The following is a 115,343-nucleotide window of genomic DNA, read 5'->3' on the forward strand; positions in this document are numbered from 1 at the left end:
GATATCGGCCCGCTGCGCAGCATGACGGTCACGTTCCTGATCCCGCCTTTCGGTATTCTGTGGGGTTATCTGCTGCTCAATGAAACGCTGTCAGAAGGCTTCTTCGCCGGCGGAATACTGATCTGCGTGGCGGTCTGGCTGGTTCTCAGCCCGGCACAAAAGCGGGCGGGTAAGGCCAAAATGAGCGCACCTGAAAGTAAATAGGTTGAATCAAATGATTTCAGGTGCGGGCAAAACATCAGCCGAGATATTCGATAATCGATAAACCGCCGTTGTAGTCGGTGCTGTAGATAATCCCTTGTGCGTCGACAAACACGTCGCAGGACTGGATCACCTGCGGTCTGCCCGGACGTTTATCCATCATGGTGGCAGGCGCGGCAGGGACCAGCGCTCCGGTTTCTTTCGGCTGATAAGGATTGCTGATGTCGTAGGCGCGCACTCCGGCATTCTGGTACGTGGCGAAAATCAGCGTCGAACTGACAAAGCTTCCGGGCCGGTTTTCGTGCAAATTATGCGGGCCGAAATGCGCGCCTTTGCTGACGTAATCCCGTTCATCCGGCTGCGGGAAAGTCGAAATACTCACCGGATTCGACGGCTCGCGCACATCGAACAGCCAGATCAGTTTCTCGCCATCTTCCTGATTATCCAGCACTGCTTCATCGAGCACGACCAGCAAATCGCGGTCCGGCAGCGGAAGTGCAGTATGCGTACCTCCGCCAAAAGGCGGGCTCCAGTTACGATGCGAAATCAGCTGCGGCGCGCTGCGATCCTTAATATCCAGCAGCGTCAGACCACCATCGCGCCAGCTGGCGTAAGCGGTATCACCGCTGATAATCGCGTGATGCAGTGCATAGCGTTTGCCTTGCGGCCAGTCCGGTGTTTCTCCGCCTGCGGTGTGCATGCCTGGCAACCACCAGCGTCCGGCAACCTGCGGATTGCGCGGGTCAGCCAGATCGATAGTCAGAAAAATGTAATCGCTGTAGCCGTCAATCAGCGCAGAGACGTATGCCCAGCGCCCGCCGACGTACCAGATGCGATGCACGCCGATACCTTCCAGCCCGAGAAAACCGATCTCTTTTGGTTGATCGGGCACCGAAATATCGAAGATACGTACACCGGCGCTTCAGCCGCGCTGCTGCGTGCCTTGGACCGTGTCGCTGACAGAACGGGTGTAATACACTTTTTCATCAGCAAAACGCACGTCGGCGAACAAATCACGCGCGTTGATCACCAGCAGTAAATCGTCGTGCGCCTGTAAATGTACGTTCCATGTGCCCGGCGGCGCAGAGATAAAACCGGCGGCGCGCGGATTTTTCGGGTCACGCACATCCACAATAGAAAAGCCCTGCGACACCATATGGCCGATGTAGGCATAACCACGGTGAACCATCACCTGCACGCCGTCCGGTTTGCCGCCCTGATCGCTGTGGCCGATCAGCCGCATATTGCGGCTGTATTCCGGCGTCGGGAGAGTGTGTGTTGTCATCTTCCGCCCTTATTTTTTGTGTTGTGCTTCAAGGGTGGCGAACCACGGCGCAATAAAATCATCAGATTTGCCCCAGCCTGGAATGACTTTCGCCAGTGATGCGACGTTGACTGCATCCGGATTACTGATCAGCAGCGCCTGTGGAATGGCCGCCGCTTTAAATTCATAGCTGGCAGGCGTTTTCTCACCGGCAATTTTGTTCGCGACAAGACGCAGGTTGATCGCGCCAATCAGTTTCGGATCGACTGCCACGCTGACTTTCCACGGGCTGTTCGCCTCGCGCATCAGGCCGATATCCTGATTTGAAATATCAATGCTGTAGAGTTTGATCTCGGTACGGCCATTCTCCTGCAAGGCTTTGTACGCGCCCTGACTGAACGCGTCCCAGGTTCCCCAGATTGCATCGATTTTGCCTTTCGGGTATTTCGCCAGCAGCGCGCCGACTTTATTGGCGGTATCCCCCTGAACGTCAGAAGAGACCGCCCCGACAGATTCCAGCTCATGAATACCCGGATTGGCGGCTAAGATTTTTTTGTACGCATCCTGACGGCGTTCCATCGGCGGGAAACCGGCGACCCAAAGTTTGACGATATTGGCTTTGCCGTTGAAATCTTTAATCAGCTGCCCGACGGAAAGATCGGTGAGAGACGCGTCGTCCTGCTGGGTCACGGTTACACCGGGAATATCGCCGTTGACCGCGGTATCAAATACCGACACCGCAGTGCCGCTGGCGGTGATGCGCTTGAGCAATTCGGTGGAATAAGGGTCACGCCCTTGCGACAAAATGATGCCATCGTATTTCTGGCTGATGGCCTGATTCACGAAGTCCTGGAATTTGGCGTCATCGCCGTTACTGAGAAAGGTATTTACCTGAAAGCCCAGTTTGCGGCCTTCCTGAATGGCACCGGACACAAACTGCGTGGTGTTGTCATCGGAGCCCAGATTGCGGATCACCGCGATACGCACCGGGCCTTTATGTTCACTGATGGCTTTCGGAACCGGCGCGGACTCTGCGGCAACGGCGGCGAAAGAGGGGAAAACGGAGAGCAAACTTAACGCCAGTAATGACGAGGAGAACAGTTTCATGGTTATTACCCTGTGTGGTTAATCATCATTTTAACGGGAGGACAATTCATGACAGGCCTTGTTCAGGCTCTTATATTGAGTTAATGAATTGATTGCCCGAGTTTTGATGACCTGTGAATGAATGGCAACGAACGAAAAGGCATAAGTTAATGCCAAAGATTATTAGCCATCTGGATGTCCGGGCGTAGGATGATAACAGCTTCTAATTTAAGGATTTCCCCATGAGTGAGACAAATATCCGCGTGGTCACCGGCCCCGCCAACTATTTTTCGTTCCCCGGTGCTATCGACCGCCTGAGCGACTTCTACACACCGGCGCAGCTGGATAAAGCGCTGTGGGTTTACGGCGAGCGCGCTCTGGTGGCTGCGCAGGATTTCCTGCCGGAAGCCTTTACCGCCTCACAGGCAAAGCGGGTTCTGTTTAAAGCGCATTGCAGCGAAACCGAAGTACAGAGAATTTCGGAAATTGGCGGGAACGACCGTCAGGTGGTGATTGGCATCGGAGGCGGAGCGGTGCTGGATACCGCCAAAGTGGTGGCGCGTCGTCTCGGATTACCGGTAGTCGCGATCCCGACTATCGCTGCGACCTGTGCGGCCTGGACGCCGCTTTCAGTCTGGTATAGCGACGAAGGGCAGGCGCTGCGCTATGAAATTTTCAACGACGCCAACCATCTGGTACTGGTCGAGCCGCATATTATTTTGCAAGCGCCGAAAGAATATCTGCTGGCAGGCATCGGCGATACGCTGGCGAAATGGTACGAAGCCGTGGTGCTCAGCCCGCAGCCGGAAAAACTGCCGTTAACGGTACAGCTGGGCCTGAATACGGCGCTGACCATTCGTGATGTATTGCTCAATGAAAGCGAAGCGGCGTTGCAGGCGCAGGACGATAACCAGCTGACGCAGTCGTTCCTTAACGTGTTGGACGCAATTATTGCGGGCGGCGGTTTAGTCGGCGGACTGGGCGACCGGTATACGCGTATTGCGGCGGCGCATTCGGTTCATAACGGCCTGACTGCCTTGCCGCAAACCGATGCTTTCCTGCACGGCACAAAAGTGGCGTATGGCATTCTGGTGCAAAGCGCGTTGCTCAATCAGCCTGAAGTCGTACAGCAACTGACCGCATTGTATAAAGTGCTGGACTTGCCGGTCAGTCTGGCGCAATTGCAGGTGGATATTCACGACGGGCAACAGATGTCGCGCCTGATTGAACGCACATTACAAGCCGGAGAATCCATCCATTTGTTGCCGGGAAATCCGAATGCGGAACAGCTGCGTCTGGCATTTGAATTTGTCGAGAATAAATAGTCATCCGCTATTTTATTATATTCATAAACATAACCCGGCATGCGCCGGGTTTTTCTTTATCTTTTGACTTAACGACCGGATTATTTAAAAAGACTGAAGATAATCAATATAGCCTTTAGCACTGCGTTCTAATTCCTCCGGCACAATATCAAACTCTGCACCATAGAAAGCATAGAATGGCAGATAATTGGCCCCAACATATTTAGCGGTCATTTGGAAAGGCAAAAGTATTTCCTGCATGGAATGAAGATAACGTCCTTCAGGGGCACAATCCACTTCCTTAACCCCAGCGCTGACGGCCACTGCAAACTTGCGCCCTCTGAGCTTGTGCCCGCTGGCGGAGCCGTATGCCCAGCCGTAGGTAAATACTTCATCCAGCCATTGTTTCAGCAGCGGTGGACAGTTAAACCAGTACACCGGAAATTGCAGCACAATATTGTCATGCTGCTCAATTAACTGCTGTTCCTTCTGAACATCAATTACGCCGTCAGGATAAGCCTGATAAATCTGATGCACGGTAAATAAGTCAGGGTGTTTTTCTAATTCCTCTACCCACCTTTTATTGACCACGGAGTTATTGATATTTGGATGCGTAACGATAATGAGCGTTTTCAAGTAAAAGCCTCTCAATTTTTATATGAATCGTAATTTGAATCGTTAAATAAATAAGGTCATGTCCCGTTGATGTTTGCATCATAGGCAGCTTTAATTTAAAGTACAATACTGTCATTTGTGATATGTACTATACAAAAGGTTAGTGTCATGAACGAAGAAGTTATAAATGAAACGGTTAATGCCTGCGTACTTCAGGAAGATACGGGATTTGCCTACACGCTTTCGCTGGTCAGCGGAAAATATAAAATGGTCATCCTCTATTCTCTGACCGGCGCCACGCCCGTGGTGCGTTTCAATGAACTCAAACGCCGTCTGGGGAAAATTTCCTTCAGAACACTCAGCCTGACGCTGAAAGAGCTGGAAAGTGACGGCCTGATCATCAGAAATGAATACCCGCAAATTCCGCCCAAGGTGGAGTACAGCCTGTCAGCGCGCGGCCAGTCGCTGATCCCGGTGTTAGATATGATGTGCGAGTGGGGAACTGTTCACAGCAATGATCCTCTGTAACCCCTTACTAAAGATAAGAAAAAACTTTGTGGAGGAATAAAGGAGAAAGAGTAAGCATTGTGTAAACTAAACGGCAGCTAAACGCTCTTCATTTTGCCTGCTGAATTGGGTTCTCTTTAAATCCACGTTGTAAAGATGTTTAAAAATCGGGTGATACCGTGATTATTTCAGGCAGCGGAAACCGATCATGGAACACTCACCCCTTAACGAAACCGAATCCCTCAGCGGCACCTTTTCCTCGGGACAAATCGCCGCTGAAGAAACAATCAAAAAAAGCAGCGGATTCAGCTTGTTTATGGATCTGCTGAGCGGCGCACGTGTGCCTGATAACTTGTGGCGCGACCGCATGTTCCGCGTGAAATACGCCGTCCGTACGTTGTTGCATCCGCTCGATACCCTGAAAGTGCTTAACAAAATGGCCAGCGAACCGGTCTGGCATGAAGCATTCAGCGTGCAGACTAAATTGCCGAGCAAAATTCACAAACCTTATCTGTATCTCGGTCTGCCTTCTGCCGGGCGCGCCGACGCGCTGGTCGACCACTACGAGTTTGTGAGGAACCTCGAAAACGTTCAGATGCGTAACACCTTCCTCAGCGAAAAGGGCAACACCGTTACACAGTTCACCGGTAAAGACGGCGAAGCTTTCAGCGTGGTGCTGGGCTCAATCGGTAAATCTGAGCGCGAAGGCGAAGCCAATATGTTCTTGTATATGGAAGATACGTTGCTGGCGGCGCTGACCTTCAGCATTGTGCAACGTCCGGAAGGTCCGACGCTGATCGTTGGAGGATTCCAGGGCGCACACCGCTCAACGCCACATGACGTCATTAAGCAGGCAACAAAATCCTGCTACGGTTTGTTCCCGAAACGCCTGCTGCTGGAAACCCTGCAACGCGTCGCGGCTGAAACCGGCGTTCAGCGCATTCTGGCGGTAAGCGATACCGGCCACGTGTTCCGCAGCCTGCGCTACCGTCACCGTAAGAAAAACGTGTTTGTCGCCAGCTATAACGAATTCTGGGATTCCATCAGCGCCACACCCTATTCCTCTGCACTGTACGACGTGCCGCTGGAGTTGCCGCGCAAACCGATGGAAGAGATTGCCAGTAAGAAACGTTCTGAATATCGAAAGCGTTATACACTGCTCGATGAACTGCATGAAAGCACCGCGACGCTGCTGAAAAGCGGACCGCACGCCACTGCGCAATAAAACGACTCGCTGTAGCAGGCACCAGGGCCAGGGAATGGCCTTATTTGTCTGAATTTGAACGCCATAGCCATAATGGCTCCCGTCAGATGCATGACCTTCACGGAAAATTCCCGTCTAAAACTCTCATCCTGCCTGAACTTAACCCACGGTTTCATAAGCCATAGTTTTCTAATCATTCGGTTTCAAACCAATTCATTCCCAATAGTCGCGCAAAATGTGTATTAATTATGAATGATATTGTTACACGTATCTCAAAACTGACCGTTCATTCGACCACTCCTGTGTCAAATGTGAACTAATTCACATCTATTCATTCGCCTCGCCTATATAAAACGCCATATCCATAAAATCGAAACACCGGTTCAGATTTTTAAAACACTCTCGGGCGGGAATACTATGAACGCAGAAAAACCAATTCTTTTCAGACACCAGCTGGCGTATGGCGGCGGGAACTTACTGGGCAGCGGGGCGCTGGCAATTGCCGGTATTTGGTTGCTCTATTTCTACACCACCTTTTGCGGCCTGACGCTGTTACAGGCATCGGCCATCTTCTCTGTTGCCAGCATCATAGATGCTATCAGTAATCCGCTGATGGGTTATCTTTCTGATAATTTTGGCAAAACGCGCCTCGGCAAACGTTTCGGACGCCGTCGATTCTTTATCCTGCTCGGCGTACCGCTGATGATGTTCTACCCGCTGTTATGGGTCGAAGGCTTCGGATTCTGGTATTACCTTTCCACGTATGTGCTGTTCGAACTGATTTACACCTCGGTGATGGTGCCTTATGAAACACTGGCCACCGAAATGACCACCGATTTTTCGGCCCGTTCCAAACTGACCGGCTACAAAGCGATTTTCGGCAAAGTGGCGAACTTTCTGGCGGCGTTCATTCCTGGTCAGTTCATCCTGATTTACGGCAAAGATTCCGCGCAGCCGTTCTTCTTTACCGCGCTGACCTACGGCGTGATCCTGTGTATCGCCATCGGTCTGTTATATCTTTCTTCCTGGGAACGTCCGGTGGAAGAAACCACGCCGGTGGATGAGAAGAAAATGACGCTGGGTAAAACCATGCTGACGCTGGTGCGCGACATGAAATCTACCTTCCACCTGCGCGTATTCCGTAAACATCTGGGGATGTATCTGTGCGGTTTCGGCGCGGAATGGCTGTTCGCCTCAGTATTCACCTATTTCATTATCTTCGTGCTGCAATATGATCCGACAATGGTCGCCGGGCTGAGCAGTCTGAACTCAATCCTGCAACTGTTCTCTACCGCCATTTTCATCGGAATTTGTGTGAAACACGGCTTCAGCAAGCCTTACATTCTGGCGCTCGGCATCGTCGTATTCTCGGTCGCCTGCTACAGCCTGCTGCACTTGCTGCATCTGCCGCAGCAGTATGCGACCGTCGCCATGCTGACGATCACCGTGGTCTTTGGTATCGGTACCGGCGGCGTCTATTACATTCCGTGGACCGTTTACACCTTCCTGGCGGATATTGATGAAGCCTTTACCGGCCGTCGCCGCGAGGGAATTTACGCGGGTGCAATGACCTTCTCCGGTAAGCTGATGCGCTCGGTGATTGTCTTTGTGATGGGCGCGATTTTAAGCTTCTACGGTTTCCAGTCTAAATCCCATACTCAGCCTGAAAGTGCGGTGACGGCGATTGCGCTGGTGTTCTTCATCGGCGTAATTGCTCTGGCGCTGATGGCGATGGTCTTCAGTCACCAGATGAAACTGAACCGCAAAACGCACTTAGTGGTGCTGGGCGAAGTGGCGCGTATCAAAGCGGGCGGGGCAATCAGCGAGATCCAGCCGGACGTTCGTGCGGTGATGGAAGAACTGATCGGCTATCCGTATGAAGAATGCTGGGGCAACAGCAAAGTCTGCCGCAAAATCTTCGACACTCCCGCTGTGGAAGTTGACCCCTCTAAGCCGATGGTCAGCGCCACGCAAAAACCGTAACCCCTGATTTAACTCTGCTTTTTATGACTTCACCGACTGGCCGGGACACCGGCCAGCGACCCCTCACGTTTTTAGGATAAGAACGATTATGCGGGCATCAAAATTTATTATTGCCGCGCTTTCCCTCGGAATGAGCGCACAAAGCATCGCCGCTGCATTGCCTGACGCCAGCAAACTGGTCTGGCACAGCATCACTTTCGGTCAGTCAACCGACGTCAATTTCGCCACCAACGTTTTGCCACAAAAAATCGGTATGAACGAAATCCGGCTCGCAGACGGGGAACCTGTACCTGCCACCGGCACATTGCTCACCACGCCGTTTACGCTTGAAAGCCGTGGCGGCAAGGTCGGTAACAGTCACGATGGCCTGACCTATTTCTATACACGATTACCGGCTGACGTGAATTTCCGCCTTGAGGCTGATTTCACCCTCAACCAGTTCGGGCCGGAAAACGGCGCAAAACCGGCGGGGCAGGAAGGTGCGGGATTACTGGTACGCGACATTCTCGGTACGCCGCGTGAACCGGTAACCAAACCCGGCATTGAAGAGTTGCCGGCCGCTTCCAACATGGTGATGAACAGCGTAATAACCACCGGGGATAAGCCACCGGTGCTGGCGCTGATTGCCCGTCAGGGCGTGCAGCAACCGTGGGGAAATACCGGTATCAGTATCGTGCGTGAAAGTTATCAGCCGCTGACCACGCCCGCGCATTTTTCACTGCGCCTGACCCGTACCGACAGCGGTTTTGATGTCGCTTACGCCCCGCAGGGCAGCGACCAGTGGGTCAGCCATTCCGTTCCGGGCGCTGACCGCGTAACGCAGCTGGATAAAACCGGTTACTACGTCGGGTTTTTCGCGTCACGCAATGCCAGTATCACCGTGGAAAACGCCAGGCTGACGCTGGATGAGGCGCATACACAACCTTCAGGGCCTTACGTGACACCGTCACTGAATGCGCGCATTGAAATGATGTCATCGCCGGTGATCACCCGGCGCGACAGCGTGATTCAGTTGCGCACTAACGGCGACGGTCAGTTACAGATTGAGCAGGATGGCAGGCCCTTGCTGAGTCAGAGCGCCGTTCGCGGCGGCGAAGCGGTCACCGTGCCATTCCACGCGCAGCATCCGGTCACACCGTTGCAGCTCACCTTTACGCCGGATAACGGAAAACCTGTCATGCAGGAATTTCCGCTGAAAATGGCGCTGGTCAGCAATCCCGATGAATTGCACGTGTCGCCGCAGGGTGAGGCCGGTAACGACGGTTCCGCACAACATCCGCTGGATTTCGCCAGCGCAGTCAATTTGTTAGCGCCGGGCGGTACGTTGTGGCTGGCGGAAGGTGAATATCCGGCAGGCGTGATACCGGCCACCGCCAGCGGCACGGAGAAAAACCCCAAAACGCTGCGCGCGCAGGGCGATAACGTGGTGTTTAACGGGCTGAAACTCGACGCCAGCTTCTGGAATATTCAGGGGATTACCTTCACGCAAAAAAGCTTCCACATTGCCGGCAGCTACAACCATATCGACCGCGTGAAAGCGCATCACGCCGACGATACCGGCATCTGGGTCGCCTCACCGGACGGTATAGGCCGGGCGCTGTGGGCCAGCCATAACCTGATCAGTAATTCAGAATCCTGGGGGAATCAGGATCCGGGGCGCAAAAACGCTGACGGATTCGCGGTAAAAATGCGCGTCGGCGAAGGTAACCGGCTGGTGAATTGCTATTCGCACGACAACATCGACGACGGCTTTGACTTATTCAACAAGATTGAGGACGGTCCGAACGGCAGCGTGACGATTGAAAACAGCCTGTCGGTTCATAACGGCAGCAACGGTTTCAAACTCGGCGGCGAAGGATTACCGGTGGCACACGTCATCCGAGACAGTGTGGCAGTCGAAAACGGCATGGACGGTTTCACCGACAACTTTAACCCCGGCGCGCTGAGCGTTGAGGGTAACCGCGCGGTCGACAACAAACGCTTCAACTTCCTGTTCCGCCCGTCGCCTTACACTACGGCAGACAAGCAAGGCACCTTCAAAGACAATCTTTCCCTGCGCACTTCGCCGGGGAAATATGACGATGCCGTCACCGGCAATGTGGATGACAGTAATTATTTTTATACTAACCACAAAACAGTGAATAAACAGAATATAGAAGTTCAGCCCGGAGATTTTATTTCTTTGCGGCTGCCGGATCCGATAACCCGTCTTTCTGACGGCGGATTTAATTACGCTGACTTTCTGAAGAAAAAATGATTGCAGCGCTGTTAAAAAGCAACACCCTTTTAAAATAATATTACTCAATATCTCTGGGATTTATAAAAATGAAAAAGTGCAGACTGATACTCTGCGGCTTACTGCTGGCCAGCGCCAGCAGCCACGCCGTGACGATTGACCTTCGCCATGAATGGCTGGACGACAGTAAACAACATAAAGACCGCGCGATGGTATCGCACCGTTTTGCCAACGGATTTGGTTTCTCGCTGGAAGCAAAATGGAAGTCTGGTGGAGACAATTCAAATAAACCTTTTAATAATCTGGTAGATAATGGTACAGAGAGCACTATAAGCTATCAGTACAAGATTACGCCAAACGTGTTTGTCCAGCCGGGTTTTACACTGGAATCCAGTTCAGACAGCAGTATCTATAAGCCGTTTTTAACCGCGGGATATACATTCGACAGCGGCATCTATTTTAACGCCCGTTACCGTTATGAATATACGCGATATACCAAGGATAATACCGATGACCGTAAAACCAACCGTGGTGAAATATGGTTAGGTTATCGTGTCGCCGACTGGCGGTTTGAATATAATTACATTTACAAGCACAGCGATCAGATCCTTTACGACAATGATAAATGGGATTATGAACAGGATCTGAAAGTTGCCTACAATATTAATAAACAATGGACGCCTTATGCGCAAATCGGCAATGTGTCGGTCAGAAAAACCACCGATGAAAGACAGACACGCTTCCGTTTAGGGATCCAATATAATTTCTGATGTTATCACATTACGTTGTGATATCCGCCAGCCGGACAGTGAAAGCTGCCCGGCTATTTTCTCACTGAAATATAAACGAAACATATCATTCGCCTTTTTCGGGTTGACAATAATAAAGTGCATGGGTAAATTGCACGAGCCGGAAGTAGCGGCCTTTATTAACTTTACATAAGAGACTAATGGACACTGTAACCAGTAGCTTGCCGGATGACGCTGAAATAGCGCGCCGGAACAGTAAACATAAAATCGATTGTGATCATTTCATCGTTTGGGTGTGCCTCGCCAGAGCCTGATGCTCTCGTGTAATCCCACCTCAACCTGAATGTCACGGTCCCGAGGTGTGTTATGAAGTTCAAATCTACCCTTTTTTCTGATGTCAAAACAGTGACATCCACTTTGCGTGTCCGCCCGTCCCGCGACCGGACGCTGGCTGCGCGCAAAAAAGACTCTGCATCTGTTTTTTCTTCTAAAATCAACAAACTGAATCACCGCGTCACGACGTGGCGGGTCAGTCCTGTCACCGGTCAGCTGGAACAACGCTGCATCGTTTCTGACAGCGAAGAACCTCAAAGTCGGGTTTCCCTTCACTGATTCAACGCAAGCATTACGCTGCGCTGAACATCGTCTTGACGCATGCCTGATGGCAATTGTCTTTTTATTATTGCCACCCTAAAAAGTGACGTAATAAAAAAAACCGCCGGTTATGCATCATTAAAAGACACACAATCAATTTCACTCTGTTTATTCACTTTTTAATTAAAGGAAAATAAACGGCGGGGAATTCTGCGTAAAAAATAATTAAATACCGATCGCTGAAATAACGTGAAGGGATCCTGCTGTCTGAAATTAACAGACTGCGGATTTCACCTGGTCGTTATCCGGTGACAGGAGCATCACCATGACTGCACATAACCAAAACATCGCAGAAAGAAAAAAACAGGCGCTCTCCATGCGCGCCGTTCAGGAAGCCAATAATGGGGTGGAAGTCACCCTCATCAATGTCAGTTCGAGCCGCGAAGGCCTGACGCATCAAAGTGCGGCCCAGCGTCTGGAAAAACAAGGGTACAACGAAGTGGCTCACGACAAGCCGCCTCACATGCTGGTTCAGCTGGTTAAAGCTTTCAATAATCCGTTTATTTATGTGCTCACCGTGCTGGCAATTATCAGCTTCTTTACCGATTACTGGTTGCCGCTGCGTGCGGGGGAAGAAACCGATCTGACGTCGGTTTATATCATCGGCGCGATGGTCGGTCTGAGCGGGCTGGTGCGTTTCTGGCAGGAATATCGCTCTGCCAAATCCGCCGAAGCGCTGAAAGCAATGGTCCTCACGACGGCCACCGTGTTACGTCGTGAACTACCAGGTAAAGAGGGCAAACTGTGTGAGATCCCGATGCGCCAGCTGGTGGTGGGCGACATCGTGCAACTTTATGCCGGGGATATGATCCCGGCGGATGTCCGGCTGCTGGAATCGCGGGATCTGTTTATCAGTCAGGCCGTGCTGACCGGCGAAGCGTTGCCGGTCGAAAAGTACGACACGCTGGGCAACGTCGCCCAAAAATCAGCGGATGAAAGCGGGGCGGAAAACGAGAATCTGCTGGATATCCCGAACATCTGCTTTATGGGCACCAATGTAGTCAGCGGCACGGCATTAGCGGTGGTGGTCGCCACAGGCCCGCGCACCTATTTTGGTTCGCTGGCAAAAGCCATTGTCGGCACCCGCGCGCAGACGGCCTTTGACCGCGGCGTGAACAGCGTCAGCTGGTTGCTGATCCGCTTCATGCTGGTGATGGTGCCGGTCGTGTTCCTGATCAACGGCATCATGAAAGGTGAGTGGTGGGACGCGCTGCTGTTCGCGGTGGCGGTTGCCGTCGGTCTGACGCCTGAAATGCTGCCCATGATCGTCAGCGCCAATCTGGCGAAAGGTGCGATGGCAATGGCGAAGCGCAAGGTGGTGGTGAAACGCCTGAATGCTATCCAGAACCTCGGTGCAATGGACGTGTTATGTACCGATAAAACCGGCACGCTGACGCAGGATAAAATCATCCTTGAGCACCATATCAACACGCACGGCAAGAAAGACGCCTCGGTGCTGGAACTGGCGTGGCTGAACAGCTACCACCAGAGCGGCATCAAAAATCTGATGGATCAGGCGGTTATCTGGTTTTCTGATAACACGCCAGGCTTTGTGAAACCACAGGGTTACAGCAAGGTCGATGAAATGCCGTTCGATTTCGTGCGCCGTCGTTTGTCCGTGGTCGTTAAAGACCGCAACGCAAACCATCTGCTGGTGTGTAAAGGCGCGGTGGAAGAAATGCTGAGCATTTCCACGCATATCAGCGAAAACGACAATGTGGTGGAACTGACCGAAGCGCGGCGCGATGCGTTGCTGGCGATGTCGAATGAGTACAACAAAGACGGTTTCCGCGTGCTGGTGGTCGCGACCCGCGAAATCCGTCGCGCAGAAACCAAAAAGCAGTATGGCACTGCCGATGAGCACGACCTGATTATTCACGGATTCCTGACCTTCCTGGATCCGCCGAAAGAAACTGCCGGTCCGGCGATTGCCGCGATGCGCGATATCGGCGTCACCGTGAAAGTGCTCACCGGCGATAACGCGGTGGTGACCAGCCGCATCTGCCGTCAGGTCGGGCTGGAGCCGGGTGAGCCACTGCTGGGGCCACAGATTGAACGTCTGGATGACGCGTCGCTGCGTGAACGGGTAGAGGAGTGCACGGTCTTTGCGAAACTCACGCCGCTGCAAAAATCCCGCGTACTGAAAGCTTTGCAGGCCAACGGGCATACGGTCGGATTTTTGGGGGACGGGATTAACGATGCGCCTGCGCTGCGCGATGCCGACGTCGGGATTTCCGTCGACAGCGGCACCGATATCGCCAAGGAATCCGCCGATATCATCCTGCTCGAAAAAAGCCTGATGGTGCTGGAAGAGGGCGTGCTGAAAGGGCGCGAGACGTTCGGCAATATCATGAAGTATCTGAACATGACCGCCAGCTCGAACTTCGGCAACGTGTTCTCGGTACTGGTCGCCAGCGCGTTTATTCCGTTCCTGCCAATGCTGGCTATCCAACTGCTGCTGCAAAACCTGATGTACGACATCTCCCAGCTGGCGCTGCCGTGGGACAAAATCGACAAAGAGTTCCTGAAAAAACCGCGCAAGTGGGACGCTAAAAACATCGGTCGTTTCATGGTGTGGATTGGCCCGACCTCGTCGATTTTCGATATGACCACTTTTGCGCTGATGTGGTACGTGTTCAGCGCCAACAGTGAACATATGCAGACGCTGTTCCAGTCCGGCTGGTTCGTGGAAGGCTTGCTGTCGCAGACGCTGGTGGTTCACATGCTGCGCACCCAGAAAATTCCGTTCATTCAGAGCACCGCCGCCTGGCCGGTGATGCTGATGACCGGTCTGGTGATGGCGATTGGGATTTACGTGCCGTTTTCGCCGCTCGGTCCGGTAGTCGGTTTGCAGGCGCTGCCGTGGGAATACTTCCCGTGGCTGGCCGGTACGCTGCTCGCTTACTGCTGCGTGGCGCAGGGCATGAAGACCTTCTATATCCGCCGCTTCAAACAGTGGTTCTGATCCGCTGATCACAGGTGCCGCAGCTAATCGCGGCACCTGCTTTTATCGTGACTTTGCTGTTGGTAACGGTTTTTACACCACAAAAACAACCCTGAAAAAGGGGACACTCTTATGATTATGACCACTCAATCCGGAACCACACTGCTTATCCATCTGGCAGGCGCCATTGCGCTGCTGCTGTGGGGTTCTCACATGATTTCAACTGCGCTCCAGCGCGGATTTGGTACCCCGCTGCGTCACTGGATGGGGCGACATCTCACCAACCGCTGGATGGCGCTGTTCGCCGGTATCGGCATAACCGGCCTGTTGCAAAGCAGCACTGCGGTCAGCCTGATGGCGACCTCATTTACTGCCGCCGGAACACTGAGTCTGGCACCCGCGCTGGCGGTTATGCTCGGCGCGAATATCGGCTCGACGCTGGTGGTTCAGCTAATGAGTTTCAACACCGAAATTGCCGTTCCTTTGCTGATACTGAGCGGGTTTGTGGTGTTCAAACTTCGTGACCATTCCGGCTTTGAAAGTGCGGGCTGCGCGCTGATAGGGCTCGGCCAGATGCTGCTGGCGCTCGGCATGCTCAGCGCCACGCTGGGACATATCGAAACCACGCCGGTATTTCACGCCGTGATGCAGGGGCTGGAGGGCGATACGCTGATTGCGCTGATGGTCGCCATTATTCTCACGCTGATTTGTCATTCCAGCGTGGCGGTTATTTTGCTGATCGCCTCGCTTGCCGCTACCGGCGTGATGACCCCGGTCACTGCGATGGTGCTGGTGCTGGGCGCAAATATCGGTGGGGCGTTGCCGCCGCTGCTGAATGCCGGTTCAGCGGTAGCGCGCCGTCTGCCGCTGGGGAATCTGCTGGTGCGTGGCGCGGGATGCGTGGTGGCACTCGCGCTGATGCCGATGCTGGGCAAACTGGCTGCCGGTCTTTCGCTGACCACGCCGCAGCTGGTGGTGATGTTCCATACTGCGTTCAGCGCCATTCTTGCGGTGATGTTTATCGGTTTGACCGGCCCGCTGGCGCGCGCACTGGAACGTTTTTTCCCGGAAGAAGAACGGCCGGCAGATCCGGGAATGCCGATGTATCTCGACGAAGCGGGGCTGGGTATTGCCTATATCGGGCTGTCCAATTCCGTGCGCGAATCGCTGCGCGTTGCCGATATGCTCAACGTCATGTTAGAGCGCCTGCGTGCGCTGTTTGTCGCGCCGGATCCGCTGAAGGCTGGCGAAATCCGTCAGGCCGACCACTCCCTCGACGAGCTGAGTGCGGCGATCCGTGCGTATCTGGCGGATATCGGGCAGGAAGGGCTAAGCGATTCCGATGCCGACCGGGCGCAGGAGATCCTGATGTTTGTCATCAACATTGAACACGCAGGCGACATTCTTTCCAGCAGCCTGACGCAGCTGGCGACCCGCCGTGCGCGCCGTGGCGAGCTGTTCAGCGAGTTCGAGCTGCAAAATATCGGCCTGCTGCACACGGAAATCCTGACGAGCCTGCGTCTGGCGATCACCGCATTCCTTGGCGAGGATTTACCGGCTGCACATCAGCTGGTGGCGCGTAAAGAAGTCGTGCGCCAGATAGAAGCCACTGCCAGCCGCGAGCATTTCAGAAAGCTGCGTGACGATAAGAATGCCTGGGCGGAATCCGGGGATATCTTCCAGCGGGTGTTGCGCGATTACCGGCGCGTGCATCATCACATCGCCGCCGTCGCTTATCCGGTGATTGACCGTCTGAGTGAGGAAGACATCATCACCGACGAAACCGGTGCAGAAGCCTGAATGCTCAACAATAAATGGCCATCATAAGAAGAAAAAGAGGGGAAGCTGATGAGGGTTCTGATTTGCGCAGGGCGCTTTTATGCCGATATACATACGGTGACACGGGTGCTGGATTTATATGTTCAATCGCAAACCGTCAGCGTGATTATTCACGGCGGCCATCAGTCTCTGGGGGGAATAATTGAACGCTGGGCGCGCGGCGCAAATGTCCACGTCGTGCGCTATCCGGCCAACTGGTCTTTGCACGGCAAACACGCAGAAATTCGCCGCAATCTCTTCATGTTTGAAGACAGCAGACCGGATGTGGTGCTGGCTTTTTCAGGCGGAGAAGACACGGCGGAGTGTGTTGCGCTGGCGTACCGGAAGGGGATCAAAGTGATTGATATCGGAGAATATCTTAATGAGTGACATTGTCACTTTATCGGGGGTTTTCTGAAGTTTGTTTCAATGCAGACCGGCATCGGCGGGCTTGTGGATAAATCTGATAATCCCGCCGGTGCTCTGATAAGGGGCTATATTTGTTTATTCGAAATTTGTTTACTCGAAATTCGAAAATAAAAAACAAGAAAACGCCCGAAGGTTTTCAGCGCAATGATGCGTTGTGTCGTAACTTATCAGCAGGAGAACTACTTTGACCTCAGAAATTCAGGAAAACACCTCCGAAACACCGCTACTTCCGCACCCGGACAGTCAACAATACGCCTTCTTTTTCGATGTCGATGGCACCCTCGCCGAAATCTGCGATGAGCCCGACGCCGTGACCATTCCGTCCGAAGTCCGCCAGCATTTGCAGACGTTGTTTGCTGCGTCCTCCGGCGCGCTGGCGCTGATTTCCGGCCGTCCGGTTGAACAACTGGATCAGCTGGTCACGCCGTTAATTCTGCCCGCAGCGGGTGTCCACGGCGCAGAAATGCGCGATGGCGCGGGACAATTTCACCGCGTGACGTTACCGGCGCAGATGGCAAAAGACGTTGAAGAAACGCTCGCCGCCGGGATGCAAAAACTTCCCGGCACGTTGCTGGAAATCAAAGGAATGGCCTTCGCGCTGCATTACCGTCAGGCGATGCTCCATCAGCAGCACGTTCTCGAACTGGCGGAATCGGTGGTGGCGAAACACCCTGAGCTGGTGCTCCAGCCCGGGAAATGCGTCATTGAAATCAAGCCACGCGGCAAAGACAAAGGTGCGGCGATTTATGATTTTATGCAGCAACCACCGTTTGCCGGACGTCTGCCTGTGTTTGTCGGCGATGACCTGACAGATGAAAAAGGGTTTGAAGTCGTCAACGCCATGAAGGGCATCTCCGTGAAAGTCGGCGAAGGTTCCAGTCTGGCGCAGTATCGGGTAAAGCATGTCAGTGACGTCCATCAATGGATAAAAAAGTTACAGCGTCACGAAGAAATTTCCCATCCTTCTCACATTTCTAAGGAGTCAAACTTATGAGCCGCCTGGTTGTTGTATCTAACCGAATTGCTATTCCTGACGGGTCGAAGTCCGCAGGCGGGCTGGCCGTGGGGATCCTTGACGCTCTGAAAAACACGTCCGGCCTGTGGTTTGGCTGGAACGGCGAAATCAGCGAGATTTCCGGCGAAGACGACCAGGATGAGCTGAGTGTGGTCGAAGATGACGGCATCACTTATGCCTCGGTGCCGCTGGATCAGAACGATTACGACCTCTATTACTGCCAGTTTTCCAATGCCGTCCTCTGGCCAGCGTTGCATTACCGCACCGATCTGGTCGATTTCCAGCGTGAAGCTTGGGATGGCTACTGCCGCGTCAATGACCTGCTGGCGAAAAGATTGCAGCCGCTGATCAAAGACGACGACATTTTATGGATCCACGATTATCACCTGCTGCCATTCGCCTCCGCGTTACGCAAGCTGGGTGTGAAAAACCGCATCGGTTTCTTCCTGCATATTCCGTTCCCGACGCCGGAAATCTTCAACGCCGTACCGACGCACGATGAGCTTATCAAAATGATGAGCGAATACGATCTGCTCGGTTTCCAGACTGAAAGCGACCGTCAGGCGTTTCTGGATAATCTGAGTCAGCTGACGTCGCTGGAACAGACGGATTCCGGCACGCATCAGGCGTTTGGCAATACGTTTACGACCGGCGTGTATCCGATCAGCATTGCGCCAGAAAGTATCAAAGAGATGGCGGAAGGGCCGCTGCCACCGAAAATGGCGGCCATTGAACGCGAACTTCGCGAAGCGCAAAATATTATTTCCTGCGAACGTCTTGATTACACCAAAGGACTGCCGGAGCGTTTTCTGGCCTTTGAAGCGTTGCTGGAAAAATTCCCGCAGCATCGCGGCAAAGTGCGTTATACCCAGATTGCGCCGACCTCGCGCGGCGATGTGCAGGCGTATCAGGAACTGCGTCATCAGCTGGAAACCGAAGTCGGGCGCATCAACGGTAAATACGGCAGCATGAATCAGACGCCGCTGTTTTATCTCAATCAGCATTTCCAGCGCAGTCTGCTGATGAAATTGTTCCGCCTGACCGATGTCGGGCTGGTGACGCCGCTGCGTGACGGCATGAATCTGGTGGCGAAAGAATATGTCGCGGCACAGGATCCGGCAGACCCCGGTGTGCTGGTACTTTCGCAATTCGCAGGGGCGGCGAATGAACTGACGTCAGCATTGATTGTCAATCCTTATGACCGTGATGACGTGGCGGCGGCGCTGGATAAAGCCCTGACCATGCCCCTGGCCGAACGTCAGGCGCGTTACAACGACATGATGGCCGTGCTGACTAAAAATGATATCGCGAACTGGCGTGAAACCTATTTGCGCGATCTGCACAATCTGACGCTGCACGGCGGGCAATAAAACGCCGTCGTTCGCTGTCTCAATGTTTAAAGCCCTCAAACCAAAAGGCTGTAGCTTATGCTAAATGAGAAACACCAGACGAAGGAGATCGCAGCACGGGAAGGCGAAGAGTTTCGTCTGAGCGAACTCGAGCCTATTGAGCTGATCCTTGACCGGATGATGGACGCCGAACCGGAACCGGAGATGATCGAAGGGCTGCCGCCTTCCGATGCTTTAACGCCGGCTGACCGTTATATGGAACTGTTCACCAGCGTTCAGTCTTCGCAATTGTTTGCCGACAGCAAAACCTTTCCCGATTGCCCGCCCAAAATGGATCCGCTGGATATCCTGCTGCGTTACCGGCGGATCAAAAACCATCCGGGCTTTAACCTGAAACGCTTTGTCGAGGCGCATTTCTGGCTGCCGGAACCGCATGGTGATGAATACGTGTCTGATCCCGGTGATTCGCTTAAACAGCACATCGACAAACTCTGGCCGGTGCTGACGCGCCAGCCGGAAGACCACGTGTCGTGGTCGTCACTTTTGCCCCTTCCACAGGCTTACGTGGTACCCGGCGGGCGTTTTGGCGAAACCTACTATTGGGATTCGTACTTCACCATGCTGGGCCTGGCGGAAAGTGGTCGTAACGATTTGCTGCGCACCATGGCCGATAATTTTGCGTGGATGATCGAGATTTACGGGCATATCCCCAACGGTAACCGCACTTATTATCTCAGCCGCTCGCAGCCGCCGGTCTTTGCGCTGATGGTCGAACTGTTTGAAGAGGACGGCGTGCGCGGCGCGCGTCGTTATCTTGATCATCTGAAAATGGAATATGAATTCTGGATGGACGGTGCCGATTCACTGGCGCCCAATCAGGCTTACCGCCATGCGGTGTGTCTGCCTGACGGCACGTTGCTCAACCGTTACTGGGATGACAGGGACACGCCGCGTGATGAGTCCTGGCGCGAAGATGTGGAAACCGCGAAGCACTCGAGTCGTCCCGCCAATGAAGTATATCGCGACCTGCGCGCCGGTGCCGAATCCGGTTGGGATTACTCCTCGCGCTGGCTGCGTGATGGCCACCGGCTGGCCAGTATCCGCACCACGCAGTTTATTCCCATCGACCTGAACGCGTTTTTATTCAAACTGGAAAGCGCCATTGCTAATATTTCCGGGCTGAATAACGACCGGGCAACCGAAGCGGAATTCCGGCAAAAAGCGGAAAACCGACGCGAAGCCATCAACCGCTACTTGTGGGATGAAACCGAAGGGTGCTTCCGTGATTACGACTGGCACCGTCAGCAGCTGGCGCTGTTTTCAGCCGCCAGCGTGGTGCCGCTGTACGTCGGACTGGCCACACACCATCAGGCCGTGCGTATTGCACAAGCAGTACAGTCACGCCTGCTGACACCGGGTGGGCTGATGACCACTGAATACGAAACCGGCGAACAGTGGGATAAACCTAACGGCTGGGCGCCGCTGCAATGGATGGCAATTCAGGGGTTCAAGCTGTATGGCAACGACGCACTGGGAGACCAGATTGCCCGCAGCTGGCTGAAAACTGTGAATCAGTTTTATCAGCAAAATCATAAACTCATCGAGAAATACCACATTTCCGGTGGTGCGCCGCGTGAAGGTGGCGGCGGGGAATACCCGTTACAGGACGGCTTCGGCTGGACCAACGGCGTTGTGCGACGCCTGATAGGTTTATACGGCGAAAACTACGACTGATACGCTTTTTCATCACCACTCTGACCCTGCTCCACCAGCCAGTCTTCAAAGGCCTGGTGGAGCAGGGTTTTCTGTACACCGACCGGTGTCAGAGCGAAATACTGACAAGGCGCGACGGTGATTTCCGGGAATAGCGGCACCAGATTTCCGCGACTGATTTCCGCCGATAACGTACTGACCGGCCCCAGCCCGACACCCATCCCTTCCAGCATCGCATGCAACGAAACGTGAAAATGGTCATACCGGCGAAAACCGCTGACCGGTGCTTTACCAAGCCCTGCGGCTGCCAGCCACAAATTCCAGTGACCGGGACGCGTCAGCGTTTCAATACGCAGACAATTCAGCACATCTTCTGGTTTTTTAATCGTCAAACGGCTGAGCAGTGCGGGTGAGGCCATCAGGCAATGAGTATCACCAAGAAAGGGGATTGCCGAATACTGCGTGGCGCTGAGTTCACGGCGGATCAGCAGATCGTAATGCCCGACAATGTGCAGCTGTTCGGTATTGGCGGTCGAAATCTGTAAGTTGGCTGCCGGAAAACGGGCGTAAAAATCATCGAGCCGCGGCAGCAGCCATTTCAGGCTCATGGTAGTTGGCACGCTGACGTTGAAGACATTATTGCGCCCGCCGTTGCCGTAGCGCAGGGCGATATCAGACAGCGTATCAAACGCGCTGCCCAGTTCCCGCGCCAGCGTCAGGGCATAGGGCGTCGGCACCCGCCGTTGTCCTTCCTTTGTGAATAAATTCACGCCAAACCATTTCTCCACCACCTGAATGTGGCGGCTGACCGCGCCGTGCGTGATGCAAAGCTCCTGCGCTGCGGCGGTATAACTGCCCGCGTGGCAGGCCACAAAAAAGGCGCGCAGCGCCGTCAGCGGGGGAAGTGCGTGCATGAATTCTCCTTTTACTCACCATTATGTGACTTTTTATCACGGGTCATGCCCGCAGCCCAGCGCTAACATCGCCGCTATCACTTATCAGCAAAGGAGAGGCAACGTGTTATATGCGGTTATTGCCATTACGGGCATTCTTGCGGGCATTATCAGCGGCATGGTGGGCACCGGCAGTTCGATTATTTTACTGCCCGCACTGGCCTGGACGTTCGGGCCAAAAACCGCCATCCCGGTGATGGCCGTTGCCGCGATTGTCGGCAATATTTCCCGCGTGCTGCTGTGGCGTAAAGACATCAATCTGAAAGCGTTCTTTCTGTATTCCGTGCCCGGTATTCCGGCAGCCGTGCTGGGCGCGAATACCCTGTGGGTGATGCCCGCGCGGCTCTCGGATATCTGCATCGGCCTGTTCTTTTTTTTGCTGATCCCTCTGCGCCACTTTGCAAAAACCAAAGCGCTGCCCCTCACCGGCCTGCAACTGGCGCTGGCGGGCGCACTGACCGGATTTCTGACCGGCTTGGTGTTCTCAACCGGCCCGCTGACCATTCCCATTTTCGCCGGTTACGGACTGGTGAAAGGCGCATTGCTCTCGACCGAAGCGGCGGCCTCCTTTGCGATTTACTTCGCCAAAGCCTCGACCTTTAGTGCCATTGGTGCAATGCCGTGGCATGTGCTGGTCAGCGGTTTACTGGTTGGCGGGACGTTGGTGGCCGGCATGCTAATCGGTAAAAAGTGGGTCGTCCGTATTTCAGATAACGCATTCAACCGGCTGATCGATGTGATGCTTCTGGTGGCGGGCGCGTCGCTGCTGCGGGATGCGTTTTTCTGAGAGGTTTTTGGCGTCAGAGAAAACATCCGCACAGCAATTTTGTTCAAGATTTTCCAAAACAGAGTCGGTATACAGAAACCTCTTTTCCAGAAATACGTCATTCCGGTACAGTAATCCCCATGCAAGAACAGGCAAATTATTATCATCTGGCCGAATTTAACGGGCTGGAGATGCTTAACGCGCGATACCGTGAACAATGTTTTTCGCGTCACGTCCATGAAACGTTTTGCATCTTACTGATCGAAAACGGCGCGCAACGGTTTTACCGCAGCGGCGGTGAACACTGCGCGCCACAGGGTCATATCGTGTTGGTCAATCCCGATGAAGTGCATACCGGACAGGCCGGCACCGACACAGGCTGGGCGTACCGCGCCATTTATCCGCATCCTTCGCTGATGCAGGCGTTGTCCCGCGATGTGCTGAGTATCAACGGCGAAATCCCGTGGTTTGCGCAGCCGGTGGTGTATGACCCCGGTCTGGCGCGGCAGCTACAGTTCACCTTTGACGTGCTGATGCAGCCGGGCGATAAGCTGTTCAAGGAAAGCATGCTGATGTCGACGATGACCTGGCTGGTGATGCGCCACTGTTCATCGCCTGTCACGCCGCGCCCGCTGAGCGGTGCCGAAGCACAGGTTCTGCGTATCAGAGACTTACTTAACGATTGTCCTGAAGCCGATTTTGGCCTGACAGAACTGGCTGAAGCCGCGGGGCTGAGCACCTGGCATTTTCTGCGTCAGTTTAAGAAAGTGGTCGGATTATCGCCGCATTCCTGGCTGATTCAGGCGCGGTTACGTAAGGCCAAAGCCTGTCTGCTCGGCGGCGTGCCTATCGGAGAAACAGCGTTGCTGGCCGGATTTGCCGATCAAAGCCATCTCAACCGCCATTTCAAACGGGCGATTGGCGTCACGCCCGGTCAGTTCGTGAAAGCGCATAAAATTTTCTGACCGGCAGCAATCTCATTCAAGACCTGAATTTCCCGCCCGCCTACAGTAGCCGTTCAATCCATTACGGCTTACTTTAAACATGACTCTTTCCAAAAATCTGACCGGCCGCAGCGGTTTTTTTTACGGCATGGTCGCCATGCTGCCGCTGTGTTTGTCGGTTATCCCGTGGGGAATTCTGGCCGGTTCGATGGCGGTGCAGTCCGGCCTGACGTTTTCGCAAAGCCTCGGGATGTCGGCAATTATATACGCCGGAGCCGCGCAGCTGGTGACGCTGGCGATGCTGATGTCCGGTGCCAGTCTGCCGGTGATCGTGGTGTCGGTTTTCTTTCTCACCGCGCAACACTTTTTGTACGGCCTGACGCTGAGAAAACCTGTTTCCGCCTTCGCGGCGCGCCTGCGCATTCCGGTGGGATTTCTGCTGACAGACGAACTGTTCGCACTCAGCGCATCGCATAAAGAGCGCCATCCTCTGACGCCCGGATTTATGATTGGCGCGGGGCTGACTTTTTATCTGTGCTGGGTGTTGTGCAGTCTGGCAGGCATTGTGATGGCGTCGTCAGTGCCTGATCTGGCGCGTTTTCACCTCGATTTTTCCATCATCGCGACATTTGCCTCGCTGGTAGTGCCGATGATTAACCGGCCTGCGGTCCTGGCGGGTGTATGCAGTTCACTGGGCTTATCGATGCTGTTCACCGCGCTGCATTTCTCCGGCGCGATCATCATTGCCGGACTGTCAGGCATGGCGGTTTCACTGATTATTGCGCGGATGTGCGGGGAAAACGAATGAGCTGGACACTGCTTTTGACGTTGGCGGGCGTGGTGTTTTTCAACCGTTATGTATTTCTTGAGCCACGTCTGCCGGTGCGCTTACCGGCATTCGTCAATCAGGCGCTGAAATACGCCGCCCCGTGTTTACTGACCGCAATTTGCGGCCCGATTATCGTGGCTGAAAACGGCGCACTGCGCGCCTTTCCCGATAATCCGTATTTTTGGGGAACCGTCTTCAGCGTGATGTTCGCGCTGTTTATCCGAAATACGGTGGTAGTGGTAATTCTGAGCATGGTGATGTTTTATCTGGTGGGTTCAGTGCTCGCCTGAAACATCCCTTAAGGTCTGGGGTATTTAGCGCGTTTTAATTCCCGGTAATTCTTCGGAAAAACGCGCCGTAATCGCATCACGTTCGTAGCCCTGCCGCTCAGTCAGAGTGTGGTAGAGCTCCGGACGCCTGCCTGCCATCCAACGTCTTCCGGTACTCATCGGAATGAGCGAAAGATCCAGTTCAGCACTCACCATCGCGTCTGCCGCCGCCCAGGTTTCTTTAACGATGCGGCCATAGGGGTCGATGATCATCGCGTTACCGGTGCGGACTTCATCGTCATCTGCGCCCACGCCATTGCTGAACAAGATAAACATACCATTATCGTGCGCCCGTGAAGGCAGCCAGCGCAACAGCCATTCACGACCACTGGCGCCTTTAAAGGCTGCGGTGATTTCCTCCTGGCGCGTGGCGCGTTGTTCCCATAATTCCAGCGGAATGGGTTTCATGCCATAAGGGCTGCGGGAATTTGTGCCGCCGGTCTGATGCGGTGCCAGTAAAATGTCTGCACCCAGCAGCGCCGTCGCCCGCGCGTTTTCCACCAGATTGTTATCCCAGCAAATCAGGATCCCCACTTTCACGCCCCACGGCGTATCAAACACGGTATACGCATCACCGCAACTGATAGAAGGATGTTCAAACGCGTGCATTTTGCGGTGTGTATAAACAGATCCGTCAGGCATACAGGCAGCGTAGGCGTTGTAAAGACGCCCGTCATCGCCGCGTTCGATAAAACCGGCACCAATCAGCATCTGATGTTTCACAGCCAGTTTGCGGATAAGGCGCACGGAGGAACCAGTTTCCACAGATTCGGCCAGCGCCGCCACACCGTCGTTATCCAGTTTCGGCACATGCCAGTAGCCGGTGATACACATTTCCGGAAACGCCAGGATCTGCACGCCGTTAATTGCCGCCTGCTGAATAAAACCTTCCATCATCATCAGGTTATATTTTTTGTTTCCGGCCTGATGCTGAAACTGCACTACCGCCGTTTTAATCGTTGCCGTCATGGTTATTCTCCGTAGCGTTAAGGGGGGAAACTGATCTGGTATCAGAGCTGGTATTAGAGCAATGCGGCTGATAACTTTATAATGAATAGTTTTCTTATTGTGATAACCAAACGGAATGTAAAAATGAATACGCGTTTGCTCAAAGCGTTTGTCACGCTGGCACAGGAAGGGAATTACGCCGCGGCGGCAAATCAGCTTTCCATCTCGCAGCCGGCGTTGACCAAGCAGATCAGTTTGCTGGAATTCACCCTTAACGTGACGCTGTTTGACCGCGGTCGCCACGGCACGGCGCTCACGCCGGGAGGACGACGCCTTTTACCGGAAGCGGAGAAAGTGCTGCGGCAAATGACAGCTTTTATGCAGCACGCCGGTCAGGTGGAAAAGGGCGGAGAAGGGTTGCTTGCGGCGGGGTTCGGTTTGTCGGCGTTTACCTTTGCGCCGCAGTGCATCGCCAGATTCAGGGCAGTGTACCCCGGCGTGGATATCACGCTGGAGGATCTGCCTTCCGCTGTGCAATACGACATGCTGCAAAGCGGGGAATTACAGATTGGATTTGTCCGCGTGCCACCCGCTGCGCCGCTGAGTTATCACGCCTTGTTCGAAGATGAACTGGTGTTTGTGGTACCGGCTGACAACGGCACGACGGTGGCTGGCTGGTTGAAACAGAAACCGCTGCTGCGTTTATACCCCGATCGCGGACGCGGGCTGAATACGCAAACTGACCGCTTTCTGGATGAAAACCAGCTGTACACGTCCTCTGTGCAACAGTCCGAAGATATCCAGACGATTGTCGCGCTGGTTGTGGCCGGAGTCGGCGTGGCGCTGCTGCCCAAAAGCGTCATGCACATTGCGTCGCCCGGCCTGAAAACGCTGCAGCTGAGCGGCAAAGCCACCCGCTGGCTGGTCGGGATCGCCTGGGATCCGCGCAGTGCAGATTTAATCCGCGATAACTTTGTACGGATAGTGACGGAGATGGCAGACGTTGGCTGAAAACAATCAAATCTTTCACCAGCCGTGATCAGTCTTTCTTCTGGTAAATCCCCGGACGGGTGATCACCCAGGTGTAATTGGGTTCGTTGACCGGCGTATAGCCAAACTTTTCGTACAGCCACGGTGCCGTTGAAGTAAAGAGCGCCATCCTGCGCAGTCTGGCGGTGACCGGATGCGACTGTACACATTCAATCAGCCAGGCTCCCAGATTTTTCCCCTGATATTCTTCCAGCACGTACACATCGCACAGGTACGCAAAGGTGGCATAATCGGTGATGAACCGGGCATAACCGATCTGTTTTTCACCGTCGAACAAACTGAAATTCAGGCTGTTTTCGGCGCCATCGCGCACCGTTTGTTCGTCAATGCCCGGTGCCCAGCTTGAGCGGGTCAGATAGGCGTGGACGGCAGGAATATCCACCTGATTGATATCGGTGGTGATCAGATAGGGGGCTTTAGTCCAGCGGCATACGTCTTTCAGATTGGTCACAGGTTTCTCTCAGTTTCATTGTTCAGATTAATAGTAAAACGGGCTGTTTTACCTTAGCCGCTAAACCTGTGAAATTCACGTCATGTCATGCATTTACCTGCACATACGCAGTAAACATATCGGCCAGCGCATCTGCGTAGATTTTTATTTCATCACCCGTGCGGGGAGTGGCAGAAAAATCCCGGCCGACAGCGCTGAGCGTGGTGGAAATCAGATCCCGCGCCAGCGCGCGCTTGTCTTCGGCGAGTTCCGGCAAAACTTCACGCATAAAATCGTTAAACACGCTTTCTCCCGCCGCCCGTGCCTCGCGGGCCTGAGGCGCATCGCGATAGAGCGGGGCGGCATCATCGAGCGCACCGCGCATCTGCGCTTCCTCGCATTCTGAACGGATAAATTCATGCACCAGCGTGCGCAGTCGCACCAGCGGCGGCTGCGTGGTGTCAGCAAGAATGGTGCGCAGCATATCGGTGGTCTGCCGCCATTCATCATTTTGCAGCCGAAACAGGATCGCCGCTTTATTAGGGAAATACTGATACAGGGAACCGATGCTGATCCCGGCTCTTTCGGCCACGCGCCCGGTGGTAAACCGGGTCGCGCCTTCCTTAGCTAAAACCTGAGTGGCAGCTTCCAGAATGGTGGCGACCAGCTCCGCAGAACGGGACTGCTTGGGCTCTTTTCGCGAGGAAACCTGCGGGGTCTGGCGGTTTGTCATGGGCGCGTTTTTCCTATCAGAGAATGCGAATAGTGAATGCGAGGAAATCATCGCATAATTTTTAACGCGATGAATCCCTCGCATTTTAGTCAAGCACGCCGATGTGCTCAATCTGATATAGGAAACTTTTAAGATGACTATCAGCACACTGATGACGACAAAAAATACCCTGTCCAGCGCCCCGATGGCGCCTTTACTTGACCGCCTGTTCAGCGAAGCCAGCACGGCGACCGGTTTTGATTTCTCGCAGATCCCAGAAAGCGATACCACGCGCATGATGCACAGCAAAACGGAATATCTTGATTTGTACGGTTTGCTGAAGGACATGTGGCTGCCGGTTTCCCGCGATACCGGCAAACTGCTTTACATGCTGACCCGCAGTTCTAAGGCAACGTCGGTGGTGGAATTCGGCACCTCATTTGGCCTGTCGACACTCCATCTGGCCGCCGCTCTGCGTGATAATGGCGGTGGCCGGTTGATCACAAGCGAGTTCGAACCGGCGAAAGTCGCGAAAGCCCGTGAGCATTTGCAGGAAGGCGGCGTGGCAGATTTAGTGGAAGTCCGCGCCGGGGATGCGCTGCAAACACTGGCGGTTAATCTGCCAGAGACAATCGACCTGCTGGTGCTCGACGGTGCCAAAGCGCTGTATGACGACATTCTACAACTGCTCGAAAGCCGTTTCCGGCCGGGCACGCTGATTGTCGCGGACGACGCCAGTTATAATCAGGTGTATCTGGACCACGTGCGGTCACCTGCAAACGGCTATCTTTCCGTGGCTTTTGGCGATGATGTGGAAGTGTCAGTCCGTCTGGGTTAAATGAGTAGTAAAACTTTGACACTGCGCGTTGTAAAATGGCGGCTGAATGCGGTATCCTGCATTCATCATTTTACATACTGTATGTAAATACAGTATCAGGAGCGAATCATGGCTGTTGAAACAAAGTTTGTTGTCGTCAGAAAAGGTGAAGAAAAAATGACTTTTGCCAATAAGAAAGAAGCGGACGCTTACGACAAAATGCTCGATATGGCAGATGCTTTTACCGACTGGCTGTTGCAGAGCGAACTGGAAATTGATGAATCGCTGGCAGAAAACATTGCCCTTCGCCTGGCTGAGCAAAAAGATACCGTTCAGCACATCTTGCGCACCAGCAAGCTGCCGGAAGAAGAAACAGCGAAAGCCCCTGTCGTGCAGACTGAAGAACCGGTTGTGACTGAAGCCCTGATTGAAGAAGAATCAGCGGAAGAAATTACTGAAGAAATCGCAGCTGCGCCAGCCCCTAAAAAGGCGCGTGCTGTTAAAGCGGCCTGATCCGCTTTCTGCTCTTTATAAAAAAACCGGCTTATCAGGCCGGTTTTTTGTGGTCCTGCAGGAAGCAAAAAACGCTTATTTGTGTTGTTTAGCGAACTCTTCTTTGGCTTTCTTCAGTTGCTGCTGGAAAGCGTCGTTGGTATGCAGCGTAGCTACAACGGCAGAACCGACGATACGCGCCGCATCCACATCACTCTGCCAGTGGTATCCGCAAATCACGCGGCTCTGGCCCAAGTCATAACCACGCTGAAGGATCTGATCCTGACGTTGCGGGTTGATTTCAGTCAGCACTAATGCCGTCGCCCAGCCGATAGAAGTATGACCGGAAGGATAAGAGCCGTTTTTAGAAAGCTTATCCTGCTCCGTGGTGTTACACGTCGGGACGCCGTAGAACGCAAACGGGCGGATACGCATGTATTTCTCTTTTGCACCACGCGTCGCAAGATCCCCTGCATCTTCAATCATATTGGTCAGCAGTTTGTGCAGCTCCGGGGTGTCTTTGGCGGTGATTGGTGAACCAAACGCACCGGAGAAGGCATTCGCCACACCGCCACCGCTCAGGTTCGCATCTTCAGCTGCCTGCTTGCCACGCTCGGTTGAACGCAACAGACGCCCCTGTTCATACATCGCCTGATCATTAAGGAATGCAATGCTGCCCACAGCCGGTGGCGGCGGCAACAGGGTCAGGCTGTTGATGGCCTGATCGTTCTTTAAATAGTAGAGGTCCGGTTTGGTGGTGGCATCGTTGCCGGTCAGGGCAAACGCATTAAATGAAACAAGTCCCGCGAGGCAAAAAGTAGTCAGTCTTTTCATGTCAGCTTCCTTACATGCAGCTATTTTATTTTCATTACGAAATCACTTTCGTAACATTTCCCAACGTTGGGTAGTAAAACAAAATATGTGACAGAAAGTTGGTATCAGATCTCAAAACGGAAAATTGATAGCAAGCATGAATACTTTACGGCTAAAAAGTGGGCTTTCTGATGGAATGCTGTAATGCGCGACGAAATTTGGTACAACATTTTCTTCGCCCATCCGTCCTGCCATCCGATTCAAGGAGAATGCTATGTCAGATAAATTATCCGCTCATTGCCATTGTGGTGCTGTGGCGTTTAAGGTCGCACTGACCGACGGATTTAACAGCGTGCTGCACTGCAACTGCTCATTTTGCCGTATGCGTGGCGCGGTAGTGGTTACAGCGGGTGAAATTGAAATCACCCAGGGCAAGGATAAGCTGACGGAATACCGCTTTAATACCGGCGAAGCAGTACACTTTTTCTGCTCAGTGTGTGGCATTTATACCTTCCACCAACGGCGCTCCAATCCTGAGTGTTATGGCGTCAATGTCGCCTGTATCGAAAGCGTCTCGCCCTTCGATTTTTCACCCGTGCCGGTCAGCGATGGCATCAACCATCCTAAAGATGGCGGGAAGGGCGGCGTGGCCGGTTATATCATCTACGAATCCACATCCTCCCAACCCAAAAACTAAAAACGATTTCTGACGCATAAGGAAACGCAATGAACTCCGAAACGGCTTACGCACTGACCTCTGTTCCGGCACCGGCCATTTACCGGCAAGTGCCCACATCGGTATTGTCCGACGACACCATGAAATCCCGCCTGAACAGTATCCTGAGCGCCATGCAGCGCGAGGGTTTATCGTCGCTGGTGATTTATGCCGATAAAGAACACGGCGGTAATTTCGAATATCTTTCAGGTTTTATCCCGCGTTTTGAAGAAGCGTTGCTGGTAGTCAACGCCGACGGCAAACTGACTTACATTATGGGCAACGAAAACCTGAAACTGGTGCCGCACGCCCGTAACAGTGGAACCTGTCTGCATGCCCCGGTGTTTTCCCTGCCAAATCAGCCAATGAAACACCCTCAGCCGCTGGAAAATCTGCTGGCGACGGCGGGAGTGCAAGTATCACAGACCACCGGCGTCGCGGGCTGGAAGTTGTTCCGTTTAGATCCCGAATCCGATAAATACAGCTTTGATGTTCCGGCGTTTATTCTGGATGCCGTGCGTATTGCAGCCGGAGGCAAAGAAAACGTGGTGAACGCCACCGGCCTGTTTATCGCGCCAGAAAATGGCTCGCGGTGCATTAATAACGCCAATGAAGTCGCGTTTTATGAGTACGGCGCAAATCTGGCGTCGTCCTGTCTGCTGGGCGCACTCGACGCGATTGCACCCGGTAAAACTGAGAAGGAAATCGGTCAGTTGCTGGCGGGTGACGGTCAGCAGAATAATGTGATTATGATTGCCGCGACCGGTGACCGGTTTGCTCACGCGAATCTTTATCCCTCGGACAAAATCATCCGTCACGGTGACAAATTCTCACTGACCGTCGGCTACAAAGGGGGATTATCGAGCCGGGCCGCCTACGTCGTTGCCAGTGAGGATGAATTACCGGCAGACGTCGCGGACTGGCTGCCACGTCTGGCGATCCCTTATTATCATACGGTCGTGACCTGGCTGGAAAATCTGCATATCGGCATGCGTGGCGGCGATTTATACCGCTTAGTGCAAGAAACGCTTGAGCAGAAAACCTGGAACTGGCATCTCAATCCGGGGCATCTGGTCGCCGATGAGGAATGGCTGTGTTCACCGGTTTATCCGGATTCCGACGTGCCGCTGTCGAGCGGGATGCTGTTGCAGATAGATATTATCCCGTCGCTGCCCGGTTACGGCGGCAGCAGCATAGAGGATACCGTGGCGCTGGCAGATGAGACGTTGCGTCGTGAGCTGGAAAGAGAGTATCCGCAGGTGTGGCAAAGGATGGTGGCGCGCAAGAAATATCTGGCTGATGTACTGAAAATCCGCCTTTCTGACGATGTGATTGTGCTTTCAAATACCGTGGGTTATCTGCGCCCGTTTTTACTCGATAAAACGCGTGCGCTGGTGAAGGCATAAAAGAAAGGGGAGGCAAATGCTTCCCCTGAACATGACGTCATCCGGCAGAGACCGGGCTCAACCTCAAACTGTCAGACCGCTAACCACTTTTTAGCATCCGCTTTCATTTTCGCTTCCAGTTCGCTGCCACGCGTGGCAAATACGCGCCCCAGCGGGAAACCACTTTGTTCCAGCAGGTAAGCCAGCGCGGCATATTCACGCGGATATTTGGCGGCAATACTGCTGTCAATTTCAACCGGTCCCAGCGGGAAGGTGAACGTCCCCATATCGTAAACGCTCTGACGGTGAAACAGTTTCCACTGGCCGTCTCGTTTTTCGGCCAGATCGTAGAAACGGTTATGGCATTCGCAGCCAATATTCAGTTTTACGTTTTCAGCGATGATCATCGCATTGGTTTCCAGAATCGCTTTGTCACCACGGTCGTTAAAGGTCACGACGGGTGCGCCAATCATATGTTTGGTGCGCAAATCCGAAGCGCCCATACGCATGGAACCATCGACAAAACCGCTCGCCAGCCCTTCATACCAGGTAATTTCAATGGTGCCGTCCGGATGGAAGAGATTACGTAACTGTTCCCATTCAGCCAGATCACGGTGCATCCAGCCATTCATAAGGTCGTTCAGCGCCTGACGGTCTTGCAGTTGTTGGGTTTGCATTGTTTGTTTCCTTTTACGTTGATGTGTTCAGTTTGGTCAAGAACCGCGTTAAACTCAAATATATAGATTTGACTGAACAATCATTTTTAATGATGAATGAGGCAGTAATGGAACTCCGGCACTTACGCTATTTTATGGCTGTGGCAGAAGAAGGGCATTTTGGCCGCGCCGCCGAGCGACTCAATATCGTTCAGCCTGCGCTGAGCATGCAGATTAAAGCGCTGGAAACGGAGCTGGGCGGCCCGCTGTTTATCCGCACCAGCCGCCGTGTCGAGCTCACCGAAGCCGGAATACTGTTACTGGCCGAAGCCCGGCTGACGCTGGAACAGGTGGAACATACCCGTCTGGCCGTTGAACGCGCGATGCGCGGTGAGACAGGGCGCGTGCGGGTCGGATTTGCCGGAAACGCCATTTTCAGCGGTAAAATGATTGCCGATATACGTCGTTTTCGTAAAACCCATCCGGATGCAGAAATTATAATTCAGGAAATTGCGCCGCAGCAGCAGGTGGAAGCGATCCTCGCCGGACGCATTGATATCGGCTATACGCCCGATAACAGCACGACTGCGGATCCGCAAATCAGGGTACAGAAGGCCGGAAACTGGGAAATCATGATTGCCCTGTGTGACGATCATCCTCTTGCCGCGCATCCGCAACTCACGGTTGACATGCTCGCCGGTCAGCCGCTGGTGTTGTATGACGCGCACGATACCCATGAAAATCTGACGGTGGTTCTGGCGCAACAGCTGGGGGACAGCTTTCGCGTGGCACACCGGTCAAACAGCACGCTGAGCGTTCTGGCCATTGCCGCCGCCGGACTGGGGTTGGCGCTGATCCCCGCGCCCGTGCAACAGGTGAATATTCCCGGACTGGTTTACCGCAGCCTGAATGCACTAGAACTGACGGCGAATCTGGTGATGATCAGCCGCATGCAGGAACCGGGTAATGCGGTGACCGCATATTTGGCGATGGCAAACGTTAAAAGCTGAACCCTTGCCGTGAACGGTTATTTAATCTTTTTACCGTCCTGATTTACCACTTGCTCACCGTCTTCTTTGGTAAATGCTCCTTTCTGGAGATCTGGCAAAATGTCCAGCACCACTTCAGACGGGCGACACAGGCGTGTTCCCAATGGCGTCACCACAATCGGGCGGTTAATCAGAATGGGATGCTGCAACATGAAACTCATCAGTTGCTCGTCGGTGAAGATATCCTCAGCCAGTCCCAGTTGTTCATAAGGCTCAACGTTCTTACGCAGCAACTGCCGTGCGGTAATCCCCATATCTGCAATCAGCTTAGCCAGTTCCTCGCAGGCTGGCGGCGTTTCCAGATACAAAATAACGGCCGGCTCAGTGCCGCTGTTGCGGATCATTTCCAGCGTATTACGGGACGTGCCGCAGGCCGGGTTGTGATAGATAGTCATCTTGCTCATATTGGTATCTCATTAGAAAGTGACAGAGAGCCGCAACGCCAGCGCGGCCAGAGTGAAGAACAACACCGGAACAGTCATTACCATGCCCACCCGAAAGTAATATCCCCAGGTGATTTTGATATTTTTCTGCGACAAAACATGCAGCCACAGCAAAGTTGCCAGACTGCCAATCGGTGTAATTTTGGGCCCAAGATCGCTGCCTATCACATTGGCGTAAATCAGTGCTTGCCTGATGACGCCGGTCGCGGTGCTGCCATCAACAGACAGTGCGCCGATAAGAACCGTGGGCATATTGTTCATCACGGATGACAGAAAAGCCGAAAGGAAACCCGTCCCCAGAGTGGCTACCCATAACCCCTGATCCGAGAGATGATTTAACAGGGAGGAAAGATAGTGGGTCAGGCCGGCGTTGCGTAATCCGTAGACCACCAGATACATGCCCAGCGAGAAAATCACGATTTGCCACGGCGCGCCACGTATCACTTTGCCGGTGTTAATGGCACGCCCTTTCTTCGCAACAGCCAGCAGAAGCAGGGCGCCCGCAGCGGCAACCAGACTGACCGGCACGCCCAGCGGCTCCAGAGCAAAAAATCCCACCAGCAGTAAAACCAGAACCACCCAGCCGGTTTTAAAGGTTCCGGTATCACGGATAGCGGCTTTCGGCTCTTTCAACAGCGCCACATCGTAAAAAGCAGGAATATCTTTGCGGAAAAACAGGTGCAACATCACCAATGTTGCCGCGATAGCCGCCAGATTGACCGGCACCATTACGACAGCATATTCAGAGAATCCGAGTTTAAAGAAATCCGCCGACACGATATTGACCAGATTCGAGACAATCAGCGGCAGACTGGCAGCATCGGCAATAAACCCTGCGGCCATAACAAAAGCTAACGTTGCCCGCTGACTGAATCCGAGCGCCAGCAACATCGCAATAACGATGGGCGTCAGAATAAGCGCGGCACCATCATTAGCGAATAACGCAGCGACCATCGCGCCAAGCAGAACAATCCAGGTAAAGAGTAGTCGCCCCCGGCCATTGCCGAGGCGGGCAACATGCAGTGCCGCCCACTCAAAAAAACCTGATTCATCGAGCAAGAGACTGATGATGATCACGGCGATAAAGGTCGCGGTCGCATTCCAGACAATCTGCCAGACAATCGGAATATCAGCCAGATGAACGACACCTGTCAGCAATGCCAGGCCTGCGCCCAGAGAAGCACTCCAGCCAATCCCCAGTCCCCGTGGTTGCCAGATAACCAGAATGAGGGTGAATACAAAAATAGCACCAGCCAATAACATCAGAAACCCCTTACACATTCATTAAAATGCATGTGTTTCTACAAACTCAACAAGTAGCGGACGATGCGTTATCAAGTTTTTTGCGCACATTCTCTCTTTCACAATTCCACGCTGAATCAATAATGGCCGCAGCCCATGCAGGCATATGAGGTGACAACCGGTAATGCACCCATTTCCCTTCACGCCGGTCGATTACCAGTTCAGCCTCACGCAGCATCGCCATATGGCGCGATATTTTGGGCTGAGATTCTTCCGTTGCTGCACAGATATCGCAGACACACAACTCGCCGAATTCACGCAGCAGCATCACGATGGCCGAACGGGTTTCATCGGAAAGCAGTTTGAAAAGCTGAACTGGCTGTAGCATACATAACCTCGACATGAATTATTTATACATATGCTATTCCATATATGTTAGGTTTTAAAGCATAACTTACGAATCGGAGAATATTTATGACGCAGTTACCTGCAATCGAACCGGAATGCTTTGATGAGGCTATTGCCAGCAAACTTCAGCAGGGTGATGCAACCCAGCCGCGCATTCTGATCCTCTACGGATCAGTACGGGAACGCTCCTACAGCCGTTTTGCAGCTGAAGAAGCTGGGCGATTACTGACAGAAATGGGCGCAGAAGTGAAAATCTTTAATCCTTCAGGTTTGCCGCTGCCGGATGATGCGCCGGAAAGCCATCCCAAAGTGCTCGAGCTTCGTGATCTGGTCCGGTGGTGTGACGGAATGGTGTGGAGTTCTCCGGAAAGACATGGTGCCATGAGTTCAGTCATGAAGGCCCAGATCGACTGGATACCGTTGAGCGAAGGCGCAGTGCGTCCGTCGCAGGGAAAAACGCTGGCCGTAATGCAGGTGAGTGGCGGGTCGCAATCATTCAATACGGTAAACCAGATGCGGATACTGGGTCGCTGGATGCGGATGTTCACTATTCCCAATCAATCATCAGTGCCAAAGGCATGGCAGGAATTTGACGATGAAGGGCACATGAAACCTTCGGCCTGGTACGACAGGATTGTGGATGTCACCGAGGAGTTGTTCAAAATCACATTGCTTCTGAAAGGCCACACCGCGTTTTTGGCCGACCGTTACAGCGAAAGGAAGGAAAGCCATCAGGCACTTTCTGAACGGGTTAATCAGGAAAAGATCTGAGTGGCTTGCATGCCTTAGGTCCCCGGTTTTCAAACCTGTGATGGTCACAACCGTCAATCTGGATCAGCTCGCCGGTACAGGGACGGCGGTAACGGGGCTGATGAATTTTTGGGCGGGGGTCGTCTGCAGGGGATCCAGAGTCCGGCTTTTATCATGAGGCGTCTGATGGTTTCATTGCCAAGGATCAGACCATGAACGTCCTCGAGCTTTTCCCGTGCTAAAAGCCCTTGAAGCCTCGCTGGGCGGTCCGTTGCTGATTCGCACCAGTCGTCGGGTCGAACTGGTCGACGCCGGTAAGCATTTGGAGGCCGAAGCCATGCGTACATTGGAGCATATGGAGCATTATGAGTACCGGGAGGGTTATAATAGGGGGATGAATATAAATGGGATAGGAGCGAACAGGAAATAACAGAATAATTTCCTGCTATAAAATAATTAGTTCAAGCTGGATTTAGTGTTTTTATTAATCCAGTCAATTGCACCTGGAGTGCGAATCCAAGGTTTTATATTATTATTCACGTAAAAAATGGCTTCATCCATTCCACCTAACGTAATATATCCACTGTTAGACTTGGGCTGTAATCTGCACTTCGATAACAAGCCGGGGATGTGTCTATTAGAATTAATCGCAGCTTTAGCGATATCATCGGCATCTGGGGATAACTGCCGGTAGGCGAGGAGGGCGCGTGTATACTGAAGAAACGGGCGCATATCACCTGAATAATCATCCAGTAGCAAGGTCAGGTCATCCACCATTTCGAGTTCAAGGTAATAGTTCGCTAATAAATGACGAATCCCTTGGTTATCGCTAGGGTTGAGCTTAAGCATTTCGCGGTAATGAGCCATGGCCGGGTAGAAATTACCTGACTTCCATAAAGCATCAGCAAAAGCTGCTTTTGCTCTCATATATGGACGTGTTTCGACAAAACCCCAGAAATTGCCCGCGAATTCCTGAAAATCTTCGCCAAGTGCGATACTGGCAGCGTACAAAGCCGTTTCCAGATTACCAATTTTTGACTCAGGAGGCTCTTCAGATACCTCGCAGTAGAATGAATATGCGTCAGCACAAAGTGGGGATTTCTTGATAGCTTTTCTGATGAGTTTCAGCACAACTTCCAGGTCATCAGTTTCCCAGGCATCGAACATAAACTCCTGAGCCACAGCCAGATCCTGCTGTAATTGCTCGGAACTGACGGCATTTTTATATAAATCAACGCGCTTTTTAGTCGGGAATTTAATCATCTCAAGTATCCTTTTGGGTGCTACCCGGTACTTTGCAGCACTGATGGTCGATTCTACCGCTTTGAACTTGCCACAAACAAGCTCGGGTCTACCAGAACGAGGTTGATAGCCCGGATCTGTTCCTGGGCGTGCACCTGAGCCTTACGGCTGGGCGATTTTTTGCTTCCGGCTGTCGAGTCCTTCAGCTCCAGAAACTCGGGGGTGCGGACGATTACTTGGACTCTCGGGAGAGAGTTAATGCATTCATATGAGGACAGGGTTCGGGCTGTTGAACTCTATTATCGATATGGCAAAAAAGCCTCTATGGTCATCAGAGAATTGGGATATCCATCCATGAAACAGCTCGGTCGCTGGGTGCGAATTTATGAAGAAACTGGCGACTTACCAAAAGGATTAAAATCGAGACAGCGATACTCACAGGCGCAAAAAATTGCTGCTGTGGAACATTACCTGACGCATGGTGGTTGTCTGGCGTTTACTCGGCGAGCCATCGGCTATCCCAGCGACGTATTACTTTAACGTTGGATTGAAGAAATATATCCAAACCGGCGTCCTCTGATTGTCCGCTCAAATACAAATAAATGCTTCAGTCAGGAAGAAAGAGCTCAAGCCGTCCGTGAGCTCTGCAACCGAAGCGGAATCGCCCTTAAAGTTGCTCAAAACATAGGCGTGAGCGTCCCGGTCCTGTACAAATGGAAGAAAGACCTGCTCGACGATGAGGCTTATCGATCCATGCGAAGACGTAAAACATCAACTCAGAATAAAAACCAGGATGCATTGCTTGATGAAATCACGCGGCTTAAACAGCAGGTTCATCAGTTGCAGCTTGAACGCGATATCCTGACAAAAGCGAATGAACTGATAAAAAAAGACATGGGCATCAGCGTCCTGACCCTGAAGAACAGGGAGAAAACCCAGATCGTTGATGCCCTTAAGGAAATCTATTCCGTCGCTGAACTGCTCTGTGTTCTGAAGCTTGCCCGGAGTTGCTATTTTTATCACAAAGCGAGCCAGCGTCTGAATGATAAGTACGCGGAAATACGCATAGCCATGGCAAAGATCTTTGAAGGAAATTATCGCTGCTATGGATACCGGCGTCTGCACGCGACGCTCCGAGAGAACAAGCTCTGCATCTCTGAAAAGGTTGTCCGCAGGCTAATGACTGAGGAGCAACTCGTCGTTAAGCGAGCCAGGCAACGACGATACAGCTCTTACTGCGGAGAAATAGGGTCGGCACCTGAAAATCTCCTTGCCAGAAATTTTCGATCCTTCAGCCCAAATGAGAAGTGGCTGACTGATATTACTGAGTTCCACCTGCCGGCGGGCAAGGTCTATCTGTCGCCCGTAATCGACTGTTTTGATGGCAAAGTGGTGAGCTGGTCGATAGGAACACGTCCGGACGCAAAACTGGTGAATTGCATGCTCGACGACGCGCTCGATACGCTCAGAGAAAATGAAAAACCGGTGATACACAGCGACAGAGGCGGCCATTATCGATGGCCGGGTTGGTTGGATCGTATTAATGCATCAGGTCTTAAAAGGTCCATGTCGCGCAAAGGTTGCTCGTCGGATAACGCGGCGTGTGAAGGCTTCTTCGGGCGGGTCAAAAATGAAATGTACTATGGCAGAAACTGGGCGAGCACGACGCAGGAAGAATTTATCTGCTTCCTGGACAGGTACATACGCTGGTATAACGAGAAGCGAATTAAATTATCATTGGGTGCAATGAGTCCGGTTAAGTACCGGCAGCATCTGGGGATCACAACACAACCAGTCCAACAAAACATCCGCATCTCCAAAAGTGACATTATCAAATGGGACTTACACACCCAGTGCGCATAATCATGATTATGTTAAATTGAATGCATCAATCAATGAGTTCATCATTCATACCCCATCCCACCAATCGCATATTGACTCATTCAGTATTGATTCAGTCGTATTGGCTGGCACAATGACCAACTCATAACTACCCTGAATAATCCGTACAGGATTGTATAAATCCAGAATAAATCACTGACAATCAAAGGCCCCCTATGAGCGAAGTAAAAATTGTTGCCACACTGACCCCGTTGCCCGAATTTATCGACACTATTAGAGATGCCGCATTGGCAATGGTTACTCCAACGCATCGTGAAGCAGGATGCTTGCAATATGATCTGCATGAAAGTCATGCTGTACCCGATGTACGTAACCTCGAAAATAAAGGTAAGGTGTCATTCGTATTTATCGAACGCTGGAAGTCTGAAGAAGATTTGAAAAAACACGTGGCAATGCCTTACCACGATGATTTTCTCGATATCCTGAACGGTAAACTGGAAACCCTAAACGTTCAGCGTCTAACACAGCTGTAATAATTCGCGCATCATTCACATCCCCTGTACAAAAATTCGACGCATTACCTGAACCAGGCATAAAAAAGGCAGCGACGGAAATCCCGATGCTGCCCTGATAGTCTTTATCGCATCACATCAGAACGCATAATTCGCGCTGACCGACACACTGCGCGGTTCGCCGTAAACGGCGTAGTCACTGAGCCACGAGTAATAGGTGCGGTCAAACAGGTTGTTGATGTTGGCCTGAACCGACAACTGTTTTGTCACCTGATAACGGGTGAACAGATCGACAATCGCCGTGCTGCCCTCTGATACCCGTTGAGTCTCGCCGTCTGGCCCGGTTGCATCCTGGAAGGTGCGGTTTTGCCAGTTCACGCCGCCGCCGACTGTCAGATCCGGCATCATCGGCAACTGGTATCGACTGAACAGTTTCAGCTGGGTCTGTGGCATATTGCTGTTCAGGCGGCTGCCGGTGTCGTCTTTCGCCACATAACGCGTCGCACCGAAGGTCATTTGCAGATTGTCAGTGACTGCGCCACTCAACTCAAACTCAGCCCCTTTGCTCACTGTACCATTTGCCGCAACGTATGCCTGCTCGCTGGAACCGTTGACGTGATCGCTGCCATCGGCCTGGGGGACATTATCCTGCTCAATGCGGAACACCGCGAGTGAGGCGTTTAGACGACCGTCCATCCATGCCGATTTCAGGCCAGTTTCGTAGTTTTTACCCGTAGTCGGTGACAGATAATGGCCGTTGATATCGCGGTCTGTCTGCGGCTGGAAGATGGAGGTGTAACTGGCGTAAGCCGACCAGGTATCGTTGATGTCATACACCAGCCCGCCGTAGGGCGTCATGTTGTTCTTCTGCATGTTGCCGCTGCTGCCGTTGCTGGTCCACTCTGTGTAACGCGCACCGACGATCAGCGAAAGTGGGTCAGCCAGCGAGAAGCGTGTAGCAAAATAGCCCGCTTTCTGACGAACCACATCGTCGGCGTTCAGGTACCAGTCGCCCCACTCCGGCTCGCTGACGCTGCCGTCCCAGCTGTTGCCAAAGCTGCCAATGGCGTCGCTGTCAATGGCCCCATCGGAACTGTAAGTCTGGTTATGCTGGCGGCTGTAGCTAAGCCCGGCGACCATCTGATGCTGACGACCAAAGAGTTCAAACGGCCCGGTGGCATAGGTATCCACCGAATCCACTTTGCGCGTGCCACGGTCTTTACTGCCAAAACCGCTCAGCCCTTCGCCGGTGGTGTGATCCGGGAAATCCATCAGATACAGCAGCTTATCGTTGAATGTTTGCTCGCCATGCGTGCCGTTGACCCGCCATGTCCAGCCGTTATCAAAGTCGTGTTTTACGTTGGCAAACACTTTACGTGACTGAATGGCGTAATTCGTCCAGTCGGCGGAGGTATTGGTGGTGCGGTCGTAATGGGTCCGCGAGCCGTCGGTGTACCAGGTAGGCAGGCCGCCCCAAGTCGGATTTCCGGTGTTGGTTTCCTGATAATCATAACCGAGGGACACCGTGGTGTTGTCAGTCACATCGGCGTCGACTACGCCGTAGAAGAATTTTTTACGCTTGTGATAACGATCCAACCAGCTGTCCTGATCCTGATAGCCCGCCACGATCCGTCCGCGCACTGAACCTTCCTGATTCAGAGGGCCGGAAGCATCCAGCACATAACGTTGTTTGTTCCAGCTGCCATAGCTGGCACTGATATCGCCGGTAAATTCTTTGCTGTCAGCATGCTTACGCACCATATTTACCGACGCCGCCGGATTACCTGCGCCGGTCATCAGACCGGTTGCACCACGCACCACTTCGATACGGTCATAAATCGCCGTGTCTTCCGCTGCATCGCCAAAGTTCCATGTGTCGCTGACGGACGAAGGAATATCGTCATAGGTGTAATTGTTGATGTAAAAGCCACGGGAAAAATAGGATACGCGTTCGCTGTCGATCACTTCCGTGGAGATGCCCGTGGTGTTGTCGAGCACATCGCCGACCGATTGCAGAGCCTGATCCTGCATACGCTGTCGCGTGATCACACTGACCGACTGCGGAATATCGCGCGGGGTCAGGTTAATTTTGGTGCCTGCGGTCGTCGTTTTAACCGCATAATCCTGCTTGTCACTGCTGGCGTCGGTAGGCGAGCCTTCGATCACCATATCCTTCGAGTCACCGGACGTTGCGGTATTTGCCGCGCTGTTGGTTTCCGCCGCCCAAACGGGATTGATCGCTACAATAATAACCAAAGCCAGTGATGAAACGGTAAAGACTTTTCTTACATCCGTTGCGCAAAACTCCGCGACTTTTCCCCTGCCAGTAAAGGACATAACGCATTCTCGTAAAATTTTTTGAGGACGCGACACTGTTTCTATTTTTATTTTTTACAAGAACAGTTCGCAATGAGAACGAGAATAGTAATTATTAACATTGTTATTGTCGTGAGGAGGTTAATTTTTATTGCGTAACAAATTATTAATGTGAGTCGAAATCAGGAATGGGAGGGACTCGTCAGCACCCGAAGGCATGTTTCAGACTATTCTGTGACCGCATCGATGCCCATCCGCCTGATGTCTTCTACCCTTAAGTGTTCCACATAAGGAGACGCTATGAGACGAATCATGCTGGCCCTCACCCTGCTTATCGCGGGTACCGCCACCGCCGAAGACACCACGGCGCAACACACTCCCGCCACCTATATCAATATCCTCTGCAGTTCCGCGCTTAATAAACCTGACGGTTCGGCGGATTATTTCCGTAATCGGATCAAGGATGTGTCAACGCAGTCGCAGTCACCTTCAGCGATAAACAGAACGGAATTTGATGAGGATGAAGCCGATAAGGTGATTGAAACCTGGACGTCGCTCAGCAAGGCTGAACGCGAAAAAGTGACGACACAGCAGCAATGTCAGGACACGCTGAGCAAACGCTATCAGGCCGGATAAAGGTGGGTTATTGATAAAGGAATGCGGCTCCCTGTCCGCATTCCATGAGAAAGATTTTACTGCGCCTTACTGACGCGCCAGACCACGTTGCCCGCATCGTCCGCAATCAGAACGCCACCCTGCTTATCCATTGCCAGCCCGACCGGAAGACCGCGAACCTGTTTCTGATCGTCAGTCAGGAAACCCGTCACGACCGGCTGCGGGAGTCCCACCGGTTTACCGTTTTCGAATTTCACCCACATCACCTGATAACCGTTCAGTGGTTTACGGTTCCAGCTGCCGTGTTCACTGACGAACGCGCCGTCGCGATATTGCGGCATATTATCGCCGGTATAGAACAGCAGTCCGAGCGGAGCAACGTGGGAACTGATGGCGTAGTCCGGCTTGATGGCTTTCTCCACCAGATCCGGACGCGGCGGTTTCACCCGTTCGTCCACATGCTGCCCGTAATAGCTGTAGGGCCAGCCGTAGAAACCGTGTTCCTGTACCGACGTCATGTAATCCGGCACCAGATCAGAACCAATTTCATCACGCTCATTCACTACCGCCCAGAGTTTTCCACTCTGCGGTTCCCATTGCAGGCCGGTCGGATTACGTAAGCCGCTGGCATAGATCCGGCTGGCTCCGGTTGCGGCATCCACCTCCAGGACAGACGCCCGCCGGTCTTCTGCCCCGATGCCGTTTTCAGTGATATTGCTGTTGGAACCGACGCCCACATACAGTTTGCTGCCATCCGGGCTCGCCAGCAGGGATTTCGTCCAGTGATGGTTAATCGGACCACCCGGCAATTGCGTGACGACTTCGCCCGGCGCGGTGATCTGCGTTTCGCCGGTCTGATACGGATACTTTATCAGGCTGTCAGCGCTCGCGACCCACAACGTATTCCCCGTCAGCTGAATACCGAACGGTGAATTAACATGTTCAATGAACGTGTGTTGCTCCCATTTGCCGCCGGTATTCCGCAGCAGCGTGATGCGGTTACCGCCCTCACCGCCTTTGCCTGATGACTTCTGAACCAGGCCCATAATCAGCTCTTTCGGACGAAAAATGAGCTTTTTCGTCGGCCCGTTTGATTCCGCTACCAGCACATCGTTATTAGGCAGAACGTACACCTGACGCGGATGTTTCAGCCCTTCGGCAATTTTCTCGATTTTCAGTCCGTCGGCAACTTTGGGCATTTCACTGCTTTTCCAGGGAATGCCTTCCGGCACTTTCATCGGTGGCATCAGAAAGTTTTGCGCTTTTGGCAGTTCAGGATCTGCCCCGATCTGTTTTTTCGGATCAATCTGCGAACTGTCGTCACAACTGCTGAGCAGCGCCGCCAGTACGCAGGCGGATAACAGGCGTTGATAATTTTTCATCGCAGAGTCCCTCCTGCAACCGGCAGGCGAAATGCCAGCTGAACATTGCCCAGTAAAAGAAGCACCACCACCAGTGTGGAAAGAATAACGCCAGCAGGAACCACCGCATAAGCATCACGGCTGTGAATAAAAGCATTGAAAATAGCCAGCACAACCGCCACGAGATTCAGCCAAAAATGCAGTTTCAGCGCGCTGACAGAAACGGATTTCGGCCCCGTCCATACCTGAAAAAGATTAATCAGTCGTGGAATAACAGCGATGATCAGCCCAAGTACAATCAGCCAGTTCGCCGCATCGGTCCACATGGTGATAAAGGTTTTCATATAGAGGATGTCGAAAATCCAGGCAGCGACAAAGAACCCCAGAGGAATGGGATTTAACAGTTCGTACAGCGCCGTTGCAACTCCACGGCGTGCCGAATTCGGATGCGTTTGCATGTCTTTCTCCTTTGACTAATCCGGAGCTGTCAGCGCCAGAAAATGGCACCACAGCCAACAGGTGTACCTGTAATAGATTAGTAAAGTTGAAGAATACTGCCGAAGTGATTGTCACAAAGGAGGATTGCGCGCCCTGTCAGGTAAACGTCATGGCCCAGGTAATAACGCCCGCCACGACGGTGGTAAAAGTCAGGGCAACAAGGAAAAGAATGTCAGTTATCTTCTCCAGAACGGGGTTACGACGCTGTTTGCGCGTTCTTAACGTCCAGTAAGACATGATGGTGGTGGCCAGATAGAGGATTGCGTTGACCGCCAGCAGATCATCACCCAGCGTGCCTTCGCGCCGCAGCGTGGTGATCACCTGAAAAATCCCGATAACGGTAATACATACGCCGACCATTCCGGCTGACGCGGTAAAGATATGCACGCAAATATCTTCATCTAACCGGGCATTGTTTTTCGTTCTGAGCATGGCCGTTTCGCCCCGCTGAAAAATGGTGTCTTTCAGCTATCAGCGTAGCCTGTCTTCGGGGCGTTGCACGGCTCGGACAACGGTTCACATCACGAGAAGTTTTCCAGCACAGAAAGAAACGTATGCCGGTCGCCGTGGCCTTCGGTTAAACGTACCCGCCCTTCGATGTCGGCAAGATGACTGTCCATCAGTTGCTGCGCTTTGGTCAGGTCTTTTTCTTTGATAGCCGCCACAATCATACGGTGATGATCTGCACCGCAATCATCTTTATGATCTTCTTCATACAAAGACATCACCAGTGAAAGGCGCGCAACAATCTTCGCCAGCATTTCGGTCAGCACCGGATTTCCGGCGATTTCCGCCAGAACGATATGAAATTTGCCGGAAAGCACGGTTTTCGATTTTTCATCGCCATGATGATGAATGTGCTCTTCCTCGTCCGCCAGTTTTTCCAGCGCTTCAAGCTGTTCAGCCGTAGCACGCTCCACGACCAGTTCGAGCAACAGAGCCTCAATTTTACGGCGTGCCTCAAACAGGTTTCGGGCCTGTTCAATGCCAGGTTCCGCGACAAACGTGCCACGATTTCGTTTACGTTCCAGCAGATGATCGCTTTCCAGCACGCCCAGTGCGCCGCGCACCACGGTGCGGCTGACGCCAAAGTGTTCGGCAATCGCCTCTTCAAGAATTTTTGTGCCTGGCTTTAACGCACCTTCCCCGATAGCGGCCGCCAGCGTGGCGCGGATCCGCTCGGAAACATCGTCGTTATTATCAGCCGAACTGGCCGCGACCGGCGCTGTCCTGGCGCTTTGCGTGCGCGTTTTCTTCATCATTTTCTCCAGGTTAACTCTCAGTCATACACCTTTATTCAAACTATTTGCCTCAAGACAAATTGTCCGGATACGCTCAGGTTAATTATCCCGATAAGAATCTTTCTGCGCAAACACTGAATAAGGGTTCAGGTTATTTGCACAGAAGTTCTTCAGCTCATTATTATGCCTTTCCGCTCGCAGATAGCGCGGATATAGCGTGCCGAGTCCTGAATAAACCGGGTAGCTTCCTGCAGGCCATAAGACTGGTTTTCATAGGTCGGATAACCGTATTGCGCACTTTCAAATTCTTCCCAGTCCGGGATTTCACCTGCAGCCACACGTTTTTCACCTTCATCAATCATAGTGAAATAGTCTTCCAGCTCCGCCGCATTCAGATCCGGATGATCAGCACGCCAGAGCGGATCGTCAATCTGAATACACTGGCGCGGATTGGGCTGGCGGCGTTTATCATCCGTTGACTGGTTGATTTCCAGCGACAAATTCAGGTCAGGATTCGCCTTAGCGAGAATCGGCAAAATAGCACTGAAATCAACCACACCTTGTCCGCAGGCGCGCGGCTGAAAATCCAGACCGCCGGGTGCACGTCCGACCCAGGCATCTTTTATGTGAGTCTGGCGGATATAAGGCGCCAGCCGTTGCGCCGCCATCACCGGATGTTCCCCGCGCTGCAACATATTGGCGGTATCCAGCACCGCGCCGACACAATCTTCCCCCACTCTTTCAATCAGGCGCAAGATCTCAAAAGAGGTGATTTCATCATGCGTTTCAATATTCATATGGACGCCATGAGCCCGCGCTACAGGCGCCAGCTTGAGCAGCACGTTGCCGATGCCCTGCAATTGTTCATCCCAGCTGACATCGGTTCGAAAACGATCTACCGCCAGACGTCCCCGGTACTCTCCTTTAAAATTTCCGGGCGAAACCCACATCTCGCGACACCCAATCGCCGCGCTGGCTTCTATCATTCGGGTGAAACCCGCAATAATGTCGCCCTCTCCAATCGCCCGTAATTCCGGGGCTTCTGCGCTGCAATAAGGGTTTATTTTGCCCAGACCACTTTCCAGATACAGACCTAAATCGTCCGCTTTGGCGCGAATCTCCCGCAGCATTCCTGCATCCAGCGTCGGGCTCATATCTAATACTGTGCTGAAAAATATGCCTTCCAGCCCCAGTTCCTTTACATAGTCGAGGCTGCCCAATGGCCCGCGCTTTTTTACTTCAGGCAGTTTCTGCCCGTCGATGCCTAATTTCATACAGTGCTCCGGAGTCGTGTGCTGCCAAAAAGTGGGTGCAAATTCTGGCTGAGTCGTTGAAATATGAATGTTGCAAATCATATGCCAGTGCAAACACATAACCAAAAAAACTCTTTAATTACGTTAAATATCATTAATTTAATTACAACCACTAACATTCGAAAGGATATTCGAATATTATTTCGCATTAAAATATCAACATTCGCACCAAAATGGTTAATACAATGCACCATAATGGCGTATCTGCAATGCTACAAGATATGCGAATATCACGGTTTATTTTTTTAACCATCTGCGTGCGAATACATAAATAAGGATTTAAACATTATCTTTCAATGAGTTAAAATATGATCTGTCTGGCTTACTCCATTCTGGCACGCTGCTTGCTTTTTCATCTTCAAGCACACGACTCAGATCCGGGAAGCCTTATGTCAGACATGCAAAACACCACTGAAAGCAAACGCCTGAACGTTCAGGGCCTGACTCACAGTTACGGTGGAAAGAACGCCATCAGTGATGTGTCATTTTCAATTGAAGCGGGCGAAATTGTTGCGTTGCTGGGGCCGAGCGGCTGTGGAAAATCAACCGTACTGCGGGCTATCGCAGGGCTTATTCAGCCGAAGAACGGAAAGATCGTGCTGGGTAATCAAGATCTGGCAGATGTTTCAGCAAGAGGACGTGGGATCGGCATGGTGTTCCAGAACTATGCGTTATTCCCGCATCTGACCGTGGCCGAGAACATCGCCTATCCGCTGGCCTGCCAGCAGATTTCCCGTGCAGCACGTAAACAGCGTGTGGAGGAAATGCTGTCACTGGTCAGGCTCAATGATTTTGGCAACCGCCTGCCGCGTGAATTATCCGGGGGACAGCAGCAACGTGTTGCCGTCGCCCGCGCTATCGCCGGTCGTCCTTCTCTCCTGCTGCTTGATGAACCCTTCGGCGCACTGGATCGCGCGTTGCGTTTCGATCTTCAGGTCGAACTGCTGCATCTGCAAAAAACGCTCGGTATCACCACGCTTATCGTCACCCACGATCAGGAGGAAGCACAAAGTCTGGCGAACCGTCTGGTGCTGATGAATAAAGGCAACGTCGAACAAATCGATACGCCGATGACGGTATATGACCGTCCCAAAACGCTGTTCGTGAATACCTTTATCGGGCAGGCCAATCTTCTGCACGGCACGGTACTGCGTTTTGAACTCGATACCACTGTGATCGGCCTGCCGGATAACCGGCTGCTTCGCCTGCCGCGCCGTCTGAATTTCACTCCGGGTTCCCGGGTCACTATTACCTTCCGTCCGGAAGAAGTCCGTTTAACCGCACTGCCGGGAGAAAACACCCAACCGGCGCGGATGACGGTTTCAGTGCCGCTCGGACCTTCGCTGGTCCATGAGCTGGTTCTCGAGGACGGAACCAGTTTGCGCGCATCTGAGGTCAGAGGCCCGTCGACCTTTATCCCGGAACCCGGAGCACAACTTTTTGCAGAAATTGATACCGCAAGGTGTCATGCCTTTCCGGCTGAACCGGAATTCATCAGTGAATAAACAGAGGTGAACTTTATGAAAGACTTTGAAATCAGTCGTCGCCGGTTCGGTTATCTCATGGCGGGCGTCGCGGCCTCCACAATGCTGCCCTTCCCGTTACGCGCTGCCAGTCCGGCGGCCAGCGGCAGCGCGGTCGCGGCCACTTTCCCCGGAAACTGGGAAGACGCTTATCGCAACGTGCTTACGCCGGTACTGAAAAAGGAAGGCTTTGATCTGACCATCGCGCCTGCTATGGCACAGGATCAGCTGGCTAAAATCATGGCCAGCCCCGGCAATCCGCCTTACGACACGTTGCTGATGTCGCCAGGACAAATGACGATTGCGATTCAGAACGATCTTATTCAGAAAATTGACCCGTCCAGACTTAAAAACTGGCACCTGCTTGACCCGTCATTCCAGGGCGAATACGGCCCGACCGTGACCGTAGAAGTGAACGGTATTGCCTATAATCCGGATCTGGTGCCGCGTCCAAAAGGGTACCGCGATTTGTTTGAAAATCCGGCCTACAAAGGGCTGGTGTCATGGACCGGTTTTGCCTCGAATACCGCCGTGATGGCCTACACCGAAATCGCCAAAATTTACGGCAAAGGTCCTGCGGATATGGCGGCGGTATTTAAACTTTTCAGAGAACATCCCGAGCAACTCAAAGGCGTGGTGGACAGCACTAACCATCAGATGACGCTGTTCCAGCAAGGAGAAATCGCGGTGTTCATGTGCAGCACCAGCAACGTGGCGCGCCTGAAAAGCCTTGGTCTGAATGCAGAGTTTGTGCATCCGGAAAGCGGATCACCGGCCGCACCGGTCAATATTCATCTGACCAAAGGCAGCAAGAATCTGGACGCCGCTTACGCCTATATGGATGCCGCCATTTCTCAATCCGCGCAGCAGCAGCTTGAACTGCCGCCGACCGAGATGTTCCCGACCAACAAAAACGTGGCACTGACTCCGGCGATTTCCGCGTATGTCACCCGCGAACAGCTTAAAACGCTGGTTTATCCGGACTGGGCTGAAATAAACAAAAACCGTGATGACTGGATCCGCCAGTTCGACACTCTGGTTGCAGGCTGAGGTGAAATGATGAAGCAGAGCGGCTTCCCTTACGTCGTACCGATGTTATTGCTTTCCGTGGCATTTTTTGCGACGCCACTTGCCGTCCTGGTCGGTTTCAGCTTCACCGGACACGGCGGAGCAACGCTGGATCATTACGCCCGTTTCTTCGGGGATGCGTTCAATTTTCGCGTATTGATCAACACCGCGCGTCTCGGTATCGAAACCGTTATCGGCACCACTCTGCTGGGCATTCCGATTGCCCTGCTTTACTGGCATGGCGGACGCAATCTTCGGCAGATCCTGATTTTCCTGACCCTGATCCCAATGCTGACCAGCAACGTAGTCCGCACGTTTGCCTGGATAGTGATCCTCGGGCGTCAGGGGCCGATCAGCGAGGCGCTGATGTCTATGGGCATTACCGGGATGCCGACCAGCCTGATGTTTACCGAACTCGGGCTGGTGATGGCAATGTGTCAGATTGACCTGCCGCTAATCATTTTGCCGCTGATTGCCATTCTTTCCCGGACGCCGTATCAGCTCACCGAAGCGGCACAGGTGTCGGGCGCCGGCCCGTGGCGCATTCTGGTCACCGTACTACTGCCGCTGATGTTGCCGGGTTTACTGGCGGGGTGGATCCTGGTGTTTGCCAGTACCAGCAGCTCTTTCGTCACTCAGGCGGTGATCGGCGGCGCGCGAAATGTGTATGTTCCGCAACTGATTTATCGCGAAGTCGGCACGCTGTTCGACTGGCCGCTGGCCTCGGCAATCGCCGTGGTTCTGTTGCTTTCCACGGGCTGCCTGCTGGTGGCGCTCACCATGATTTCACGCCACAGGAGACTGGTCGGCCATGCGTAAACAATACGAAAATCCGCTTCCGGCGCTGCTCTATAAACTGTTTGTGTATGGCTTCGGCACGTTGTGTGTCATCTATCTGGTGGCACCGATTGTTATCGCCCTGATGATGTCATTTACCTCCGGTCAGACACTGAAATATCCGCCGCAGGGCTTTTCCCTGCGCTGGTACGAAGCGTTGCTGGACCCGGTTCGTTCAGCCACAGAACAGACCGCGGCGTGGAACTCGCTGAAAATCGCCGGTCTGGCAGTGCTCGGCGCCCTGCTGTTTGCGGTGCCCGCGACCATCGGTATGACCCGTATGAAACGCAGCAGCGTCAGCACCATCGAACCGCTGCTGCTTGCTCCGCTGGTTTTGCCCAGTCTGGTTTATGGACTGGCGGCGCTGATTGTGGCGAATTTTATCGGCTTTCAGCCGTCGCTGTGGCTCACGGTGATCGGGCATGTGGTGGTGTTCGGCCCGCTGATGTACCGCGCGGCGTCGGTGGTCGCACAGGGGATCAATCCTTCACTGGCGGAAGCTTCCACAACGATGGGCGCCAACTGGTTTATGACCCTGCGCCGCGTCACATTGCCGCTGTTATTACCGGGGATCCTGGCCGGTGCGTTCCTGGTATTTATCCAGTCACTCGACAACGTTTCGGTTTCACTGTTCCTTGCGGACGCGAAAACCACGGTACTTCCTCTGCGCATGTTCGCGCTGATTGAAGAATCGCTCGATGTGCGTGTGGCCGCTATTTCCGGGATCCTCATTGCCGTGACGTTGCTCGGCCTGCTGGTTGCCCGGCGGGTTCTTGCGCCACGCCCCGTACCTGAAAACTCATAACTCACTGACTCATTTTTGACGTAAGGAACACCCTATGAACACTCATCCGACGATGGCCAAAGGCTCCCGTATCGGACATTTACTGGCAGATTTCCAGCCAGATTTCGATTTCATCGCCCCGCTTCCTTTACCGGTTGAAGAGTTCGAAGAACGTCTGCGTAAAATACGCCGTCAGGCTGTCGAAGCCGGACACGACGCGATTGTGGTTCACGCCGGCAGCGTCGGCTGGTTCCATGCATCCAATGCGTACCTGCGTTATATCTGCGACTGGATGCGCGAAGGCGTGCTGATTATCCCCACCGATTCGGACCAGCCGCTGGTACTGCTCTCATTCTTTACCCAATCGGTGTTGTTGCCACCCGGCGGTGAACCGGTGCTGGTGGATGAAATCTGGCAAATCGGGCCGATCGGGCGCGAATACTCCGACCGTCCGGGGGATTCCGTGATTAAAACAGCGGAGAAATGCGCGCAGATACTGGCCCGCTTCGGGCTGACTGCGGCACAGATTGGCAAGATTGGCGACCGGACATCCCTGACATTTTGGGCTGCGCTTGAAACACTGACGCCAAAATGCAAATTCGTGGCTGATAACGCCATTGTGGATCGCCTGCAAAAGGTGCGTTCACCACGCGAAATTGCATTATTCCGTGGCGCGGCGCAGATGATCAGTCTCGGGACGCAGGCCGCCTATCATGTCACCAGACCGGGTGTGACAGACCATGAAATCTACGCAGCGTTTTCTTTTGCTCAGCTGGCTGCCGGCGGCGAAACCGGCGACGGTTATCAGATTGGTATCAATGAGTTTGGTACCCATTGCGGCAAACCCTACGGGCATGTGGTGCGTCCCGGTGATCTGATTAACCTGTATATTTCCAACGTAACCTGCCGGGGCTATACCGCGCAAACGGCCAGAATGATTGCCGTCGGTGATATCACGCCACATCAGGAAGACGTGCTCGCCGCCTGTACCGAAGGGGTAAAACGCGCTGAGAAGCTGATCCGACCGGGCGCGCTGATGCGCGATATTAACAATGCCGCCTTCGGCCCGATGATTGAACGCGGCATGCTGACTTCACCTGAGGCGAGGACGATGCCGTATAACTGGGCACCGATGCCGGACGGGGACGCGCGGCTGATCCCGCATCAGTATGTGCAGGATATCGACTGGGAAGCGCAGGGGCGCAAGCTGATGCATGTGTATCCGGCGACGCATGGCCCGCACAATCCTAACCTCGGGCATTCCGTTGGTATGGCTGGCGCACAGAACAGTTTTAATATTTCATCACATAACTATGACCTGCTGGAAGAAGGCATGGTGTTTGTCCTGCATACCCAATGGCTTGAGCCACTGTCGGCGGGCTGTAATATCGGTGATTGTTACGTTGTCACTAAAAACGGTTTTGAAAATCTAAGCCACCATACGCCGCTTGAAACCCACCGTATCGCCGCAGGGAACTGATATGACCCGACCTTCTTCACATACTCATTTTGATTTTGCACAGCTGACGGAACGTGAACGTTATAAAATTCTCATCGGCACCGTGATCCCGCGCCCTGTCGCGCTGGTCACGACTGTCAGTAAAGACGGCGTACCGAATGCAGGACCGTTCAGCTTTTTCAATGTGCTGACGCATGACCCGGCGATTGTGGCGATCGGCGTCGAGAATTATGCTGATATGCGCTTTAAGGACACTGCGCGTAACATCCGTGAAACCGGCGAGTTTACGGTTCACATCGTAGACGATGCGCTGGTCAGGCAGATGGAAATCTGTGCCATAAAATTCGGGCCAGAGGTCGATGAACTTAAAGAAGCCGGGCTGGATACTACACCGGGGCTGATGGTCAGAAGCCCGCGTATTCTTGCGGCCCCTGCGGCGCTGGAATGCCGTCGTCACACCACGCTTCAGGTGGGGCCAGCGCGGGAGATTATTCTCGGTGAAGTGCTGGGGGTTTATGTGCGAAGCGATGCGGTTGACTCATCGAATCTGCATATCGACCAGCAGATGATGGACGCTGTCGGAAGAATGGGTGGCCATACTTACACCCGAACGCGCGACCAGTTCGATATTAAGACGCTGACACCGGAGGAATGGGCAGCCAGGGAATGATAAAATCAGATATCAAAATCATTCATTCGGGACGGACTGCCGGGGAAATTATCGTAGGACCCGCTGATGTAGGTGCCTTCTTTAAAGATGATGACTTCATCGACTCTGACTGGATGAGAGCAAACGGCACAGACAATAGAATTTACCTGTTCAGCGAAAGGGGTATTCGCGCTGGCGACAAAGCGGTCTGAGCCGCATTGCTCGCAGACAATCCTGATATCTGGCATGTGATGAGTCCGGCATTAAGAAGTAATCATTAACTTAAATATAGCATAATTAGATTATTCTCATTGTTGATAGTTATTTCCAGTAATTTCAAGCAGAAAGTCGCCTTTTTTAACCGCATCCTGCAAAAAAATCCCAAAAAAAAGCCCGCTCGAAGGCGGGCAATCACAGACGGACACAAGGATTAAATGCAGTGGTTATCTGTAGCGTGGTACAGATGAATCAATCATAGCTTGCTTTACGTTGTCCGCGAGGCGACTTTGGTGGAGTGATGAAAAATAGGAATATTCCGCAGAGTTATCCCCTCAAACCACGACGCCACCGGCAGACTCTACCGGTGCTTTCTGAGTGTTAAAGCGTGCCGGTACCGCCGTCGGAGCACCAGACCTGACCGGAGGCATAGCTGCTTTCCTGCGAGGCCAGCGTGACATACATCGCGGCAATTTCCGCCGGTTGCCCCGGACGTTTCAGCGGTGCCTGCTCGCCGAACTTCTCGACTTTTTCCTGCGGCTGACCACCACTAATCTGTAACGCCGTCCAGTAAGGCCCCGGTGCCACCGAATTTACTCTAATGCCATCCGGCGCCAGCTGTTTGGCAAGCCCTTTGGTGAACGCCACAATAGACGCCTTGGTCTGGGAGTAATCGAGCAGATTGTCGCTCGGTAAAAATGCCTGAACCGAGGATGTATTAATGATCGACCCACCGCGCGGGATGAATGCCAGCGCCGCTTTGGTTATCCAGAACATTGCATAGACGTTAGTTTTAAACGTGGCGTCAAAGGCTTCTGTCGTCAGATCCTTAATCGAATCGCAAAACTGCTGACGACCGGCATTATTGACCAGCAGATCCAGTCCCCCGAGCTTCTCTTCGGCTTCTTTCACCAGTTGCTGACAGAATTTCTCATCGCGGATATCGCCGGGGATGGCGACGACCTTCAGCCCTTCACTCCAGAGTAAATCCACCACTTCTTTCGCGTCCGGCTCTTCATCAGGCAGATAGTTGATCGCCACCTGCGCGCCCTCTCTGGCGAATGCTATCGCCACCGCACGACCTATACCGGAGTCACCACCGGTGATCAGAGCCTTACGCCCTTTCAGCCGGCCGCTGCCTTTATACGTTTTCTCACCGTGATCGGGCACCGGTTTCATTTTGCCAGCCAGTCCCGGAAACGGCTGTTTCTGGTGTTCAAACGGCGGCGTCGGGTATGCGTCCACATGAGGGGCATTGAGTGATTCGGGAATCGTTTTGTGATTGCTCATAAACATTCCTTATTTGAAAAATGAGTGAACTTTAAGGCTAGAAGAAATCGTGGCCTCCACATGCACTAACGGACAGTTCTGAAATAACTGTGCACTTTGTAGGTTAACGAGCATGCTGAAATCCCTACTTAGCCGGTAATGCATAAGCCATCAGCGCATCGCCGGAAGTCGTACCCAGCCCGCCATGACCGCCCGCCGCAATAACCACAAACTGGCGTCCGTCAGCGCCGGTATACGTCATTGGCGTTGCCTGACCACCCGCAGGAAGTCGCGCACGCCACAATTCCTGACCGGTTGTTTCATCAAATGCCCGGAAATAGTTATCGGCCGTGGCCCCGGTGAAAATCAGACCGCTTTGGGTGATCACATTGCCACCCATCATGAAAATTCCGGTGGGCAGCGGAACATTGGTGTGCGTGCCAAAAATATTCATGTCCCGCGTTGTCCCTGCCGGTCTTTCCCAGGCAATTTTTCGGGTGTTCAGATCAATTGCGACGATTTTCCCCCACGGCGGTGCATTACATGGCGCTTGCAGGAAACTGAGCCACGGCTTGACGATCGCGGCCCACGGCGTGCCGTACTGCGGCCCGACGGAAAAATCTTTCGGTTTCGGGTAAGGCTCATGACTCGCCCAACCCGCCCATTTTTGCATCAGCCCTTCTTTGATGGCATCAGCGGATTTTTTCAGTTCCATCGTGAAAGGTATGTAACTGGTATTGGCAATGAGGACATGGCGGATGGGATCCACCGAAGCGCCGTACCAGTCCATCACGCCATCAAAAGCCGGATACGCAATGGATTTCCCTTCAGCCGGTGGAGTGAACTGCCCCTGATAACGGGCGCTTTTAAACTGAATGCGGCAATACAACTGATCAATCGGCGTAGCGCCCCAGGCGTCAGACTCTTTCAAATCAGGCGGAGACAGATTGGGCATCCCCACGGAATCCGGCTGTGTCGAAGACAGATGCTCGCCCGGCAGCGACGGGGAAGTCGGCACCGGTTTTTCGTTAACCTGCGCCAGCGGCTTACCGGTACGTCTGTCGAGCAGGAATAATTGCCCCATTTTGGTAGTCTGGATAAGCGCCGGGACCGTAGTACCATCCGGCGCGGGCAAATCCACCAGCGTCGGGCCGATCGGCAAGTCAAAATCCCAGACGTCGTGATGAACGGTCTGGAAATGCCAGCGTTCTTCACCGGTATGAATATCCAGCGCCACGACCGAACTCGAATACTTCTCATCATACGGACGGCGTTTCGCCCCGTAGTAATCCGGTGTCGCATTGCCCAGCGGGATGTAAATCAGCCCAAGTTTCGGGTCACCTGTGTATGTTCCCCAGCCGTTTGGTGTGCCCCGCGTATACACTTCGCCCGGTTTGAGAGGCGCATTCTGCGGATTTCTGCCCATATCCCAGGCCCATGACAACTGCCCGGTTTTCACATCATAAGCACGGACAACGCCGGAAGGCTCGCCGGTTGACTGATTATCATAGATCCACCCACCCAGCACGATGTGCCCGTCCATGACCATCGGTTGCGAGGTGATAAAATGGAAACCCGGCGGCACGTCGCCCATATGGTCCGTAAGACTGACGTAACCCTGCTGGCCGAAGTCAGTACACGGCCGACCGGTCTGCGCATTAAGCGCCACCATCCGCGCCTGACTGGTCGTGGCGATGATTTTTGCCGGACAAACGGCATCATCCGGCGTTTCACTGTACGCCACGCCGCGACAGGCCAGATATTCATTAGCGGAAGTGTCAGATTTAGGGTCAAACTTCCAGCGTTGTTTGCCGGTTGTAGCATCCAGTGCAATTACCTGACGGTGTGGCGTGCAGATAAATAATGAATTACCGACTTTGATGGGCGTAACTTCAAAGTTGAACTCACGCCCCCCTTTATCTTCGCCCTTTCGCATCACGTCGCCGGAATGATATTCCCACGCGGGTTTCAGCTGGCTGACATTGGCAGGCGAAATCTGAGTCAGCGGTGAGTAACGTTGACCGGCCTCGGTCCGGCCATAAAAACGCCAGTCATTTCCGTCCTGCGCGGTGGCAGCGGTCGTGCCAGACTGCGCCGGAATGGCCTGATGATGCACAAACCGTGACCCTGTCACCTGCCAGCCGCTGTAAAATATTCCGATAATCGCGACGACATAGACAAGCCCGCTAAACATGCCTGCACGCTGATGTTTGCCGTCTTCCATTACCGCACGAGTGATCCACGGCATGCTGCACCAGATACCCAGCAGCGCCATCACGAACAGCCGTGGCATCAGTTGCCAGCCGTCGAATCCGACTTCCCACAACGACCAGATGCAACAGATGATAAAAGTAAGCAAGTACAGCCATATCCCCGCAGTGCGGCGGCGCGCCATGAAAATGCCGCTCAGCAGATACCCCGCGCCAAACAGCACATACCAGGGTGAACCTCCTATAGCCGCCAGCCATCCGCCCAGCACCAGATAGGCCAGCCCGATCACACCAATGACAAAACCGGTCATGAACGACCAGGTAAAGATCCGTTTATTGCGCATAAGGGTTTCTTTTGTTTGAGAAGGTGCTTAAAGGATATGTAATCACTGGCAGACGGATTAGCAGACACAAAAATGAATGACGGATTGCGGATATAGCGCCCTGTTTTCAAGGACAAAGCGGCGGTAATTTATTGTCTCAAAACTTTACAAAGCCGGAGAAGAATCTGGCAGGTGACCGGATTTTCCACGCATCCATTTGCATTTCGACACAAAAAAAGGTCCCGCCATCAGGACACTTTCTCGTTATTATCCTGTCCTACAGAAAAAGCACAGGCTTTGGCTTTATGACTCATACAACGGACTGGCAGCATATCACCGAAGCACGCATTAAGTTGATGGTTTTAAACGGGATAATCTATGCGTCATTCTAAAATTGTTTTGTTATCTGCCCTGGTTGTTTCTTCATTGTTACCTCTGGCTAATACTGCGTTTGCTGCGTCAAACTCGCATGAAATCAAATCGTTCTACGATGATTCCAAACTCTACGCGATTGGCGACCAGGTTCCGGCGCTGTACCGCACCAAGCCTTACGAAATCGTCGGCTGGCAGGAACGTCATTTACCTGCACCGGATGCAGGCAGCCACTGGACTTATATCGGCGGCAGCTACGCGCTGATAACCGATACCGACGGCAAAATCCTCAAAGCTGAAAACGGCGACATCTACTTCCAGTAATCAGTAAACAAAATACAAAGAAAAGGCCTGAAGAGATTCAGGCCTTTTTATTGACGCGCCTGTAGCGCCTGACTCACTTTTGAAAGTATTAAATAGCGGAAGTATCAGACAAATAGACATATCATTATGCGTGAACAGGGTTGGTTCACGCAGTGTTCAGCACAATGACGCCGGACGAACAACGCGAACTGTCAGAAATTACCAATGAGCATTTGGCTCTTTTCCGGGGCTCCCATGAGCGACACGCAGCAACGCCATCCCGTGCGCAAGCACACCATGAAACTCAGCACCTCAGTCATTCTGATGGTCAGCGCGGTGATTGCCTCCGTGTTGCTGGTCGTGCATATGCTTTATTTTGTGCAGGTCAGCGACACCACCCGTGACGGCGTAAAAGATAAAGCGCTGGCTGTCGCCCGCACGATGGCGGATTTACCGGAAACCAAACGCGCCCTGCTTTTACCGCCTGACAGCAATATCATTCAGCCGATCGCCAGTTCGGTACAAAAGCGCAACGACCTGCTGTTTATCGTGGTCACCAATATGGACGGCATACGATATTCGCATCCGAATACCGATGTGATCAGTCATCATTTCATCGGTGATGACATCAATCCGGCGCTGCTCGGCAAAGAGAACGTCTCGATTAATAAGGGCACGCTCGACGAAGCGCTGCGCGTTTTCACGCCAGTCTACGACGACAATCATAAGCAAATCGGCGTGGTCGCCATCGGGATTTCGCTGGTCAAAGTCACCGAACAAATTAACAAAAGCCGCTGGAGCATTCTGTGGACGGTGCTGTTCGGCATGATTGTCGGCGCGCTGGGCACGTACTGTCTGGTGCGCATGCTCAAACGCATTCTGTTCGGGCTGGAACCTTATGAAATTTCGACGCTGTTCGAACAGCGTCAGGCAATGTTGCAGTCGATCAAAGAAGGCGTCATCGCCGTAGACGATCTGGCGCATGTCACATTGATCAACCAGACTGCCCGTCAGATATTTCAGGAAACCGCCAGAGACGTGACGCCGGACGAAAACACCTTGCCGCTGATCGCTAATCTGCGGGATGTGGTGAATACCGGTGTTCCGCGCCGCGACGAAGAGATCAATTTCAAAGGCCGTTTACTGCTCAGTAACACGGTGCCGGTGCGTAACAACGGCGTTATTATCGGCGCCATCTGTACCTTCAGGGATAAAACCGAAATCAGCCAGTTAATGCAGCGCCTGAGCGGCATGGTAAACTATGCGGATTCGTTGCGGGAACGCTCGCACGAATTTATGAATAAACTGCATGTGATCCTCGGATTACTGCACATGAAAAGTTATGCGCAGCTTGAGGATTACATCCTCAAAACCGCCAATAACTATCAGGCGGAAATCGGTTCCCTGCTGCTGAAAATTAAGTCTCCGGTCATTGCCGGTTTCCTGCTGAGCAAGATTAACCGCGCCTCTGATACGCGCCATCTGCTGACGCTCAGCGATGACAGCCTGCTGCCGGACAACAATAATGAAGATCAGGTCGCGGCGCTGATCACCGTGTTGGGTAATCTGATTGAAAATGCGCTGGATGCGCTCGGTGAGCAACCTGACGGCGAAGTCAGCGTGCTGCTGCATTATCAGAACGGGCAGCTGGCGTGCATCGTAAGCGACGATGGTCCGGGCATTCAGCCGGAAAATATTGAGACCATTTTTGAAAAAGGGGTGTCGTCGAAAGGCGACCAGCGTGGCATGGGGCTGTTCCTGGCTAAACAGCAGGTCGAAAGCCTGGGAGGTTCGATTAATGTCGAATCTGAGCCCGATGTTTACACCCAATTTTTTGTACAACTTCCCTGGGATGCGGAGAGGACAAGTTCTTGATCAATGTGCTGATAGTTGATGACGACGCCATGGTAGCAGAGCTGAACCGCTGTTATGTTGGCCAGATAGAAGGCTTCACGTGCTGCGGCACGGCGTCGACGCTGCAACAGGCGAAAGATTTAGTTCTGAATTCAGAGCTGTCTATCGACCTGATTTTGCTCGACGTGTATATGCAGCAGGATAACGGGCTGGATTTGCTGCCAGAACTGCGCAACGCGCGGCGCCCCATCGACGTGATTGTGATTTCGTCTGCCGCTGATGCCCAAACCATCAAAAAATCGCTGAACTACGGCGTGGTGGATTATCTGATTAAGCCGTTCCAGTTTTCCCGTTTTGAGGAAGCGCTGACCGGCTGGCAGCAGAAAAAAACGCTGATGGATAATCAGCAATATTACGAGCAGTCAGATGTGGACCGGCTGATCCACGGCAGTAATCCTGCCGCAGTGGATACCAAAAAGCTACCGAAAGGCTTAACGCAGCAGACATTACGCACGCTGTGTCAGTGGATTGATGCCCATCCGACCATGGAATTTTCCACGGATGAACTGGCCAGTTCGGTGAATATCTCGCGGGTATCATGCCGTAAATACCTGATCTGGCTGGCGCAGATGAACATTCTTTTCACCAGCATTCATTACGGCGTGACCGGTCGTCCGGTTTACCGCTACCGTTTGCAGGCCGATCACTATTCGCTGTTAAAGCAGTACTGTCAGTAAATCGGGTCAGTAAGTCGTGATCCGGTAACTGTCATCCAGCGGCGTGAAAGCAAACTGCCGCTGTGATGACAAAATAATCTGCCCGTCGTGGGTGACAAATACCGCTTCGATGTGCGGAATTTGCTTCAGATATTCCAGACTTTTCTCCACGCCCATTCCGTACAGCAGCGTCGTCCAGATATCCCCGTCTATCGAATCTTCAGAAATAATGGTCACGCTGAGCAGTTCGTTATCCAGCGGGTAGCCGGTTTTCGGATCGAGAATGTGATGATAACGGTGGCCGTCCAGCTCGAAATAACGTTCGTAAATACCGGAAGTGACCACTGATTTACCGGTGACGTTGATCACGCCAATCAGTTCATCCGGCGAAGCAAATGGTTTTTTCAGGCCAATCGCCCACGCCCCTTCAGCACCCGCACCGAGCGTTTGCACGTTACCGCCCAGATTGATCAACGCGTTTTCAACCTGCTGATCCCGCAGATAATCACGCACCACGTCCGCGATATACCCTTTGGCAATCGCGCCGAGATCGATTTCCATTCCTGCCTGTTGCAGAAACACCGAACGGGTGTGTTCATCGAGGATCACGTCTTCGGGATTTGTCAGCGACAACAGCGTCTGTAAATCCTGCGCGGCAGGAATGCTGTGCCCGCTGAAACCGATTTTCCAGCGCTTAACCAGCGGGCCGATAGTGAAATTGAAACTGCTGTCTGGCAGGCAACTGATGGCTTTTGCGCGACGGATTAATTCAAATACCGGCTCGCTGACGGTGACAGGGTCACGTCCGGCGGCATGGTTAATCGCCATAATATCGGAATGCGGGCGATTCACCGTGAAGGTGCTTTCCTGCAATTTGATCAGCCTGAAAACGCCAGACGCCAGACTCTCGTTATGTTCAAACAGCTTGAGAAGAATGGGCGAGCCCATCAAAACAGCGGAATAAGCATAAATACGGGAGTCTGGCGTCATTGTATTACCTTGCGTGATAACGGTTACCGCATCGCGAATTTCGCGGCGTTCTGTCCTGCAAGGATACCGAAGATAATGATATCTGCAACGGCGTTGCCGCCGATACGGTTACCACCGTGGATACCCCCGACCACTTCGCCCGCCGCAAATGCGCCGCCGAGCACCTGTTGCTGCGCATCAAGCACGCAGGTTTCAGTGTTGATTGTCACGCCGCCCATCGTATGGTGTACGCCCGGCGCGATACGGATGGCGTAAAACGGCCCCTGATTGATCGGGTGGCGCAGCGCGGTACGGCGGCCAAACTCGGCGTCATCTTGTTTATCCACAGCCACGTTGTAGCTTTCGAGCGTGGCGAGGAAGGCGTCTGAGTTCATTTCCAGTTTAGCCGCCAGTTCGCGTGGCGAGTTGCCGCTGATCACAAACCCTTTAGCAATGTATTCGTCAGCCGCTTTGTTGTTCAGGCGAACCTGTTCATCAAACACCACGTAAGCAAATTTCTCCGGCAGCGCGATGATGTTCGCGGACACTTTGTCGCGGGTTTCCATTTCATTGAAGAAGCGTTTGCCCGCCTGACTGACCAGAATCGCACCACCGCCACGAATAGCTTCGGAGATCAGATAAGATGTGGTCTGTTCCACGGTCGGGTGGATCTGAATTTCGCCCATATCGACGGTTCCTGCGCCGATGTTTTGCAAAATGGCGATACCGCTGCCAGTCGCGCCTTTATGGTTAGTGGTGACAAAGCCATCCAGCTCAGGGCGGTATTTCACGACCATATCGCGGTTGGCGCTGAAACCGCCGGTGGCGACAATCACGCTTTTCGCGTTAACCACCTGCACTTCGTTTTCATCATTGAGCAGATTCACGCCCTGAACCGCGCCTTCTGCATAACGGATTTCAGTCACAGAGGTGTCGAGCATCACGTCGATATTGCGTTTGTTGAGATTTTTCACCAGACCGCTTATCAGGAAGCCGCCCACTGCACTGCGGTCCGCCGGACGGTGAGTACGGTCGATGCTCATCCCGCCGGTAATGGTGATATCGCTCAGTTCAATGTTGTGTGCTGCCAGCCATTCCACCGCCTGTGGCGCACGCTCAATGAACTCTTTCAGCAACACGGTATTGTTTTTGAACTGGCCGCCTTTCAGGGTTTCCTGATAGAACAGTTCTTTACTGTCTTCAATACCTTTCAGCTTTTGGAAACGGGTTTCTGCGGCGTTCATACCAACCGACGCTTTAATGGTGTTACCGCCGATGGTCGACATTTTCTCGACGATCAGGACTTTCGCCCCTTCGTCACACGCCTGAATCGCTGCCGCCAGACCTGCACCGCCGCTGCCGACAACCACAACATCATAGTTCTGTGGCTCATTCAGGCTGCCGCCCTCTTCCAGCAACTGCGCTTTGCAGGATTTTGCGATGGCTTTGGACACCGCTTTTTTAACCGCTTCACTCTGTTCTGTCGCGCCGGTCACCGCATCCACGTGCGGGCTGTTGGCGTCCAGAATACGGGTACGGATAATTTCAAAACTGGTGGTGAATTCCACATCCAGATCTGCCCCCGCTTCCAGCGCGATATCGGCAATACGGTCGGTTTCCAGACTGACGCTTACCGCCAGCTCACGCGCAGGATCCTGCACTTTTTCCTGGAACACACCGGATTTGAATTTCTTCGAGGTCATGCTCATATCGCGGATCATCGCGTCCACCAGCGAGAAGCGCCACAGCGGTTCAGGGATGGTCAGCGCTTCGCGTTGCGTGCTGTCGATAAACAGGTCGAGTTTCTGATCGGCAGCGATACGGTCAGTCCAGTCCGGATAAGCGATACACGCTTTACCGATGGCGACCATGTCATAGCCGTGTTCCAGCGCCAGATCCGCATCAGATTTGTTGACGATACCGCCCACGCCCATCACCGGGATTTTTGCCAGTGTGTCCGAACGCATCGCAACATATTTGTCGATCAGCGGCGTCGGATCCGTGGTATCGATAATGGAAGGTCGCAGCGAGTAACCGAGGGAGAAATGCAGGTAATCCAGACCGCGCGCCGCCAGCTGTTCCAGCAGATACATAGTGTCGGCAAAACGGATGCCCGGTTCTTCCAGCTCTTCCGGCGAGAAGCGGTAACCGATAATGAAAGAATCATCGGCGTATTTCTTCGCCATCTTATGTGTAATTTCGAGCACTTCCAGCGGGAAGCGGGCACGGTTTTCGCGGCTGCCGCCCCATTTATCGTCACGCTGGTTGGAATTCGGGGAGAAGAATTGCTGGATGAGATAGGTATTGGCACCGTGGATTTCTACACCGTCAAAACCGGCTTCAATCGCGCGACGCACGCCTTCGCCGAATTTGGCGATCATGCCGTCTACTTCTTCGGCGGTCAGTGCCACCGGTGTGGCGGCACCTTCACGCGGAGCCGCCAGCGCACTTGGCGCGACAGGCTGCTGGCCGCCAATCAGTTTCGGCTCGCTCATGCGCCCGCCGTGATAAATCTGTAATACGGCTTTAGAACCCTGAGATTTCACAGCGGCGGCGATTTTCGCCAGTCCGTCTACTTTGGCGTCATTGTCGATACCGATAGCGCCAGGGAAAGCCAGGCCACGGTCATCCACAAAACAGCATTCAACAATAACAGTCCCGATGCTGCCGGCGCGGGCGCGGTAATACTCGACCAGTTCGCCGGTCACGGTGCCGTCATAAAAGCCGGTGCAGGTGGTCATTGGCGCCATCAGAATGCGATTTTTCAGCACAGTACCATTGGGTAAAGTAAACGGGCTTAACAGCAGATCGTTGTTGCTCATAATAGTGACTCCAAACTTTAAGGTTTTAAATCTGAATTCGTCACCGGCGCGCTATTTTGTGAAGCGTGATGAAATGTTTATTTATTATTCGTTGTATTATTTCAGAGCCGGAATCATGCTTATTAATATAGTTCTATTTTTACTTTCTAAACCTCTTACATTAGTTAATTAACTATTTATCTATTAACTTAATGCCTGTTAGATTAAAATTATGTTAACGGGTAAATTAAATAATCACATTACTGTAAACTCCCAGCGTAATTGTATTTAACTGATGAGAATATTATTACATCCTCCGGGCCTTATCCTTTTGCAGTTCACGAACTTCAGCCGCTGGCAAGTGGCGGAAGACGGCCAGAGGATCACTCGCTGTTGCAGCATCTTACTGTGAATGACTCTCATTTGGCCTACTCCGTTTTTGCTTATCTACTCCTCACAGACTCTGTGCAAGAGATAGCCGCCCCAAATCACGTCTTAATTAATCAGCAAAGCCTGCTCTTTTGTTTTATTCCATTTAAAAAACAATTCAGCCCCGTATTTTGTTGATCAAGATCAACAGTTAAAAATAGGGAAATCGCATTATATAAACATTGCCTCCCTCTTACTGGGAATAAGAGTTACCTGACAAAAATAACAATAACGAGGCAATTAACATGCCACTATTGAATAACTAAAAAAATGATTAAGTAACTAAAAAAACCAAACAACATTTTACCTATGCATCATCACAATATTCCTAACTACCTAAGATAAATATTATGAGCGAAATAACAAAAACTGCGGTGAAAGAGCCAGCGAAAAAAGCCGAACCCGGCAAAAAAAATCGCTGGATCTTCTTGGCACTTCCGGTGCTGGTGTCCGTGCTATTGCTGCTGGTTCCGGTTCCTGCCGGGCTTGAACCTTATGCATGGCATTTCTTCGCCATCTTCGTGGGCGTCATTGTTGGTCTGATCTTCGAGCCATTACCGGGTGCCGTTATCGGCCTCACCGGTGTGGTGATTATCGCCCTGTTCAGCCAGTGGTTGTTGTTCAGCCCGGCTGAGCTGGCGGATCCTAAATTCAAAACCGCAGCACAGGCCTTTAAATGGGCGGTCAGTGGTTTTGGTAACTCAACCGTCTGGTTAATCTTCGGTGCGTTCATGTTTGCCGCCGGCTACGATAAAACCCAGTTTGGCCGCCGTCTGGCGCTGATCCTGGTGAAATATCTGGGTCGCCGCAGCCTGACGCTCGGTTACGCCATCACCTTTGCGGACCTGTTGCTGGCACCGTTCACGCCTTCCAACACTGCGCGCAGCGGCGGCACAATATACCCGATCATTGCTAACCTGCCCCCGTTGTACGGCTCAAAACCTAACGACCCGAGTGCCCGTAAAATCGGTTCTTATCTGATGTGGGTGGCGATCACCGCAGCCTGTATCACCAGTTCCATGTTCCTTTCCGCACTGGCACCTAACCTGCTGGCGCTGGGCATCGTGAACAGCGTAACCGGTATCAACATTTCGTGGGGCACGTGGTTCATCGCCTTCCTGCCGGTCGGTCTGTTACTTCTGCTGACCATGCCGCTGCTGGCGTACTGGTTCTATCCGCCGGAAGTGAAAATCAATGACGAAGTGCCGCGCTGGGCGACCGCTGAGCTGGCGAAACTGGGCAAAATGTCCCGTCATGAAATTCTGCTGCTGGTCTTCGTGTGCTGTGCGCTGGCGATGTGGATTTTCGCTGCAAGCTTCATTGAACCGGCGATGGCCGCTCTGCTGGTTGTGGTGCTGATGCTGTGGACCGGTGTTCTGAACTGGAACGATATCACCAGCAACAAACCAGCCTGGAACACCTTTGCCTGGTTCGCCACGCTGGTGGCACTGGCTGACGGCTTGTCCCGCACCGGTTTCATCGCATGGCTGGGTAAAGAAGGCGCTGCGCTGATGGGCGGAATCTCCCCGGGTGCGGCGACCATTGCCCTGCTGCTGGCGTTCTACCTGCTGCATTACCTGTTTGCCAGCACCACGGCGCACACCACCGCGCTTTTACCGGCTATGCTGACTATTGGTGCCGCCATTCCGGGTATTAATATGCAGGTATTCTGCCTGCTGATGGTGACCTCTCTGGGTGTAATGGGGATCATCACGCCATACGGTACCGGCCCAAGCCCGATTTATTACGGCAGCGGTTATCTGCCAACCAAAGATTACTGGCGTCTCGGAACTATCTTTGGTGCCATCTTCCTGATTGCTTTACTGGTGATCGGTTATCCGTGGATGATGATGATGTTCTGATTGTGGCGATAAAATCACCCACAAAGCATTAACAGAGCATTTACTGAAATAAAACATAGAAACCCCGTTGCCAGCCTGTGTACTTGGCTGGCAACATACAGAACGAATATAAACGTCGCCCCGAATACCTCTGCAATACCGAGTCAACAGTCCCGTCCGTGGCGGCAAAAACGGAAAAAGTGAGAAAACAATGTCGAACAAACCGTTCTATTATCAAAATCCCTTCCCCGTTTCTAAAGATGACACCGAATATTACCTGCTGACCAAAGATCACGTTTCTGTCAGCAATTTTGACGGCGAAGAAGTATTAAAAGTGGAACCCCAGGCGCTGACTCTTCTGGCACAGCAGGCGTTCCACGATGCCTCTTTCATGCTGCGCCCTGCGCATCAGCAACAAGTGGCGTCCATTCTTCACGACCCTGAATCGAGCGAAAACGACAAATATGTTGCGCTGCAATTCCTGCGCAACTCTGAAATCGCGGCCAAAGGCATTCTGCCAACCTGTCAGGACACCGGCACCGCGATCATCATGGGCAAAAAAGGCCAGCGCGTGTGGACCGGCGGCGGCGACGAAGCCAGCCTGTCTCAGGGCGTGTACAACACCTTCATTGAAGATAACCTGCGCTATTCTCAGAATGCCGCGCTGGATATGTATAAAGAAGTGAATACCGGCACCAACCTGCCTGCACAAATCGACCTCTACAGCGTGGACGGCGACGAGTATAAATTCCTGTGCATCGCCAAAGGCGGCGGTTCTGCCAACAAAACCTACCTGTATCAGGAAACCAAAGCGCTGATCACACCGGCTAAGCTGAAAGATTATCTGGTTGAGAAAATGCGCACGCTGGGCACCGCTGCCTGTCCGCCGTACCACATCGCGTTCGTCATTGGCGGGACTTCCGCTGAGGCGACGCTGAAAACCGTGAAACTGGCTTCCACCCATTACTACGACGGTCTGCCTACAGAAGGTAACGAACACGGTCAGGCGTTCCGCGATGTAAATCTGGAACAGGAATTGCTGGTCGAGGCCAACAACCTCGGTCTGGGCGCACAGTTCGGTGGCAAATACTTTGCCCACGATATCCGCGTCGTGCGTCTGCCACGTCACGGCGCGTCATGTCCGGTCGGTATGGGCGTTTCGTGCTCCGCAGACCGTAACATCAAAGCCAAAATCAACCGCGACGGTATCTGGATCGAAAAACTGGAAGAAAATCCGGGCAAGTACATTCCTGAAGCATTGCGTCAGCAGGGCGAAGCCGGTGTGGTGAAGGTTGACCTGAACCGTCCGATGAAAGAAATCCTCGCACAGCTTTCTGAATATCCGGTGTCTACCCGCCTGTCCCTGAGCGGTACGATCATCGTGGGCCGTGACATCGCGCACGCCAAACTGAAAGAGCGTCTGGATAACGGCGAAGGTTTGCCGCAGTACATCAAAGATCACCCGATCTACTACGCAGGTCCGGCGAAAACGCCTGAAGGTTATGCTTCCGGATCTCTGGGACCGACCACCGCAGGACGCATGGATTCCTATGTGGATCTTCTGCAATCCAACGGCGGCAGCATGATCATGCTGGCCAAAGGCAACCGCAGCCAGCAAGTCACCGACGCGTGCCACAAACACGGTGGTTTCTATCTGGGCAGTATCGGCGGCCCGGCAGCGGTTCTGGCTCAGCAAAGCATCAAGAGCCTGGAATGCGTGGAATATCCTGAACTGGGTATGGAAGCCATCTGGAAAATCGAAGTCGAAGACTTCCCGGCGTTCATCCTGGTGGATGACAAAGGCAACGATTTCTTCCAGCAAATCCATGCCAGCACCTGCGCAAAATGCGTGAAGTAAGCATTCCCTGAAAGACAAAAGGCCTGCCAGAAATGGCGGGCCTTTTTTTCGGGCAATAAATCCGTGCTGCGGTAGTAACGCTTTAACGAATGGTCACTCGCTCAAAGCATCCTGCGCTGCTTTAAGTTCCTGCTTCGCGCTTTCATGCTTAGCCTGCTGCCTGGCAATTTTCTTAGCGCTGCCGCTCGCCTGGGCTTCGCGCAGATCGGCTTCGCGCTCTGTCACCTTGCTCTGCTTCTCTCGCACCTTTTCCTGACGCTCTGCGGTCAGGTTGGCATTCGTGCAATGCTCTTCAATTTCACTCAGGGCTTTTTTGAGCCCGCTTGTTTGCGCGCTGTTGCCGTGAGCTTCAGCATATTCAATTTGCTGCGTCACCAAAAGCACGGTTAAATTTTTGCCATTGTTGGCGCAGCTGCACACTCGTGGGAATAATCAGAGCCATCAGCATCAGGATGGTCCACATCAACAAGCTGCGTCTTATCACTGGAACGGTCACGCAAAGATCCTCTGGTTTATCGGATGAAAAGCCTGACCATACTGGCAGGAGGGTTGCCTCCTTGCTAGCCTGTGTTTTGGTTCTGATGGCCCCAAACGTCGTTATAGCTCCGCTTTGCCCGGATTATCAAATCCGACGCGCCCGACAAACGGCAGGCGCAGCGCCGGGTTTTTCACATCAATACCCAGATTAAGCCCCAGCACGTTGACTTCCAGGCCTTCTTCCACGCCAAGCGTGACGCCGAGAACGCCGAGGAATGACACCTGAACACCACGTCCCGAAGGCGGCAAACCAATCGGATTGGTGATCCCCCGGTAATCTTTACCAATCGCATTCGACGGCATATCCAGTTCAAGTTCCGGCACTTCACGGCCAATATGCGCCATAAACGTATTACTGTTTGGCCCCGGCCAGGCGTGATAAGTATGCGGATAAGGATAGCTTTTAATGGCGGCTTCTATTTTTGGGATCATCAATTGCGCCTGTGCGCCACGGTGATCAACCAACACTCTTGGCTGCGAACCAAACCAGTAGCCATCGGGAATGGCGTAATTGCGGCGAACCACGTTGGTACTGCCCCAGCTAATAACGTCATAACGGGTAAACTCAGTTTCCCCTTCCCGCTTAAAAATAATCCACGGATGCACGGCGACCAGCCCGCGCCAGCCATAAGTCGGTGCGGCATAAATCTGCACAATGGCGGTACTTTTGAGTTTTGCCGGATCCGGTGCGATCCCGGCGGAATCCCGTCGCGCCGTAGACCAGCTTTGCCCTGCGGGTTCTTCACGGGTCTGCGAGGCTTTGGCGTAGCTGTATCCGAAAGACAGCAGTAAAACGAGGACAAACCCGAGGCTAAACCATTTAAAGGCGATCATGCTTTTTATCCCTTTACACTCTGTATGAGCGAACAACAATACTTCACGTGTGACAGGGATGACAATAAAAATGCGGGAAGGCGATTGCGCAGTGAATTAGAAAAAAGCACGACGATATTCTTAATTACCCTTCTCCATGCCAATATACTGACAGAAATATTCTGCCAGTATATTTTGATGGGCAAATTCACAAGTAAAACTAAAGGATCACAGAGCTGACATTTACCCGTTCATGCGGATTACCACGAACACTGGCGTCGTAAGTGATCTCAACAAATTGTGCCCCCCGGAGAGTGCCCAGGACATTAGTACAGGAATATTGAATATTCCCACCCTGCAGGCCTGTGATAACGACATTCATAGGTTGTGCTGTCATCTGATGTATTTGATTTGCCCCATGTGCTGAAGCCTGAACCAGTGTGATTGTTGTCATGAGAAACCTACCTTATTGAGTAACCAGATAAAATCACCCTGCCTGCTGGCAGGAAATATTTAAACCGGGCATTACGAAAAGCCATTTAACGTATATCTTCGCATAACAAATAAATCAAACGGCCAGATGGCCTATACCAGATAACTTTCCAAGTGAATTCATAAAAATAGGGTTAATTTAATTATTTCCGGTTTGAAAATAGCGAAAATAAAATAACCAATTAAATAACGACACTATAATTTTCATGTCACTCATCCGGTGGCCTGATTTATTTATTCATCCCTGTTATCACAGCATGAGGTGTTATATGACCGATCCAGCAAAAACCGTGCAAGTCATCAAAGATTCCATTGATGCCGCAGATAAAGCGTTAGATCTTTATAATAAAGTTCTGGACCAGGTGATCCCCTGGAATACTTTCCAGAAAACTATCGAAGAATTAAGTCGCTTTAAAGATGACTATTCTCAAAAAAGTTCTGTTCTGGTCGGTGAAGTCAAAACGTTACTGATGACAAGTCAGGACAAATACTTCACCGCCACTCAGTCTGTTTATGAGTGGTGCGGAATGAGCACTCAGTTGTTGCAGGCTTATCTGGCCCTGTTTAAGGAGTACAACGAGCAGAAAGCCGAAGCGCAAAAAGCCATACTGATCAAGGTACTGGACGATGGCATCACCAAAATGGATGCCGCGCAAAAATCTCTGGGAGAAAGTTCGCTGAGTTTCAATGAAGCCTCAGGAAAGCTGCTGCAACTCGATAGCCAGCTCTCGAACGACTTTAACGAGAAGAGCGAATATTTCGAAAATCAGGTAAGTAAACTACGCAAAGAAGCCTACGCTGGTGCGGCAGCCGGGCTGGTTCTCGGGCCTTTCGGATTGCTGATTTCTTATTCGATTGCCAGCGGTGTGGTGGAAGGGAAAATGATCCCCGAGCTCAGGAAAAAACTGGAATCAGTGAAAAAATTCTTCACCGAACTTTCCGCGCAGGTGAAAAAAGCCAATACCAGTATTGATGAAACAAAAGTCAAACTGACCAATGAAATCTCTGTTATCGGAGAAATGAAGTCGAATACCAAAGCCACCCGTTTCTTTGTCGAATATAACGACCTGATGTTGGATGCGCTGAAAACTTCAGCAGAGAAACTGATCACTCAGTGCGAAGAATATCAGAAGCGTCATGGCAAGAAATAAGTGCTGATAGGGGGGGATACAGGCCGTTCCGGTTTCCGGCGCGGCCTGATTTTTCGTATTACTCAGGCACTGGCACGTGCAATAAAGCGCCAGCCCATCATCAGTCGCTCTGCAGGCGCTTCGGGATTATCTATTTTTCGAAGCAACAACGACACGGCATGACGACCGATATCACGCGAAGGCTGTTCAATGGTGGTCAGTTGCGGCGATACCATTTCCGCCAGTTCCGTACCGTCAAAACCTATCACCGCGATATCCTGCGGGACTTTCATTCCCGCGTCATCAATGGCACGCATTGCGCCTGCCGCCAGCGTATCGGAAACCGCAAACACCGCATCGGGTTTTAGGGGGGCTCGCAGTAAATTCTCCATCGCTGACCTGCCCGCGTGAAAACTCAGTTCGCTGGCATATTCAATGGCTTCAAAGTCGTTTCCCTGCTGGCTGAGCACGCTTTTATAGCCGCGCTCACGCAACTGAGCATATTTGTAACTCAGATCGTGATTAATGAGAGCCACGCGTTTGCATCCGCGTTCAAGCAGGTGCCGGATGGCGAATTCCGAGGCGTCAGTGTCGTTGATCCCGACACAGGAAACGTCACCGGCGTCGGCGTATTCGGCGCACTGCACCCACGGGGTCTGGCCAATCATGGTGCTCAGATCCGGCAATCTGGAGAACGCATCCATCGTAATGATGCCGTCCACCATTTTGCCCGAGAGCAACCCGAGGCTCGATTTAGAGCGTTCGATATCAGAACCCGAGTTGCACAGAAGAATGCGATAACCGTTCATCTCCGCTTCTTCTTCAATACCTTTCACCACGTCGGCGCAGAACGGGTTCGCAATGTTGGAAACCATCACCAGAATCATTGAGCTTCGGGAGGTTCTCAGCTGTCGGGCTAACAGATTAGGCTGATAGTTGCTTTCCCTGATGGCTTCCAGCACGCGTTCGCGGTTTTTGCTTTTTACGGAGTCACTGTTGTTCAGCACACGGGAAACCGTCGCCACCGAGACACCGGCCAGTTTGGCAATTTTCTGAATGGACATAACGACAACACATCCTGCGGTCAGCTATTTTTTCAGAGGCTATCACAGTTTACCGGCGGCATGAATTAAAGCCCGAGCATCCGCCGGGCGCTGGCCCGGTCGTTTTCACCGGCAGCAAAATCATCGAACGCGCGGTCAGCAACGGGAATGATATTACGGCGGATAAATTCAGCCCCTTCACGTGCGCCGGTTTCCCCGTCTTTCAGGCAGCATTCCCACTCCAGCACCGCCCATCCGTCGTAATCGTATTGCGCAAGCTTGCTGAAAATCCCTTTAAAATTGATATCGCCATCCCCCGGCGAACGGAAACGTCCGGCACGGTCGGCCCAGTTCTGGTAACCGCCGTAAACACCGCTGCGGCCGCTGGCGGCGAATTCGGCATCCTTCACGTGGAAAGCTTTAATGCGCGCATGGTAACGGTCGATAAACGCCAGATAGTCCATATGTTGCAGGCGCAGATGGCTTGGGTCGAAAAGAATATTGCAGCGCGGATGGTGATTCACCTGCGCCAGAAAATGTTCAAACGTCGCACCGTCATGCAAGTCTTCACCCGGATGTATTTCAAAACAAACGTCCACGCCATGCGCATCGAAACAGTCGAGAACCGGCAGCCAGCGTTGCGCCAGTTCCTGAAAAGCTTCCTCTAACAAAACCTGATTATGCGGCGGCCACGGATAAAAGTACGGCCATGCCAGTGAACCGGAAAACGTCGCGTGCGCTTTCAGCCCCAGTTTTTGCGAGGCAGATGCCGCCTGTTTTAAGGCATTGATTGCCCATGCCTGCCGTGCCGTCGGATCACCGCGCACCGCCTCCGGTGCAAAGCCGTCAAACGCCAGGTCATAAGCCGGATGAACAGCAATAAGCTGCCCTTCCAGATGCGTGGAAAGTTCGCTTATCACCAATCCGTGACCCGCCAGCATCCCGGTGATTTCGTCACAATAGGCCTGGCTGGTGGCAGCCTTTTGCAGATCAAAAATGTGCGGATGATTACAAGGTACCTGCAACGCTTTATAACCGAGCGAGGCGGCCCATCCGGCCAGCCCCTCTAAGGTATTAAACGGCGGTTCCGATCCGATGAATTGGGACAAAAAAATGCCCGGTCCTTTAATCGTTTTCATTGCAACTCCAAAAGAAATCAGACTTTCTCACTTTCCTGATAACGGAATGAGAAGAGGAAAATTAACGCAATCACCGCCGCTGACATCGCCGGGATCCACCAGAACGTTATCCACGCCTGCGGCAGCGTTTGCCCTGCAACCAGATGGTTGTAAAGCGCGCCGGAAATCTGCGAGCCCAGCAACATACCGATACCGTAAGTGAACATCACGATCATGCTCTGCGCCTGGCCTTTAACCTTTGCCCCGGCAACGCGGTCGGTATAAATAAAACCGACGACAAAGAAGAAGTCATAACACACGCCGTGCAGCAGGATACCGAGATACAGCAGGAACCGGCCTTCTTCGCTGACGCCCAGCGCAAAGAAGGCATAGCGCACAAACCAGGCCAGCATGCCGATCAGCAGCATGTACTTTACGCCCAGGCGCCGGAACAGCAGCGGAATGACCAGCATAAAGAAGATTTCTGACATCTGGCCGAACGACATCGCGGTACTGACATCACCTATCCCGACGTCCGCCAGATACGATGCGGTGTAAGCATAGTAAGTACCGAGAGGCACTGAAATCAGCATGGCGCACAGGGAGAACACGAAAAAGTGACGTGTTTTAAGTAACGCAAAGGCATCGGCACACAGCAAATCGCGTAACGCAACCGGCTGTCCTTTGGCGGGCGCTGGCGTATGCGGCAGGGTCAGGCTGTAAACCGCCAGCACCACGGAACACATCGCTGCCACCCAGAATATATTTACGCTGGCCGACACGCCGGTAACACCGATGAAGATCCCCGCCACAATCCACCCAATGGTGCCGAACACGCGCACGACCGGAAAACTTTTATCGATATTTTTCAGGCTGTGAAAAGCAATATTGTTGGTCAGCGCCAGCGTCGGCATATAACAAAGGGTGTAACCGAACAGCAGGGTTATCAGCAGCGTGCCGTTTTCGCTGATTAATGCCTGCGGAACAAACCAGAGGATCGCTGCCCCCGCCAGATGCATCACCGCCATCACTTTTTGCGACGGGAAAAATCGGTCCACCAGCATCCCCAGCACAAACGGCGACAAAATTGAGGCAATCGGCCCTGCCGAAAAAGCATCCCCGATCAGCAACGACATATTGTGATTAGCCATCACCAGCCCCAGCGTCACCGACCAGCTGCCCCAGATGAAGAATTGCAGAAACATCATCAGCGATAACCGTGGAACCAACAGCCGGTATTGCACATGACTTTTTTCACTACTTTCTGATGCTGACATCATTTTAGCCTCACATAAAGTAATCGATTACAAATATCACTTTCAAAAAGTAATCGTTTACAAAATAATTATCCTGTGACTTGTCTTAGTTTTGGGAGTTCAGTCACGATAACTGTCGCGATAAGCGTTTGGGTTAAAAATCCGGCAGGGAAAATCAGACTCCAGCCCATTGTTGTCGCCATGTTGCACAGTCATACTGCCATTAACACGAAACAGATTTACAGAATTAAAGAAAACAATAAACTGATGTTAACGCATTGATTAAAAAAGGATGAATATGACTGACTCTAAGAAAGCATTGATCATCGGCGCATCGCGCGGTATCGGTTTGGGTGTGGTGGACGTACTGACAAAACGCGGCTGGCAGGTGACAGCGACGACGCGTGATGCCGTTCCGGCAAAAGCCCCCGCCTCTGTTGAATGGGTAAAACTGGACATCAATAAATCCGAAGCGCGGGAAGCGGTAAAAGACGCGCTCTCCGCCAGCCATTTTGATCTGATTTTTGTGAATGCAGGCGTTTTTGGTCCGGATCATCAGGATATTCATCAGGCCAGCGATGAAGAAATCATTCAGCTGTTTTTGACTAACGCCATCTCCCCCGTCCGTTGCGCCGCGCAATTGTTGCCGCTGTTAAACCACCGCACCGGCGTGCTGGCATTGATGACGTCTGAACTTTCCAGCCTCAATGAGAACGAAGTGGCAACGTATCCGCTTTATTCCGCCAGCAAAGCCGCGCTGAATATGCTGACGCGTGGTTTGCAGGAACAGACAGAAAAACAGGAAGTGACGCTGCTTTCCGTGCATCCGGGCTGGGTACAAACCGACATGGGTGGTGAAAGTGCAACCCTGACCATTGAAGAAAGTTCGACCGGCATTGTCGATCAGTTCGAAGCGTTATCGGGTAAAGGCGGCCATCACTTCGTGGAATATTCCGGTCGTAAACTGCGCTGGTAACTCTTTGCTGATAATTGTTTTGCGAACAATAACGACCTCACCGGAGGTCGTTTTTTTTTGCTCAAACCTGACTCATACCGCCGTCGATGCACAGTTCGGCTCCGGTGATGTAGCTGCTTTCATCTGATGCAAGGAAAAACGCAGCTGCCGCCACTTCTTCCGGTTTTCCCAAACGTCCCAGCGGGATAAGTGCAGTCAGCGTTTTCCTGACTTCATCAGAAACATCATCAAACATTGGCGTATCAATCGGGCCGGGGCTGAGCGTATTAACCCGTATCCCTTTGCCCGAAAGTTCACGTGTCCAGGTGCGAGAATAGGAACGCACTGCAGCCTTGGACGCGCCATAAACGCCATAACCGGCTGTGCCGATAAAACCGGCAATTGAGCCAATCATTACAATGGATCCGCCTTCGGACATCAGTTCAACTGCCGCCAGCTCCACCAAAATTCTCCATCGGTGATTACCAGAGTCATCCGATGAAGTCCTAAGAGCCCGCACGGCGCAAGCCCTGCGGGCTTTTTTGTGCCCTCAATTTGTCCCGCGAAGTCCGAACTGAACTAATTAAATCCGAACCTTTTAGGCACCTTGTTAGGCACCTCATAAAGCTTTATTATTTTTGAGGTGCCTAAAACTATGGAAACCCGGCAATGGCAAGACAAACTAAACCTCTCTCCGTTAAGGAAATCGAATCTGCCAAACCCAAGGAAGCGGACTATGTGCTCTATGATGGCGATGGCCTTGAGCTACTGATCAAATCCAGCGGGAGTAAAATCTGGCAATTTCGCTACATTCGCCCTGTCACCAAGAAACGTGCAAAGAAGAGTATTGGCCCCTACCCGTCAGTTACCCTTGCTGATGCCCGAAACTATCGTGCAGAGTCTCGTTCTCTTCTGACGAAACAGATCGATCCTCAGGAGCATCAACAAGAACAACTGCGCAGTTCGCTTGAAGCTAAAACCAATACATTCCAGCTCGTAGCTGAACGTTGGTGGAATGTGAAAAAAGCCAGTGTGACCGAGGACTATGCAGAAGATATCTGGCGCTCTCTTGAGAGAGATATCTTTCCTGCGATTGGTGACGTTAGCGTTACAGATATCAAAGCTCATACGCTGGTTCAGGCTGTGCAACCAGTACAAGCCAGAGGTGCACTGGAAACTGTTCGTCGCCTTTGCCAACGCATCAATGAGGTCATGATCTATGCCCAAAACACGGGGCTGATTGATGCTGTTCCCAGTGTCAATATTGGCAAGGCATTCGAGAAGCCGCAGAAGAAAAACATGCCCAGTATTCGTCCGGATCAGCTGCCTCAGTTAATGCAGACGATGCGAACGGCCAGCATTAGCCTTTCAACAAGGTGTCTGTTCATGTGGCAGCTTCTTACCATCACCCGCCCTGCTGAAGCGGCTGAGGCTCGTTGGGATGAGGTAGACATGGAGGCACGAGAATGGACGATCCCTGCATCGCGCATGAAGATGAACCGTGACCACACAGTTCCTTTGTCAGATGAGGCAATAGCTGTTTTGGAAATGATGAAGCCGTTAAGTGGCAATCGGGAATTCATATTTCCCAGCCGTATCAAACCTAATCAGCCAATGAATAGTCAAACCGTGAACGCCTCGCTAAAACGCGCAGGTTTTGGTGGAGTGCTCGTTTCACACGGTCTGCGATCTATTGCCAGTACAGCCCTAAATGAGCAACGCTTTCCGCCAGATGTCATTGAGGCAGCATTGGCCCATGTTGATAAGAATGAGGTACGTCGCGCTTATAACCGCAGTGATTACCTTGAACAACGTCGTCCGATGATGCAATGGTGGGCCGATTTTGTGATGGCTGCGGATCGTGGAAGTATCATTGAGGGGGGAGTAAAAGTAATGCGGTTAGTTGGATAATCGTTTTGAGCTATAGGACAGAAAGACACATAAGCTAAATCATATTCTTTGTTCTTTCTTGTTCTGTTTAAGTCGAAAGGGAATATTACTAACATCAAGATCGTACTGCACTGCTAACTGGTAAACTCCACGACATCAAGCTAGCCATTTGTTCAGACTACCGTTAAGATCTACTAAAGTTGAAGCGTGCATTCTGGTAGCAGAAACGAGACTCTAACAGAGTGGTACAGTATAGAAGTAGCGATTGCTAAACCATCAAGCTCATTGATTCTTTATAATTGGCTGATGTAATTAAGCTAGTAAGGTTCTTCATTAACAATGAAGCATTAAGACAGATATATTTACAACGATTAACAGTCTTTAAAAGAGGTACATGATGATTGATAAATTTAAACTTGATAACTTTGGACCGATAACAACAGTAGAAGGAAAGGCCTTAGGTAAGATAAATTTATTTTTAGGCAAAAACAGCACGGGAAAAACATTTTTGCTCAAAGCTCTATATAGCGCCATACGTAGTCATGAAGAATATGCACGTGGAAATTCAATAAGAGATTTCTCTGAAGTTCTTAGTGAGAAAATATACTGGACATTTCAAACAGAAAAAATCGGAGACATAGTCTCTAAAGGTCAGGGTAAAAAATTAAACGCATCTATTACACTCAGTGATCACTCCTCCCTTGTATTCGGCTTTACCTCAGAAACCACCAAAAAAGTCATACCTCAACACAATAACCTGACGCCTCGTACTTCAAACTCTGTATTTCTCCCCCCAAAAGAGGTGCTTTCTCTAATGGACGTAATCCATAAAACAGTGGAGATTGACAAAATATTTGGTTTCGACTCCACATATTCCGATTTAGTGGCTGCACTCAAAATCCCATTGCAAAGAGGAAGAAATAGTGATGCTTTCGCTATGTCCAGACAAAACTTAGAAGGTATGTTTGATGGGAAAGTTGAATTTGATGTCAAAAGTAAAAACTGGATATATAAAAAAGGTAAAAGCAAGTTTTCGATCACTTTAGCCGCAGAAGGTGTAAAAAAAATTGCAATATTAGACTCTCTTCTGGGAAACAGATATCTTGATAAAGACTCCATCATATTTATTGATGAACCGGAGTCAGCATTGCATCCTACAGCGATTACCAAATTGCTTGACATAATACAAACCCTAGCCAATGCTGGCATTCAGTTTTTCATTGCATCACACTCTTATTTTGTTATAAAAAAACTGTTATTAATCGCCAACAAAGAGCAAATGGAAATTCCTACCTTCACAGCATCAAATGAAGGAACTTGGACACAATCTTGCTTGTTAAAAGATGGGTTGCCTGATAATGAAATAATTAATGAATCCGTAAGACTTTTCGAAGATGAATTTACCGGGAGTTTTAGATAATGGAAATCGTTGAATCGGGAGTAAAATTCGGGCCATTCGAAGAAATCGATATATTTCAAATCGAAAAAGTTACAAATTTTGTTCCTGATGCAAAAGCTGTAGAATTCATCTGGATTAGAGATCATATTTCCTCGATGATATTTGTTGAGGCGAAATCATCATTTTCGAAACCAGAGAGTACTGATGACTTCGCAATGAATCTCAAAGACATATATCAGAAATTTACTGACAGCCTATTAATCCTACTTTCTACGCATTGCAACCGAAACCCAAATGTAGCTGACTGCTTACCAGAAAAGTTTAGAAATATCAACTGGTCATCAATGAATATTCACTTCAGATTGGTTATACCTAATTTTAAATCAGAATGGTTACAACCAATTTCAGATGCACTTCGCATGCAATGCAAGCATATACTAGGTGCATTCAAGATCAACAAATTAAACATTTCAATATTAAATAAAGAAATGGCAATTAAGCAGGGCCTTATCATCGAAGATGAGAACGTTTGACTTGTACATCAGCCCCCATATATTTCGAGGCAATAGCATAAAATAATTTGCGTTCACAATGTCATTATTCATAAGATTTTTTTATTTGAACGTCTTAGTTAAACACCCTCTCTCACCACTAGAAATAATTTAGTGGTGAGAGTTTGTAAATAGATCCATTTCCACTGATAGTAAGCGTACACCGAGGGCCGTATTGACGGGAATGTGTTATTCAGTTGGCAGTGTGATGCGCCAGGATAGCAGTTCGCTGACCCGGTTTACTGGCCAGTCGGCGATGACGTCAAGCACATAGTAGAGGTAGCCTTCTGGATCCACGCAGTTTAGTTTGCACGTCCCGCTCAGACTGTACTGACCTGCCCCCAGGATTAGATACAACGCTCACTTAGTAATGTCGGATCCTTCACTCTCAGAATTACCCTTTCTCCAGGCCGCCGCAAATTCAGACGGCGTCTGATAATTCAGCGCGGAGTGCGGGCGGCACTCATTATAATCCTGACGCCATTCACTGATGGTTTTCCTGGCATGACTGACGTCACTGAACCAGTGTTCATTCAGGCATTCATCGCGAAAGCGTCCGTTAAAACTCTCAATAAATCCGTTCTGTGTCGGCTTGCCGGGCTGGATAAGCCGCAGCTCCACGCCATGCTCAAAGGCCCATTGATCGAGCGCGCGGCAGGTAAATTCCGGGCCCTGATCAGTTCTTATCGTCGCCGGATAGCCGCGAAACAGCGCAATGCTGTCCAGAATACGCGTGACCTGCACGCCTGAAATCCCAAAGGCAACAGTGACCGTCAGGCATTCCTTCGTGAAGTCGTCCACGCAGGTAAGGCACTTGATCCTGCGACCGGTGGCCAATGCGTCCATGACGAAATCCATCGACCAGGTCAGATTGGGCGCCGCCGGACGGAGCAGCGGCAGACGTTCTGTTGCCAGCCCTTTACGACGTCTTCTGCGTTTTACGCCCAGGCCACTGAGGTGATAAAGCCGGTACACGCGCTTATGATTAACATGAAGCCCTTCACGGCGCAGCAACTGCCAGATGCGACGGTAGCCAAAACGCCTGCGCTCCAGTGCCAGCTCAGTGATGCGCCCTGATAAATGTGCATCTGCAGCCGGACGCTGAGCCTCATAGCGGCAGGTCGACAGGGATAAACCTGTGAGTCTGCAGGCACGACGTTGCGACAGACCGGTCGCATCACACATCAACACCACGGCTTCCCGCTTCTGGTCTGTCGTCAGTACTTTCGCCCCAGAGCCACCTGAAGCGCCTCCTTATCCAGCATGGCTTCGGCAAGCAGCTTCTTGAGTCTGGCGTTCTCTTCTTCAAGCGACTTCAGGCGCTTAACCTCAGGCACCTCCATACCGCCATACTTCTTACGCCAGGTGTAAAACGTGGCATCGGAAATGGCGTGCTTGCGGCAGAGTTCACGGGCGGATACTCCGGCTTCGGCCTCGCGGAGAATACTGATGATCTGTTCGTCGGAAAAACGCTTCTTCATGGGGATGTCCTCATGTGGCTTATGAAGACATTACTAATATCGGGATGTACTAATCAACGGGGAGCAGGTCACATATTAGCACACACCTACCCTAATATTTTAATGATCGTCGATGTAATGCTAGTCAATCCATATGAACCTGTAACCCCTCAAAAATATGACTTCCAGGAGTATCATGGCCTCGGGCTTTTCGCCGAGCTTCTGGAGAATGCCATACAGTATTGTAAGCAAGAAGGTATTCAGGAAATATATCTTACCGCTGCTGACATACCACTCAAAAAGCATTTTGAAAAATATGGATTTGTTGTTCATGATACATGGATGGGTAAAGCAGCTCTTGAGGTAGGACAAGGCATCCCGATGAGCATGTACCTCTAATGCTAAAGAGCCACAGGTTAATTCAATATATCGTTGCCTGCGGCTCAATTTTTTAGCTAATATCTTTCCCGGTAAAATAATGGTCCAATAATTTTTGATGAGAAATGTTCCTTATCTGGTACACAGTAGTCGGTAGGAAATCATCAGGTCTGCTAAGAGCGCGGAGTGGACTGAAGCCTAAACACAACGATATTATTCTGCATTGAATTTCAAATAATACTAATTAAACTGAGCTTATTTTTATTTTCGTCAAGATCAGAAAGATAGTATTTAACAACCATATAGCTGGATTTATTGTTTATTCTGACCTCTTCCCCGTTGATTAACACACGTGCCATAGTTAACTAAATCGGTTTCTACCCTGGGGAACCGGTTGCCAAAATGTTGCCACGCTACGAGTTCTTGCCAGAATCTCTCAACTTCCGCTTCTGGCACGGAGCGGACGTGTTAACGAAGCTGAAGGTCCGCTGTGAGCGAACAGCGGAAGTTATACCATTAGTCATTGAGATTCTTGTCTAGAAACGTGTATGCTTTCTGTCCACTCTAAATTTGTAGGGACACATATGCTATCTACGTCAGGAGCACCGCAATTGTCATATGTTGCAGAGGGAAAAGGCCCACTGGTTATAATGCTTCACGGTCTTCTAATGGATGGGAAATCGTGGCGAAACAATGGATTAACCTCCTTATTTAGTCCTTTTTTTCACGTGGTTTGCCCCGACCTTTTAGGTCACGGCGAAAGCGAAAAATCGTCAGTGCCAGAATTATATACACAACAAAATCAGGCATTATCCATTGTGAAAATTATGGATGAGCTGGGCTATGAGAAAGCGCATGTTATTGGTTATTCCTCTGGCGCATGGGCAGCATTAGGACTGCTAAACCACCATCCGGAACGGCTGCATTCTGTCGTTTTAGGCGGTTGGGATTTAAAGAATGGCCTTCCGGAAACGCCTGAAGGCAAACTTAGTTTTGATATGTTTATGTCTTATGCAAGGAGCACAGCACCAGAGCTTACATCTGGGCTTTCGCAGGACGATCAAGAAAGTGTCAGATGCTTTTTCAATGAATTAAGAAAGTATTCTGAAAAAAAAGAAGCTTTTTTTCCTTATAAGACACCAATTTTACTTTGGGCCGGTGCCAACGACCCTTATAACTCGCCTATGGCTGAGATAGCGCAACAATATGGTTTATCGATGACCCTTGGGAAGGGAGATCATTTGAGTGAATTTAACAAGCCTGACAAAGCATCAATAAATGAAATTTTTAAATTTATTGAAACGCAAGAGGGTTCAATGTCATCTGTCACTTGTTCATAAAATATAAATCACGGCTGCAGGGATGATGTCCGCTCTTGGCACACAGCAGACAAACACGTGACGCTGAAGGTCTGCTGTGAGCGAAGAGCGGACGAAGAAAGTAATATGAGAGCTTCAATGTAAATTTTCTGGCAATTCATGCTCAAAACAATTATGAAATTTCTTTTTATATGTGATTAAGAGGGCTTTAAATGTGTGCGGTTGATGAATTAAAGGTGAAGTATCCAAACGCGAATGCTTGGCAATTTGGTGATAGCCCAGAACTGGCCAACGAACTTGCAGACCTTATTATAAAAGGGATTAAAACGGCCTCATGCGGTTCTTTTGCAACTTACCAGCAAGAAGAATATGCACCTAGGATTGGGAGTTATAACATCATCCTTGATAGTCAGGATATACCAGTGTGCGTTATCAGATTGGTTTCGATGCGACTAGTGCGTTTTTGTGATGTTACCGCCGACTTTGCCCGAAAGGAAGGTGAAGGTGATATGAGCCTTGAGTATTGGCAGAACGAGCATCAGAAGTTTTTTACTCGTGAAGGTTATTTTTCTGATGAAATGGAGCTGATCGCAGAAGAATTTGAGGTTGTTGAGGTTCTGTGAACCGAACAAAGTATCTGCATCTCAGATGAAAAAAATATCGTAGCGTTTTACCTAATACAATTTATAAAATTTCCTCTTTTGGCGCGAAGCAAACATGCTGATGTGAATGGTCAGCTTTGAGCGAGGAGCGGAAGTTAGCAATTGTTCTCACAACTGATTAAGGCATTACTAACATCACGATGTATTAATTAACGAGGCAGGTCTGCTTGAAATTGGGAGGCATAGTTTATTGTGTCCCAATCCTAATGCTGGCATAGTGTAAGGATAAAATACGAAAAATTCATATAAAGGCCTCTCGCATGAGCGAATCACGTAAGCAATTTATATTATCTAAAGGTGCGACTTGCAATAACTGGAACTGGAGTTGGTCATTTACCAACCATGAAGAAAAAATGGTTATCTTTGGTGCGTGGGATTTCAATACTGACAATGATAAATCATTGATAATGCATAAAGATTGGAAATATAAAAACAATCGTCGACAACCTGGATACTCTCAAGCAATCGAGCATTTGAAATTATTAGATCAAGGATATAGCCTATATATCTTTCATCAAGAAAATATTAGTGATGATGAAGATGAACCAAAAATAGGAAAAATTAGTGATAATATTTTAAAAGCTCACATAAAACATGATGGAGAATCTTGGTATGCATACCGAGATGCATTCGACTACTTACCTGATGAAATAGGTGCAGAAGAAGAGTATTTTGAAGGGACTCGAAATGTAGTGGCTGTAAATTCTTATGAACGAAATAAAGATGCTAGAGAAGAATGCATTAGGATTCATGGTTGTAAATGTAAAGCTTGTGATTTTGATTTTGAAAAGAAATATGGTGACCACGGGAAAAGTTTTATCCATGTACATCATATCATTCCTTTGAACATGATAGGAAAGCGTTATAAGGTCAATCCAGAACATGATCTGATACCGCTATGTCCCAATTGCCATGCTATGGTACATCGCTTTAAAAACAACGAATTAGATTTAGAAAAATTGAAAGAACTTATATCATCGTGCAAATAATAATATTAAATACCTTCTCGCCTTTAACCGTTATCAAAGGGGGATCTGTAAACTAAACTGTGGAGACCAGTTGCCGATCAACTAATACATAGTGATGCGAGCAATGTCGGCTCTAGGCACGAAGCGGACCGCCTGTAGCGTCGCGAGGTCTGCTATGAGCGAGGAGCGGAAGTTGGATTGCCATATGTAGTCTAAAAGTAAATAGTAAGGTTATGCGGGAAACTTATAAAGCCCCATGGCTAAATCAATACATCTATCATCTAGTCTGACAATCCATGATATCAGTTTAAATATTGAAGTTGAGAAGGACCGTTTCTTTGCCCGCGTTACTAAACGAAAACGGAAAAATGCTTTTTCCGTCAATATGACGGTGTAAGTCCCTTTTCAAACGTCTTAACGATATTTCCTTAGAAACTCGTCCGGTAAGGTAAAAATCAAGTGATTCTTTACGGCAAATTGCTCGAGCCATGCCTTCGATACCAGATTCATGCAACATTTCTGCGCGCTCGCGGCTAATTCCATTAATGAAGAAGACTATATCATCGATTATTGCTTTCAGCATTTTGATTGCGGCGACACTATTTCCAACAGAAGCGTGCTTCCAGATAGGTTCATGGTGTGCAACTCTATTTCGCAACTCTTTGATAGGTAAAAATTTATTATGAATACCTCCATGTCGGCGCTCTGACGGCAATAAATTGGGAAAAACCATCGGTTCTAAATGTGGCCATAATCGATCAGATGTATTGAGATCATGATAGTTTTTCTCAAACATGCCAACCCAAAAGCCAAACATCAGTTCTGCAACAATTGCATCTGCATGCTGAGGCTTATGACCACTGTTCAACTTGTCTTTTGCTTGTTTCAGCATGCTTTCATGCCGTGATGTCCATACCTTTTTGTTCTGACGGCTTCCGCTGGTGATGCCTTTTCGATAGAAATTATTCGCCAAATGAGGATATTGGATCATGAAGGAGTTAAAATAATCATGTCCAGCTAGCTTCGTTAATGGATCAAACCAAGCCGGGTTGTTAAAGTGGGTAGAGGCTGCATTATGAATGCCGTTTCTCAAGGTTACCTCAAGGCATTGCAAGAGAGGGAAAAGTGCAGCGCCTACGCGTTTGTTCCAGACATAGGCTCCGATGCACTCTCCAAGAGTGGCATTGTTTGTTAGAGCAACGTACGATTTAAGTCGAGCCTTAGATATGTAGGCTTCGATAGCGAGATTGTTGTGTAGTTGCAAAGTCCCCCCTCTACTGGTAAAGTTTATCGTAATGAACGCGTATGTTATTCCCTGTACTTACATAATACATATGCAGAATGCGGTCAGATACATGAATTTAGTAGTGTGTTTGCCCAACAACAAAAGCGCCTTTTGGCGCTTTTGTTGTTTCTATAGCCAGCATCTTCACCAGACGTTGATGCTTCGGTTAAATGTCCGCTCTTGGCACATAGCGGCCAGAATTGGGGTAGGCTGGTCCGCTCTAAGAGAGGAGAGGAAATGACCGTCGTTGACACAACAGGTGAGGGTGCAACTTAAGTTTTGGTGTATTACTCAATGGTGAGCTGGTCAAGTCTGTTTTTCAGTGTGACGACTCAACTTTGAATCGCCACGCACAGTCTCGAGATCGTCTTCTTTTATCCTTTAAAAGGAGTAAAAACTTTTAGGCACCCAAATAGGCACCTAAGAAAAGTTGAACTATAAATTATTCGAATTAACTCAATTGATTACACAACCAATTCAGACTCCGCCTGCACGGTAAACAATGTGGCGCGGACATTGATCCCGAAAATGTGATCGAAGTGTTCTGCCGAAATCGCTTCCAGCGGCGCATATTCCGAAATTCCTGAATTCGGCACCAGGATATCCAGCCTGCCTTTGCGGGTTTTTACCGTCTCAAAAAGGCGCGCTAAATCGTCTGGCTTTGTGACATCTCCCTGTACTGCTTCTGCATTTTCCCCCAGCACTGACAGCGCCTCGTCCAGTTGCGCCTGACGTCGTCCCATAATGAAAACATACGCACCTTCACTGACAAAACGCTGTGCTATCGCAAAACCGATACCGCTGTTACCGCCGGTGATCGCGGCGACCTTACCCTGAAGTTTCTGCATTTTTGTACCCTTTCGTGTTGGTCGGTGTTTGACCAAAGAAGATACATTGCGTATATCTACTGTCAATTACGCACCTTGTGTAGCGCAGATATACCAGAGGAAACCTCATGCCTGATTCTCCCGAAAAAATATTTTCAGATATCAATGCCACGCGGCCCATTCTTGAACAAATTGCCAACAAATGGTCAGTGCTGATCCTCTGTGTTTTATGCACTGAACCATCGCGTTTTAACGCCATAAAACGCCGGCTTGACCCCATCACCCATAAAGCCCTGACCGAGGCTTTGCGAAGGTTGGAAAGGAACGGGCTGATCCACCGGCGGGTGATCACCTCCTCTCCGGTAGCGGTGGAATATTCAATTACGCCGCTTGGCCGCACACTTCAGCATCCGTTTACTGCGCTGGTGGCCTGGTCAACAGCACACGGCAGCCGTCTGGCAGAAGCCCAGAAGGAATATGACGAGCGGGTTATCCCGGTGTGAAGGATTTGCTTCGCTTGCCAGTATGACATTCGCATGCCACCATTAGGAAATTAACGTTTCCTAATGGTGGCGGCCTTTATGCACACTTCAGCACCTAAAGAGCGCGGACGTCCGCGTGAGTTCGACACCGGTCTGGCGCTCGATAATGCCATGACGGTATTTCGTGAAAAAGGCTTCCATGCCGCTTCAGTGAGCGACCTGAGTCAGGCGATGAAACTGACGGCGGGCAGCATCTACAAAGCTTTTACCGATAAACGCACCCTGTTTCTCAACGTGTTTGAACGCTACACCTCGCTGCGCAATGCGCAGTTGCGCCAGCAGATTGAGAGAGTCACGACCGGGCGCGAACGCATTGCCGAAGTGCTGCGCTTTTACCTTCAGTCCGCGCATGAAATTGAAGGCCGCCGGGGTTGTCTGGTTGTCGCGGGAACGGTTGAATTGCTGACCTTCGATGACGAAGTCGCCGCGCTGGTTCGTCAGGCAATTACCCGCAATAAAGCATTTCTGATCTCACTTATCGAACAGGGGCAACTTGACGGCTCGGTCTCAGCCGTAATTGATGCAGAAGCCGCGTCAACGCTGATGCTCTACATCGTGCTGGGAATGCGTGTCGCGGGGAAAGTAGAGAATAATCATTCCGCCAGCGCCACGCTTGAACTGTCATTAAAAATCCTCGACTAAAAATTTTTTTCCATTTAGGAAATATTTATTTCCTAATAAATATTAAAGGAGAAACACCATGACTCATAGTCTGCCTTCCGTTCCGGTAACCACCGCGCCCTTCAGTACGCCTGATGCCACACTTGCCGGATTTCATCATCATTACGCCACCGTTGACGGCGTACGAATGCATTACGTGTGTGGCGGAAATCAGGACGGCGAAGCTCTGCTGCTGCTGGCCGGTTTTCCGCAGAGCTGGTTTGCATGGCGTCATGTCATGCAGGAATTGAAGGAGCATTTCTGGCTGGTGGCACCTGATTTACCGGGTCAGGGGGATTCCGACCGGCCAGAAACCGGTTACGACACGCAGAGTCTGGCGCAGAAAACTCACGGGCTGATGCAAACTCTCGGTCACACAAGCTATTTTCTGGTCGCCCACGATGTCGGTGCCTGGGTGGCTTATCCGTATGCGGCGCTGTACCGGACTGAGGTAAAACGCCTGGCGCTGCTCGATGCCGGGATCCCAGGAATTACCCTGCCGGATGCGCTGCCGGTCACGCCGGATAAATCATGGAAGACCTGGCACTTTGCGTTCCACACTCTGCCTGATCTGCCCGAAGCGCTGATTTCCGGCAACGAACGCATTTATCTGGACTGGTTTTTGCGCAGAAAAACCGCAGCGCCGGATGCTTTTACCGATGAGGATATCAGCGAGTATTTACGCGTATTCCTCAAAAGCGGCGGGCTGCGTGCCGGGCTGGCGTACTACCGTTCCGTCATGGTTTCCGCTGAGCAAAACCGTGAGCTGAACAGTCAGGGAAAATTACAGGTGCCGTTGCTGGCAGTGAGTGCCGATCAGGGGTCTATCCCGGATATGGCCGTGCCACTGCGTGCTTTCGCCGAAAACGTGACCGGAATTATTATCGCCAACAGCGGTCATTTTATTCCCGAGGAGCAACCGCAGGCGCTTGCCCGCGAACTGCACACTTTCTTCACAATGTGATATGAAGATTTGTTGAATTTTTTATGGTAAAACGGCCCGTCAGATTGTTTGTTAATTATTTGTATCCACAATAATTGCCGGGCTAACTTGTCGCATACGACCAGCAGACACGGCAGCTTTCATTTTTCAGGGATTTGTCATGTCATCTTCTTCCGTTAATCCGGATTCGCTGTTGCAGCACCGCTCGTTTGTGGCGTTCTGGATAGCCCGTGCGGCGTCCAGCTTTGGTTTCCAGATGCTTTCCATTGTGGTGAGCTGGCAAATCTACTCGATTACCGGAAGGGCGTTTGATCTGGGGCTGATCGGGCTGGTGCAATTTTTCCCCTCTGTCGCACTGGCGCTGGTCGCCGGCCACGTGGCAGATCAGTTTGACCGCCGTCGTGTGGTACTGATCGGACAAATCGCCGAATGGGTAGCGATTGCCGCGCTGGCTTATTTGTCGCTGACGCATCACGTTAACGAAGTTATTATCCTCGGCCTGATCTTTATCATTTCGACCGCCAAGGCAATGGAAGCGCCGTCGCTGCAATCGATGCTTCCGGCGCTGGTGCCGCCGCATTTACTGGCACGGGCGATGGCCGCCAACAGTGTTTCAGGCCAGGCGGCGTCTATGGTTGGCCCCGCGCTCGGCGGTTTTTTGTATGTCGCGGGAGCGGGTGTCGCTTACTCGGTGTGCGCCTGCCTCTATTTGCTGTCGATTGTGATGGTCAGCCGTTTACGTTACGAACAGGCACCGCCACCCCGGGTTCCCGCGACGTTTAAAACTCTGTTCGCCGGGATCAGCTTTATCCGCGCCCGTCCGGATGTGCTGGGCGTAATTTCTCTCGACTTGTTTGCGGTTCTGCTCGGCGGTGCAACCGCCCTGCTGCCCATTTTTGCCCACGACATTTTGCATACCGGCTCTTGGGGATTGGGTTTATTACGCGGTGCACCGGCGGTCGGCGGATTAATTGTCGGTTTCTGGCTGAGTCACCGTGCGCTGACACGTAACGTCGGGATGACCATGTTTGCCGCTGTGGCCGGTTTCGGCGCAGCCACGCTGGTCTTCGCATTTTCCACCTCGCTGTGGTTATCGATGCTGGCCCTGTTTGCACTCGGCGGATTCGATATGATCAGCATGGTCATTCGCGGCGCGCTGGTGCAGCTCGACACGCCGGACGATATGCGCGGACGCGTCAGCGCGGTTAACTCCATCTTCATCAACACCTCGAACCAGCTCGGCGAATTTGAATCCGGCCTGCTGGCGGCCTGGGTCGGCGCAGTCCCCGCGGCAGCCATTGGTGGCATCGGAACGCTGGTTGTCGTCGGCTTATGGATGACCTGGTTCCCCGGTCTGCGTAAACGACAGAAACTGGAAAATGAAGTCGTGGAAGCGTAAAGGCAGTACAGGGAATTTTGAAACTGGAACAATTCAGAATTCCCCAATATAATCAGCTCATTCATTCACCAACGTTATACATAAGGAGGATCCCCATGCTGACCCGTGAATGGTTTTTATATTCACCTGTCTTTGGCGATCGTCGTTGCTCAGGCGTTTCCGGCTCCGTGCCGCGATAACCTGTCTGAGCGAAGCTAACTGACAACCTGAGTTCTTCCCTCCGGCTTACCGGTTATCGTCGGCGTTATTGACGAGAGGCATTTTTTTGCCCGAAAACCTGAGTAAGCATCATGACTTTACTGTCTGCACAATCTGTATCTTTCGATAATTCCTTCGGCCCTTTGCTGGCTGAGATTTCCTTCGGCCTGAAAAAAGGCGACCGCATCGGCCTTATCGGCCACAACGGCTGCGGCAAAAGTACCCTGCTGAAAATCCTCAGCGGCGAACTGGCGGCAACATCCGGCAGCGTTACGCTGGCGAACCAGTGCCTGATGGCCCGCGTCGAACAACATCTGCCTGAAGCACTGAACCATCACACCCTGCTGGAATCTGTTCTGAATCATCTGCCGCCGGGTCTTCATCAGCCAGAACTGTGGCAGGCGCAGGTGCTCCTTTCCACGCTGGGGTTCGATGAATCCGCCTGGCAACTGACGGCCGGCACGCTGAGCGGCGGGCAACACACCCGCCTGCTGCTGGCCCGCGCGCTGATCCGCCAGCCCGATTTACTGCTGCTCGATGAGCCCAGCAACCATCTGGATTTACCGACGCTGTTATGGCTGGAACAGTTTCTGAAAAACTGGAACGGCAGTTTCGTGCTGGTTTCTCACGACCGCAGCCTGCTCGACAATGTGACCAACAGCACGTGGATCCTGCGCGACAAAACCCTGCAATTTATTCGCCTGCCATGCACGCAGGCACGTCACGCGCTGGAGGAAAAAGACACCTCCGACGCCCTGCGCAGAAAAACGGAACAAAAGGAGATCGACCGCGTCACCAAAAGCGCCAAACGTCTGGCGCTGTGGGGCAGCGTTTACGATAACGAAGGGCTGGCGCGCAAGGCCAAGCAAATGGAAAAGCAGGTCGACCGGCTGAAGGATGATCAGACCGAAGTCACCGCCGGTAACCAGTGGAAACTTCAGCTGAAAGGCGAAGCGCTGGCGGCTGACCGGGTTCTGGCGCTTTCAGGTTTGCAGGTTCGCCCGGCGCCTGATGCCCCGGTTCTGTTCACGCTGGATGATATGCGCATCAAAAGCGGTGACCGTATCGCGCTGGTCGGGCGCAACGGTTGCGGAAAATCTTCCCTGTTGCAGACGTTGTGGAACGCCTTCAGCCAGACGGAGTCACTCCCGACCGGTGTGACTTTCCATCCACGCGTGCGTGTGGGTTATTACGATCAGAATCAGCATCAGTTACAGGATGATGATTCTCTGGGTGACGCGCTGTCGAACTTTGCGCCGCTGACGGAAGAGCAGCGGAAAATGGCACTGATTGGCGCAGGATTCCCGTTTATCCGTCATCAGCAAAAAGTGAGTACGCTCAGCGGCGGAGAACGTTCCCGGCTGTTGTTTATCGGGCTGACGCTGGCGAATTACTCGTTACTGCTGCTAGATGAACCGACCAACCATCTGGATCTGGAAGGCAAAGAGGAGCTGGCGGAAACGCTGAAAACCTTCAGTGGCGCGGTGCTCTTAGTTTCGCACGACCGGACGCTCATCGAACAAAGCTGTAACCGGTTCTGGCTGGTGGATGATTGTCGGTTAGAAGAATGGCATACCCTCGCTCCGGTTTATGCGGTGCTGGCGGGTTCTCCTCCCCCTGCTGAACCCCTCTCGCCACAAATTCAGTCCGACGTTGCGGTCACAGAAGTCTCAGAAGAAGAGCAACTGCTGGCGGAACTGGTGGAACTGGAACACCGCCTGGCAGAGGATGTGGCGCGCAAACCAAAGCATCAGAAACCTGAACTGCAACGTGAGTGGCAAACGCAAATTGCCCGGTTAAGTGCGTTGTTAAGTCTGGATTAAACGCTGATTTCCCATTCAAAGGCCTCAGGGACGGGGCCTTGTTTCTGATCAAACAGAAAGTTTATTCGCTGCCGGTGCGCTTTAATGAACATAGTATGTTAAAAAATAGTATTCGATTTTCATCTGAACCCTGCGTTCATGCCTGCCGCCGGAGAGACTATGTTTAACGTTTTACGTGCTGAACCCAAAACTACCTTTGAATATGGGCCGTTTCGTATCCGTCGTATGCGACCGGGACAAATCCAGCCGGAGAAAAACGATGACGCCTTTGGACCTCTCAGCGTTATCGATCACGCCACGCTTGAGCAAGGCACGCTGGTGAAAATGCATGAGCATAACAACGACGAAATCCTCAGCTATATGTGGCGCGGTTCGATGGTGCATGAAGATTCAGTCGGGAACCGTGTTCCTCTTTCTCCGAAGCAACTGATGATGATGAATGCCGGTGAAAGCTTCTGGCATGAGGAATCGACGCCGCTGGTATCGGCAGAAATGTTGCAGATATTTATCCGCCCGCGCACGGCAAATCTGGAGGGTCGCGTGCAGTTTATGGCAAGACCTGACGGCATAAAAAGTAATGAGTGGACGCTGCTTGCTGCGCCGGAAGGCATTGAGTCCCCGCTGGAAATTCGCCAGGCGGTGTATGTTTATGACATCCGCATGGATGAAAATACCACCACCGAAATTCCTTCACATGCGGGATTTGCTCAGTGGCTGTATGTGATGGACGGCGAAATCAAAATCGGGGATGTTACGCTGTCAAAAGGCGACGCGGTGAGTGATGAAGACAGCAGGTTAACTGCGGCTACGGCGGTCAAAGACACGACTCTGGTGTGTTTTCTGGTGTGTCTGGGTGCACAGGCGGTACTGGAAGGCACTATCAGCGGGAAATAATAACAATCTGATCGTACTAATGAAAAAGCCCCAGTCGTTAAACCGGGGCTTTTAAGGTACTATCAAATTAATATTTAACATTCATCAACTTAATTACGTGTACTGCTTAGGTAATGCAACTACTAAAGATGTACATATTTTCACAGGATATATTTTTACTGCCTGGTAACGCTATCCTCCTATAATTTTGTGGAATAACATCAGTATCCTGTTCATTTCATTTACCCTCCTGATTTGCATCGGGATAAATGAGTACATCACCCTCGCGATATATACTCTTTGATGCGTGGCCTTACTCTCGTCGCGACATTCTCGATTTCATACTTACGTACCCAAATCGCGAACATTACTCTAACTAACAAGGCGTTACATCATCGCGCTTTCGTCCACATCATGCGATTGCACAGCTTTACTGCGTGGCCTTAAAGCGTCATCTCACGGACTTTCAAATAACGCCCGGTGTTGAATCACCCATACTAAAATACTTCGTGGCCTTTATCGCATCTCATTATTGACAAGTTTATCAACTTGCTAAATGCACCGCGAAATAAAAATTTCTTTTCACTTCTCTCTGGTGCTGAGTTCTAATCTACTCGCTATATATTGTGTGTCAACCCTGTATTTTCGAACAGGGTTTTTTATTCTTTAACGATAAGAAAACGTAATGAAATCTGTGATCTGCGCCATGGATATCAGCCCTCCGATTAACCTGGAAATTGCACAATGATAATATTTTGTACACATTTCCAGCGTTATTTCCCTGTGTCACTTCCTGAATGCCCTGCTCAGCTTCTGAATCTGCGATTTTGTATCAGAAAACTAGTTCAGCAGTGTACAAGACGCTTCATTTTCACTATATTGCCGCGCTTAAGACCAAAATCGCAGCACAAAACAGCGATTCATGATCAATATTCAACTCATTTCTTTTTCAGCCATTCTTTCGACGAATTCTGATAAAAGCCACGCGAGGATACGCACTATGGCGACGCTTTCCGTAACCGCCCCGCAACGTTCAGTACTGGGCGGCGCAATGATTATTGGTGGAACGATCATCGGCGCGGGGATGTTTTCCCTGCCGGTGGTGATGTCCGGCGCCTGGTTTTTCTGGTCAGTGGCCGCACTGATTTTCACCTGGTTTTGCATGCTGCATTCCGGCCTGATGATCCTTGAAGCAAACCTTAACTATCCGGTGGGATCGAGTTTCAATACGGTGACCGGCGATCTGCTGGGTAAGCACTGGAACCGGCTGAATGGCATCACTATTGCGTTTGTTTTATATATTCTGACTTACGCTTATATCTCCGCCAGCGGTTCGGTTATCCAGCATACCTTGCGCGAAATGTCGGTGAATTTTTCTCCCCGCCTTGGCGGTCTGCTGACCGCACTGGTCGTGGCCTTTATCGTCTGGCTGAGCACCCGGGCAGTGAGCCGTATGACCGCTATCGTGCTCGGCGCAAAAATCATCGCCTTTTTCCTGACATTCGGCAGCCTGCTGTGGCATGTGAAACCGGTGAATCTGCTTAACAGCGTCGAGATCAACCCGAGCTATATGCCTTATGTGCTGGCGACGCTGCCCTTCTGTCTGGCGTCATTTGGCTATCACGGCAATGTGCCGAGCCTGATGAAGTACTACGGCAAAAATCCGCAGATCATCAAAAAATGTCTGCTGCTGGGTACGCTGATGGCGCTCGGGTTGTATATCATCTGGATGCTGGGGACGATGGGCAACATTCCGCGTCCGGAATTTATCGGTATCGCCGAGCGTGGCGGCAACATTGACGTGCTGGTGCAGTCGCTGAGTCAGATCCTCAACAGTGCCGGTCTGGATTTGCTGCTGACTATTTTCTCCAACTTTGCGGTTGCCTGTTCATTCTTAGGGGTAACGCTGGGCCTGTTTGATTATCTGGCCGACTTGTTTACATTCAGCGACAGCCGCACTGGTCGCTTCAAAACGGCGCTGGTCACCTTTGTTCCGCCGATTATCGGTGGAGTGATTTATCCCGACGGTTTCATTTATGCGATTGGTTTTGCCGGTCTTGCAGCGACCGTCTGGGCGGTGATTGTTCCGGCGCTGATGGCGCGTGCATCGCGTCAGCGTTTTGGCAGCCCGCTGTACCGCGTGTGGGGCGGCAATAAAATGATCGTACTGGTGCTGCTGTTCGGCGTGCTCAATGCAGTGGTACATATTTTGTCGAGCGTGAATTTACTGCCGGTATATCGTTAAAGGCCGCCTTGCTTCTGTTCTTCGGCACCACCATATCGGTAAATGACAGCAACGCTGAATGACTGAAACCAGAGGTGATAGATGAACGTGTTGATATTTGGGGCCAGCGGTATGGTCGGACAAGGTGTGCTGCGCGAGTCTCTGGCAGCTCCGGATGTGGAAAGTGTGACCGTGGTCGGGCGGTCGCCGCTGGCGCTGGAAAACCCGCGACTTCATCAGCAAATCTGGCCGGATCTGATGGCAGAAGAGCGCATTGCCACGCTGCCTGATAACGCCGATGCCTGTTTCTTTTGCCTCGGCGTCTCCTCAGCGGGAATGACGGAAGCCCAATATTCCAGACTGACGTATGACCTGACGCTGGATATCGCGTCAGCGTTAGTGAAAAAGAATCCGGCGATGACTTTTATCTATGTTTCCGGTGCAGGCACCGACAGTTCTGAACAAGGGAAAAGCATGTGGGCGCGGGTGAAAGGCCGGACCGAAAATGCCCTGCTGAAACTCGGTTTCGCCAACGTTTTCCTTTTCCGTCCAGGCGTCATTCAGCCATTACACGGAGCGCAATCCAAAACCCGCAGTTACCGGATACTGTACACCGTGATGGCTCCGCTGTTGCCGTTGCTGCGTAAGGGGTTCCCTGATTCAGTGCTGAGTACTCAAATTATCGGCAACGCCATGCTCAATGCTGTGCGTCAGGGGTATCCGAAAGCGATACTTGAAACGGCGGACATTGCCCGTCTGGGGCGCTGAGAACCCGAAACATATTAAAAAAATCCCCTGCCAGCCAGGGGATTTTTTTCACGTTCGTTTCACATTAACGGCTCAGATCCCCGCTTAATCCCGGCCCGGCAGAGGGCACCAGCACCCGCGTTTTACCATAGACAATGGTCAGAATCGCCGGAACGGTAAACGCCACCGCAATCGCCAGCACTTCATAAATCATTTTCGAATCCGGGCCGCTGAATAATCCCAGCTCAAACACGTTCAGGACCGGCAGGAAACTGTAAGTTTTCACGCCCAGCAGACCGGTTATCGCGCCACCCAGTGCCGCGCCTACGCTGCCGAACACAAACAGCATTTTGTATTTCAGATTCACGCCGTAAAGCGCGGGCTCGGTAATCCCAAAGAAAGCAGAGACGGAAGCCGAAATCGCAATCTGCTTATCACGGATATTGCGGGCAATGAAAATCGCCCCGAACGCCGCACCAAACTGCCCCATCACGGCGGACATAAACATCGCCATAATCGTGTCGTAACCGTTGACCTGAATGTTGATCAGCGCCAGCGGAATAATGCCCCAGTGAACGCCGAACACCACGAATATCTGCCCGATCCCCGCCAGTAAGGCCCCGGAAATCACCGGACTCAGGTTGTACAGCCAGGCATAGCCGCTGGCGATCCCCACACCGACATAATCAGCCACCGGCCCGATGACGGTAAAGACCACAAAGCCGCAGATAATCAACGACAGACACGGCACAAAGACCAGCGCGGCAATTTCAGGAATGACCTTTTTCAGCCAGCGTTCGACATAACTCAGGAACAGTACCGCGAAGACCGCCGGGATCACCGCGCCGCCATAAATTTTAACGTTCAGCGCCAGTCCCATAAAGTGAAATGCGCCGGGAATACCGGGGTCGGTCAGCGGAAATATCATTGCCGCAGTCAGCGCCAGCGCGGTGAATTTGTTCGCCCTGAAACGCTCGGCGGCCGTCACAGCGATGAACAACGGCAGCATGACAAACACGCCGCTGGCAAGTGCGTTGAACACAGTAAAAACGTAAGAATGGGGATCCACCAGATTCAGGGTTTGCAGCAGCACCACAATCCCTTTGACCACCCCGACACCGGCCAGCACGCCGATGTACGGCGTGAAAATGGCCGACAGCGTCGCCAGTAAACGATTGATCAAAGACCCCTGAGTCACCGCACCCGGTTCTGCGGCAGACTGCCCGCCAAGAGAGGCCTGGATCGCCGCAAAGACCTGCTCCACTTTCGGGCCAATTACAATCTGAAACTGGCCGGGATTCTCGACCAGCTTCACGACTTCAGGCAGCTTGTACAGCGCGTCTTTTTTCACTTTGCCGGCGTCTTTGAGCGTAAAACGTAACCGGGTTGCGCAATGTGTCAGGTGTTGTATATTTTCGGATCCCCCCACGTTTTCAATAATCTGCGGGGCAAGCTGACTGAATGTAGCCATGGTGATTCCTCAGTTTCAAGGTTAGGACGCAGGTGTTGAACTCAGACGAAGTCGCCCGGTTTTGTTTTACTTTTTACGGCGACGCCAAAGTCGGTAAAAATGCGTTGTGGCAGGTTATTGCCTTTCGCTTGCGCAATATGATGAGCGAGGATCTGGAACGGGATCACCATCAGCAGCGGCGCGATAAATTCATCCACCGGCGCGTTAATGGCCAGCGTGCGCGGGTCATCGCTCTGGCCGAGTTTCAGCGTGTAGACATAATCGGTGTATTTTTGCTCATAGGATTTCAGCAGCATCAATCTTTCGCGGGCAATGCCGGGCGTGTCGATAAAGAACATCCGATGGCTGGCATTCACCTCGAAATACGGGCCGTGCATAAACGCTTCTAATTCCACGCCCTGTGACGGCACGCGGATTGTTTCCGCAAACTTGGTTTCCATTTCTTTAATCACCCCGATTGAGGGGCCATAACCAATGGCGGTAAATCGCGGCGAACCGGTCAGTTCTTCCTGCCATTCTTTAAAGAAAGTTTCTGTGGCAGAAATAACCTCAGGAATACAACTCACGGCAGCGGTTAATTTATCCAGCTCCGCCCTTTCCTGTTCTGAACTGATGAGCCCGTTAATTCTGGCGGTATAAACACCCAGCAGCATGAATTTAAAAATAGTGGCGATATACCCTTTGGTGACATACCCCACTTTCTCCTCACCGATTTCGAGATCAATAACATGATCAACGGTGGTGGCTAATTCACTGTTTAAATTTCCGGTCATGCCGTAGGTCATCACCGGATAACTTTCGCGGATATGTTTAATGGCATTCAGCGTGGAAGTACTCTCCCCGCTTTGCGAAACGCCGATGACGATACGCACCGATTCATCGAACTTTTCGTAGTGCTGAAAATGGAAAGGTTCCACGACGCTTATCCGTACGCCGGTCAGTTTCTCAACATAAAATTTGGCGCTCATAATGGCGTTAATGCTGGATCCTGTCGCCATCACCAGCCAGTTCGCCGGGTCGTTAATCACTGGTAAATCATTAGGATAATGCGAAACAATCCCTGCAAGCGTTGCCTGTTCTTCCTGAATGTAAGTCATCATGGTTGGTTTCATCTGGTTCTCCCGTGGTTAAAACCTGAAAACGTTTTCAGGTTTTAACCTAGAGGAGCACCCCGTGCGTTGTCAACGGACTTGTCAGCAATTGTGGGCGGGATCAAAAAATATCGTTTTGCAGCAGATAACGACGCTAAAAAGACAAAGGGCGTAATACGGTGAAGTATTACGCCCTGACTAATAAATACACTATGGAGGAAATTGCTACGCTGATTCACCGGCAATGAACTGGAGGGGGATTTTCACTGGCGGTATTTTTTGCTCATTATCTTCCAGCAATAACATCAGTCTGCACATCACTTCCCTGCCAATAAGTTTATTCTGGTGATCAACCGTGGTAATACGGGGGATATAATATTCGCTGCCGGGGAAATATTCACAACTTGCCACCGCGATATCCTGCGGGACGTTGAGATTATTATCCTTCAGCGCGCGGATCACACCTTTAGCCACATGATCATTAATACAGACCAGTGCCTGCGGCAGCGGTTTATTCAGAGCCAGCAACTGTTCTATAGCCTGATATCCATGTTCAGAATAGAAATTATTTTGGACAACAAATTCGTCAGTCACGGGTAAATTTTCACTCGTCAGCGTCTGGCGAAATGCGGCCACGCGCTGACGAGTGATATACACATTTTTAGACCCACCGATGAAACCAATCCGCTGATAATTCTGTGCAATCAGATAGCGGGTTACCAGCTCCACGGAACCGGTCTGATCCCGTTCGATACAGGAATAGTCGATCCCTGCCAGTTCACGCCCGACAACGACCACCGGCACCGTGGCACATAAATGCGATAGCGCCTGCCGGTAAGGATCGGGCACGACGTTATAATCGATATTGCCACCAAGAATAATAACGCCGTCGATCTGGCTGTCAGTAATGGAAGTGAATATGTTTTCTTCAGAAATGATGTCTGTGCTGGATGACGACTTATTTGCCGATTGCGTATCATAAAGCGTGACCTTATAACCCGCCTGCAAACTTTCGTGCTCAATCTGCGTGACCAGCATGACGAAATAAGGATTGCTGATATCAGAAACAATGATCGCAAGCGTCCGGGTTTTCTTGGAAATCATGCCGCGCGCCAGCAAATTCGGGCTGAAATTATTCTCCTGAATGACCTTCTCCACCCGGCTGCGAGTTTTGTCAGACACCCAGTTGTTCTTATTCAGCACTCTGGAAACCGTCGTGATCGACACGTTCGCCAGTTCAGCGATATCCTTGATAGTCAGCGTCTTTTTCATTTTTCCCCTTCCCTATTTCGCTTCATACTAAGGCAACGGAAACTGGGATGCAAAGAGACGGATCACAGGATTTTCTGATAAAACGCCAGCACCGCGCGGGGGCAAAGGTGAAATGAAGGTCAGTATGGCAAAGACAGAGGAAGGAGGAGAGGATTTGTAAGGCAGGCACATCACGCAGCCTGCTCTTAACGTAATACAAACAGGCCGCGATCACAGAGAAGGTCGTTAACGTTTAAGCTTTATTCACCGAAACTATGTCTTTGATGAAGGTGAAGCTTGAATCACCGTGATCTGTTTTGATCATCGGGTAAATTCTTTCTCCTTTCTTCACAAAGCCAGTCACTTCGTGGGTTGAGCCGTTCTTGACAGTAAAGCTATCGCCAACACTGATGGAACTTGCTACTTCGCTCATAACAATCCTTAACTCTTACTTCATTAAACTTCAGTAAACCCGTTTGTTGCCGGTCGATGGTAGGCCTTTATGCGATAGGTAGCCAGCGGCGTCGGTAAAACGCAGCTGGCGGGAGCAATTACTTCAAATCAGTATTGGCGTTCAGGGGTTCGCCGGTGGCGTAGAACTGACCGCCAGCGATGTAATGCAGGCTGCGCAGTGAAGGATCCGCGTCTTCGAAATGCCAGTGGCCGTCGTTGAAAACGCGGGTATCCGCCCAGGCGCCGACGATTTCGCCAATAAACAGATCATGTGCCTGCTGGTTATGCGGCTCAGGGATCAGTTTACAGGCCAGCCATGCACTACACCCCGCGACGAATGGCAAATCACCGTGGCCTTCCATGCGAAACAGTTCTGCGCCACAGTGCTGCAACTTATCCGGGTCGGTTCTGAGCGTCCGGTTACCAAGATCGTAGGTCATTTGCAGCTGCGCCACAGTCGGCACCTGGATGGCAAAAAATCCACTTTGCTCAATCAGCTCGCGTGTTCTGGCAATTTTATCCAGCACCACGGTGAGTTTTGCTGGCCTGAAATCCAGCCCGCATACCCAGGACGCTGACATCACGTTGTCCGTACCATTGTGATGGGCGGAAACCAGCGCCGTCGTGCCGTGGTTAATCAGGCGGTATGCTTTTTCCAGTTCGACAGGAGCAAATTGTTGGGTCATCAGAATCTCTCAGAAAAGTGAATGCAATGCGCAGAATGACAAACCTGCCGCACTGACACTATGCATTTGGTGCCGACTGCCGGGATTTTAGCGGTTTGCGTAAAAGGTGAATGACTAATGCCAGCAGGAAAAGCATAGCCTGAATCAGCACAATCGCCGGTCCGGTGGCGGCATCAATATAAAAACTGATGAAGGTGCCGGAAATGGCGGCGATAAGTGACGCCGTCACGGCAACCATGATCATTTTCGGCAGCGTTTTACACAACAGAAAAGCCGTAATGCCGGGGGTTATCAGCATCGCAACCACCAGAACGACGCCAACGGCCTGCAATGCCGCCACAATGGTCAGCGCCAGCATACACAGCAATGCGTAATGATAAAAACGCACCGGCAACCCGACCACTTTCGCCTGCACCGGATCAAAGCAAAACAGCATCAGGTCTTTAAATTTAATGATAATCGCCAGCGTCACTATCACGGCGATAATCAGCGTTTGCAGCATTTCACTGTCTGTCACGCCCAGGATATTACCGAACAGAATATGGCTGAGATGCTGCTCGGTATTCACACGGGAAAACAGCACCAAACCGGCAGCAAACATGCCCGAGAACACAATGCCCATCACCGAATCCTCTTTTACCCGGCAATGTTCTTTGATAAATCCGGTCGCCACGGCGCAAAACAGACCGGAGCCAAACGCGCCAATCACCAGCGGAATGCCCGCCACATAGGCCAGCACCACACCCGGCAGCACGGCGTGTGAAATCGCATCGCCCATCAGTGACCAGCCTTTTAGCACCAGAAAACAGGAAAATATCGCGCAGACAATGCTGGTCGCCATCGCGGTCAGCAGCGCGCGCTGCATAAAGGCGAAGCTCATCGGCTCCATCAGTACATCAAACCAGGACATCATGCGCGGCTCCGACGTTTAATACGCACATGACTGGCCAGCCAGCCGTGTTTTGGCGCGAATAAAAATGCCAGCAAGAAGACTGTGGTTTGCAAACAAACGATGACACCACCCGTTGCGCCATCCAGGTAATAGCTCAGCCAGGCGCCCGCCGCGCTGGTGACAGCGCCGATGATCACCGAAATAATCAGGACATGGGAGAAACGGTCGGAAAGCAGATAAGCGGTCGCGCCCGGCGTGATCACCATCGCAATCACTAAAATTGCGCCGACGGTCTGTAGCGCCGCCACACTGCACGCGCTGAATATCGTGAAGAAAATAATTTTGAGTCGCAGCGGAGATAGCCCGATCGAAACCGCATGAGCTTCGTCGAAAAATACCGCCAGCAGGTCACGCCAGATAACGCACAGCACCAACAGGGAAACGCCAACGATAATCTGCACCTGCAGGATATCGGCGTCATCGATACCTAAAATATTGCCGAACAGAATCGACTGCACGTTCACGGAGGTCGGATTGAGGGAAACCAGCAACAGCCCGAGCGCGAAGAAGGTCGAGAAAACGAAACCGATAATCGCATCTTCACGCAATTTTGTGAAATGGCGCAACAGGGTCATGGAAAGGGCCGCCAGAATACCGGTGCCAAACGCGCCAATAGCATAAGGAAAGCCCAGTGCATAAGCGCCAGCGACGCCCGGTACCACCGAATGCGAGAGCGCGTCACCCATCAGTGACCAGCCTTTGAGCATCAGATACGCCGATAAAAATGCGCACACCGCGCCAACTCCGGCACTCACCCAGATGGCTTTCACCATGTAGTTGTACTGAAACGGCTCCAGCAGCAGCTCCGTCATACTGCGCGCCTCACCGGTTCCTGTGGCACTAAATAACCAATATTTCTCAGTGCGCCGCCAAAGGTGTTTTCGAGATTTTGAGAGGTAAACGTGGTTTTGAGCGTACCGGCCGCAATGACCGTGCGGTTGATCAGCACCACGCGGTCACAGAAATCCGGCACGCTGGCAATGTTATGGGTTGAAACCAGAATCAGGTGCCCTTCCTCGCGCAGCTGGCGCAGGAGTTCGATAATCGCGTTCTCAGTTTTGATATCGACGCCGGTAAACGGCTCATCGAGCAGCATGACGCGCCCTTGCTGCGCCAGCGCACGCGCCAGAAAGACGCGTTTTTTCTGTCCGCCGGAAAGCTCACCAATCTGACGCTGTGCCAGTTCAGTCAGGCCTACGCGAGCCAACGCCGATGCCACCTGTTTTTTGTCCTCTGCCGACGGAATGCGCAAAAACGACATTTTGCCATAGCGACCCATCATCACCACGTCACGTACCAGCACCGGAAAATTCCAGTCCACCTCTTCCGATTGCGGCACGTAAGCAATGAGGTTTTGCTTCAGGGCTTTCGCCACGTTCAGACCATCCAGCGTGACACTGCCGTGTGTAGGACGGATGATCCCCATGATAGTTTTAAACAAAGTGGATTTCCCGCTGCCGTTCACGCCGAGCAGCGCGCAGATCGAACCGCCGCGCAGGGTAAACGAGGCATTTTCAATCGCGGTGTGCCCGTTGTTATAGGTCACCGAGATATCATCAACGTTAAGATTCAGCGCGGCGTTACTCATTGTCCGAACCCTTCTGCAATGGTGCCGACAGTGACTTTCAGGAGATCGATATACGTAGGAACCGGGCCGTCAGCCGCAGACAGCGAATCGACATACAACACGCCGCCATATTTCGCGTCGGTTTCCTTGCTGACCTGTTTCGCCGGTTTGTCAGAAATCGTGCTTTCACTAAACACCACCGGAATATGCTGCTGACGCACCAGATCGATGATTTTTTTCACCTGCTGCGGCGTGCCTTGTTCTTCGGCGTTGATCGGCCACAGGTAAGCTTCTCTGAGATCGTAATCTTTCGCCAGATAACTGAATGCACCTTCGCTGGTGACTAACCAGCGTTGCCCTGCGGGGATTTTTGCCAAACGTTCACGCAGCGGCGCATCCAACTGGCTGATTTTTGCGGCGTAGGATTTAGCATTCCGATCATAAACTGCCGCGTTTTGCGGATCATACTTCACCAGCGCCGCACGAATATTTTCAACATATACCAATGCGTTTTTTGGGGACATCCAGGCATGAGGGTTAGGGTTTCCTACATACGGTCCTTCCTGAATTGGCAGTGGCGTTATGCCGTCCGTCACGGTGACCGACGGAACATGCTTGATGTTGGCGAAAAAACGACCGAACCAGCGCTCAAGATTAAACCCGTTCCACAAAATCAGGTCTGCTGATTGGGTTTTGACAATGTCTTGTGGTGTTGGTTGATAATCATGGATTTCGGCTCCAGGCTTCGTGATGGATTCAACGGTGGCCGCGTCACCGGCAACATTCTGCGCAATATCCTGGATAACCGTAAATGTGGTAACAACCTTAAATTTCTTATGTTCTTTTTCCGCCGCCTGCGCATTGCCTGTGATCAGCGCTATGATCATGCCAATCAACATCAGCCGCAAACGAAACGGTGAGTAACTGAATAATTTTAAGATATTTTGTCCCTTTCCCATACAAACTCTCCTGTTAATGCATTTATCAAACGGTGGTTTATTATTCAGATATAGCACAGGCTATACTCCATAGCCAAGGCAAAGTTTTCATAAATTGGTAGATATGTGGACTTGGTTTACAATGCGTGGATTGCTGCGGTGAGCGCAGCTGCGGTGGAAAACCGTTGAGCATGAAAGAGGCAGGCGCAGTGAAAGATAAAAAAACGAATCCATTACTGGATGTGGAAGAACACGCGCAGGGTTTCTTACAGGTGCGCGAGGCGCATCGCCGGGAGTTAATGGATGATTACGTTGAGCTGATTTCAGATCTCATTCACGAATTTGGCGAAGCGCGGCAGGTGGATCTGGCTGCGCGTCTGGGCGTTTCCCAGCCGACAGTAGCAAAAACCCTGAAACGCCTAGCCAATGCCGGACTGGTACACCAGCTGCCTTATCGCGGAACCTTTCTGACGCCGGAAGGTGAGAAACTAGCGGCGGAAAATCGCGAACGCCATAACGTGGTTGAAGCATTCTTTATCGCGCTCGGGATCAGCGCGGAAACAGCGCGTCTGGATGCTGAAGGGGTCGAACACCACGTCAGCGATGAAACGCTGGAAGCGTTCAGACGCTTTACGGCAAGCCGAAAATAACAGCGCACAGATAAATTTTTTCATTTTTTCGCCCGGTGCTGCCGCGACAAAACCGGGCGTGAAACAATAATCCCTCTCCCCTGAAACCCTGAACGTAAACAAACGTTTGCCGCTGAATTTTTTGGTCACAATTGCTGCCACAGCCTTGTCGAATCCCCCCTAATCTCCCGCCAACCTTTTAGCCACAACCGGCGTATCGTTATCCTCAGGAGTGGTGGGTTGTTATCGCTTCAGACATCCGGTCAATGTGCTTCGAGGTCGTTATGAAAAGGCTGTTGTTGTTGATGCTTGCTGCTGGCGCGCTGATGTCGGCCAGCCCTGCGTCGTTCGCCTACGGTTATTATGGTCACGGCTACTACGGTCATGGCTACGGACACGGTTATTATCATGGCGGCTATTATCGCGGCTGGTATGGCCCAAACGTGGTGATTGGCATTCCGCCACCGGTCTATTACGGGCCACCTGCCGTCGTGTATGCTGCGCCGCCACAGCCGCAGACGTATGTCGAGAAACCTCCGGCTTATGCGTATTACTGCCAAAACCCGGCAGGATATTATCCGCAAGTCCCGGCCTGTCCGCGTGGCTGGATGAAAGTGGTCGCAGGACCACGTTAACAGGCGATAGAAGTCATGAACAGATTTACTCCGGTGGCGGTACTCGCCTTAGCCGCGGCCTTATCCGGTTGCGTTTCTCCCCCGACACGTCCAGACGTAATGGTATTACCCGGCACGGGAAAGGATTATCAACAGTTTCAGATCGATGAAATGTCATGCCGCAATGCGGCCTATGGCAGTGTGAACGGCGGCGCGCAAACGGCCAGCAATAATGCCGCAGGGACCGCTGCCGCAGGCACGGTCGTCGGCGCGGCAGCCGGGGCACTGATCGGCGCAGCTTCTCATCAGGCCGGGGCGGGGGCGCTGATTGGCGCAGGCAGTGGTTTGCTGGTAGGCAGCGCGATGGGCAGCAATAATGTGGGTGCCAGCAGCAGCGATTTGCAGGATCAGTACGATACGGTTTACACACAATGTATGTACGCCAAAGGCAATAAAGTGCCGGTAGACGCCAGCGACGGTTACAGTTCAGATCAGCCACCGCAATCACGGGTTCCGCCGGATTACACTCCTGCGCAGCCCGGTAACAGCGGCGTTCCGCCAGACTACGTGCCTTAACGTTTTCAGTCCCGCACTAAAAAGGCTGCCGTTTTATGCGGCAGCCTTTTTGTTTTAATGCACATTAACCAGATTAAGCGAAAGGCGCGCGACCGTTCAGCACATCATCAATCACTTTCAGCACGCCCTCATCACGGTTGGATGGCGCCTGGTATTTTGCGGCAGCTTTCGCCGGTGCCGACGCATTTTCCATCGCAAAACCGTAACCGGCGTAACTGAGCATTTCCAGATCGTTGCCGCTGTCGCCAAACGCCAGCACTTCGTCATCACGGATACCGTAGATTTGCTGGATTTTTTGCAGACCGCAGGCTTTGTGATTCCCGCTGATGATCAGATCCACAGAGCCATGACCGCTGGTCACCGGTGCCACAATTCCGCCAAGTTTCGCGTTAATTTCACTCATCAGCGGATACACATCGTCTTCCACGTAGCTCAGTGCAAATTTGAAAATCGTATCGTCGATTTCTGCGTATTCAGACACTTTGGTCAGGCGATGATAATAGCGGCGCATACGGCTGATGAAATCCTCATCGGTGCCGCTGAGCACATAAGCCCCTTTGCGACCGCAGACAATGGTGTTGATGCCCGGCGTGCGGCTAATCCAGTCCAGAACCTGTGTCACCTGTTCCGATGTCAGTTCACCGCAATAAATTTCCTGTTCCTTATCGACCACATATCCGCCGCCTTCTGCGACGTATGCAATCTGGGTATCGAGGTCATCAAAGAAGGATTTCAGCTGGTAATACTGGTTGCCGCTCGCCACCACAAATTTAATGCCACGTTGCAAAAGTCGCTGATACTGCTCGCCAAAGCGAACTTTATTGTATTCATGCTGCGGATTGAGAAACGTTCCATCCATGTCTACGGCGATAAGTTTTACGGCCATTACTGCTCCTTACAGAGTCGGATTCTAAATCAATCAGGGTAAAAGATGGCTGGCGGGTTTTACGCGCCAGCTGGCAAATTTGCCACTCAGTTATAAATCATTGGACTTTGAAAACAATCAATACTTCAGTTTGTATGCGCCAAACGTGATGACCAGAAACGCCGCCGCAACAGCAGAAAAGGCGACATACAGACTGGAAAGATGGGCAATAAAGCCGATCAGCGCCGGGCCACCCAGCACGCCGAGATAACCGAGCGTAGCGACCATCGCCACCGCCATGTTCACCGGCATCACTTTTTCCTGACCGGCCAGCGTGATCAGCACCGGCACAATATTCGCCGCGCCGACACCCACCAGCGCAAAACCGCACAATGGCAGGATCCAGCCCGGTAACAACACGACCATCAGATAACCGGCAATACCCAAAATCCCGCCGATAATCAGAATACGTTTGCGACCCAGCGCGCTGACGATCGCGTCACCGGTCATACGCATCAGCGACATCGCCACCGCAAAGACCGCAAATCCCCAGCCCGCATGTTCCAGCGCCAGATCGCGATCTTTGGTCAGGAAAACACCGCCCCAGTCCAGTACCGCGCCTTCGGCCATAAAGCAAATCATCGCCATCACCGCCATCAGTATCAGACGGAAATTCGGCCTGGCCTTCGTGTGCCCTTCTTCCGGCTCTTCATGCGCGCCAAACGGCAACATCCCGCGATACGAATACGCCGTCAGCACGATGACCAGCACGACGGCAAAAAATGTACTGCCGAGCGGCGTGATACCGGCGCTGAGCAGCAACGCGCCGCCACCGGCGCCGGCGATCCCGCCCACGCTCCACAGGCAATGAAACCCGGACATCAGCGGTTTATCCGCCGCCTGTTCCACCAATGTGCCCTGCACATTGACGGCAACGTCCGCCAGCCCGATACCCATGCCGAAGATAAACAGGCTGAGCGCCAGCAGCCAGATGTCGCTGAACACCGCCAGCAACGGCAACATCAGGCAATATAAAATCACCGCCGCGACGATCACCGCGCGGCAACCAAACTTGCCGATAATCCGCCCCGAGCCAAGCATCGACAGCAGCGAACCGGCACCGAGACACAGCAGCAGTAACCCGAGATCGCCCGCTTCTGAATGCGTGCGCAGCTGGGCATACGGCACCAGCGCCGCCCACAGTCCCATCGCCATACCGGTAACAAAAAAGATCGCCCGCGTCGCGACGCGCCGGACAGGACTTCCGGAATGAATACCGGTGCGATCTATTTCAGATGACAGTGACATCAGGTTCTCCCGCGAGGTGAAGTTAGTTATTAAAAGTCTTTTAATAAGTACGCAGTATAAGGGCGCATCAAACAAAGTCAACCGGCGTTATTCACCAAATGCAATGTGCAGATTGTAGTTGCTGAGCGTCAGTTCGGTGATGCCTTGCAGATAATCCTGGCGCATCGACGGACGGTAAGTCAGCTGCGGCATATGCTGCGCGGGAATGTGCCGCTGACAAAGCGCGGGCAGTTCTGGCAGCAGCGCTTCACTGATCTTTGGACCGGAAAGCGCTATGGTTGCAGGATTGATAATCGCCGTCAGCGAGACAATCACTTTCGCCATTTCTTCGGCGACCGGCAGCTTATCCAACCCTTCAAACGGCAGATTTGAGACTTCTCCGGCAAACTGGCTGGCGCCCTGTAATACCTGACCATTAATCACCATGCCACAGCCCAGACAAGGCACCTCCGGCTTAAAGAGATACGCCACCGGCGCGGTGATGCCCGCACAACTGCTGCGATAAAAACCCCACGCGGTATAGTTCATGTCGTTATCCGCCTGAACATAAATTCCGAACCGTTCACGCAGTTGCTGCTCCACCGCGACACCGGCAAATGCACTGATATCACAGGTCGCCACGGTTCCCTTCACCACTACGCCCGGCAGACCAATGCCCAGCGCTTTGATGTCAGGATAATCAGCAATCAGGCTGCCAATTTGCTGATAAAACGTTGCCAGCGTCAGCGGTAAAAAACGGATTTCACCCTGCGCCAGACTTTCACCGGTGGCTGAGTTTACTGACCAGACAATCTGCGCGGCGGCGTCACTGCCCTGCGCGTAAATGCTGAGCACTGAGAAATAATCCGGGTTATACGCATAGCGTTGCGCCGGTCGTCCGCCGCGTGAAACTTCCAGCTCCAGCGCCAGCACTTCGCGCCGCTGGCTCAGGTCATTGAGCACGGCGCCGCAGGTGGCAATACTCAGTCCGGTGGCCCCCGCCAGTTCCGCCTTTGTCGCCGATCCTAGTGATTTCAACGCATTCGTCACCAGCACGACATTGTTTATTTTCATTTCACGGGTGGTACGGTTTGAAGGAATGATCATGGGGCCTCGGGAATGCGGGTAAGAATTGGGAGGTAATTTAGCACAAAGTGAAAAAAGGCTATGGTTATGAAAAGACAAAAGTCAGCATGCACAGAAATAAGCATCTTTAAAATGAGTTCATCTTCAGGGGAGGTATCTATGATTTCTCACATCTGTATCGGCGTTAATGATTTCAGGCGGGCTTTTACTTTCTATTCAGCAGTGATGGCAGAACTGGGTCATGTGCTGAAGTTCTGCGACGCGGAAAAACCCTGGGCGGCGTGGATGGCACCTTGCGCGCCAAGGCCGTTGTTTGTTATCGGCCAGCCTCATGACGGCGGAACAGCCAGTGCGGGTAACGGTCAGATGGTGGCATTACTGGCAGAGCGGCGTGATACCGTAGACCAGATCTACCAGTTCGCGATGGCAAACGGCGCGACAGATGAAGGCGCACCGGGACTACGTCCGCATTATCATGCGGATTACTACGGTGCCTATTTTCGGGATGCCGATGGCAATAAGGTATGTATTTGTTGTCATCATCCTGAGTCCCTTTCGCCCCTTTAGCCGAAGTTCTGTACCCACCTGCCCAGCTCTGTTTCGGCCACGCCTTCGTGATGCCCGTCAGTGAAGCATGCGCCGGTCACGGGTTCAGGGAGATCCGGGAAGTGATAGACCGCGTTCACGCACGACGGGCCGCCGCCTGAATGACCTGCGGAGCGCCCGGCGTTCCCCATTGCTCCGCTCATCAGTCCAAGGGCGTAACCGCATTCTGTCCACGGGCGACCTTCGAGCGCGCCGCCAAGCGGAATGGTGACCTGCATTTCAGCCATTGACGCGGCATTCAGGAGTTTACCGCTGAATAATCCGTGCAGCAGTCTTGCCGCATCGCGCACATTTCCCGCCAGACAGCCGTGATATACCCAGCCCGGAGGGTATTTTCCGGCGGCTTCACAGTGTAGCTGTGCGAACTCCTCGCGTGTGGTGACAGGCGCGATGCTGGTCAGCCCGAGCGGTGTCGTGACGATATCAGCCACCAGTTGCGCAAAACTCAGCCCGGATGCCGCTTCAATGTGTTCGCGGGCCAGCATGTAGCCGATATTGGAATAAGCCCACCCCGCGCCCGGCGCAAACAACATGCCTTTGGCTAACGCGGCATTGAGTAATTTTTCTCGCGACCAGGGATCTTCTCCCGCGGCGACAGCGTCGTGATACTCTTTCAGTGCGCCGTAATCCGGCAAACCGGCGGTGTGATTGAGCAGTTGTCGCAGCGTGTAAGCCTCGCCATTAATGCAGCTATCAAAATCCACAGCCCCGTTTTCACTGAGTTTCAGCGCGCAAATAGCGATCACTGTTTTCGTGAAGCTCCAGTAAGGAAAACGGGCTTGCATATCGCCTTCTGCCCTTTCTTCGCCGGAGGCTGAAATACAATAAGAATGGAAATTCTGCATGGCGGACCTCATCACATTAAAGAAAACGGGCGCTGTTTAAAGCGCCCGCCGGATCACAATACTTTACTCAAAAATTCGCGGGTTCGCGGATTTTCCGGTGCAGTAAACAGTTGCGCCGGTGGCCCCTGTTCCTGAATCACCCCCTGATCGATAAACACCACGCGGTCGGCCACTTCACGGGCGAAGCCCATTTCGTGCGTCACTATCACCATCGTCATACCTTCGAGCGCCAGCTGCTTCATGACTGCCAGCACTTCGCCGACCAGTTCCGGATCCAGCGCCGATGTCGGTTCGTCGAAAAGAATGATCGAAGGTTCCATCGCCAGCGCACGGGCAATCGCCACGCGCTGTTGCTGACCGCCGGATAAACTGGAAGGCCAGGCATCGATTTTGTCGATCAGCCCGACTTTTTGCAGCAGCTTTTCGGCACGCATTACCGCTTCGGCTTTCGATAAACCCTTCAGCGACATCGGCGCCATAATCAGGTTTTCCAGCACGGTCATGTGCGGGAACAGATTAAAGCGCTGGAACACCATGCCGACGCCGGAACGCAGCGCATTCAGGTTAGTTTTCGGATCGTGCACTGCAAAACCGTTCACCACCACTTCGCCACCGTTGGGCTTTTCCAGCGCATTCAGGCAGCGCAGAAATGTGCTTTTACCCGAGCCGGAAGGACCGATTATGCACACCACTTCTTTCTCTGCGATGTCGCAGGAAATGCCGCGCAACACGTGGGTTTCACCAAACTGTTTCTGTAAATCCTTAACGTGAATCACTTTTGCCAAACCTCTTTTCCATGTGTTGAACCAGCAGCGAGAGCAGGAAAGTCAGAACCCAGTAAACCAGTGAAATGGTCAGGTAGGGTTCCCAGTAGGTGGCGTAAGCGCCGGAAACGGTACGCGCGGCATACGCCAGATCCGCCAGGCCAATCGCCGAAGCCAGCGAGGAATCTTTCACAATCGCGATGGCGTTATTACCCAACGGCGGCAGAATACGGCGAAACGCCTGCGGCAGGATAACCTTACGCATCGTTTTACCCCAGCCCATGCCCAGCGCGCGGGAAGCTTCCATCTGCCCGTTGTCGATAGACTGAATACCGGCACGGAAAATCTCGGAAACATACGCTCCGGCGTTGAGGGTGATCGCCACCACGCAGGATAAGAATGCGCCGTAATCTGAGCGCAGCGCTCGGGCGAAATCCGAAGACATCAGGCCGTTCGCCACTAAGATGCCGTCGCGCGGATTAATAAACAGCGGCACTAGGGCGAAGTGAACCACCATGATCTGCACAAACAGCGGCGTACCACGAAAAGCACTGACGTAAATGCGCACCGGCCATTGCACGGCAAAACGCAGTACGTGTTTCCACGGGCCGTCGTCGGCGCGGGCCATCCGTCCCAGCCCCAGCAGCAGGCCCCAGGTGGTGCCTAAAATCACACAAATAATGGTGCATTTGATGGTCATCAGCGCGCCCTGTACAAACAGAGGCGCATATTCTGAGATTATCTCCCAGCGAAATCCGGTCATACCTGTCCTTGTTCAGAGGCGTTTTACCGCCCCTGATTAACGTTGTTCTGGTTGGGAATATTACTCAGCTGGAAGTGTTGGAACGTTCTTATCAAACCAGGTTTCGTAGATTTTGGCGTAGGTGCCGTCAGCCACGATCTTCTTCAGACCGGCATTGATTTTACCCAGCAGCTCGATGTTGTCTTTGGCAACCGCAATACCGAAATACTGACGTTCGAATTTCGCGTCCGGCACCAGTTTAAGCGCTTTTTCCGGATGGGATTTGATGTAGTACTTCACCACGCCTACGTCGCCAACAGCCGCGCCGATACCGTCTTCTGCCAGTTCCTGCAACATCAGCGGGGTATTATCAAAACGTTTGATGTCGGTGCTGTTCTTGCCCAGTTCATTGGAGACCACAATGTCGCCGGTGCTGGAGTTCACTACACCCACTTTCTGACCTTTCAGCGCAGCCACAGAATCCACTTTGGAATCTTCAGGCACCACGATGGACTGTTCTGCCGGGAAATACGGCGAGGAGAAAGCCACCATCGCTTTACGTTTATCGGTAATGGTGATGCCGGAAATAATGATGTCACGGTCACCGGAATTCAGCGTCGCAAAAATCCCTTCCCACGGCGTGTTAACCAGTTTGATGTCAAAATCTTCGGCTTTGGCGATGGCTTTGATGATGTCGATATCAAAACCTTCCAGCTGTTTCTGACTGTTTTCATATTCGAACGGACGGTATGTTCCGCCGGAACCGACGACGTACGTGGTCTGCGCGGCATAAGCAGATGTGATTAATGAAGAAAGCAGGCACCCGGTGAAAATTAACGACTTAAGCATGGTCACTCCCGTTTGATTGTTATTTTATGCAATTAATTTGCATAAAAATACACAAATTGACGAAGTGCTTCAACTGAAAGTTGTCGCTTACGAGACATTTGGAACATCTGTTCCAAACGCCTGTTTCAGCCTGTCGATAAACAAACGCGTTTTGAAATTAACGTGTTTCGCGGTGGGCGTAATGGCATGTAAAGGCAATGCCGGGCAAGTGTAAGCTGGCAATACCGGCACCAGTGTTCCCTCCGCCAGCGCTCTGGCGAAAACGAAATCAGGGCCATACACAATACCCGTACCGCACAACGCCACGTCGAGCATCACGGCGGTATTATTCGCCAGAAAACGGCAGCGGCAGTCCAGCGAAACAGGCTGGCCCTGTTCATTGACAAAACTCCAGGGCTGCGCCGTGACCGCGCCGATATAACCGAGCAGCTGATGTGTTTGCAAGTCTGAGGGTCTTTCCGGCATTCCCGCTTTTGCCAGATAGTCTGGCGAAGCGCAGGCCATCAGGCGATAGTCAGTTATCTTACGGGCAACCTGATCCGAATCCGGCAACGTCCCGATCCTGACGGCAATATCGACGCCCTCTTCAACCAGACTGACAAAGCGATCCTGCAACTGCAAAGCGACCTCTATTTCAGGAAAATCCGCCATAAATTTCGCGATAACTGGCCCAAGATACATTGAGCCAAACGTGACAGGTGCGGCAATGCGCAATGCGCCACGCGGCGTAGTTTGCCGATCAGCGGCTTCTTCATTAGCTTGTTCCAGCGCCTCGAGAATATGTTTGCTGCGAACGAAATACGCCTGCCCCGCATCGGTCAGGTTCAGTTTGTGCGTGGTGCGCTCAATCAACCTGACCGAAAGTGACTTTTCCAGCGTGGAAAGATACCGACCCGCCATGACGGCAGAAAGACCGAAACGCCTTCCCGCAGCAGCTATGCTGCCTTCTTCGACGGCACTTACAAACACCGACAAGCTCATAAAACGATCCATGACGCCTCACTTTGTGTGTACTTTGAGTTAATACACTACAGATAATTTAGCCTGTTCAACATTTTAATGTCACAGGAGAAAATAGTCATAAAGCGGCTGACTTCCGGACGCGACTTCAAAGAGAATAACTCATGAAAATGTTAATCAACGGCATCAATCTGAACGTTAAAGACACACAAAAAGGTGAAACGGCGCTGATATTTCAGCATTTCTGGGGCGGGTCTTCGCGCACCTGGGATGACGTGGTGGCGCGACTGCGTGACACATTCCGCTGTATCACGCTGGATGCCCGCGGCGCGGGAGGATCTGACGCGCCCGCAAAAGGTTACCGGACACAGGATCATGCAGATGATGTCCGGGGTG

The 115,343-nt window shown here is 51.9% G+C and carries 108 protein-coding genes and 6 pseudogenes (2 of these 114 only partly in view); 62 read left to right on the forward strand and 52 right to left on the reverse strand.

Annotation, left to right across the window (positions count from 1 at the left end):
• Positions 1 to 204, forward strand: partial view of a DMT family transporter gene (locus tag J1784_RS17995; protein ID WP_120508844.1) — the 3' end only. Its footprint begins 720 nt before the window's first position; 204 of the gene's 924 nt are visible here — the last part of the coding sequence; the start codon falls outside the window, past its left edge; it ends in the stop codon at positions 202 to 204.
• A gap of 34 nt (positions 205 to 238) precedes the next feature.
• On the opposite strand, the pseudogene J1784_RS18000 reads toward J1784_RS17995, so the two are convergent.
• Positions 239 to 1,486: pseudogene (locus J1784_RS18000) on the reverse strand (LVIVD repeat-containing protein).
• A gap of 9 nt (positions 1,487 to 1,495) precedes the next feature.
• Entirely contained in the window at positions 1,496 to 2,572 is a 1,077-nt protein-coding gene (locus tag J1784_RS18005) for a sugar ABC transporter substrate-binding protein (protein WP_217150326.1), read from the reverse strand.
• A 221-nt stretch (positions 2,573 to 2,793) separates the two neighbouring features.
• On the opposite strand from J1784_RS18005, the gene J1784_RS18010 reads away from it, so the two are divergent.
• Complete coding sequence (locus J1784_RS18010; RefSeq protein WP_217150327.1) at positions 2,794 to 3,876, forward strand: oxidoreductase; 1,083 nt, start codon at positions 2,794 to 2,796, stop codon at positions 3,874 to 3,876.
• An 84-nt stretch (positions 3,877 to 3,960) separates the two neighbouring features.
• Here J1784_RS18010 and J1784_RS18015 read toward each other — a convergent pair whose 3' ends face one another.
• Positions 3,961 to 4,491, reverse strand: a complete 531-nt coding sequence (locus J1784_RS18015; RefSeq protein WP_217150328.1) for an NAD(P)H-dependent oxidoreductase — start codon at positions 4,489 to 4,491, stop codon at positions 3,961 to 3,963.
• Positions 4,492 to 4,638: 147 nt separating this feature from the next.
• Here J1784_RS18015 and J1784_RS18020 point away from each other — a divergent pair, with 147 nt between their 5' ends.
• The 12 genes from J1784_RS18020 to treF all read left to right on the forward strand — a co-directional run bounded on the left by J1784_RS18020 (position 4,639) and on the right by treF (position 21,092).
• Entirely contained in the window at positions 4,639 to 4,998 is a 360-nt protein-coding gene (locus tag J1784_RS18020; protein WP_217150329.1) for a winged helix-turn-helix transcriptional regulator, read from the forward strand.
• Between the two features lie 187 nt (positions 4,999 to 5,185).
• Complete coding sequence (locus tag J1784_RS18025; protein WP_120508838.1) at positions 5,186 to 6,202, forward strand: VirK/YbjX family protein; 1,017 nt, start codon at positions 5,186 to 5,188, stop codon at positions 6,200 to 6,202.
• A 396-nt stretch (positions 6,203 to 6,598) separates the two neighbouring features.
• The gene (locus J1784_RS18030) at positions 6,599 to 8,164 is read left to right on the forward strand and encodes an MFS transporter (protein ID WP_217150330.1); all 1,566 of its coding nucleotides are present in this window, start codon (positions 6,599 to 6,601) and stop codon (positions 8,162 to 8,164) included.
• An 88-nt stretch (positions 8,165 to 8,252) separates the two neighbouring features.
• Positions 8,253 to 10,421 (forward strand): right-handed parallel beta-helix repeat-containing protein, encoded by a 2,169-nt coding sequence (locus tag J1784_RS18035; protein ID WP_217150331.1) that lies wholly within the window; start codon positions 8,253 to 8,255, stop codon positions 10,419 to 10,421.
• A gap of 68 nt (positions 10,422 to 10,489) precedes the next feature.
• Positions 10,490 to 11,170 (forward strand): oligogalacturonate-specific porin KdgM family protein, encoded by a 681-nt coding sequence (locus J1784_RS18040; RefSeq protein ID WP_217150332.1) that lies wholly within the window; start codon positions 10,490 to 10,492, stop codon positions 11,168 to 11,170.
• A 345-nt stretch (positions 11,171 to 11,515) separates the two neighbouring features.
• A complete protein-coding gene (locus J1784_RS18045) occupies positions 11,516 to 11,761 on the forward strand; it encodes a hypothetical protein (protein WP_120508833.1) in 246 nt (81 codons plus the stop codon).
• Between the two features lie 307 nt (positions 11,762 to 12,068).
• Positions 12,069 to 14,768, forward strand: coding sequence for a magnesium-translocating P-type ATPase (mgtA, locus tag J1784_RS18050; protein WP_217150333.1), 2,700 nt, complete (start codon positions 12,069 to 12,071; stop codon positions 14,766 to 14,768).
• Between the two features lie 111 nt (positions 14,769 to 14,879).
• Entirely contained in the window at positions 14,880 to 16,547 is a 1,668-nt protein-coding gene (locus J1784_RS18055; protein ID WP_238485583.1) for a Na/Pi cotransporter family protein, read from the forward strand.
• Positions 16,548 to 16,595: 48 nt separating this feature from the next.
• On the forward strand, positions 16,596 to 16,955 hold the full coding sequence (locus tag J1784_RS18060) for a DUF2493 domain-containing protein (protein WP_217150334.1): 360 nt from the start codon (positions 16,596 to 16,598) through the stop codon (positions 16,953 to 16,955).
• 223 nt (positions 16,956 to 17,178) lie between these two features.
• Entirely contained in the window at positions 17,179 to 17,988 is an 810-nt protein-coding gene (otsB, locus tag J1784_RS18065) for a trehalose-phosphatase (RefSeq protein WP_217150335.1), read from the forward strand.
• On the forward strand, positions 17,985 to 19,379 hold the full coding sequence (otsA, locus tag J1784_RS18070) for an alpha,alpha-trehalose-phosphate synthase (protein ID WP_217150336.1): 1,395 nt from the start codon (positions 17,985 to 17,987) through the stop codon (positions 19,377 to 19,379). The genes otsB and otsA overlap by 4 nt, the downstream gene beginning before the upstream one ends.
• Before the next feature lie 57 nt (positions 19,380 to 19,436).
• Positions 19,437 to 21,092, forward strand: a complete 1,656-nt coding sequence (gene treF, locus J1784_RS18075) for an alpha,alpha-trehalase TreF (protein WP_217150337.1) — start codon at positions 19,437 to 19,439, stop codon at positions 21,090 to 21,092.
• Here treF and J1784_RS18080 read toward each other — a convergent pair.
• Positions 21,083 to 21,985 carry a LysR substrate-binding domain-containing protein gene (locus tag J1784_RS18080; RefSeq protein ID WP_120508827.1) on the reverse strand — a complete coding sequence of 301 codons (903 nt, stop codon included), beginning with the start codon at positions 21,983 to 21,985 and terminating at the stop codon, positions 21,083 to 21,085. The two genes, treF and J1784_RS18080, sit on opposite strands and share 10 nt — an antisense overlap.
• Between J1784_RS18080 and J1784_RS18085 the strand changes: the two genes are divergently transcribed.
• The 4 genes from J1784_RS18085 (at position 21,984) to J1784_RS18100 (ending at position 24,853) form a co-directional block, all read left to right on the forward strand.
• The gene (locus J1784_RS18085; RefSeq protein ID WP_217150338.1) at positions 21,984 to 22,811 is read left to right on the forward strand and encodes a sulfite exporter TauE/SafE family protein; all 828 of its coding nucleotides are present in this window, start codon (positions 21,984 to 21,986) and stop codon (positions 22,809 to 22,811) included. The genes J1784_RS18080 and J1784_RS18085 overlap by 2 nt on opposite strands.
• Positions 22,812 to 22,930: 119 nt before the next feature.
• Positions 22,931 to 23,755, forward strand: coding sequence for an AraC family transcriptional regulator (locus tag J1784_RS18090; RefSeq protein WP_120508825.1), 825 nt, complete (start codon positions 22,931 to 22,933; stop codon positions 23,753 to 23,755).
• 79 nt (positions 23,756 to 23,834) lie between these two features.
• Complete coding sequence (locus J1784_RS18095; RefSeq protein WP_217150339.1) at positions 23,835 to 24,542, forward strand: AzlC family ABC transporter permease; 708 nt, start codon at positions 23,835 to 23,837, stop codon at positions 24,540 to 24,542.
• Positions 24,539 to 24,853, forward strand: coding sequence for an AzlD domain-containing protein (locus J1784_RS18100; protein WP_120508824.1), 315 nt, complete (start codon positions 24,539 to 24,541; stop codon positions 24,851 to 24,853). The genes J1784_RS18095 and J1784_RS18100 overlap by 4 nt, the downstream gene beginning before the upstream one ends.
• Positions 24,854 to 24,877: 24 nt before the next feature.
• Here the strand turns inward: J1784_RS18100 and J1784_RS18105 are convergent, their stop codons facing one another.
• Complete coding sequence (locus tag J1784_RS18105) at positions 24,878 to 25,861, reverse strand: nitrilase family protein (protein WP_217150340.1); 984 nt, start codon at positions 25,859 to 25,861, stop codon at positions 24,878 to 24,880.
• 123 nt (positions 25,862 to 25,984) lie between these two features.
• On the opposite strand from J1784_RS18105, the gene J1784_RS18110 reads away from it, so the two are divergent.
• A complete protein-coding gene (locus J1784_RS18110; protein WP_217150341.1) occupies positions 25,985 to 26,851 on the forward strand; it encodes a LysR family transcriptional regulator in 867 nt (288 codons plus the stop codon).
• A 28-nt stretch (positions 26,852 to 26,879) separates the two neighbouring features.
• On the opposite strand, the gene J1784_RS18115 is transcribed toward J1784_RS18110, so the two are convergent.
• The gene (locus tag J1784_RS18115; RefSeq protein ID WP_217150342.1) at positions 26,880 to 27,341 is read right to left on the reverse strand and encodes a GNAT family N-acetyltransferase; all 462 of its coding nucleotides are present in this window, start codon (positions 27,339 to 27,341) and stop codon (positions 26,880 to 26,882) included.
• Between the two features lie 85 nt (positions 27,342 to 27,426).
• On the reverse strand, positions 27,427 to 28,053 hold the full coding sequence (locus tag J1784_RS18120; RefSeq protein WP_217150343.1) for a TetR/AcrR family transcriptional regulator: 627 nt from the start codon (positions 28,051 to 28,053) through the stop codon (positions 27,427 to 27,429).
• 133 nt (positions 28,054 to 28,186) lie between these two features.
• Between J1784_RS18120 and J1784_RS18125 the strand changes: the two genes are divergently transcribed.
• Together J1784_RS18125 and J1784_RS18130 are read left to right on the forward strand one after the other, a co-directional pair.
• Positions 28,187 to 28,870 (forward strand): O-methyltransferase, encoded by a 684-nt coding sequence (locus J1784_RS18125; RefSeq protein WP_238485584.1) that lies wholly within the window; start codon positions 28,187 to 28,189, stop codon positions 28,868 to 28,870.
• Between the two features lie 108 nt (positions 28,871 to 28,978).
• Positions 28,979 to 29,362: a YebG family protein gene (locus tag J1784_RS18130; RefSeq protein WP_217150344.1), complete on the forward strand. Its 384-nt coding sequence runs from the start codon at positions 28,979 to 28,981 to the stop codon at positions 29,360 to 29,362.
• Between the two features lie 75 nt (positions 29,363 to 29,437).
• Here the strand turns inward: J1784_RS18130 and phoC are convergent, their stop codons facing one another.
• Complete coding sequence (gene phoC / locus J1784_RS18135; protein WP_112286645.1) at positions 29,438 to 30,175, reverse strand: acid phosphatase PhoC; 738 nt, start codon at positions 30,173 to 30,175, stop codon at positions 29,438 to 29,440.
• 253 nt (positions 30,176 to 30,428) lie between these two features.
• On the opposite strand from phoC, the gene J1784_RS18140 reads away from it, so the two are divergent.
• Both J1784_RS18140 and J1784_RS18145 read left to right on the forward strand, forming a co-directional pair.
• The gene (locus J1784_RS18140) at positions 30,429 to 30,851 is read left to right on the forward strand and encodes a GFA family protein (protein WP_217150345.1); all 423 of its coding nucleotides are present in this window, start codon (positions 30,429 to 30,431) and stop codon (positions 30,849 to 30,851) included.
• A gap of 29 nt (positions 30,852 to 30,880) precedes the next feature.
• The gene (locus J1784_RS18145; protein ID WP_217150346.1) at positions 30,881 to 32,275 is read left to right on the forward strand and encodes a M24 family metallopeptidase; all 1,395 of its coding nucleotides are present in this window, start codon (positions 30,881 to 30,883) and stop codon (positions 32,273 to 32,275) included.
• A gap of 71 nt (positions 32,276 to 32,346) precedes the next feature.
• On the opposite strand, the gene J1784_RS18150 is transcribed toward J1784_RS18145, so the two are convergent.
• On the reverse strand, positions 32,347 to 32,931 hold the full coding sequence (locus J1784_RS18150; protein WP_217150347.1) for a nuclear transport factor 2 family protein: 585 nt from the start codon (positions 32,929 to 32,931) through the stop codon (positions 32,347 to 32,349).
• 107 nt (positions 32,932 to 33,038) lie between these two features.
• Between J1784_RS18150 and J1784_RS18155 the strand changes: the two genes are divergently transcribed.
• On the forward strand, positions 33,039 to 33,920 hold the full coding sequence (locus J1784_RS18155) for a LysR substrate-binding domain-containing protein (protein WP_217150348.1): 882 nt from the start codon (positions 33,039 to 33,041) through the stop codon (positions 33,918 to 33,920).
• Positions 33,921 to 33,937: 17 nt separating this feature from the next.
• Here the strand turns inward: J1784_RS18155 and arsC are convergent, their stop codons facing one another.
• The 3 genes from arsC to J1784_RS18170 are packed head-to-tail and all read right to left on the reverse strand — an operon-like array spanning position 33,938 to position 36,032.
• Complete coding sequence (gene arsC / locus J1784_RS18160) at positions 33,938 to 34,363, reverse strand: glutaredoxin-dependent arsenate reductase (protein WP_217150349.1); 426 nt, start codon at positions 34,361 to 34,363, stop codon at positions 33,938 to 33,940.
• Positions 34,364 to 34,375: 12 nt separating this feature from the next.
• A complete protein-coding gene (locus tag J1784_RS18165; RefSeq protein WP_217150350.1) occupies positions 34,376 to 35,665 on the reverse strand; it encodes an arsenic transporter in 1,290 nt (429 codons plus the stop codon).
• A 46-nt stretch (positions 35,666 to 35,711) separates the two neighbouring features.
• The gene (locus J1784_RS18170) at positions 35,712 to 36,032 is read right to left on the reverse strand and encodes a metalloregulator ArsR/SmtB family transcription factor (RefSeq protein ID WP_120508811.1); all 321 of its coding nucleotides are present in this window, start codon (positions 36,030 to 36,032) and stop codon (positions 35,712 to 35,714) included.
• 86 nt (positions 36,033 to 36,118) lie between these two features.
• Here J1784_RS18170 and arsH point away from each other — a divergent pair, with 86 nt between their 5' ends.
• A complete protein-coding gene (gene arsH, locus J1784_RS18175) occupies positions 36,119 to 36,823 on the forward strand; it encodes an arsenical resistance protein ArsH (protein WP_120508810.1) in 705 nt (234 codons plus the stop codon).
• Between the two features lie 13 nt (positions 36,824 to 36,836).
• On the opposite strand, the pseudogene J1784_RS18180 reads toward arsH, so the two are convergent.
• A pseudogene (locus J1784_RS18180) lies at positions 36,837 to 37,044 on the reverse strand (ISNCY family transposase); the annotation flags it as partial.
• Here J1784_RS18180 and J1784_RS26530 point away from each other — a divergent pair.
• Positions 37,041 to 37,166: pseudogene (locus J1784_RS26530) on the forward strand (LysR substrate-binding domain-containing protein); the annotation flags it as partial. The pseudogenes J1784_RS18180 and J1784_RS26530 overlap by 4 nt on opposite strands.
• A gap of 92 nt (positions 37,167 to 37,258) precedes the next feature.
• Here the strand turns inward: J1784_RS26530 and J1784_RS18185 are convergent.
• Positions 37,259 to 38,065: a tetratricopeptide repeat protein gene (locus tag J1784_RS18185; RefSeq protein ID WP_120508809.1), complete on the reverse strand. Its 807-nt coding sequence runs from the start codon at positions 38,063 to 38,065 to the stop codon at positions 37,259 to 37,261.
• A 237-nt stretch (positions 38,066 to 38,302) separates the two neighbouring features.
• On the opposite strand from J1784_RS18185, the pseudogene J1784_RS18190 reads away from it, so the two are divergent.
• Both J1784_RS18190 and J1784_RS18195 read left to right on the forward strand, forming a co-directional pair.
• A pseudogene (locus J1784_RS18190) lies at positions 38,303 to 39,826 on the forward strand (IS3 family transposase); the annotation flags it as partial.
• Between the two features lie 275 nt (positions 39,827 to 40,101).
• Positions 40,102 to 40,419, forward strand: coding sequence for a putative quinol monooxygenase (locus J1784_RS18195; protein WP_120508808.1), 318 nt, complete (start codon positions 40,102 to 40,104; stop codon positions 40,417 to 40,419).
• Positions 40,420 to 40,536: 117 nt separating this feature from the next.
• Here the strand turns inward: J1784_RS18195 and fhuE are convergent, their stop codons facing one another.
• Complete coding sequence (gene fhuE / locus J1784_RS18200; RefSeq protein WP_120508807.1) at positions 40,537 to 42,735, reverse strand: ferric-rhodotorulic acid/ferric-coprogen receptor FhuE; 2,199 nt, start codon at positions 42,733 to 42,735, stop codon at positions 40,537 to 40,539.
• Positions 42,736 to 43,014: 279 nt separating this feature from the next.
• Between fhuE and J1784_RS18205 the strand changes: the two genes are divergently transcribed.
• Positions 43,015 to 43,350 (forward strand): hypothetical protein, encoded by a 336-nt coding sequence (locus J1784_RS18205; protein ID WP_120508806.1) that lies wholly within the window; start codon positions 43,015 to 43,017, stop codon positions 43,348 to 43,350.
• 56 nt (positions 43,351 to 43,406) lie between these two features.
• Here J1784_RS18205 and J1784_RS18210 read toward each other — a convergent pair whose 3' ends face one another.
• The 5 genes from J1784_RS18210 to J1784_RS18230 form a co-directional block, all read right to left on the reverse strand.
• Positions 43,407 to 44,711: a PQQ-dependent sugar dehydrogenase gene (locus J1784_RS18210; RefSeq protein ID WP_217150351.1), complete on the reverse strand. Its 1,305-nt coding sequence runs from the start codon at positions 44,709 to 44,711 to the stop codon at positions 43,407 to 43,409.
• Positions 44,708 to 45,148, reverse strand: coding sequence for a DUF2231 domain-containing protein (locus J1784_RS18215; RefSeq protein WP_217150352.1), 441 nt, complete (start codon positions 45,146 to 45,148; stop codon positions 44,708 to 44,710). The genes J1784_RS18210 and J1784_RS18215 overlap by 4 nt, the downstream gene beginning before the upstream one ends.
• Positions 45,149 to 45,284: 136 nt before the next feature.
• Complete coding sequence (locus J1784_RS18220) at positions 45,285 to 45,620, reverse strand: hypothetical protein (protein WP_120133403.1); 336 nt, start codon at positions 45,618 to 45,620, stop codon at positions 45,285 to 45,287.
• A gap of 89 nt (positions 45,621 to 45,709) precedes the next feature.
• On the reverse strand, positions 45,710 to 46,450 hold the full coding sequence (locus tag J1784_RS18225; protein ID WP_238485585.1) for a GntR family transcriptional regulator: 741 nt from the start codon (positions 46,448 to 46,450) through the stop codon (positions 45,710 to 45,712).
• Positions 46,451 to 46,599: 149 nt separating this feature from the next.
• Positions 46,600 to 47,703: a sugar phosphate isomerase/epimerase family protein gene (locus J1784_RS18230; protein WP_217150353.1), complete on the reverse strand. Its 1,104-nt coding sequence runs from the start codon at positions 47,701 to 47,703 to the stop codon at positions 46,600 to 46,602.
• A 428-nt stretch (positions 47,704 to 48,131) separates the two neighbouring features.
• Here J1784_RS18230 and J1784_RS18235 point away from each other — a divergent pair, with 428 nt between their 5' ends.
• The 6 genes from J1784_RS18235 to J1784_RS18260 are packed head-to-tail and all read left to right on the forward strand — an operon-like array spanning position 48,132 to position 54,083.
• Entirely contained in the window at positions 48,132 to 49,247 is a 1,116-nt protein-coding gene (locus tag J1784_RS18235) for an ABC transporter ATP-binding protein (protein WP_208645996.1), read from the forward strand.
• Between the two features lie 15 nt (positions 49,248 to 49,262).
• Positions 49,263 to 50,315: an extracellular solute-binding protein gene (locus tag J1784_RS18240; protein ID WP_120508800.1), complete on the forward strand. Its 1,053-nt coding sequence runs from the start codon at positions 49,263 to 49,265 to the stop codon at positions 50,313 to 50,315.
• A 6-nt stretch (positions 50,316 to 50,321) separates the two neighbouring features.
• Positions 50,322 to 51,152, forward strand: coding sequence for an ABC transporter permease (locus tag J1784_RS18245; protein WP_238485586.1), 831 nt, complete (start codon positions 50,322 to 50,324; stop codon positions 51,150 to 51,152).
• The gene (locus tag J1784_RS18250) at positions 51,145 to 51,975 is read left to right on the forward strand and encodes an ABC transporter permease (protein WP_217150354.1); all 831 of its coding nucleotides are present in this window, start codon (positions 51,145 to 51,147) and stop codon (positions 51,973 to 51,975) included. The genes J1784_RS18245 and J1784_RS18250 overlap by 8 nt, the downstream gene beginning before the upstream one ends.
• A gap of 34 nt (positions 51,976 to 52,009) precedes the next feature.
• Positions 52,010 to 53,434, forward strand: a complete 1,425-nt coding sequence (locus J1784_RS27005) for a M24 family metallopeptidase (RefSeq protein WP_217150355.1) — start codon at positions 52,010 to 52,012, stop codon at positions 53,432 to 53,434.
• 1 nt (position 53,435) lies between these two features.
• A complete protein-coding gene (locus J1784_RS18260; RefSeq protein WP_217150356.1) occupies positions 53,436 to 54,083 on the forward strand; it encodes a flavin reductase family protein in 648 nt (215 codons plus the stop codon).
• Between the two features lie 5 nt (positions 54,084 to 54,088).
• On the opposite strand, the gene J1784_RS18265 is transcribed toward J1784_RS18260, so the two are convergent.
• The 3 genes from J1784_RS18265 to J1784_RS18275 all read right to left on the reverse strand — a co-directional run bounded on the left by J1784_RS18265 (position 54,089) and on the right by J1784_RS18275 (position 58,101).
• A complete protein-coding gene (locus J1784_RS18265; RefSeq protein WP_120508796.1) occupies positions 54,089 to 54,310 on the reverse strand; it encodes a hypothetical protein in 222 nt (73 codons plus the stop codon).
• 349 nt (positions 54,311 to 54,659) lie between these two features.
• Positions 54,660 to 55,568 carry an SDR family oxidoreductase gene (locus J1784_RS18270; RefSeq protein ID WP_120508795.1) on the reverse strand — a complete coding sequence of 303 codons (909 nt, stop codon included), beginning with the start codon at positions 55,566 to 55,568 and terminating at the stop codon, positions 54,660 to 54,662.
• Positions 55,569 to 55,692: 124 nt separating this feature from the next.
• The gene (locus J1784_RS18275; RefSeq protein WP_217150357.1) at positions 55,693 to 58,101 is read right to left on the reverse strand and encodes a membrane-bound PQQ-dependent dehydrogenase, glucose/quinate/shikimate family; all 2,409 of its coding nucleotides are present in this window, start codon (positions 58,099 to 58,101) and stop codon (positions 55,693 to 55,695) included.
• A 357-nt stretch (positions 58,102 to 58,458) separates the two neighbouring features.
• Between J1784_RS18275 and J1784_RS18280 the strand changes: the two genes are divergently transcribed.
• From J1784_RS18280 to dcuR, 3 genes are all read left to right on the forward strand, one after another.
• Positions 58,459 to 58,776 (forward strand): RcnB family protein, encoded by a 318-nt coding sequence (locus tag J1784_RS18280; protein ID WP_120133393.1) that lies wholly within the window; start codon positions 58,459 to 58,461, stop codon positions 58,774 to 58,776.
• Between the two features lie 234 nt (positions 58,777 to 59,010).
• Complete coding sequence (locus J1784_RS18285; RefSeq protein ID WP_217150358.1) at positions 59,011 to 60,630, forward strand: sensor histidine kinase; 1,620 nt, start codon at positions 59,011 to 59,013, stop codon at positions 60,628 to 60,630.
• Entirely contained in the window at positions 60,627 to 61,346 is a 720-nt protein-coding gene (dcuR, locus tag J1784_RS18290; RefSeq protein WP_120508793.1) for a two-component system response regulator DcuR, read from the forward strand. The genes J1784_RS18285 and dcuR overlap by 4 nt, the downstream gene beginning before the upstream one ends.
• Before the next feature lie 6 nt (positions 61,347 to 61,352).
• On the opposite strand, the gene J1784_RS18295 is transcribed toward dcuR, so the two are convergent.
• On the reverse strand, positions 61,353 to 62,315 hold the full coding sequence (locus tag J1784_RS18295) for an FAD:protein FMN transferase (protein ID WP_217150359.1): 963 nt from the start codon (positions 62,313 to 62,315) through the stop codon (positions 61,353 to 61,355).
• A 23-nt stretch (positions 62,316 to 62,338) separates the two neighbouring features.
• Positions 62,339 to 65,116, reverse strand: a complete 2,778-nt coding sequence (locus J1784_RS18300) for a flavocytochrome c (RefSeq protein ID WP_217150360.1) — start codon at positions 65,114 to 65,116, stop codon at positions 62,339 to 62,341.
• A 758-nt stretch (positions 65,117 to 65,874) separates the two neighbouring features.
• Here J1784_RS18300 and J1784_RS18305 point away from each other — a divergent pair.
• Together J1784_RS18305 and fumA are read left to right on the forward strand one after the other, a co-directional pair.
• Positions 65,875 to 67,386, forward strand: a complete 1,512-nt coding sequence (locus J1784_RS18305) for an anion permease (RefSeq protein WP_120508790.1) — start codon at positions 65,875 to 65,877, stop codon at positions 67,384 to 67,386.
• A 190-nt stretch (positions 67,387 to 67,576) separates the two neighbouring features.
• A complete protein-coding gene (fumA, locus tag J1784_RS18310; RefSeq protein WP_120508789.1) occupies positions 67,577 to 69,223 on the forward strand; it encodes a class I fumarate hydratase FumA in 1,647 nt (548 codons plus the stop codon).
• Between the two features lie 93 nt (positions 69,224 to 69,316).
• On the opposite strand, the gene J1784_RS18315 is transcribed toward fumA, so the two are convergent.
• Both J1784_RS18315 and J1784_RS18320 read right to left on the reverse strand, forming a co-directional pair.
• A complete protein-coding gene (locus J1784_RS18315; protein WP_338019921.1) occupies positions 69,317 to 69,607 on the reverse strand; it encodes a DUF1090 domain-containing protein in 291 nt (96 codons plus the stop codon).
• Between the two features lie 213 nt (positions 69,608 to 69,820).
• Positions 69,821 to 70,594 carry a DUF3750 domain-containing protein gene (locus J1784_RS18320; RefSeq protein ID WP_120508784.1) on the reverse strand — a complete coding sequence of 258 codons (774 nt, stop codon included), beginning with the start codon at positions 70,592 to 70,594 and terminating at the stop codon, positions 69,821 to 69,823.
• 740 nt (positions 70,595 to 71,334) lie between these two features.
• On the opposite strand from J1784_RS18320, the gene J1784_RS18325 reads away from it, so the two are divergent.
• Positions 71,335 to 72,216 carry a hemolysin E gene (locus tag J1784_RS18325; protein WP_217150362.1) on the forward strand — a complete coding sequence of 294 codons (882 nt, stop codon included), beginning with the start codon at positions 71,335 to 71,337 and terminating at the stop codon, positions 72,214 to 72,216.
• 62 nt (positions 72,217 to 72,278) lie between these two features.
• Here the strand turns inward: J1784_RS18325 and J1784_RS18330 are convergent, their stop codons facing one another.
• The 3 genes from J1784_RS18330 to J1784_RS18340 all read right to left on the reverse strand — a co-directional run bounded on the left by J1784_RS18330 (position 72,279) and on the right by J1784_RS18340 (position 75,636).
• Positions 72,279 to 73,259, reverse strand: a complete 981-nt coding sequence (locus J1784_RS18330; protein WP_217150363.1) for a LacI family DNA-binding transcriptional regulator — start codon at positions 73,257 to 73,259, stop codon at positions 72,279 to 72,281.
• Positions 73,260 to 73,324: 65 nt separating this feature from the next.
• Positions 73,325 to 74,377 (reverse strand): sugar phosphate isomerase/epimerase family protein, encoded by a 1,053-nt coding sequence (locus J1784_RS18335; protein ID WP_120508780.1) that lies wholly within the window; start codon positions 74,375 to 74,377, stop codon positions 73,325 to 73,327.
• Between the two features lie 17 nt (positions 74,378 to 74,394).
• Entirely contained in the window at positions 74,395 to 75,636 is a 1,242-nt protein-coding gene (locus J1784_RS18340; protein ID WP_217150364.1) for an MFS transporter, read from the reverse strand.
• A 274-nt stretch (positions 75,637 to 75,910) separates the two neighbouring features.
• Between J1784_RS18340 and J1784_RS18345 the strand changes: the two genes are divergently transcribed.
• Positions 75,911 to 76,588: an SDR family oxidoreductase gene (locus J1784_RS18345; RefSeq protein ID WP_217150365.1), complete on the forward strand. Its 678-nt coding sequence runs from the start codon at positions 75,911 to 75,913 to the stop codon at positions 76,586 to 76,588.
• 61 nt (positions 76,589 to 76,649) lie between these two features.
• Here the strand turns inward: J1784_RS18345 and J1784_RS18350 are convergent.
• Positions 76,650 to 77,051, reverse strand: a pseudogene (locus J1784_RS18350) (SDR family oxidoreductase); the annotation flags it as partial.
• A 185-nt stretch (positions 77,052 to 77,236) separates the two neighbouring features.
• On the opposite strand from J1784_RS18350, the gene J1784_RS18355 reads away from it, so the two are divergent.
• The 3 genes from J1784_RS18355 to J1784_RS18365 all read left to right on the forward strand — a co-directional run bounded on the left by J1784_RS18355 (position 77,237) and on the right by J1784_RS18365 (position 80,389).
• Positions 77,237 to 78,478, forward strand: a complete 1,242-nt coding sequence (locus J1784_RS18355; protein ID WP_217150366.1) for an integrase — start codon at positions 77,237 to 77,239, stop codon at positions 78,476 to 78,478.
• A 373-nt stretch (positions 78,479 to 78,851) separates the two neighbouring features.
• A complete protein-coding gene (locus J1784_RS18360) occupies positions 78,852 to 79,877 on the forward strand; it encodes an ATP-binding protein (protein ID WP_217150367.1) in 1,026 nt (341 codons plus the stop codon).
• A complete protein-coding gene (locus J1784_RS18365) occupies positions 79,877 to 80,389 on the forward strand; it encodes a hypothetical protein (protein ID WP_217150368.1) in 513 nt (170 codons plus the stop codon). The genes J1784_RS18360 and J1784_RS18365 overlap by 1 nt, the downstream gene beginning before the upstream one ends.
• A 207-nt stretch (positions 80,390 to 80,596) precedes the next feature.
• Here the strand turns inward: J1784_RS18365 and J1784_RS18370 are convergent.
• Both J1784_RS18370 and J1784_RS18375 read right to left on the reverse strand, forming a co-directional pair.
• Positions 80,597 to 80,749 (reverse strand): annotated as a pseudogene (locus J1784_RS18370) (transposase domain-containing protein); the annotation flags it as partial.
• A gap of 18 nt (positions 80,750 to 80,767) precedes the next feature.
• A protein-coding gene (locus J1784_RS18375) for an IS3 family transposase (RefSeq protein ID WP_217150369.1) occupies positions 80,768 to 81,888 on the reverse strand; the annotation gives its coding sequence in 2 pieces (ribosomal slippage) (positions 80,768 to 81,630 and positions 81,630 to 81,888; 1,122 coding nt in all).
• 12 nt (positions 81,889 to 81,900) lie between these two features.
• On the opposite strand from J1784_RS18375, the gene J1784_RS18380 reads away from it, so the two are divergent.
• The 4 genes from J1784_RS18380 (at position 81,901) to J1784_RS18395 (ending at position 85,215) form a co-directional block, all read left to right on the forward strand.
• A complete protein-coding gene (locus J1784_RS18380; RefSeq protein WP_217150370.1) occupies positions 81,901 to 82,266 on the forward strand; it encodes a GNAT family protein in 366 nt (121 codons plus the stop codon).
• 590 nt (positions 82,267 to 82,856) lie between these two features.
• Positions 82,857 to 83,585, forward strand: coding sequence for an alpha/beta fold hydrolase (locus J1784_RS18385; protein WP_238485587.1), 729 nt, complete (start codon positions 82,857 to 82,859; stop codon positions 83,583 to 83,585).
• Between the two features lie 191 nt (positions 83,586 to 83,776).
• The gene (locus tag J1784_RS18390; RefSeq protein ID WP_112165756.1) at positions 83,777 to 84,187 is read left to right on the forward strand and encodes an ASCH domain-containing protein; all 411 of its coding nucleotides are present in this window, start codon (positions 83,777 to 83,779) and stop codon (positions 84,185 to 84,187) included.
• 299 nt (positions 84,188 to 84,486) lie between these two features.
• Positions 84,487 to 85,215, forward strand: a complete 729-nt coding sequence (locus tag J1784_RS18395; protein WP_217150372.1) for an HNH endonuclease — start codon at positions 84,487 to 84,489, stop codon at positions 85,213 to 85,215.
• Positions 85,216 to 85,501: 286 nt separating this feature from the next.
• Here the strand turns inward: J1784_RS18395 and J1784_RS18400 are convergent, their stop codons facing one another.
• A complete protein-coding gene (locus tag J1784_RS18400; RefSeq protein ID WP_217150373.1) occupies positions 85,502 to 86,458 on the reverse strand; it encodes an Abi family protein in 957 nt (318 codons plus the stop codon).
• A 485-nt stretch (positions 86,459 to 86,943) separates the two neighbouring features.
• Positions 86,944 to 87,327, reverse strand: a complete 384-nt coding sequence (locus J1784_RS18405; protein ID WP_217150374.1) for an SDR family NAD(P)-dependent oxidoreductase — start codon at positions 87,325 to 87,327, stop codon at positions 86,944 to 86,946.
• 107 nt (positions 87,328 to 87,434) lie between these two features.
• Here J1784_RS18405 and J1784_RS18410 point away from each other — a divergent pair, with 107 nt between their 5' ends.
• The 8 genes from J1784_RS18410 (at position 87,435) to J1784_RS18445 (ending at position 96,736) form a co-directional block, all read left to right on the forward strand.
• The gene (locus J1784_RS18410) at positions 87,435 to 87,809 is read left to right on the forward strand and encodes a winged helix-turn-helix transcriptional regulator (RefSeq protein ID WP_217150375.1); all 375 of its coding nucleotides are present in this window, start codon (positions 87,435 to 87,437) and stop codon (positions 87,807 to 87,809) included.
• A 78-nt stretch (positions 87,810 to 87,887) separates the two neighbouring features.
• Positions 87,888 to 88,490, forward strand: coding sequence for a TetR/AcrR family transcriptional regulator (locus tag J1784_RS18415; RefSeq protein ID WP_238485588.1), 603 nt, complete (start codon positions 87,888 to 87,890; stop codon positions 88,488 to 88,490).
• Between the two features lie 58 nt (positions 88,491 to 88,548).
• Positions 88,549 to 89,472: an alpha/beta fold hydrolase gene (locus tag J1784_RS18420; RefSeq protein WP_217150377.1), complete on the forward strand. Its 924-nt coding sequence runs from the start codon at positions 88,549 to 88,551 to the stop codon at positions 89,470 to 89,472.
• A 139-nt stretch (positions 89,473 to 89,611) separates the two neighbouring features.
• Positions 89,612 to 90,850: an MFS transporter gene (locus J1784_RS18425; RefSeq protein WP_217150378.1), complete on the forward strand. Its 1,239-nt coding sequence runs from the start codon at positions 89,612 to 89,614 to the stop codon at positions 90,848 to 90,850.
• 290 nt (positions 90,851 to 91,140) lie between these two features.
• Positions 91,141 to 92,871, forward strand: a complete 1,731-nt coding sequence (locus tag J1784_RS18430; RefSeq protein ID WP_238485589.1) for an ABC-F family ATP-binding cassette domain-containing protein — start codon at positions 91,141 to 91,143, stop codon at positions 92,869 to 92,871.
• Between the two features lie 159 nt (positions 92,872 to 93,030).
• Positions 93,031 to 93,765: a pirin family protein gene (locus J1784_RS18435; protein ID WP_217150379.1), complete on the forward strand. Its 735-nt coding sequence runs from the start codon at positions 93,031 to 93,033 to the stop codon at positions 93,763 to 93,765.
• 979 nt (positions 93,766 to 94,744) lie between these two features.
• A complete protein-coding gene (mtr, locus tag J1784_RS18440; RefSeq protein WP_217150380.1) occupies positions 94,745 to 95,989 on the forward strand; it encodes a tryptophan permease in 1,245 nt (414 codons plus the stop codon).
• An 81-nt stretch (positions 95,990 to 96,070) separates the two neighbouring features.
• Positions 96,071 to 96,736, forward strand: a complete 666-nt coding sequence (locus tag J1784_RS18445) for a Rossmann-fold NAD(P)-binding domain-containing protein (protein ID WP_217150381.1) — start codon at positions 96,071 to 96,073, stop codon at positions 96,734 to 96,736.
• A gap of 64 nt (positions 96,737 to 96,800) precedes the next feature.
• Here J1784_RS18445 and J1784_RS18450 read toward each other — a convergent pair whose 3' ends face one another.
• The 9 genes from J1784_RS18450 to J1784_RS18490 all read right to left on the reverse strand — a co-directional run bounded on the left by J1784_RS18450 (position 96,801) and on the right by J1784_RS18490 (position 105,145).
• The gene (locus tag J1784_RS18450; protein WP_217150382.1) at positions 96,801 to 98,186 is read right to left on the reverse strand and encodes a PTS transporter subunit EIIC; all 1,386 of its coding nucleotides are present in this window, start codon (positions 98,184 to 98,186) and stop codon (positions 96,801 to 96,803) included.
• Positions 98,187 to 98,227: 41 nt separating this feature from the next.
• Positions 98,228 to 99,298, reverse strand: a complete 1,071-nt coding sequence (locus J1784_RS18455; RefSeq protein ID WP_217150383.1) for an SIS domain-containing protein — start codon at positions 99,296 to 99,298, stop codon at positions 98,228 to 98,230.
• Positions 99,299 to 99,502: 204 nt separating this feature from the next.
• Positions 99,503 to 100,549 (reverse strand): LacI family DNA-binding transcriptional regulator, encoded by a 1,047-nt coding sequence (locus J1784_RS18460; protein WP_217150384.1) that lies wholly within the window; start codon positions 100,547 to 100,549, stop codon positions 99,503 to 99,505.
• Between the two features lie 232 nt (positions 100,550 to 100,781).
• Positions 100,782 to 100,961: a hypothetical protein gene (locus J1784_RS18465; protein ID WP_217150385.1), complete on the reverse strand. Its 180-nt coding sequence runs from the start codon at positions 100,959 to 100,961 to the stop codon at positions 100,782 to 100,784.
• A 118-nt stretch (positions 100,962 to 101,079) separates the two neighbouring features.
• Positions 101,080 to 101,667: a flavin reductase family protein gene (locus J1784_RS18470; RefSeq protein WP_217150386.1), complete on the reverse strand. Its 588-nt coding sequence runs from the start codon at positions 101,665 to 101,667 to the stop codon at positions 101,080 to 101,082.
• 58 nt (positions 101,668 to 101,725) lie between these two features.
• Positions 101,726 to 102,580, reverse strand: coding sequence for a metal ABC transporter permease (locus J1784_RS18475; protein WP_217150387.1), 855 nt, complete (start codon positions 102,578 to 102,580; stop codon positions 101,726 to 101,728).
• A complete protein-coding gene (locus J1784_RS18480) occupies positions 102,577 to 103,431 on the reverse strand; it encodes a metal ABC transporter permease (protein WP_217150388.1) in 855 nt (284 codons plus the stop codon). Before J1784_RS18480 ends, J1784_RS18475 begins: the two co-directional genes overlap by 4 nt.
• Positions 103,428 to 104,207, reverse strand: coding sequence for a metal ABC transporter ATP-binding protein (locus J1784_RS18485; protein WP_217150389.1), 780 nt, complete (start codon positions 104,205 to 104,207; stop codon positions 103,428 to 103,430). Before J1784_RS18485 ends, J1784_RS18480 begins: the two co-directional genes overlap by 4 nt.
• Complete coding sequence (locus tag J1784_RS18490) at positions 104,204 to 105,145, reverse strand: metal ABC transporter substrate-binding protein (RefSeq protein WP_217150390.1); 942 nt, start codon at positions 105,143 to 105,145, stop codon at positions 104,204 to 104,206. Before J1784_RS18490 ends, J1784_RS18485 begins: the two co-directional genes overlap by 4 nt.
• Before the next feature lie 188 nt (positions 105,146 to 105,333).
• Here J1784_RS18490 and mntR point away from each other — a divergent pair, with 188 nt between their 5' ends.
• The 3 genes from mntR to J1784_RS18505 all read left to right on the forward strand — a co-directional run bounded on the left by mntR (position 105,334) and on the right by J1784_RS18505 (position 106,943).
• Positions 105,334 to 105,774 (forward strand): manganese-binding transcriptional regulator MntR, encoded by a 441-nt coding sequence (gene mntR / locus J1784_RS18495; protein ID WP_338019922.1) that lies wholly within the window; start codon positions 105,334 to 105,336, stop codon positions 105,772 to 105,774.
• A gap of 263 nt (positions 105,775 to 106,037) precedes the next feature.
• On the forward strand, positions 106,038 to 106,388 hold the full coding sequence (locus tag J1784_RS18500; RefSeq protein WP_217150391.1) for a hypothetical protein: 351 nt from the start codon (positions 106,038 to 106,040) through the stop codon (positions 106,386 to 106,388).
• A 15-nt stretch (positions 106,389 to 106,403) separates the two neighbouring features.
• The gene (locus tag J1784_RS18505; protein ID WP_217150392.1) at positions 106,404 to 106,943 is read left to right on the forward strand and encodes a glycine zipper family protein; all 540 of its coding nucleotides are present in this window, start codon (positions 106,404 to 106,406) and stop codon (positions 106,941 to 106,943) included.
• Positions 106,944 to 107,016: 73 nt separating this feature from the next.
• On the opposite strand, the gene J1784_RS18510 is transcribed toward J1784_RS18505, so the two are convergent.
• The 3 genes from J1784_RS18510 to J1784_RS18520 form a co-directional block, all read right to left on the reverse strand.
• Positions 107,017 to 107,829: a Cof-type HAD-IIB family hydrolase gene (locus tag J1784_RS18510; protein ID WP_217150393.1), complete on the reverse strand. Its 813-nt coding sequence runs from the start codon at positions 107,827 to 107,829 to the stop codon at positions 107,017 to 107,019.
• Positions 107,830 to 107,946: 117 nt separating this feature from the next.
• The gene (locus J1784_RS18515; RefSeq protein ID WP_217150394.1) at positions 107,947 to 109,116 is read right to left on the reverse strand and encodes an MFS transporter; all 1,170 of its coding nucleotides are present in this window, start codon (positions 109,114 to 109,116) and stop codon (positions 107,947 to 107,949) included.
• Positions 109,117 to 109,203: 87 nt separating this feature from the next.
• On the reverse strand, positions 109,204 to 110,202 hold the full coding sequence (locus J1784_RS18520) for an ROK family protein (RefSeq protein WP_217150395.1): 999 nt from the start codon (positions 110,200 to 110,202) through the stop codon (positions 109,204 to 109,206).
• A 138-nt stretch (positions 110,203 to 110,340) separates the two neighbouring features.
• Here J1784_RS18520 and J1784_RS18525 point away from each other — a divergent pair, with 138 nt between their 5' ends.
• A complete protein-coding gene (locus J1784_RS18525) occupies positions 110,341 to 110,748 on the forward strand; it encodes a VOC family protein (protein ID WP_217150396.1) in 408 nt (135 codons plus the stop codon).
• On the opposite strand, the gene J1784_RS18530 is transcribed toward J1784_RS18525, so the two are convergent.
• The 5 genes from J1784_RS18530 to J1784_RS18550 all read right to left on the reverse strand — a co-directional run bounded on the left by J1784_RS18530 (position 110,745) and on the right by J1784_RS18550 (position 114,980).
• Positions 110,745 to 111,572 (reverse strand): serine hydrolase domain-containing protein, encoded by an 828-nt coding sequence (locus J1784_RS18530; protein WP_238485590.1) that lies wholly within the window; start codon positions 111,570 to 111,572, stop codon positions 110,745 to 110,747. The two genes, J1784_RS18525 and J1784_RS18530, sit on opposite strands and share 4 nt — an antisense overlap.
• A 113-nt stretch (positions 111,573 to 111,685) precedes the next feature.
• Positions 111,686 to 112,408: an amino acid ABC transporter ATP-binding protein gene (locus tag J1784_RS18535; RefSeq protein WP_217150424.1), complete on the reverse strand. Its 723-nt coding sequence runs from the start codon at positions 112,406 to 112,408 to the stop codon at positions 111,686 to 111,688.
• Positions 112,395 to 113,159 carry an amino acid ABC transporter permease gene (locus J1784_RS18540; RefSeq protein ID WP_217150398.1) on the reverse strand — a complete coding sequence of 255 codons (765 nt, stop codon included), beginning with the start codon at positions 113,157 to 113,159 and terminating at the stop codon, positions 112,395 to 112,397. Before J1784_RS18540 ends, J1784_RS18535 begins: the two co-directional genes overlap by 14 nt.
• A gap of 60 nt (positions 113,160 to 113,219) precedes the next feature.
• Complete coding sequence (locus J1784_RS18545; RefSeq protein WP_217150399.1) at positions 113,220 to 113,987, reverse strand: basic amino acid ABC transporter substrate-binding protein; 768 nt, start codon at positions 113,985 to 113,987, stop codon at positions 113,220 to 113,222.
• 87 nt (positions 113,988 to 114,074) lie between these two features.
• Positions 114,075 to 114,980 (reverse strand): LysR family transcriptional regulator, encoded by a 906-nt coding sequence (locus J1784_RS18550; protein ID WP_217150400.1) that lies wholly within the window; start codon positions 114,978 to 114,980, stop codon positions 114,075 to 114,077.
• Positions 114,981 to 115,111: 131 nt separating this feature from the next.
• Here J1784_RS18550 and J1784_RS18555 point away from each other — a divergent pair, with 131 nt between their 5' ends.
• Positions 115,112 to 115,343, forward strand: the 5' portion of a protein-coding gene (locus J1784_RS18555) for an alpha/beta fold hydrolase (RefSeq protein ID WP_217150401.1). It continues 581 nt past the right edge of the window; 232 of the gene's 813 nt are visible here — the first part of the coding sequence; the start codon lies at positions 115,112 to 115,114; the stop codon falls past the right edge of the window.

The organism is Rahnella ecdela (assembly GCF_019049625.1).
Lineage (GTDB): Bacteria > Pseudomonadota > Gammaproteobacteria > Enterobacterales > Enterobacteriaceae > Rahnella > Rahnella ecdela.

Excerpts from the sequence above, each read along its gene's own strand:
- arsC (WP_217150349.1), bottom strand. The coding sequence starts at position 34,363 with ATGAGCAAGATGACTATCTATCACAACCCGGCCTGCGGCACGTCCCGT.
- J1784_RS18185 (WP_120508809.1), bottom strand. The coding sequence starts at position 38,065 with ATGATTAAATTCCCGACTAAAAAGCGCGTTGATTTATATAAAAATGCC.
- J1784_RS18060 (WP_217150334.1), top strand. The coding sequence starts at position 16,596 with ATGAGGGTTCTGATTTGCGCAGGGCGCTTTTATGCCGATATACATACG.
- J1784_RS18380 (WP_217150370.1), top strand. The coding sequence starts at position 81,901 with ATGTGGCTTATGAAGACATTACTAATATCGGGATGTACTAATCAACGG.
- J1784_RS18145 (WP_217150346.1), top strand. The coding sequence starts at position 30,881 with ATGAACTCCGAAACGGCTTACGCACTGACCTCTGTTCCGGCACCGGCC.
- J1784_RS18485 (WP_217150389.1), bottom strand. The coding sequence starts at position 104,207 with ATGAGTAACGCCGCGCTGAATCTTAACGTTGATGATATCTCGGTGACC.
- J1784_RS18235 (WP_208645996.1), top strand. The coding sequence starts at position 48,132 with ATGTCAGACATGCAAAACACCACTGAAAGCAAACGCCTGAACGTTCAG.
- J1784_RS18110 (WP_217150341.1), top strand. The coding sequence starts at position 25,985 with ATGAATACGCGTTTGCTCAAAGCGTTTGTCACGCTGGCACAGGAAGGG.
- J1784_RS18080 (WP_120508827.1), bottom strand. The coding sequence starts at position 21,985 with ATGCACGCACTTCCCCCGCTGACGGCGCTGCGCGCCTTTTTTGTGGCC.
- J1784_RS18055 (WP_238485583.1), top strand. The coding sequence starts at position 14,880 with ATGATTATGACCACTCAATCCGGAACCACACTGCTTATCCATCTGGCA.
- J1784_RS18325 (WP_217150362.1), top strand. The coding sequence starts at position 71,335 with ATGACCGATCCAGCAAAAACCGTGCAAGTCATCAAAGATTCCATTGAT.
- J1784_RS18515 (WP_217150394.1), bottom strand. The coding sequence starts at position 109,116 with ATGTCACTGTCATCTGAAATAGATCGCACCGGTATTCATTCCGGAAGT.
- J1784_RS18295 (WP_217150359.1), bottom strand. The coding sequence starts at position 62,315 with ATGACGCCAGACTCCCGTATTTATGCTTATTCCGCTGTTTTGATGGGC.
- arsH (WP_120508810.1), top strand. The coding sequence starts at position 36,119 with ATGACGCAGTTACCTGCAATCGAACCGGAATGCTTTGATGAGGCTATT.
- J1784_RS18130 (WP_217150344.1), top strand. The coding sequence starts at position 28,979 with ATGGCTGTTGAAACAAAGTTTGTTGTCGTCAGAAAAGGTGAAGAAAAA.
- J1784_RS18020 (WP_217150329.1), top strand. The coding sequence starts at position 4,639 with ATGAACGAAGAAGTTATAAATGAAACGGTTAATGCCTGCGTACTTCAG.
- J1784_RS18270 (WP_120508795.1), bottom strand. The coding sequence starts at position 55,568 with ATGAGCAATCACAAAACGATTCCCGAATCACTCAATGCCCCTCATGTG.
- J1784_RS18540 (WP_217150398.1), bottom strand. The coding sequence starts at position 113,159 with ATGACCGGATTTCGCTGGGAGATAATCTCAGAATATGCGCCTCTGTTT.
- J1784_RS18490 (WP_217150390.1), bottom strand. The coding sequence starts at position 105,145 with ATGGGAAAGGGACAAAATATCTTAAAATTATTCAGTTACTCACCGTTT.
- J1784_RS18420 (WP_217150377.1), top strand. The coding sequence starts at position 88,549 with ATGACTCATAGTCTGCCTTCCGTTCCGGTAACCACCGCGCCCTTCAGT.
- J1784_RS18510 (WP_217150393.1), bottom strand. The coding sequence starts at position 107,829 with ATGGCCGTAAAACTTATCGCCGTAGACATGGATGGAACGTTTCTCAAT.
- J1784_RS18425 (WP_217150378.1), top strand. The coding sequence starts at position 89,612 with ATGTCATCTTCTTCCGTTAATCCGGATTCGCTGTTGCAGCACCGCTCG.
- J1784_RS18530 (WP_238485590.1), bottom strand. The coding sequence starts at position 111,572 with ATGCAAGCCCGTTTTCCTTACTGGAGCTTCACGAAAACAGTGATCGCT.
- J1784_RS18450 (WP_217150382.1), bottom strand. The coding sequence starts at position 98,186 with ATGGCTACATTCAGTCAGCTTGCCCCGCAGATTATTGAAAACGTGGGG.
- J1784_RS18225 (WP_238485585.1), bottom strand. The coding sequence starts at position 46,450 with ATGATGAAGAAAACGCGCACGCAAAGCGCCAGGACAGCGCCGGTCGCG.
- J1784_RS18390 (WP_112165756.1), top strand. The coding sequence starts at position 83,777 with ATGTGTGCGGTTGATGAATTAAAGGTGAAGTATCCAAACGCGAATGCT.
- J1784_RS18265 (WP_120508796.1), bottom strand. The coding sequence starts at position 54,310 with ATGCCAGATATCAGGATTGTCTGCGAGCAATGCGGCTCAGACCGCTTT.
- mtr (WP_217150380.1), top strand. The coding sequence starts at position 94,745 with ATGGCGACGCTTTCCGTAACCGCCCCGCAACGTTCAGTACTGGGCGGC.
- J1784_RS18520 (WP_217150395.1), bottom strand. The coding sequence starts at position 110,202 with ATGATCATTCCTTCAAACCGTACCACCCGTGAAATGAAAATAAACAAT.
- J1784_RS18040 (WP_217150332.1), top strand. The coding sequence starts at position 10,490 with ATGAAAAAGTGCAGACTGATACTCTGCGGCTTACTGCTGGCCAGCGCC.
- J1784_RS18300 (WP_217150360.1), bottom strand. The coding sequence starts at position 65,116 with ATGAGCAACAACGATCTGCTGTTAAGCCCGTTTACTTTACCCAATGGT.
- J1784_RS18165 (WP_217150350.1), bottom strand. The coding sequence starts at position 35,665 with ATGTTATTGGCTGGTGCTATTTTTGTATTCACCCTCATTCTGGTTATC.
- J1784_RS18260 (WP_217150356.1), top strand. The coding sequence starts at position 53,436 with ATGACCCGACCTTCTTCACATACTCATTTTGATTTTGCACAGCTGACG.
- J1784_RS18240 (WP_120508800.1), top strand. The coding sequence starts at position 49,263 with ATGAAAGACTTTGAAATCAGTCGTCGCCGGTTCGGTTATCTCATGGCG.
- J1784_RS18210 (WP_217150351.1), bottom strand. The coding sequence starts at position 44,711 with ATGAAAAATTATCAACGCCTGTTATCCGCCTGCGTACTGGCGGCGCTG.
- fhuE (WP_120508807.1), bottom strand. The coding sequence starts at position 42,735 with ATGTCCTTTACTGGCAGGGGAAAAGTCGCGGAGTTTTGCGCAACGGAT.
- J1784_RS18170 (WP_120508811.1), bottom strand. The coding sequence starts at position 36,032 with ATGCTACAGCCAGTTCAGCTTTTCAAACTGCTTTCCGATGAAACCCGT.
- J1784_RS18140 (WP_217150345.1), top strand. The coding sequence starts at position 30,429 with ATGTCAGATAAATTATCCGCTCATTGCCATTGTGGTGCTGTGGCGTTT.
- J1784_RS18035 (WP_217150331.1), top strand. The coding sequence starts at position 8,253 with ATGCGGGCATCAAAATTTATTATTGCCGCGCTTTCCCTCGGAATGAGC.
- J1784_RS27005 (WP_217150355.1), top strand. The coding sequence starts at position 52,010 with ATGAACACTCATCCGACGATGGCCAAAGGCTCCCGTATCGGACATTTA.
- mgtA (WP_217150333.1), top strand. The coding sequence starts at position 12,069 with ATGACTGCACATAACCAAAACATCGCAGAAAGAAAAAAACAGGCGCTC.
- J1784_RS18475 (WP_217150387.1), bottom strand. The coding sequence starts at position 102,580 with ATGATGTCCTGGTTTGATGTACTGATGGAGCCGATGAGCTTCGCCTTT.
- J1784_RS18340 (WP_217150364.1), bottom strand. The coding sequence starts at position 75,636 with ATGATGTCAGCATCAGAAAGTAGTGAAAAAAGTCATGTGCAATACCGG.
- otsA (WP_217150336.1), top strand. The coding sequence starts at position 17,985 with ATGAGCCGCCTGGTTGTTGTATCTAACCGAATTGCTATTCCTGACGGG.
- J1784_RS18465 (WP_217150385.1), bottom strand. The coding sequence starts at position 100,961 with ATGAGCGAAGTAGCAAGTTCCATCAGTGTTGGCGATAGCTTTACTGTC.
- J1784_RS18500 (WP_217150391.1), top strand. The coding sequence starts at position 106,038 with ATGAAAAGGCTGTTGTTGTTGATGCTTGCTGCTGGCGCGCTGATGTCG.
- J1784_RS18275 (WP_217150357.1), bottom strand. The coding sequence starts at position 58,101 with ATGCGCAATAAACGGATCTTTACCTGGTCGTTCATGACCGGTTTTGTC.
- J1784_RS18120 (WP_217150343.1), bottom strand. The coding sequence starts at position 28,053 with ATGACAAACCGCCAGACCCCGCAGGTTTCCTCGCGAAAAGAGCCCAAG.
- J1784_RS18415 (WP_238485588.1), top strand. The coding sequence starts at position 87,888 with ATGCACACTTCAGCACCTAAAGAGCGCGGACGTCCGCGTGAGTTCGAC.
- J1784_RS18095 (WP_217150339.1), top strand. The coding sequence starts at position 23,835 with ATGACTCTTTCCAAAAATCTGACCGGCCGCAGCGGTTTTTTTTACGGC.
- J1784_RS18100 (WP_120508824.1), top strand. The coding sequence starts at position 24,539 with ATGAGCTGGACACTGCTTTTGACGTTGGCGGGCGTGGTGTTTTTCAAC.
- treF (WP_217150337.1), top strand. The coding sequence starts at position 19,437 with ATGCTAAATGAGAAACACCAGACGAAGGAGATCGCAGCACGGGAAGGC.
- J1784_RS18330 (WP_217150363.1), bottom strand. The coding sequence starts at position 73,259 with ATGTCCATTCAGAAAATTGCCAAACTGGCCGGTGTCTCGGTGGCGACG.
- J1784_RS18125 (WP_238485584.1), top strand. The coding sequence starts at position 28,187 with ATGACTATCAGCACACTGATGACGACAAAAAATACCCTGTCCAGCGCC.
- J1784_RS18430 (WP_238485589.1), top strand. The coding sequence starts at position 91,141 with ATGACTTTACTGTCTGCACAATCTGTATCTTTCGATAATTCCTTCGGC.
- J1784_RS18360 (WP_217150367.1), top strand. The coding sequence starts at position 78,852 with ATGATGATTGATAAATTTAAACTTGATAACTTTGGACCGATAACAACA.
- fumA (WP_120508789.1), top strand. The coding sequence starts at position 67,577 with ATGTCGAACAAACCGTTCTATTATCAAAATCCCTTCCCCGTTTCTAAA.
- J1784_RS18045 (WP_120508833.1), top strand. The coding sequence starts at position 11,516 with ATGAAGTTCAAATCTACCCTTTTTTCTGATGTCAAAACAGTGACATCC.
- J1784_RS18365 (WP_217150368.1), top strand. The coding sequence starts at position 79,877 with ATGGAAATCGTTGAATCGGGAGTAAAATTCGGGCCATTCGAAGAAATC.
- J1784_RS18345 (WP_217150365.1), top strand. The coding sequence starts at position 75,911 with ATGACTGACTCTAAGAAAGCATTGATCATCGGCGCATCGCGCGGTATC.
- J1784_RS18005 (WP_217150326.1), bottom strand. The coding sequence starts at position 2,572 with ATGAAACTGTTCTCCTCGTCATTACTGGCGTTAAGTTTGCTCTCCGTT.
- J1784_RS18435 (WP_217150379.1), top strand. The coding sequence starts at position 93,031 with ATGTTTAACGTTTTACGTGCTGAACCCAAAACTACCTTTGAATATGGG.
- J1784_RS18470 (WP_217150386.1), bottom strand. The coding sequence starts at position 101,667 with ATGACCCAACAATTTGCTCCTGTCGAACTGGAAAAAGCATACCGCCTG.
- J1784_RS18305 (WP_120508790.1), top strand. The coding sequence starts at position 65,875 with ATGAGCGAAATAACAAAAACTGCGGTGAAAGAGCCAGCGAAAAAAGCC.
- J1784_RS18105 (WP_217150340.1), bottom strand. The coding sequence starts at position 25,861 with ATGACGGCAACGATTAAAACGGCGGTAGTGCAGTTTCAGCATCAGGCC.
- phoC (WP_112286645.1), bottom strand. The coding sequence starts at position 30,175 with ATGAAAAGACTGACTACTTTTTGCCTCGCGGGACTTGTTTCATTTAAT.
- J1784_RS18030 (WP_217150330.1), top strand. The coding sequence starts at position 6,599 with ATGAACGCAGAAAAACCAATTCTTTTCAGACACCAGCTGGCGTATGGC.
- J1784_RS18410 (WP_217150375.1), top strand. The coding sequence starts at position 87,435 with ATGCCTGATTCTCCCGAAAAAATATTTTCAGATATCAATGCCACGCGG.
- J1784_RS18085 (WP_217150338.1), top strand. The coding sequence starts at position 21,984 with ATGAATTCTCCTTTTACTCACCATTATGTGACTTTTTATCACGGGTCA.
- J1784_RS18230 (WP_217150353.1), bottom strand. The coding sequence starts at position 47,703 with ATGAAATTAGGCATCGACGGGCAGAAACTGCCTGAAGTAAAAAAGCGC.
- J1784_RS18150 (WP_217150347.1), bottom strand. The coding sequence starts at position 32,931 with ATGCAAACCCAACAACTGCAAGACCGTCAGGCGCTGAACGACCTTATG.
- J1784_RS18250 (WP_217150354.1), top strand. The coding sequence starts at position 51,145 with ATGCGTAAACAATACGAAAATCCGCTTCCGGCGCTGCTCTATAAACTG.
- J1784_RS18545 (WP_217150399.1), bottom strand. The coding sequence starts at position 113,987 with ATGCTTAAGTCGTTAATTTTCACCGGGTGCCTGCTTTCTTCATTAATC.
- J1784_RS18395 (WP_217150372.1), top strand. The coding sequence starts at position 84,487 with ATGAGCGAATCACGTAAGCAATTTATATTATCTAAAGGTGCGACTTGC.
- J1784_RS18525 (WP_217150396.1), top strand. The coding sequence starts at position 110,341 with ATGATTTCTCACATCTGTATCGGCGTTAATGATTTCAGGCGGGCTTTT.
- J1784_RS18155 (WP_217150348.1), top strand. The coding sequence starts at position 33,039 with ATGGAACTCCGGCACTTACGCTATTTTATGGCTGTGGCAGAAGAAGGG.
- J1784_RS18460 (WP_217150384.1), bottom strand. The coding sequence starts at position 100,549 with ATGAAAAAGACGCTGACTATCAAGGATATCGCTGAACTGGCGAACGTG.
- J1784_RS18195 (WP_120508808.1), top strand. The coding sequence starts at position 40,102 with ATGAGCGAAGTAAAAATTGTTGCCACACTGACCCCGTTGCCCGAATTT.
- J1784_RS18550 (WP_217150400.1), bottom strand. The coding sequence starts at position 114,980 with ATGGATCGTTTTATGAGCTTGTCGGTGTTTGTAAGTGCCGTCGAAGAA.
- J1784_RS18505 (WP_217150392.1), top strand. The coding sequence starts at position 106,404 with ATGAACAGATTTACTCCGGTGGCGGTACTCGCCTTAGCCGCGGCCTTA.
- J1784_RS18480 (WP_217150388.1), bottom strand. The coding sequence starts at position 103,431 with ATGACGGAGCTGCTGCTGGAGCCGTTTCAGTACAACTACATGGTGAAA.
- J1784_RS18405 (WP_217150374.1), bottom strand. The coding sequence starts at position 87,327 with ATGCAGAAACTTCAGGGTAAGGTCGCCGCGATCACCGGCGGTAACAGC.
- J1784_RS18090 (WP_120508825.1), top strand. The coding sequence starts at position 22,931 with ATGCAAGAACAGGCAAATTATTATCATCTGGCCGAATTTAACGGGCTG.
- J1784_RS18355 (WP_217150366.1), top strand. The coding sequence starts at position 77,237 with ATGGCAAGACAAACTAAACCTCTCTCCGTTAAGGAAATCGAATCTGCC.
- J1784_RS18455 (WP_217150383.1), bottom strand. The coding sequence starts at position 99,298 with ATGAAACCAACCATGATGACTTACATTCAGGAAGAACAGGCAACGCTT.
- J1784_RS18335 (WP_120508780.1), bottom strand. The coding sequence starts at position 74,377 with ATGAAAACGATTAAAGGACCGGGCATTTTTTTGTCCCAATTCATCGGA.
- J1784_RS18220 (WP_120133403.1), bottom strand. The coding sequence starts at position 45,620 with ATGCTCAGAACGAAAAACAATGCCCGGTTAGATGAAGATATTTGCGTG.
- J1784_RS18285 (WP_217150358.1), top strand. The coding sequence starts at position 59,011 with ATGAGCGACACGCAGCAACGCCATCCCGTGCGCAAGCACACCATGAAA.
- J1784_RS18215 (WP_217150352.1), bottom strand. The coding sequence starts at position 45,148 with ATGCAAACGCATCCGAATTCGGCACGCCGTGGAGTTGCAACGGCGCTG.
- J1784_RS18280 (WP_120133393.1), top strand. The coding sequence starts at position 58,459 with ATGCGTCATTCTAAAATTGTTTTGTTATCTGCCCTGGTTGTTTCTTCA.
- J1784_RS18245 (WP_238485586.1), top strand. The coding sequence starts at position 50,322 with ATGATGAAGCAGAGCGGCTTCCCTTACGTCGTACCGATGTTATTGCTT.
- J1784_RS18445 (WP_217150381.1), top strand. The coding sequence starts at position 96,071 with ATGAACGTGTTGATATTTGGGGCCAGCGGTATGGTCGGACAAGGTGTG.
- J1784_RS18010 (WP_217150327.1), top strand. The coding sequence starts at position 2,794 with ATGAGTGAGACAAATATCCGCGTGGTCACCGGCCCCGCCAACTATTTT.
- J1784_RS18320 (WP_120508784.1), bottom strand. The coding sequence starts at position 70,594 with ATGATCGCCTTTAAATGGTTTAGCCTCGGGTTTGTCCTCGTTTTACTG.
- J1784_RS18205 (WP_120508806.1), top strand. The coding sequence starts at position 43,015 with ATGAGACGAATCATGCTGGCCCTCACCCTGCTTATCGCGGGTACCGCC.
- J1784_RS18025 (WP_120508838.1), top strand. The coding sequence starts at position 5,186 with ATGGAACACTCACCCCTTAACGAAACCGAATCCCTCAGCGGCACCTTT.